This window comes from Tistrella mobilis KA081020-065, from assembly GCF_000264455.2.
GTDB classification, from domain to species: domain Bacteria; phylum Pseudomonadota; class Alphaproteobacteria; order Tistrellales; family Tistrellaceae; genus Tistrella; species Tistrella mobilis.
This window is the reverse complement of the sequence record NC_017956.1, coordinates 3,615,443-3,728,140: the sequence shown is the minus strand read 5'-3', so window position 1 is coordinate 3,728,140 and position 112,698 is coordinate 3,615,443. Positions and strand designations below refer to the sequence as shown.

At 69.2% G+C, this 112,698-nt stretch carries 108 protein-coding genes, 1 tRNA gene and 1 riboswitch (2 of these 110 only partly in view); of the genes, 75 read left to right on the top strand and 34 right to left on the bottom strand.

Annotation, left to right across the window (positions count from 1 at the left end; all coding sequences use genetic code 11):
* From TMO_RS17075 to TMO_RS17025, 11 genes are all read left to right on the top strand, one after another.
* Window positions 1–1,813: the 3' portion of an asparagine synthase-related protein gene (locus TMO_RS17075; protein WP_014746904.1), read on the top strand. It extends 89 nt beyond the left edge of the window; 1,813 of the gene's 1,902 nt are visible here — the last part of the coding sequence; its start codon lies off the left edge, out of view; it ends in the stop codon at window positions 1,811–1,813.
* Complete coding sequence (locus TMO_RS29645) at window positions 1,813–2,724, top strand: hypothetical protein (RefSeq protein ID WP_051045409.1); 912 nt, start codon at window positions 1,813–1,815, stop codon at window positions 2,722–2,724. The genes TMO_RS17075 and TMO_RS29645 overlap by 1 nt, the downstream gene beginning before the upstream one ends.
* Entirely contained in the window at window positions 2,721–4,712 is a 1,992-nt protein-coding gene (locus TMO_RS29640) for a terpene cyclase/mutase family protein (protein ID WP_014746902.1), read from the top strand. Before TMO_RS29645 ends, TMO_RS29640 begins: the two co-directional genes overlap by 4 nt.
* Before the next feature lie 77 nt (window positions 4,713–4,789).
* A complete protein-coding gene (locus TMO_RS17060; RefSeq protein ID WP_041605068.1) occupies window positions 4,790–5,881 on the top strand; it encodes a cytochrome P450 in 1,092 nt (363 codons plus the stop codon).
* Between the two features lie 67 nt (window positions 5,882–5,948).
* Window positions 5,949–7,232, top strand: coding sequence for a murein transglycosylase A (locus tag TMO_RS17055; RefSeq protein WP_014746900.1), 1,284 nt, complete (start codon window positions 5,949–5,951; stop codon window positions 7,230–7,232).
* A 120-nt stretch (window positions 7,233–7,352) separates the two neighbouring features.
* On the top strand, window positions 7,353–8,171 hold the full coding sequence (locus TMO_RS17050) for a (Fe-S)-binding protein (protein WP_014746899.1): 819 nt from the start codon (window positions 7,353–7,355) through the stop codon (window positions 8,169–8,171).
* Between the two features lie 16 nt (window positions 8,172–8,187).
* On the top strand, window positions 8,188–9,669 hold the full coding sequence (locus TMO_RS17045) for a LutB/LldF family L-lactate oxidation iron-sulfur protein (RefSeq protein WP_014746898.1): 1,482 nt from the start codon (window positions 8,188–8,190) through the stop codon (window positions 9,667–9,669).
* Window positions 9,666–10,361 carry a LutC/YkgG family protein gene (locus TMO_RS17040; protein WP_014746897.1) on the top strand — a complete coding sequence of 232 codons (696 nt, stop codon included), beginning with the start codon at window positions 9,666–9,668 and terminating at the stop codon, window positions 10,359–10,361. Before TMO_RS17045 ends, TMO_RS17040 begins: the two co-directional genes overlap by 4 nt.
* A gap of 8 nt (window positions 10,362–10,369) precedes the next feature.
* Window positions 10,370–11,242 (top strand): Smr/MutS family protein, encoded by an 873-nt coding sequence (locus TMO_RS29635; RefSeq protein ID WP_014746896.1) that lies wholly within the window; start codon window positions 10,370–10,372, stop codon window positions 11,240–11,242.
* The gene (locus tag TMO_RS17030) at window positions 11,239–11,652 is read left to right on the top strand and encodes a helix-turn-helix domain-containing protein (RefSeq protein ID WP_014746895.1); all 414 of its coding nucleotides are present in this window, start codon (window positions 11,239–11,241) and stop codon (window positions 11,650–11,652) included. The genes TMO_RS29635 and TMO_RS17030 overlap by 4 nt, the downstream gene beginning before the upstream one ends.
* An 18-nt stretch (window positions 11,653–11,670) precedes the next feature.
* Entirely contained in the window at window positions 11,671–12,543 is an 873-nt protein-coding gene (locus TMO_RS17025) for a carbohydrate kinase family protein (protein ID WP_014746894.1), read from the top strand.
* On the opposite strand, the gene TMO_RS17020 is transcribed toward TMO_RS17025, so the two are convergent.
* Window positions 12,521–13,735, bottom strand: coding sequence for an MFS transporter (locus TMO_RS17020; RefSeq protein ID WP_014746893.1), 1,215 nt, complete (start codon window positions 13,733–13,735; stop codon window positions 12,521–12,523). The genes TMO_RS17025 and TMO_RS17020 overlap by 23 nt on opposite strands.
* A 138-nt stretch (window positions 13,736–13,873) precedes the next feature.
* Between TMO_RS17020 and TMO_RS17015 the strand changes: the two genes are divergently transcribed.
* The 10 genes from TMO_RS17015 (at window position 13,874) to mbnC (ending at window position 22,347) form a co-directional block, all read left to right on the top strand.
* A complete protein-coding gene (locus TMO_RS17015) occupies window positions 13,874–14,860 on the top strand; it encodes an AraC family transcriptional regulator (protein WP_014746892.1) in 987 nt (328 codons plus the stop codon).
* Window positions 14,861–14,984: 124 nt separating this feature from the next.
* A complete protein-coding gene (locus TMO_RS17010; protein ID WP_014746891.1) occupies window positions 14,985–15,332 on the top strand; it encodes a hypothetical protein in 348 nt (115 codons plus the stop codon).
* On the top strand, window positions 15,325–15,849 hold the full coding sequence (locus tag TMO_RS17005) for an ImmA/IrrE family metallo-endopeptidase (RefSeq protein ID WP_014746890.1): 525 nt from the start codon (window positions 15,325–15,327) through the stop codon (window positions 15,847–15,849). The genes TMO_RS17010 and TMO_RS17005 overlap by 8 nt, the downstream gene beginning before the upstream one ends.
* Window positions 15,850–15,941: 92 nt before the next feature.
* Window positions 15,942–16,379 (top strand): DUF2946 family protein, encoded by a 438-nt coding sequence (locus TMO_RS17000; protein WP_187297793.1) that lies wholly within the window; start codon window positions 15,942–15,944, stop codon window positions 16,377–16,379.
* Between the two features lie 135 nt (window positions 16,380–16,514).
* Window positions 16,515–18,593 (top strand): TonB-dependent hemoglobin/transferrin/lactoferrin family receptor, encoded by a 2,079-nt coding sequence (locus TMO_RS16995; protein ID WP_014746888.1) that lies wholly within the window; start codon window positions 16,515–16,517, stop codon window positions 18,591–18,593.
* 13 nt (window positions 18,594–18,606) lie between these two features.
* Window positions 18,607–19,464 carry an MbnP family copper-binding protein gene (locus tag TMO_RS16990; protein WP_014746887.1) on the top strand — a complete coding sequence of 286 codons (858 nt, stop codon included), beginning with the start codon at window positions 18,607–18,609 and terminating at the stop codon, window positions 19,462–19,464.
* Window positions 19,461–20,579 carry a methanobactin export MATE transporter MbnM gene (locus TMO_RS16985; protein ID WP_014746886.1) on the top strand — a complete coding sequence of 373 codons (1,119 nt, stop codon included), beginning with the start codon at window positions 19,461–19,463 and terminating at the stop codon, window positions 20,577–20,579. Before TMO_RS16990 ends, TMO_RS16985 begins: the two co-directional genes overlap by 4 nt.
* A 168-nt stretch (window positions 20,580–20,747) precedes the next feature.
* Window positions 20,748–20,837 carry a methanobactin gene (mbnA, locus tag TMO_RS30555; protein ID WP_074448731.1) on the top strand — a complete coding sequence of 30 codons (90 nt, stop codon included), beginning with the start codon at window positions 20,748–20,750 and terminating at the stop codon, window positions 20,835–20,837.
* A gap of 90 nt (window positions 20,838–20,927) precedes the next feature.
* Window positions 20,928–21,734, top strand: coding sequence for a methanobactin biosynthesis protein MbnB (gene mbnB / locus TMO_RS16980; RefSeq protein WP_041606794.1), 807 nt, complete (start codon window positions 20,928–20,930; stop codon window positions 21,732–21,734).
* Window positions 21,727–22,347: a methanobactin biosynthesis protein MbnC gene (gene mbnC / locus TMO_RS16975; RefSeq protein ID WP_014746884.1), complete on the top strand. Its 621-nt coding sequence runs from the start codon at window positions 21,727–21,729 to the stop codon at window positions 22,345–22,347. Before mbnB ends, mbnC begins: the two co-directional genes overlap by 8 nt.
* On the opposite strand, the gene TMO_RS16970 is transcribed toward mbnC, so the two are convergent.
* The 11 genes from TMO_RS16970 to hisB all read right to left on the bottom strand — a co-directional run bounded on the left by TMO_RS16970 (window position 22,348) and on the right by hisB (window position 30,394).
* A complete protein-coding gene (locus TMO_RS16970) occupies window positions 22,348–22,980 on the bottom strand; it encodes a 2-dehydro-3-deoxy-6-phosphogalactonate aldolase (RefSeq protein WP_014746883.1) in 633 nt (210 codons plus the stop codon). It abuts the gene before it with no gap.
* Window positions 22,981–23,037: 57 nt separating this feature from the next.
* Window positions 23,038–23,952: a 2-dehydro-3-deoxygalactonokinase gene (locus TMO_RS16965; RefSeq protein WP_014746882.1), complete on the bottom strand. Its 915-nt coding sequence runs from the start codon at window positions 23,950–23,952 to the stop codon at window positions 23,038–23,040.
* A gap of 73 nt (window positions 23,953–24,025) precedes the next feature.
* Complete coding sequence (locus TMO_RS16960) at window positions 24,026–25,360, bottom strand: ferric reductase-like transmembrane domain-containing protein (protein WP_187297792.1); 1,335 nt, start codon at window positions 25,358–25,360, stop codon at window positions 24,026–24,028.
* 108 nt (window positions 25,361–25,468) lie between these two features.
* Window positions 25,469–25,837: a histidine triad nucleotide-binding protein gene (locus TMO_RS16955; protein WP_014746880.1), complete on the bottom strand. Its 369-nt coding sequence runs from the start codon at window positions 25,835–25,837 to the stop codon at window positions 25,469–25,471.
* 113 nt (window positions 25,838–25,950) lie between these two features.
* Window positions 25,951–26,325: a phosphoribosyl-ATP diphosphatase gene (locus TMO_RS16950; RefSeq protein ID WP_014746879.1), complete on the bottom strand. Its 375-nt coding sequence runs from the start codon at window positions 26,323–26,325 to the stop codon at window positions 25,951–25,953.
* A complete protein-coding gene (gene hisI, locus TMO_RS16945) occupies window positions 26,306–26,764 on the bottom strand; it encodes a phosphoribosyl-AMP cyclohydrolase (RefSeq protein ID WP_014746878.1) in 459 nt (152 codons plus the stop codon). Before hisI ends, TMO_RS16950 begins: the two co-directional genes overlap by 20 nt.
* Before the next feature lie 115 nt (window positions 26,765–26,879).
* The gene (gene hisF / locus TMO_RS16940) at window positions 26,880–27,647 is read right to left on the bottom strand and encodes an imidazole glycerol phosphate synthase subunit HisF (protein ID WP_014746877.1); all 768 of its coding nucleotides are present in this window, start codon (window positions 27,645–27,647) and stop codon (window positions 26,880–26,882) included.
* A gap of 54 nt (window positions 27,648–27,701) precedes the next feature.
* Window positions 27,702–28,433, bottom strand: coding sequence for a 1-(5-phosphoribosyl)-5-[(5-phosphoribosylamino)methylideneamino]imidazole-4-carboxamide isomerase (gene hisA / locus TMO_RS16935; RefSeq protein WP_014746876.1), 732 nt, complete (start codon window positions 28,431–28,433; stop codon window positions 27,702–27,704).
* Window positions 28,434–28,503: 70 nt separating this feature from the next.
* Entirely contained in the window at window positions 28,504–29,148 is a 645-nt protein-coding gene (gene hisH / locus TMO_RS16930) for an imidazole glycerol phosphate synthase subunit HisH (RefSeq protein WP_014746875.1), read from the bottom strand.
* Window positions 29,149–29,289: 141 nt separating this feature from the next.
* Entirely contained in the window at window positions 29,290–29,748 is a 459-nt protein-coding gene (locus tag TMO_RS29630) for a DUF2628 domain-containing protein (protein WP_014746874.1), read from the bottom strand.
* A 40-nt stretch (window positions 29,749–29,788) separates the two neighbouring features.
* Entirely contained in the window at window positions 29,789–30,394 is a 606-nt protein-coding gene (gene hisB, locus TMO_RS16920; protein ID WP_014746873.1) for an imidazoleglycerol-phosphate dehydratase HisB, read from the bottom strand.
* Window positions 30,395–30,546: 152 nt separating this feature from the next.
* Here hisB and TMO_RS16915 point away from each other — a divergent pair, with 152 nt between their 5' ends.
* Window positions 30,547–31,470, top strand: coding sequence for a LysR family transcriptional regulator (locus TMO_RS16915; protein WP_014746872.1), 924 nt, complete (start codon window positions 30,547–30,549; stop codon window positions 31,468–31,470).
* On the opposite strand, the gene TMO_RS16910 is transcribed toward TMO_RS16915, so the two are convergent.
* Window positions 31,467–32,870, bottom strand: a complete 1,404-nt coding sequence (locus TMO_RS16910) for a PLP-dependent aminotransferase family protein (protein ID WP_014746871.1) — start codon at window positions 32,868–32,870, stop codon at window positions 31,467–31,469. The two genes, TMO_RS16915 and TMO_RS16910, sit on opposite strands and share 4 nt — an antisense overlap.
* A 115-nt stretch (window positions 32,871–32,985) precedes the next feature.
* On the opposite strand from TMO_RS16910, the gene TMO_RS16905 reads away from it, so the two are divergent.
* From TMO_RS16905 to TMO_RS16865, 9 genes are all read left to right on the top strand, one after another.
* The gene (locus TMO_RS16905; RefSeq protein ID WP_014746870.1) at window positions 32,986–33,708 is read left to right on the top strand and encodes a GNAT family N-acetyltransferase; all 723 of its coding nucleotides are present in this window, start codon (window positions 32,986–32,988) and stop codon (window positions 33,706–33,708) included.
* Window positions 33,705–34,628, top strand: a complete 924-nt coding sequence (locus TMO_RS16900; protein ID WP_014746869.1) for a DMT family transporter — start codon at window positions 33,705–33,707, stop codon at window positions 34,626–34,628. Before TMO_RS16905 ends, TMO_RS16900 begins: the two co-directional genes overlap by 4 nt.
* Before the next feature lie 4 nt (window positions 34,629–34,632).
* Window positions 34,633–35,085, top strand: coding sequence for a GNAT family N-acetyltransferase (locus TMO_RS16895; protein ID WP_014746868.1), 453 nt, complete (start codon window positions 34,633–34,635; stop codon window positions 35,083–35,085).
* A 491-nt stretch (window positions 35,086–35,576) separates the two neighbouring features.
* Entirely contained in the window at window positions 35,577–36,407 is an 831-nt protein-coding gene (locus TMO_RS16890; RefSeq protein ID WP_014746867.1) for an alpha/beta fold hydrolase, read from the top strand.
* Between the two features lie 57 nt (window positions 36,408–36,464).
* Window positions 36,465–37,178 (top strand): hydrolase, encoded by a 714-nt coding sequence (locus TMO_RS16885; RefSeq protein ID WP_014746866.1) that lies wholly within the window; start codon window positions 36,465–36,467, stop codon window positions 37,176–37,178.
* A 96-nt stretch (window positions 37,179–37,274) separates the two neighbouring features.
* On the top strand, window positions 37,275–38,930 hold the full coding sequence (locus tag TMO_RS16880; RefSeq protein WP_014746865.1) for an MFS transporter: 1,656 nt from the start codon (window positions 37,275–37,277) through the stop codon (window positions 38,928–38,930).
* Between the two features lie 113 nt (window positions 38,931–39,043).
* Complete coding sequence (hslV, locus tag TMO_RS16875) at window positions 39,044–39,604, top strand: ATP-dependent protease subunit HslV (RefSeq protein ID WP_014746864.1); 561 nt, start codon at window positions 39,044–39,046, stop codon at window positions 39,602–39,604.
* Complete coding sequence (gene hslU / locus TMO_RS16870) at window positions 39,604–40,917, top strand: ATP-dependent protease ATPase subunit HslU (RefSeq protein WP_014746863.1); 1,314 nt, start codon at window positions 39,604–39,606, stop codon at window positions 40,915–40,917. Before hslV ends, hslU begins: the two co-directional genes overlap by 1 nt.
* Window positions 40,918–41,247: 330 nt before the next feature.
* Window positions 41,248–42,621, top strand: coding sequence for an ABC transporter substrate-binding protein (locus TMO_RS16865; protein ID WP_228382239.1), 1,374 nt, complete (start codon window positions 41,248–41,250; stop codon window positions 42,619–42,621).
* Window positions 42,622–42,682: 61 nt separating this feature from the next.
* On the opposite strand, the gene xth is transcribed toward TMO_RS16865, so the two are convergent.
* The 5 genes from xth to TMO_RS16840 all read right to left on the bottom strand — a co-directional run bounded on the left by xth (window position 42,683) and on the right by TMO_RS16840 (window position 48,979).
* Window positions 42,683–43,489, bottom strand: a complete 807-nt coding sequence (xth, locus tag TMO_RS16860; RefSeq protein WP_014746861.1) for an exodeoxyribonuclease III — start codon at window positions 43,487–43,489, stop codon at window positions 42,683–42,685.
* A gap of 83 nt (window positions 43,490–43,572) precedes the next feature.
* Window positions 43,573–44,583 carry an AraC family transcriptional regulator gene (locus tag TMO_RS16855; RefSeq protein WP_014746860.1) on the bottom strand — a complete coding sequence of 337 codons (1,011 nt, stop codon included), beginning with the start codon at window positions 44,581–44,583 and terminating at the stop codon, window positions 43,573–43,575.
* Between the two features lie 177 nt (window positions 44,584–44,760).
* Window positions 44,761–45,468: a sulfite exporter TauE/SafE family protein gene (locus TMO_RS16850; protein ID WP_014746859.1), complete on the bottom strand. Its 708-nt coding sequence runs from the start codon at window positions 45,466–45,468 to the stop codon at window positions 44,761–44,763.
* Window positions 45,469–45,516: 48 nt separating this feature from the next.
* On the bottom strand, window positions 45,517–47,439 hold the full coding sequence (locus TMO_RS16845) for a primary-amine oxidase (protein WP_014746858.1): 1,923 nt from the start codon (window positions 47,437–47,439) through the stop codon (window positions 45,517–45,519).
* Window positions 47,440–47,515: 76 nt separating this feature from the next.
* Window positions 47,516–48,979 carry an APC family permease gene (locus TMO_RS16840; RefSeq protein WP_014746857.1) on the bottom strand — a complete coding sequence of 488 codons (1,464 nt, stop codon included), beginning with the start codon at window positions 48,977–48,979 and terminating at the stop codon, window positions 47,516–47,518.
* 363 nt (window positions 48,980–49,342) lie between these two features.
* On the opposite strand from TMO_RS16840, the gene TMO_RS16835 reads away from it, so the two are divergent.
* Entirely contained in the window at window positions 49,343–50,833 is a 1,491-nt protein-coding gene (locus TMO_RS16835) for an NADP-dependent isocitrate dehydrogenase (protein ID WP_014746856.1), read from the top strand.
* Window positions 50,834–50,947: 114 nt separating this feature from the next.
* On the opposite strand, the gene TMO_RS16830 is transcribed toward TMO_RS16835, so the two are convergent.
* Window positions 50,948–51,022 (bottom strand) — tRNA-Gly (locus TMO_RS16830).
* Between the two features lie 157 nt (window positions 51,023–51,179).
* Here TMO_RS16830 and TMO_RS16825 point away from each other — a divergent pair.
* The 17 genes from TMO_RS16825 to TMO_RS16745 all read left to right on the top strand — a co-directional run bounded on the left by TMO_RS16825 (window position 51,180) and on the right by TMO_RS16745 (window position 72,738).
* Complete coding sequence (locus TMO_RS16825) at window positions 51,180–52,019, top strand: hypothetical protein (RefSeq protein WP_014746855.1); 840 nt, start codon at window positions 51,180–51,182, stop codon at window positions 52,017–52,019.
* A gap of 220 nt (window positions 52,020–52,239) precedes the next feature.
* On the top strand, window positions 52,240–54,372 hold the full coding sequence (locus TMO_RS16820; protein ID WP_014746854.1) for a type IV secretory system conjugative DNA transfer family protein: 2,133 nt from the start codon (window positions 52,240–52,242) through the stop codon (window positions 54,370–54,372).
* A 20-nt stretch (window positions 54,373–54,392) separates the two neighbouring features.
* Complete coding sequence (locus tag TMO_RS16815) at window positions 54,393–55,337, top strand: hypothetical protein (protein WP_014746853.1); 945 nt, start codon at window positions 54,393–54,395, stop codon at window positions 55,335–55,337.
* Between the two features lie 125 nt (window positions 55,338–55,462).
* The gene (locus tag TMO_RS16810) at window positions 55,463–56,740 is read left to right on the top strand and encodes an ABC transporter substrate-binding protein (RefSeq protein ID WP_041605060.1); all 1,278 of its coding nucleotides are present in this window, start codon (window positions 55,463–55,465) and stop codon (window positions 56,738–56,740) included.
* A 7-nt stretch (window positions 56,741–56,747) separates the two neighbouring features.
* The gene (locus TMO_RS16805; protein WP_014746851.1) at window positions 56,748–58,478 is read left to right on the top strand and encodes an inner membrane ABC transporter permease protein YnjC; all 1,731 of its coding nucleotides are present in this window, start codon (window positions 56,748–56,750) and stop codon (window positions 58,476–58,478) included.
* Entirely contained in the window at window positions 58,475–59,125 is a 651-nt protein-coding gene (locus TMO_RS16800) for an ATP-binding cassette domain-containing protein (RefSeq protein WP_014746850.1), read from the top strand. Before TMO_RS16805 ends, TMO_RS16800 begins: the two co-directional genes overlap by 4 nt.
* A gap of 69 nt (window positions 59,126–59,194) precedes the next feature.
* Window positions 59,195–59,274, top strand: a riboswitch (SAM riboswitch).
* Between the two features lie 56 nt (window positions 59,275–59,330).
* Window positions 59,331–60,611 (top strand): O-succinylhomoserine sulfhydrylase, encoded by a 1,281-nt coding sequence (metZ, locus tag TMO_RS16795; RefSeq protein ID WP_014746849.1) that lies wholly within the window; start codon window positions 59,331–59,333, stop codon window positions 60,609–60,611.
* A 161-nt stretch (window positions 60,612–60,772) separates the two neighbouring features.
* Complete coding sequence (gene apaG / locus TMO_RS16790) at window positions 60,773–61,180, top strand: Co2+/Mg2+ efflux protein ApaG (protein ID WP_014746848.1); 408 nt, start codon at window positions 60,773–60,775, stop codon at window positions 61,178–61,180.
* Between the two features lie 364 nt (window positions 61,181–61,544).
* On the top strand, window positions 61,545–62,180 hold the full coding sequence (gene folE, locus TMO_RS16785) for a GTP cyclohydrolase I FolE (protein ID WP_051045408.1): 636 nt from the start codon (window positions 61,545–61,547) through the stop codon (window positions 62,178–62,180).
* 234 nt (window positions 62,181–62,414) lie between these two features.
* On the top strand, window positions 62,415–63,866 hold the full coding sequence (locus tag TMO_RS16780) for a TrkH family potassium uptake protein (RefSeq protein ID WP_014746846.1): 1,452 nt from the start codon (window positions 62,415–62,417) through the stop codon (window positions 63,864–63,866).
* Window positions 63,867–64,015: 149 nt separating this feature from the next.
* A complete protein-coding gene (argE, locus tag TMO_RS16775; protein WP_014746845.1) occupies window positions 64,016–65,302 on the top strand; it encodes an acetylornithine deacetylase in 1,287 nt (428 codons plus the stop codon).
* Between the two features lie 55 nt (window positions 65,303–65,357).
* Window positions 65,358–65,759 (top strand): DUF952 domain-containing protein, encoded by a 402-nt coding sequence (locus TMO_RS16770; RefSeq protein WP_014746844.1) that lies wholly within the window; start codon window positions 65,358–65,360, stop codon window positions 65,757–65,759.
* Window positions 65,756–66,838, top strand: a complete 1,083-nt coding sequence (locus TMO_RS16765) for a quinone-dependent dihydroorotate dehydrogenase (protein ID WP_014746843.1) — start codon at window positions 65,756–65,758, stop codon at window positions 66,836–66,838. Before TMO_RS16770 ends, TMO_RS16765 begins: the two co-directional genes overlap by 4 nt.
* Window positions 66,807–68,096, top strand: a complete 1,290-nt coding sequence (locus TMO_RS16760; RefSeq protein ID WP_014746842.1) for an EAL domain-containing protein — start codon at window positions 66,807–66,809, stop codon at window positions 68,094–68,096. Before TMO_RS16765 ends, TMO_RS16760 begins: the two co-directional genes overlap by 32 nt.
* Before the next feature lie 63 nt (window positions 68,097–68,159).
* Window positions 68,160–69,032, top strand: a complete 873-nt coding sequence (locus TMO_RS16755; RefSeq protein WP_014746841.1) for a TIGR01459 family HAD-type hydrolase — start codon at window positions 68,160–68,162, stop codon at window positions 69,030–69,032.
* Window positions 69,033–69,152: 120 nt separating this feature from the next.
* Window positions 69,153–71,906, top strand: coding sequence for a bifunctional acetate--CoA ligase family protein/GNAT family N-acetyltransferase (locus TMO_RS16750; RefSeq protein ID WP_014746840.1), 2,754 nt, complete (start codon window positions 69,153–69,155; stop codon window positions 71,904–71,906).
* Window positions 71,907–71,910: 4 nt separating this feature from the next.
* On the top strand, window positions 71,911–72,738 hold the full coding sequence (locus TMO_RS16745) for a glycerophosphodiester phosphodiesterase family protein (RefSeq protein WP_014746839.1): 828 nt from the start codon (window positions 71,911–71,913) through the stop codon (window positions 72,736–72,738).
* Window positions 72,739–73,033: 295 nt separating this feature from the next.
* Here TMO_RS16745 and TMO_RS16740 read toward each other — a convergent pair whose 3' ends face one another.
* Complete coding sequence (locus TMO_RS16740; protein WP_051045407.1) at window positions 73,034–74,590, bottom strand: PLP-dependent aminotransferase family protein; 1,557 nt, start codon at window positions 74,588–74,590, stop codon at window positions 73,034–73,036.
* Window positions 74,591–74,762: 172 nt separating this feature from the next.
* Here TMO_RS16740 and TMO_RS16735 point away from each other — a divergent pair, with 172 nt between their 5' ends.
* From TMO_RS16735 to TMO_RS16720, 4 genes are read left to right on the top strand one after another with little or no spacing between them, the layout of a single operon-like run.
* Window positions 74,763–75,998: a benzoate/H(+) symporter BenE family transporter gene (locus tag TMO_RS16735; RefSeq protein ID WP_014746837.1), complete on the top strand. Its 1,236-nt coding sequence runs from the start codon at window positions 74,763–74,765 to the stop codon at window positions 75,996–75,998.
* Between the two features lie 23 nt (window positions 75,999–76,021).
* Entirely contained in the window at window positions 76,022–77,179 is a 1,158-nt protein-coding gene (locus TMO_RS16730) for an aspartate aminotransferase family protein (RefSeq protein ID WP_051045535.1), read from the top strand.
* A gap of 35 nt (window positions 77,180–77,214) precedes the next feature.
* On the top strand, window positions 77,215–78,516 hold the full coding sequence (gene glyA / locus TMO_RS16725) for a serine hydroxymethyltransferase (protein ID WP_014746835.1): 1,302 nt from the start codon (window positions 77,215–77,217) through the stop codon (window positions 78,514–78,516).
* Window positions 78,513–78,857, top strand: coding sequence for an antibiotic biosynthesis monooxygenase family protein (locus TMO_RS16720; protein ID WP_014746834.1), 345 nt, complete (start codon window positions 78,513–78,515; stop codon window positions 78,855–78,857). Before glyA ends, TMO_RS16720 begins: the two co-directional genes overlap by 4 nt.
* Here TMO_RS16720 and TMO_RS16715 read toward each other — a convergent pair.
* Window positions 78,851–79,369 carry a SixA phosphatase family protein gene (locus tag TMO_RS16715; RefSeq protein ID WP_014746833.1) on the bottom strand — a complete coding sequence of 173 codons (519 nt, stop codon included), beginning with the start codon at window positions 79,367–79,369 and terminating at the stop codon, window positions 78,851–78,853. The two genes, TMO_RS16720 and TMO_RS16715, sit on opposite strands and share 7 nt — an antisense overlap.
* Before the next feature lie 145 nt (window positions 79,370–79,514).
* Here TMO_RS16715 and TMO_RS16710 point away from each other — a divergent pair, with 145 nt between their 5' ends.
* On the top strand, window positions 79,515–81,902 hold the full coding sequence (locus TMO_RS16710; protein ID WP_014746832.1) for an RNA degradosome polyphosphate kinase: 2,388 nt from the start codon (window positions 79,515–79,517) through the stop codon (window positions 81,900–81,902).
* Between the two features lie 69 nt (window positions 81,903–81,971).
* The gene (locus TMO_RS16705) at window positions 81,972–83,510 is read left to right on the top strand and encodes an exopolyphosphatase (RefSeq protein WP_014746831.1); all 1,539 of its coding nucleotides are present in this window, start codon (window positions 81,972–81,974) and stop codon (window positions 83,508–83,510) included.
* 4 nt (window positions 83,511–83,514) lie between these two features.
* Here TMO_RS16705 and TMO_RS16700 read toward each other — a convergent pair whose 3' ends face one another.
* On the bottom strand, window positions 83,515–84,240 hold the full coding sequence (locus tag TMO_RS16700; RefSeq protein WP_014746830.1) for a MarC family protein: 726 nt from the start codon (window positions 84,238–84,240) through the stop codon (window positions 83,515–83,517).
* A gap of 99 nt (window positions 84,241–84,339) precedes the next feature.
* Window positions 84,340–84,768 (bottom strand): nuclear transport factor 2 family protein, encoded by a 429-nt coding sequence (locus TMO_RS16695; RefSeq protein WP_014746829.1) that lies wholly within the window; start codon window positions 84,766–84,768, stop codon window positions 84,340–84,342.
* 138 nt (window positions 84,769–84,906) lie between these two features.
* Here TMO_RS16695 and TMO_RS16690 point away from each other — a divergent pair, with 138 nt between their 5' ends.
* Entirely contained in the window at window positions 84,907–85,653 is a 747-nt protein-coding gene (locus TMO_RS16690) for an alpha/beta hydrolase (protein WP_081598963.1), read from the top strand.
* Window positions 85,654–85,690: 37 nt separating this feature from the next.
* On the top strand, window positions 85,691–86,395 hold the full coding sequence (locus tag TMO_RS16685) for an alpha/beta hydrolase (protein ID WP_014746827.1): 705 nt from the start codon (window positions 85,691–85,693) through the stop codon (window positions 86,393–86,395).
* 6 nt (window positions 86,396–86,401) lie between these two features.
* Here the strand turns inward: TMO_RS16685 and TMO_RS16680 are convergent, their stop codons facing one another.
* Window positions 86,402–87,259 carry a LysR family transcriptional regulator gene (locus TMO_RS16680; protein WP_041605058.1) on the bottom strand — a complete coding sequence of 286 codons (858 nt, stop codon included), beginning with the start codon at window positions 87,257–87,259 and terminating at the stop codon, window positions 86,402–86,404.
* Window positions 87,260–87,375: 116 nt separating this feature from the next.
* Between TMO_RS16680 and TMO_RS32610 the strand changes: the two genes are divergently transcribed.
* From TMO_RS32610 to TMO_RS16665, 4 genes are all read left to right on the top strand, one after another.
* Window positions 87,376–88,029, top strand: a complete 654-nt coding sequence (locus TMO_RS32610; protein WP_014746825.1) for a nitronate monooxygenase — start codon at window positions 87,376–87,378, stop codon at window positions 88,027–88,029.
* Window positions 88,029–88,484 carry a nitronate monooxygenase gene (locus TMO_RS32605; protein ID WP_014746824.1) on the top strand — a complete coding sequence of 152 codons (456 nt, stop codon included), beginning with the start codon at window positions 88,029–88,031 and terminating at the stop codon, window positions 88,482–88,484. The genes TMO_RS32610 and TMO_RS32605 overlap by 1 nt, the downstream gene beginning before the upstream one ends.
* 107 nt (window positions 88,485–88,591) lie before the next feature.
* Window positions 88,592–88,936 carry a TM2 domain-containing protein gene (locus TMO_RS16670; RefSeq protein ID WP_014746823.1) on the top strand — a complete coding sequence of 115 codons (345 nt, stop codon included), beginning with the start codon at window positions 88,592–88,594 and terminating at the stop codon, window positions 88,934–88,936.
* A gap of 66 nt (window positions 88,937–89,002) precedes the next feature.
* Entirely contained in the window at window positions 89,003–89,905 is a 903-nt protein-coding gene (locus TMO_RS16665; protein ID WP_014746822.1) for a mechanosensitive ion channel family protein, read from the top strand.
* 17 nt (window positions 89,906–89,922) lie between these two features.
* Here TMO_RS16665 and ugpC read toward each other — a convergent pair whose 3' ends face one another.
* From ugpC to TMO_RS16640, 5 genes are all read right to left on the bottom strand, one after another.
* Window positions 89,923–91,080 carry a sn-glycerol-3-phosphate ABC transporter ATP-binding protein UgpC gene (gene ugpC, locus TMO_RS16660; protein WP_014746821.1) on the bottom strand — a complete coding sequence of 386 codons (1,158 nt, stop codon included), beginning with the start codon at window positions 91,078–91,080 and terminating at the stop codon, window positions 89,923–89,925.
* A gap of 249 nt (window positions 91,081–91,329) precedes the next feature.
* Window positions 91,330–92,178: a sn-glycerol-3-phosphate ABC transporter permease UgpE gene (gene ugpE, locus TMO_RS16655; RefSeq protein ID WP_041606774.1), complete on the bottom strand. Its 849-nt coding sequence runs from the start codon at window positions 92,176–92,178 to the stop codon at window positions 91,330–91,332.
* 21 nt (window positions 92,179–92,199) lie between these two features.
* Window positions 92,200–93,087 (bottom strand): sn-glycerol-3-phosphate ABC transporter permease UgpA, encoded by an 888-nt coding sequence (gene ugpA / locus TMO_RS16650; protein WP_014746819.1) that lies wholly within the window; start codon window positions 93,085–93,087, stop codon window positions 92,200–92,202.
* Window positions 93,088–93,183: 96 nt separating this feature from the next.
* Window positions 93,184–94,512: a sn-glycerol-3-phosphate ABC transporter substrate-binding protein UgpB gene (gene ugpB, locus TMO_RS16645; protein WP_014746818.1), complete on the bottom strand. Its 1,329-nt coding sequence runs from the start codon at window positions 94,510–94,512 to the stop codon at window positions 93,184–93,186.
* Between the two features lie 95 nt (window positions 94,513–94,607).
* Entirely contained in the window at window positions 94,608–95,390 is a 783-nt protein-coding gene (locus TMO_RS16640) for a glycerophosphodiester phosphodiesterase family protein (RefSeq protein WP_014746817.1), read from the bottom strand.
* A 194-nt stretch (window positions 95,391–95,584) separates the two neighbouring features.
* Here TMO_RS16640 and TMO_RS16635 point away from each other — a divergent pair, with 194 nt between their 5' ends.
* Window positions 95,585–96,277, top strand: a complete 693-nt coding sequence (locus TMO_RS16635) for a carbonic anhydrase (RefSeq protein WP_014746816.1) — start codon at window positions 95,585–95,587, stop codon at window positions 96,275–96,277.
* 24 nt (window positions 96,278–96,301) lie between these two features.
* On the opposite strand, the gene TMO_RS16630 is transcribed toward TMO_RS16635, so the two are convergent.
* On the bottom strand, window positions 96,302–98,029 hold the full coding sequence (locus TMO_RS16630; protein WP_014746815.1) for a monovalent cation:proton antiporter-2 (CPA2) family protein: 1,728 nt from the start codon (window positions 98,027–98,029) through the stop codon (window positions 96,302–96,304).
* A gap of 64 nt (window positions 98,030–98,093) precedes the next feature.
* On the bottom strand, window positions 98,094–99,065 hold the full coding sequence (locus TMO_RS31085; protein WP_086015172.1) for a LysR substrate-binding domain-containing protein: 972 nt from the start codon (window positions 99,063–99,065) through the stop codon (window positions 98,094–98,096).
* A gap of 229 nt (window positions 99,066–99,294) precedes the next feature.
* Here TMO_RS31085 and TMO_RS16620 point away from each other — a divergent pair, with 229 nt between their 5' ends.
* The 3 genes from TMO_RS16620 to TMO_RS16610 all read left to right on the top strand — a co-directional run bounded on the left by TMO_RS16620 (window position 99,295) and on the right by TMO_RS16610 (window position 101,996).
* Entirely contained in the window at window positions 99,295–100,272 is a 978-nt protein-coding gene (locus TMO_RS16620) for a DMT family transporter (RefSeq protein ID WP_014746813.1), read from the top strand.
* A 66-nt stretch (window positions 100,273–100,338) separates the two neighbouring features.
* On the top strand, window positions 100,339–101,148 hold the full coding sequence (locus TMO_RS16615) for an SDR family NAD(P)-dependent oxidoreductase (RefSeq protein ID WP_014746812.1): 810 nt from the start codon (window positions 100,339–100,341) through the stop codon (window positions 101,146–101,148).
* A gap of 17 nt (window positions 101,149–101,165) precedes the next feature.
* Window positions 101,166–101,996, top strand: a complete 831-nt coding sequence (locus tag TMO_RS16610; protein ID WP_051045406.1) for a PhzF family phenazine biosynthesis protein — start codon at window positions 101,166–101,168, stop codon at window positions 101,994–101,996.
* Here the strand turns inward: TMO_RS16610 and TMO_RS16605 are convergent.
* A complete protein-coding gene (locus tag TMO_RS16605) occupies window positions 101,971–102,927 on the bottom strand; it encodes a LysR family transcriptional regulator (RefSeq protein WP_014746810.1) in 957 nt (318 codons plus the stop codon). The genes TMO_RS16610 and TMO_RS16605 overlap by 26 nt on opposite strands.
* 188 nt (window positions 102,928–103,115) lie before the next feature.
* Between TMO_RS16605 and TMO_RS16600 the strand changes: the two genes are divergently transcribed.
* The 7 genes from TMO_RS16600 to TMO_RS16575 all read left to right on the top strand — a co-directional run bounded on the left by TMO_RS16600 (window position 103,116) and on the right by TMO_RS16575 (window position 107,779).
* Entirely contained in the window at window positions 103,116–103,559 is a 444-nt protein-coding gene (locus TMO_RS16600) for a DoxX family protein (RefSeq protein WP_014746809.1), read from the top strand.
* A gap of 49 nt (window positions 103,560–103,608) precedes the next feature.
* Window positions 103,609–104,406, top strand: coding sequence for a DODA-type extradiol aromatic ring-opening family dioxygenase (locus TMO_RS16595; protein WP_014746808.1), 798 nt, complete (start codon window positions 103,609–103,611; stop codon window positions 104,404–104,406).
* 112 nt (window positions 104,407–104,518) lie between these two features.
* On the top strand, window positions 104,519–105,397 hold the full coding sequence (locus tag TMO_RS29615; protein WP_051045405.1) for a hypothetical protein: 879 nt from the start codon (window positions 104,519–104,521) through the stop codon (window positions 105,395–105,397).
* Window positions 105,398–105,424: 27 nt separating this feature from the next.
* The gene (locus TMO_RS16585) at window positions 105,425–105,718 is read left to right on the top strand and encodes a PqqD family protein (protein ID WP_014746806.1); all 294 of its coding nucleotides are present in this window, start codon (window positions 105,425–105,427) and stop codon (window positions 105,716–105,718) included.
* An 11-nt stretch (window positions 105,719–105,729) separates the two neighbouring features.
* The gene (locus TMO_RS29610) at window positions 105,730–106,680 is read left to right on the top strand and encodes a glycosyltransferase family 2 protein (RefSeq protein ID WP_051045404.1); all 951 of its coding nucleotides are present in this window, start codon (window positions 105,730–105,732) and stop codon (window positions 106,678–106,680) included.
* A gap of 77 nt (window positions 106,681–106,757) precedes the next feature.
* Window positions 106,758–106,898: a hypothetical protein gene (locus TMO_RS31715; protein ID WP_014746804.1), complete on the top strand. Its 141-nt coding sequence runs from the start codon at window positions 106,758–106,760 to the stop codon at window positions 106,896–106,898.
* A 200-nt stretch (window positions 106,899–107,098) separates the two neighbouring features.
* Entirely contained in the window at window positions 107,099–107,779 is a 681-nt protein-coding gene (locus TMO_RS16575; RefSeq protein ID WP_014746803.1) for a polysaccharide pyruvyl transferase family protein, read from the top strand.
* Window positions 107,780–107,816: 37 nt separating this feature from the next.
* On the opposite strand, the gene TMO_RS16570 is transcribed toward TMO_RS16575, so the two are convergent.
* The gene (locus TMO_RS16570) at window positions 107,817–108,689 is read right to left on the bottom strand and encodes a hypothetical protein (RefSeq protein ID WP_014746802.1); all 873 of its coding nucleotides are present in this window, start codon (window positions 108,687–108,689) and stop codon (window positions 107,817–107,819) included.
* Between the two features lie 142 nt (window positions 108,690–108,831).
* Between TMO_RS16570 and TMO_RS29605 the strand changes: the two genes are divergently transcribed.
* On the top strand, window positions 108,832–109,800 hold the full coding sequence (locus TMO_RS29605; protein WP_014746801.1) for an HPr kinase: 969 nt from the start codon (window positions 108,832–108,834) through the stop codon (window positions 109,798–109,800).
* Between the two features lie 121 nt (window positions 109,801–109,921).
* Window positions 109,922–110,728 carry a YggS family pyridoxal phosphate-dependent enzyme gene (locus tag TMO_RS16560; RefSeq protein WP_014746800.1) on the top strand — a complete coding sequence of 269 codons (807 nt, stop codon included), beginning with the start codon at window positions 109,922–109,924 and terminating at the stop codon, window positions 110,726–110,728.
* Between the two features lie 22 nt (window positions 110,729–110,750).
* On the opposite strand, the gene TMO_RS16555 is transcribed toward TMO_RS16560, so the two are convergent.
* A complete protein-coding gene (locus tag TMO_RS16555; protein WP_014746799.1) occupies window positions 110,751–112,049 on the bottom strand; it encodes an Hsp70 family protein in 1,299 nt (432 codons plus the stop codon).
* Between the two features lie 495 nt (window positions 112,050–112,544).
* On the opposite strand from TMO_RS16555, the gene TMO_RS30535 reads away from it, so the two are divergent.
* Window positions 112,545–112,698, top strand: the 5' portion of a protein-coding gene (locus TMO_RS30535; protein WP_014746798.1) for a DUF1272 domain-containing protein. Its footprint extends 92 nt past the window's final position; only the first 154 of its 246 coding nucleotides appear in the window; its start codon is at window positions 112,545–112,547; its stop codon lies off the right edge, out of view.

The following is a 112,698-nucleotide window of genomic DNA, read 5'->3' as shown; positions in this document are numbered from 1 at the left end:
GACCGTCTGCCATCGTCTGATGGTTGATGGCGGTCCGCGTGCCGTGTTTGCAAGCTGGCCCGTATATACCCGACCGGCTGGGCCCCGACCGGACGACGGTTCAGGAGTACCTGATACCCCGTCACCCGCCGCGCCGCTGATCCTGTTCAACGGACGCCTCGCCGGGAATATGCCGGGGGGCGCGCAACGGCGGCACGGCGCAGACCTCGTACGATCGGCCTGGCGGGCCGGCGGTGCCGAGGCTCTGGCCGGCCTGACAGGTGACTATGTCGCTGCCATCTGGGATGGCCGGCATTTGGCACTTTTGCGGGATGTGGTGGGTGTACTGCCGCTCTATCTGGTCGCCCGGGGCGGATTGATCGCCTTCTCCACCGATTTCCGGCTGTTGACGGCCCTGCCGCGGATTCCGGCCAGACTCGACCGGACGGTGATCACCGACCAGCTTGTGCGGCAGGACCGACGGGCGCCGTCTGCGACCTGCCACGCTGCAGTGCGGACGATTCTACCCGGCGAATGCCTGGTCATCGATACCGGAAAGCCACACCCGGATACCGCCCCACCCGATCTGCGGCACCTCCGCCGCTGGACACCGGTCCGGCCCGCCGACATGACAAGCCCGGATCCCTGGGCCGGCGAACTGCGTCAACGGCTGATTGTCGCCATCCATGACCGGATCGACGATGCGGAACGACCGGCGGTGCTGCTGAGCGGCGGGCTGGATTCTTCTGCCATTGCTCTCATTGCGGCAAAGCGCCTTCGGCGCCGGGGCAAGCGGCTTCTGGCCATCTCGGCCGTCCTCCCCCTTGATCACCAGGGGCCGGAACGCGATGAATGGCCTTATGTTCTCAGGGTGGCCGAGGCGGCGGACAATATCGATCTGCTTCGCATCGAGATGGTCCCTGATGATGATCCCTTCGCCGAGCTCGACCGCGTGCTGGACCTGCTCGGCAGGCTGCCTTTTGTTCCCCTTTCCCACGGGGTTCTCGCACTTGGCGCAGCCGCGGCGGCACAGGGCGTCGACGTTCTGCTCAACGGGTTTGCGGGCGACCTCTTCGTGTCCCATTCCGGACGGCAGACGGCTGCGGCGCTGTTGCGGCAGGGACGCCTCCGCGAGGCTGTCCAGGATCTTGCCGATCTGCATCGCGTGCAGGGTGTTCCCTGGTCTACCCTGCTCCGGCGGGAGGTTGTCGCGCCGTTGCTGCCGGCGGGACTTCGACCGATTTCGACCGAGACCCTGCCATTGCGCCGGGACGCGCTTTCGGCCGGGGACTGGCGGCGCCTGCGGCGGCGAGGGCGGCGTTTTCTGCAGATGGGACCTCAGGACCTGATGCGCGTCGCGCTCGTCCCCGGCCGGGTGGATCATCCGGCATCGGATGTTGTGGGCATATCCGCCCGGCTTCACGGCGTCGATCTGCGCCTGCCCATGCTCGACCAGCGGCTTCTGTCGCTGATGATGTCGGTTCCGGCTGCGGAACTCCGGCGTGGCGGCTGGGAGCGAAGCCTCTACCGCCGGGCGATGGCCGGGATCCTCCCCGACGAGATCCGGTGGAGGCGGGACAAGGGGCCGGCATTCGATCCTGTCCTGGCCGCCCGCCTCGCCCGCTATGCCGGTGCGCTCGAGGCCTGGGCCGAGACGGCGCATCCGGCGTGCTGGGCGTGGATCGATCGCGACCGCTATCTTGCCGCAGTTCGTGCCGTCCGGCCCTCCGGAAGGGAGGGTTGGACCCCGGCAATGTTCGATACCGTCATGACCGGTACCCTCGTCTGCCGGTTCCTGGACCGGGAGGCCCGGTCCGGCAGAGGTGACGTGTGATGCTGGAACCGTACCGCCGCCGCCATTTGTTCGGACTGATGATCGAGACGCCTTTCGATCTGCCCGGCAGCCAGGCCCCCACCGGTGACGGGCCCTGTGATGTCGTCATCGGCTGGCATCCCGAAACTGCGGAACCGGCGCTGAGTCCGGGCCGATTGCCGGCCCCCGCTCTCCCGGGGGCGCCGGTGGCCGGTCGCACGGATACGGCGACGATCTACGGCTGGCCAGGCGAAATGATGTTTCTGATCCAGGATCAGGGCGATCGTATCGACGTGATCTGCCGTCCGGGCAGATTGCCCTCCGTGCCCGGAGCGCTGGTCGGTGACCCGATGGGGATTCTGCTCTTCCGGCGCGGCCTGCTTTGTCTTCATGCGGCCGCGGTCGTCATGCGCGGCCGCACCCATTGTTTCATGGGAGCCACAGGTGCCGGCAAATCCACCCTGGCCGCCGCACTGGTCGCCCGCGGAGGGCTGGTTGCGGCCGATGATCTGATCGCAATCAGCCGTACCGGGCCACAGGTGTGTTTCCTGCCCGGAACGGCCGGTTTGCGGCTTACCGAAGAGACGGCCCGACGGTTTCTCCCCACGGGTACCGAGGGGCTGGCGCCGCTACCCTCGACGGGCAAGTGGTGGTGGCAGGCCCCCTCCGTCGATCCGGCCGATAAGGCGGAACTGGCACTCGATGAGATTCATCTCCTGACCCGGCAGACCGGGGATATGTACCGGCCGGACCCGGTCCGGCGCCTGCACCTGCTGATCAACATGTGGCATCCGGCAATTTGCCGGAGCTTCATGACCACGGAAATCATGGCACGTTTCGCCCGGCTGGCTGAACATCTGCCGTTGACCGTGCATCGGGTGGAGCCCGGCTGGGACGGGCTTCTGCGGCTGGCAGAGGAGATCGGCGGATGATCGAAGCTGACGTCGGTCGGCTGCCGGCACTGGCACCGATTCTGGAGTTCGTGGCGGCTGAGCGTGGCCTGCACATGCCCGAAGCAGTCCTTCGGCTGGCACGCCATCTGCCTGCGGTGCCGGCCGCCGGGCTCGAAATCCGGCTTGCCGATCCAACGGTGGTCGATCTTCAGCAGCGGGTTCGGCCAGGACCCGAGTTTGATCGGCTTTGCAGCTGGATGGCGGAGATAACCGCTAGTGGATCCGGGTTTGCCGCGCTCGCCCGGTTCTGTGACGGCCCCGGGCTGGACCGGATCGAGGAGATCTGGCTGGAACTCGATGACGGCGCCGATCCGCCGGCGCTCTCGGTCTTTGTCCGACTGGCCGGGGCGGCCGGCGGCAGTGCCGCCCTGGAGACGGTGCAGAGCGTCATCGCAGGCTTCGGACTGCCGCTGCCGTCGATGCGGGAGGCGGCTCTTCGCCGGTGTCTTGCCGCCCGTCGGGGCACGGGGCGGCTCGCCTTCCTGGGTCTGATGCTCGACCGGCCGGGCGCGCCCTTCCGTCTGATCTTCGACGATCTGGATCCGGATGACATCGCAGGTCAGGCCGGGCGGGCCGGCTGGGTGGGCGACGCCAGGGCCCTGCAGGACCGGGTCGACGCCCTGTTCGTCTATGTCGACCGCATCCGACTGGCGATGACCATCGGGGATGGCGGCGCTGAGCCGGAGCTGGGTCTCGAATGTTTTCTCGGCCCCCCGGAGGTGTTCGATCGGCGCTGGCGGCGGATGCTCGACCATCTGGTCCAGGCCGGTCGGTGCACCCCGGCGGCGCGCGCCTCGGTTCTGGAATGGCCGGGTGCCGTGATACCCACCACCGCAACCCGCCCCTGGCCCGCCTCGCTGATCCTCGACGACATCGTCCACGGGCGGACGGCCTGGCTCGATTGCCGGTTCAGTCATCTCAAGGTCAGCCATGGCGGGTTCGCCGATGGTGCGGTCAAGGCGTATATGGGCGTGCTGGAGGCGACGGCTCCGGATGTCGTTCGGGCTGCACCACCTGCGGTTCCCGAGACGCCCCGGCGTCTGGATGAGGCGATCGAGGCAGCCATCCGCTTTCTGCTCGATGCCCGCGTGCAGGCGGGCTGGTGGCTCGACTATCGCGGGTTTGGCGAAGGCGTCGCAGAGGAATGGGTCACGGCCCGGGTCGGCCATGCCCTGGTTGAGACGGGTGACCCGGCAGCTCTGGCAGCGGCCGCCCGGGCATGGCGGCTTCTGGCGGCCCGCACCGCCGGGCGACCGGGCTGGGGATGGAATGGCGTGGAGCCGGCAGATGCCGACAGCACGGCCTGGGCGCTGCGTCTCGGCGAGGCCCTTGGCCGGCAGAGCGAGCCCGGCTTCGCCGCAGGCCTGGCTTTCCTGCGTCGGCATGTTGGTGCCGATGGCGGGGTTGTGACCTATCTGGCAGAGGACCATGCCCGGGCGTCGGAGGGGCGCGTGATCAATGCCGGATGGACCGCGGCACATGGCTGTGTCACTGCGGCCACGGCCTGTCTGTCGACCATCGGCGATGCCCCGGCAGAGTGGTTGCGCCGACATCAGCGCCCGGACGGCGTCTTTCCGGGTTATTGGTGGCTGGAGGAAGGCTATGCCACCGATCAGGCGGTGGAGGCACTGGTTCTGGCCGGACGACGCGGACGGGCTGCGAGCGGGGATGATCGCCGGATCGCGGCTGCCGCTGCGCGCGCAGCGCGTCATCCGGTCGATACCAGTTTCGGCCAAGCGCTTGCGCTGAGGATCCGGGTTCTGGCCCGGGACAGAGGGGCAGGGGCGGAGGCATTGCTTGCCGGCCAACAGGTTGACGGCAGCTGGCCGTCGTCGGCCGTGCTCGACATTCCCAATGCGGCAGGCAATCTGGTTCGTGCATCCGACCATGGACGCAGCTTCACCACGGCGACGGCGCTTTCCGCCCTGGTGGCCCTGCGCGGGTTGCAGAAGGGGGCCGGCTCATGATCGACATTGCATCGGCTTTCGGAGTTCTGCCACCGGGGGCTGAGTACGCAGCCGACCCTCATCCGGTTCTATCGGCCTTGCGCAATACGCCGCCGATCAGGACGACGGGCGGGGATGTCTGGCTGGTCGCGCGGCACGCGGATATTCTGTCGGTGCTGCTTGCCGAGCCCGGCAGTACGGCCAGCTTCAATGCCTTCGATACCGCTGGCGGCGACCGTCATCGCGGTCTGGTCCGGCGTCTGCGAAGCTGGGTGTCCCGGCTGTCCGATGCTGACGTCATGCCGGCAGTCCAGGGCGTGGTCGATGATCTGACGGCGCGGCTGGTCCGCGAGGGCACGGCAGATCTGGTCCGGGATTTCGCCGATCGGGTTCCGATGGCGGTGATGCGTGATCTGCTGGGCATCCCGCCGGCCGATGTGCCGGTGCTTGAAACCATGGCGGGTCGGATCCTGAGCGGTTACGACCCCGGCTGGACGGGACAGTCCGCCTCTGTCGGTCCGGCAAAGACCATGCTGGATGCCTATTTCCGCCAGCGTCTGGCCGCTGCCCGGAAAGGTGGTGCAACACCGCTGCTGGCAACAATTCTGGAGACCGGCACCGCGGACGGGCTTGATGATGCCGCCCTCGCCGACATCTGCAGCAAGCTGCTCGTCACCGGTACGACGACCACAGCCGGCTGTATCGCCAATATCCTGGTCCGCCGGCTGCGGGATGGAATTGCGCTGCCATCCGACCCGGAGAACCACATGGTACTGGTGGACGAACTGGTCCGGCTGGATACGCCGGTACTGGGGGTGCGACGTCGTCTGCTCAGACCGTTCCATCTGAGCGACGGGGCGGACGGGACTATCCTCTTGCCAAAGGATGCGGTGGTCTATCTCATGACCTCGATCGCCGACCGGGATCCTGCGATCGTGGGTGACGTCGGAACATCCTGTCCGCTCGGCTCCCGGGTTCCGCATCTCGCCTTTGGCCGGGGAGCGTTCCACTGCCTGGGCGCACCGCTTGCCCGTCTCGAGATTGCAGCCCTGCTTGTGGCGGGAGCGCCGCTGATGGACCGGTTGTGCACGGCCGGTCCGATCCGGTGGCGAGAGGCCTGGCTGCTGCATGAACCGTCCGCCCTGCCCGTCCAGATCATTGCGAACCCTTCGGAGAGTGCCAGCAGATGAGGACCGATCCCGCTGACCATATGCGAAGGCCGATCAGGCGGGAAAGTCGCGGACCGGAGAGCCGTGCATGAGCAGGCGGTCTCTGCGCCTTGCGGCCGCCTTTGCCGTGCTCGCGCTGGCCGGGGCGGCGCTGATCGGTGGCTGGTATCTCAGCACACGCAACCTGCCGGCACCCGAGACGCCGCCGGCCCCGCAGCCGGCGGTGACCGCCGAGGGGCCGCGCTTCACCCGCATCGCCTTCGGCGACCTGCCCGGCTGGGACGACGACGACCAGTCGGCTGCACTCGGCGCTTTCCAGATCTCGTGCCGGATCATCCTGCGCCGGCCGGTGGCGGCGCCGCTCGACCGCGGCGGGCGCTTCGGCACCGTCGGCCATTGGCGCGATGTCTGCGGGGCCGCGGTGGATCTGCCGCTGGACGATGCCGGCGCGGCCCGTGCCTTCTTCGAGCGCCATTTCAACGCCTGGCAGGTGGCGAAGCCCGATGGCGACACCAACGGCTTGTTCACCGGCTATTACGAGCCGGAACTGGCCGGATCGCTGACCCCCGACACCCGGCACGACGTGCCGCTCTACCGCCTGCCCGAGGATCTGGTGGTGGCGGATCTGGGCGCCTTCGACGATGCGCTGGACGGTCGCCGTCTGGTCGGGCGGGTGGCGGACGGGCGGTTTGCCCCCTATTACGACCGCGCGGCGATCGCCGACGGCGTGCTCGACGGCCGCGGGCTGGAACTGCTCTGGGTCGACGACCCGGTCGATGCCTTCTTCCTGCAGATCCAGGGCTCGGGCCGGGTTCGGCTGCCCGACGGACGGGTGCTGCGAGTGGGCTATGCCGGGGCCAATGGCCGGCCCTATCGCTCGATCGGCAAGGTGCTGATCGATCAGGGTGAGATGAAGCCCGAAGAGGTGTCGCTGCAGAGCCTGCGCACCTGGCTGGCCGCCCATCCCGACCGGATGGTCTCGATCCTGGATCAGAACCCGTCCTATGTGTTCTTCCGGCTTCTGGACGATGACGGGCCGCTGGGCGCCATGGGCGCGGTGCTGAGCCCGGGCCGGTCGCTGGCGGTCGACCGGTCGATGCTGCCGCTGGGGGCGCCGGTCTGGTTGGATGCCAGCTATCCGGCAGGTGTCGGCGCGCTTTCGGAAACGCCGCTCCGGCGGCTGATGATCGCGCAGGATACCGGCGGCGCGATCAAGGGGGCGGTGCGCGGCGATGTGTTCTGGGGTCCGGGCGATTTCGCGGAGCTGGTCGCCGGGCGGATGAAGGAACGCGGCAGCTATGCCGTGCTGCTGCCGCTCGCCATCGATCCGTCGACCGTACCGGCCCCGGAGACGGCCGCAGCGGGCGGTTGAGCGCCCGGAGGTGAGCGGCAGGCTTGCCTCCGCGGCCACATCGCCCCATCCTCGTCCGCAAATGCCGGCCGGCCCCGCAGACGCGCGGGCCTGTCCGAAGCTTCAGAAGGACGAGCGACGGTGAATACCCCAAGCGAGACGGCGGCAAAGCCCGCCCGTGCGCGCGAACCGGCCACGGTCGGCCTGTTCGCGACCTGTCTGGTGGATCTGTTCCGGCCGAGCGTGGGGTTCGCCACGGCGAAGCTGCTGGAAGAGGCCGGCTGCCGGGTGGTGGTGCCCGACAGCCAGACCTGTTGCGGCCAGCCGGCCTTCAATTCGGGCGACCGGGCCGATGCTCGTGCGATCGCGCGCGAGGTGATCGCGACCTTCGAGCCCTTCGACTATGTGGTCGTGCCGTCGGGATCCTGCGGCGGCATGATCTCGCACCACTATCCCGAGCTGCTGCGCGACGATCCGGACTGGGGGCCGCGGGCCCGCCGGCTGGCGGCGAAGACCTATGAACTGATGGCCTTCCTGGTCGATGTCCGCGGCATGGAGGGGGTGAAGGCGAGGCTGGATGCCACCGTCACCTATCACGACAGCTGTTCGGGCCTGCGCGAGCTGGGGGTGAAGGCACAGCCGCGCAAGCTGCTGGGCACCGTCGAGGGGCTGACCCTGAACGAGCTGCCGGGGGCCGAGGAATGCTGCGGCTTCGGCGGCACCTTCTGCGTGAAATACCCGGAAATCTCGGGCCGTATGGTCTCCAACAAGGTGGCGGATATCCGCGCCACCAATGCCGATCTGCTGCTGGCTGGCGATATGGGCTGCCTGCTGAACATGGCCGGGCGGCTGAAGCGCGAGGGCTCCACCATCCAGGTCCGCCACGTGGCCGAGGTTCTGGCCGACATGACCGACACCGCAGCCATCGGCGACACCGCCGTCGGCGCGGACCGGCGCTGAGCGGGAGGGCGATCCGATGGAGGCGACCAGTCACCGCTTCAAGGACAATGTCCACGACGCCCTGGGCGATGCCAATCTTCAGGCCTCGCTCGCCAAGATCCGCTCGGGCTTCGTGCCCAAGCGGGCGGCCGCCGCGGCGGCCCTGCCCGAGTTCGAGACGCTGCGCGACCAGGCGCGCGACATCAAGAACCATGTGCTCGGCCATCTCGACATCTATCTGGAGCGCTTCGCCGAGGCGGTGGAGGCCCGGGGCGGCAAGGTCCATTGGGCCGAGACCGCGGCCGATGCCCGGCGGATCATTCTGGAACTGGCGCGCGCCGGCAATGCCCGGACCGTCACCAAGTCGAAATCGATGGTGACGGAAGAGATCGCGCTCAACGATGCGCTGGAAAAGGCCGGAATCGAGCCGATCGAGACCGATCTGGGCGAGTACATCATCCAGCTGGCCAAGGAGCCGCCGAGCCACATCATCGCGCCGGCGATCCACAAGACCAAGGAACAGGTGGCAGAGCTGTTCCTGCGCCATCACGGCCGCTATGGCAAGACCCGCCGCCTGACCGAGCCGACCGACATGGTCCGCGAGGCGCGCGAAGTGCTGCGCCAGAAATATCTGGACGCCGATGTCGGCATCACCGGCGCCAATTTCCTGGTCGCCGAGACCGGATCGATCATCCTGGTGACCAATGAAGGCAATGCCGACCTGACCCTGTCGCTGCCCAAGCGCCATATCGTGCTGGCCGGCATCGAGAAGCTGGTCCCGACGCTGGAAGACGCCTCGACCATGCTGAGAGTGCTGGCACGGTCGGCCACGGGGCAGGAATTCTCGTCCTATACCACGCTGGTCACCGGGCCGAAGCGCGAGGGCGATCTGGACGGGCCCGAGGAATTCCATGTGGTGCTGCTGGACAACGGCCGCTCGGGCATGGTGGGCACCGAATTCCAGGACATGCTGCGCTGCATCCGCTGTGGCGCCTGCATGAACCACTGCCCGGTCTATGGCACCGTCGGTGGCCATGCCTATGGCTGGGTCTATCCGGGTCCGATGGGGGCGGTGCTGACCCCGGCGCTGATCGGCGTGGAAGAGGCGGGCCACCTGCCCAATGCCTCGACCTTCTGCGGGCGCTGCGAACAGGTCTGCCCGGTGCGGATCCCGCTGCCGCGGATGATGCGCGCCTGGCGGACCCGGGAATTCGAACGCCATCTCAGCCCCGCCTCGCAGCGCTGGGGGCTTGGGGTCTGGGCCTGGTTCGCAAAACGGCCCCGGGCCTATCGCCTCGTTACGCGCACCGCGGCCGCCCTGCTCGGGCGGATGGGCCGGTCTCAGGGTCGGCTGAAGCGGCTGCCGCTCGCCGGGGGCTGGACCCGTGTCCGCGACATGCCGGCGCCCGAAGGCCGCAGCTTCGTGGCCGCCTGGAAGGCCGACGGCCGCCCGACCGAGGCGCCGGGGGATGCCACCGCCCGCCGCCATCGTGGGTCAGCGAAGGAGCAGGGCCGATGACCATGTCTCATGGCGACGATGCCCGAGCCCGCATTCTGGGCGCCGTGCGCGCCGGCATCCGCCGCGATCCGGCGAACGAGGCCGAGGCCCGGGCCCGCGTTGCCGCCCGGATCGAGGCCCACCGCCCCAACACCATCCCGGCCCGGGCCGATCTGGACCCGGCCGGCCGGGTGTCGCTGTTCATCGACCAGCTGCAGAAGGTGGCGGGCACGGTGACCCGGGTCGCCCGGCTGGACGAGGTGCCGGCGGCGGTGGTCGACTACATGGCCGCCTGCAACCTGCCGATGGCGGCCGGCCGGGCGCCCGACCCGCTGCTCGACCGGATCGACTGGGCGGGGGCGGCACCGCTGCTGACCCTGCGCGCCGGCCCGGCCGAGGCGGCCGACGAGGTCTCGGTGACCAGCGCCTTTGCCGGCATCGCCGAAACCGGCACGCTGGCCCTGGCATCGGGGCCCGAGCATCCGACCACGCTGAATTTCCTGCCCGAGACCCATATCGTGGTGCTGCCCGCCTCACGCGTGGAACGCGCCTACGAGGATGTCTGGGCCAGGCTGCGCACCGAACGCGGTGCCCCGCCGCGTACCTTCAACCTGATCACCGGCCCCAGCCGCACCGGCGACATCGAGCAGCAGATCGAGCTTGGTGCCCACGGACCGCGGCGGCTGCATGTGGTGATCGTCGACGAGGTCTGACCCTGCCCATGCCCGCACGTCCTCCCCGAACCGGCGACCAGGACGCGCTTCGGCCCGATCCCGAGGCCGAGGCGCGGTTGTTCGAACGGGCGATGCGCTCGGAAGACGTCGCCGAACGCTCGTCGCTGCGCGGCCCCGATCTGCCCTCGGTTCATGCAACCGCGGCGGCGGGGGACGACCAGGGCGTGGCACCCGCCACCCGCCGGCGCGCGGCCGCCGTGCCGCCCCCCGCCCCGCAGGCCAGGCCGGTGCCGCGTTCCGCCCGCGGCATCAGCCGGGGGGAGCTGGACCTGTTCGGCTCGGCGATGAGCGATGTGAAACCGTTGTCGGGCCATGCGCCGGTGGTGCCACCCCCACCGCCCCCACCCCCTCCGGTGCCGGAACTGCCGGCGGCGGCGATGGCGGCTTCTCTCCCCGCGCCGGCAGGGCGGCGGCCGACGGCGCCCGAACCGCTTCAGGCGCTGACCGGCAAGGCCTTCGACGGGCTGGACCGGCGCAGCCAGGCCCGGCTGCGCCGAGGCGCCATGCCGGTGGAGGCGATGCTGGACCTTCACGGCCATGGCCGCGAGGTCGCCCGCGGCATGCTGGTCGATTTCATTGCCCGGTCCCATGCCCGCGGCCTGCGCTGCGTGCTGGTGATCACCGGCAAGGGAGGGCCCAGGCCGCAGCCGGTGGTGCGCCGCCGCGGCATGGCCGTACCCGAGACCCCCGAGCCGCCGCGCGAGCCCTGGGCGACGAACCCGGCCGGCGTGATCCGCAGCGAGCTGCCGCGCTGGCTGAACGAGCCCGAGACCCGGTCGAAGGTGCTGGCCTTCACCCAGGCCCGGCAGATGCATGGCGGCTTCGGCGCCGCCTATATCCTGCTTAAACGCGAGCGGTGACACCCTTCGGAGAGCGCCTGCGCCAGCTTCGGGCCGCGCGCGGGATCAGCCAGAAGCAGATGGCCCGCGACCTTGAGATCTCCAATGCCTATCTCTCGGCGCTGGAACACGGCCGGCGCGGCGTGCCGACCCGGTCGCTGCTGATCCAGATCTGCACCTATTTCAACATCATCTGGGACGAGGCCGAGGAGCTGGAGCGGCTGGCCGGGCTGTCCGATCCGAAGGTGACGGTTGAGACCGGCGGCCTGGACCCCCGGGCCACCCGATTGGCCAATCTGGTGGCGCAACGGATCGCCACGCTGGACGGTCCCACCCTCGACCGCCTGCTCGCCATCCTCGACGTGGCGCGCCCCGGCGGTCAGACTGATCGTGGTCGGACCGGCGAGCGGCCGGCCGACCCTGCTGACTGATCGGAGGATGTTCCGCCCATGGTTGCCCCCTTCCCTGCCCGTATCGCCGTCGTCGGCAGCCTGAATGCCGATCGGGTGATCCGCCTGGACCGGCCCATCGTCTCGGGTGGACGGCCGCGGGGCGTGGATGAAGGCCCGCGCATCGGCGGGTCCGGCGCCAATGTCGGCACTGCGCTCGCCCTTGCCGGCCATCACCCGGCGCTGATCACCCGCGTGGCCCATGATGCGCTGGGCGACCGGCTGGTGGCGGATGTGACCGCCTGCGGGCTGGATGTCTCCAGGCTCGACCGCAATCTCGACCACTCGCCCGAGACCATGCTGCTGCTGGATCCCGAAGGCGAGCGGACCATCCTGAAGATCGGCCATCATCTGGCCTGGGTGCCGCCGGAAAGCGTGCTCGACGGCATGGATGCCCTGTTCCTGAACAGCCGCAACCCCGAGGCTGGCCGGCTGCTGGTGGCCGCCGCCGAACGCGGCCTGCCGGCGATCGCCCAGATCCCGCCGGCCGAACATGAACCGACCCTGCCGGCCGGCAGCTGGCCGGCGCGGGTCTTCGTGGCCTCGATCGACGATCTGGCGCCGGCCGCGGCGGCCGATCCGCTCGCCGCTGCACGGCGACTTGCCGGCGACCGGCTGGAGTGGGTGGTGGTCACCCACGGCGCCGAGGGGTCGGAAGCTTTTGCCGCCGACGGCCGGAAGATCAGCTGCCCGGCCCGGAAGGTCGACCATGTGATCGACACCACCGGCGCCGGCGACGCCTTTGCCGGCGGGCTGACCGACGCCTGGCTGCGCGGGCTGGAGATGGGTCAGGCGCTGGCGCGGGGCAGTGCCTTCGGCGCCCGGGCGGTGCAGACCGAAGGCAGCGTGCTCAAATCCCTTCCCGCGGACTGAGTGTGCCCCGCGGACTGATCCTGACGCGCGTCAGGATCAGCAGGGCGGCGGCGGCCAGCACCAGGGTGGCCGCGAGGAAAACCCCCGGGGCGCCGTTCAGATCGAAGATGACCCCGCCCGCGGCCGCACCGGTGGCGATGGCGAGCTGGATGGCGGCCACGATCAGTCCGCCGCCGCTTTCGGCCTCGTCCGGGGCCGCCCGGGTCAGCCAGGTTGACCAGGCGACCGGCACCGCGCCGAAGGCCATGCCCCAGAGCGCCAGCATCACCGCATCGCCGAAGACGGTGCCGCCGGCCAGCACCAGCCCCAGGCCCAGCACGACCATCAGCGCCGGCATGGCCACCAGCACCGCCTTCAGGTTGCGGGCGATGGCCGGCCCCGCAAGGCCGGTGCCGAGGAAGTTGGCAAGGCCGAAGCCGAGCAGGATGGCCGACACGCCCTGGATGCCCACGCCTGTCACCGTCTCCAGGAAGGGTCGGACATAGGTGAAGACGGCGAAATGGCCGGTGAAGACCATCAGCACCGCGATCATCCCGGCACCGACCCGGGGCCGGCGCAGCACCAGCACCAGCGTGCCGAGCCGGGTGGTGGCCGAGGCGGCCATGCGCGGCAGGGTGGCGAACTGGACCAGGAAGGCCGCGAGGCCGAGAACGGCCGCCATCAGGAAGACCGCCCGCCAGCCCAGCTGATCGCCCAGGAAACTGCCGAGCGGTGCCGCGGCGACGGTGGCGGCCGAGACGCCGCCGAAGACCATCGACAGCGCCCGGGGGATCGCCGCTTCCGGCACCAGCCGCATCACGGTGGCGGTGGACATGGCCCAGAACCCGCCCAATGCCACGCCCAGCACCAGCCGGGCCGCAATCAGCACGGGCAGGCTTGAGGCAACGGCCGCGAGCAGGTTGGAGGCGACGAGCAGGCCCGAGAAGCCGAGCAGCACCACCCGCCGGTCCAGCCCGCGGGTTGCGGCCGGCATCAGCAGGCTGGCGAGGAGGCCGATGGCGGCGGTGGCGGTGACCGCCTGCCCGGCCAGGCCTTCGGTGACGCCCAGATCGGCGGCCATGGGGGTGAGCAGGCTGGCGGGCAGGAATTCCGCCGTCACCAGCCCGAAAACGCCGAGCGCCATGGAAAACACGGCCCCCCAGGCGGGGGCGGCGCTGCCCGGCCGGCCGGCCGTCGCGACAGCCTCGTTCATCATCTGATCCTCGTGGACGGAAGGAGGAGGGAGGGGGTGGAAGGGGGAGAGGTTGGAGGAGGAGAGCGGAAGGTAGGCTGGACTCTCCGGACGATCCATGCCATCTGATCCGGAAGCTTTGATCGAAAGTCCGGAACCATGGCCGAACCTCTGTCCGACCCGATGAGCGAGCTGCTGATGGGCATGCGGCTCGACGGCATCCGCTATCGGCGGATCCAGATTGCCCCTCCGCGCGGGGTGCGGTTCGGGCCGCCGGAGAAAGACCTCTCCGAGGATGGCGGCCGCGAAGAAGGGCGGGCGCAGTTCCATTTCGTCGCCCGCGGCGAGGTCTTCCTGCAAAGCCCCTCGGGCGAGCTGCTGCGGCTGGGGCCCGGCGATGCGGCCCTGCTGCCCCGCGGCGGCATCCATGCTCTGCTCTCCGATCCCGGCCAGCCCGGACAGGATCTCGACGATTTCGCCGCCCGGACGCTCTGTGCGCAGGTGGAGGCGGTGCGCGCCTGCGATGCAGAGTGCTGCCCCATGACCGGTGCCGTGGTGTTCAGCGGCTGCATGAGCTTCGATCTGGGCGGCATGCAGCCGCTGGTCGCGTTGATGCCCGAGGTGATGTCGGTCGCCACCCTGATCGACCGCACGCCCGAAATCCTGCCGATGCTGGAGGCGATGGAGCGCGAGGCCTGCGCCGAACGCGCCGGCTTTGCCGCGATCCTGGCGCGGCTGGCCGATGTGGTTGCGGCCTCGATCCTGCGCGGCTGGGTGGAGAACGGCTGCGGCGAAGCCTCGGGCTGGGTGCAGGCGCTGCGCGATCCGCGCCTGGGCCGGGCGCTGGCGGCCCTGCATCGCGACCCCGGCCGCGACTGGACGGTGGCGGAGCTGGCCGGCCTTGCCGGCGCCTCGCGCTCGGTCTTCGCCGAACGCTTCCTGGCCGCCACCGGCACCACGCCGCTGCGCTATCTGGCCGGCCTGCGCATGCGCCTCGCCACCCGCTGGATCGGCCGCGACCGGCTGCCGATCGACATCGTCGCCGACCGGCTGGGCTATGCCTCGCAGGCGGCATTCAGCCGGGCGTTCAAGCGGGTGACGGGGCAGTCGCCGGGGGCGGTGCGGAGCACGCCGTCGGCGGCATAGCCTCTCTCCAATTATTTGATAAACAAAAATTTAAATCTTACAGTTGAATATCATCGAATGAACTTGATGTTCTCGACCTGTTCACGGAAACTGCGCTCTCGTAGATCCTGAGGGGGAGGCGAGCTTGGACTCGATCGAGGCGGCTGCCGACGCCGTTCTGCGCAATGCACCCCAGTTCAGTTCGGTGGAGACCGCCACCATCGTCATGACCGCGGCGACCATCGTGCTTGGGGCGGTGGCGCTGTTCGGTGCCACCTATATTACTCGCAAGGCGGCACGCCAGGCGGAGATGGTTGCCGAGAAGGGCCTGGGCAGCGCCGTCAGGGCCTATCTTGACGGTCCCGAATTCCAGGCGCGCATGGCGGCTCTGATCGACCGCGGAATCGCGGGGGTTGCCTCGGCCAATGTCGTTGCCGCAGAAGAACAGAGACCGGGCGCGCCCGGACCTCAGGAGACCACGTCGGATGATTGAAGATGCCGTGCGGGAGTGGCCTGCCGCCTTGGATGCGCCGGTCACTGCGGACGTGGCGGTGCCCGACGTCGTGTCCCGCCATCAACAGTCGGCACCGGTCAAGATCGTTGCGCTGGCACGGGATCTTGGGCTGCGGGTCTGGACCGAGCCCTTGCCGGAGTCGCTTTCGGGCAAGCTGGTGCGGGATGCCGAACGGGGCGGCCCCTCGGGCTGGGCGATCGTGGTCAATGCGCGGCATGTCAAAGTCCGCCGCCGTTTCACCATTGCCCATGAAATCGCGCATTTCCTGCTGCATCGAGACGTCGCCACAGGGGGTGTTCAGGATGATGCCTTCTATCGCAGCCATCTCTCAGGGGCGATCGAAACCGAGGCCAACCGTTTCGCGGCGCAGCTGCTGATGCCCTGGCCGTTGATCCGGGCACTCAACAGCGAGGGCGTGACGGAGATCCGCGATCTGGCGGCCCGGCTGGAGGTCTCTGAAACCGCCATGCGCATCCGCCTGGGCCTGCCCACCTGAGGGGCGCCATCTGCGACGATGGGTCGCATGATGCAAAAGCCCTGTGCGCAGGACGCGAGCCGGTGTAGCGTCATCGGATGCAGCATCGCCGGGTGTCATATCCTCATCGGAGCACGGGGCCGCGCGGTCGGCTTCGGGAGCGGCTGCGCCGGGCGGGGCTGCTCACGGGCGCGCTCGCCTTCCTGTTCCAGATGATGATCTGGTCGGTCTATGCCCCGGCCATGGCCTTCGGGCTGCTGACGCCGATCTGCACCGCCGAAGGCGTGCGGCTGGTTCTGGCCGATCAGGTCGGGGACGACTGGCCCGCAGACACGGATGCCGATGGCCGGCCCGATCAGGCGCTGCCTTCGGCCGATGATTGCCCGCTCTGCCTGCTGGTGCAGGGCAGTTCCACGCCACCGCTGCCGATCATGGCGCCTGCCCCCAGGCTGGTGCGGCTCCACGATGCCCCCCCTCTTCCCGGCGGGCTGATCGCGGCCGGCTGGTATCTGGCCACCCTTAAGGCCAGGGCACCCCCGATCGGGGCCTGATCCGACCTTCAAGAGCTGCCCCTGTCGGCCACCTGCCCGGTGGCTGGACGGGGCGTCCGGTCCGGCAGGCCCCTGGCTGCGCGTCCATCCGCGCCCGGGCCGCCGGCTGCCCGCCCGCTTTCGGATCCGCACCCCATGACCCGACCCGCCGCATCCGTGCTGCGCGGCCGGCTGCCGCTTGCCGGCACCGCCGCCGCCACCCTTCTGCTGGGCATCACCGTCCAGCCCGTTCCTGCCCATGCCGAAGAGACCGACGCCCCCGGAGCGGAAGCAAAATCCGCCCCGATCAGCCGGCTTGAGGCGATCACCGTCACCGCCACCCGCACCGAAGCCTCGGCCTTCGATCTGCCGGCCTCCGTCAGCCAGATCGACCGCACGGCGCTGGATGATGCCCAGGCGGCTGACCTCACCATCCTGCGCCGCCTGCCCAATGTCGACATGGGCGGCGGCCCGCGCCCTGCGGCGCAGAACCCGTCGATCCGCGGCTTCATCGGCCCGCGGATCATCCTGTCGGTCGACGGGGTGCGGCGGAACAACGAGGGCGGCGTGTTCTCGCCGCTGCTGATCGATCCCGACATGATCGGCGCCATCGACGTGGTGCGCGGCCCGGTTTCCGCCAGCTATGGCAGCGGCGGGTTGGGCGGCGTGATGGCGATCCGCACCCTGGAGCCCGAGGATCTTCTGGCGCCGGGGGAAACCACCGGCGGCCGGGCGAGCCTGGGCTGGCGGAGCGGCAATCACGCCTTTTCAAGCCATGTGGCCGGCACGACCCGCACGACGGATGGCGACCTGCTGGCGGCGCTGACCTATCGCAGCACCGACAACATCCGCACCGGCACCGGTGACAAGCTGGAGAACGAGGGCGATCTGCTCTCGGGTCTGTTCAAGGGCGGGCTCGACCTTGGCCCCGACCATCGGATCGACATCTCGTATCAGCGTTTCGACGATGATCTGACCGGGCCGAACAATCCCGGCGGCAGCGCCCTCTTCCCCTATGCGCAGCTGCTGGAGCGTCGCCAGGACCAGTATTCCGGCCGCTGGTCCTTCGCCGACCCGGATCGCAGCTGGCTGGACGGCAGCCTGCAGCTCTATTACACGAAACTGCGTTTCGACACGACGAGCCGTGAAAACCCGCCACTCGACGCCACCTCGACCGAGACCGAGACCCGCGGCCTGTCGCTTCAGAACACCAGCCGGTTCGAGACCGGGGCGGCGCTGGCGCATAAGCTGACCTATGGCGTCGACCATTATGTCGACACCAACACCAACCGCACGGCGGGCTCGACGAATGTGGTGCTGCCGGATGGCGATCTGACCGCCACCGGTGTCTTCATCCAGGACGAGCTGACGATCTTCGAGGACTGGACCCTGATCGGGGCCCTGCGGCACGACCGCTATGAAATCGACCCGGAAGGCCAGGCATCCTCGTCCCATGACCGGCTGTCGCCCAAGGTGGCGCTGCACTGGCAGGCAACCCCGGTGCTGGGCCTGTTCGTCGGCTATGGCGAGGCCTTCCGCGCGCCGACCCTGGCCGAGATGTATCCGAACCTGACCGCCACCCGGGCGCTGTTCAACTTCATCCCCAACCCGGAACTTCAGCCTGAGACCGCGCATACCACCGAAGCCGGTTTCACCCTCGCCTTCGACGATCTGGCCTTGCCGGGCGATGCGCTGCGCTTCAAGGCGACCGTGTTCCATGAACGGGTCGACGATCTGATCGACAGCCAGGTGGTCGGCACCTTCACCCGCACAGCGCCCTTTTCCGGCACCGGGTTGATCTTCCAGCGCCGCAACGTCGCCGAAGCGAAACGCCGCGGCATCGAGGCCGAGGCCAGCTATCAGGCGGGACCCGTCGATGTCTCGCTCGCCTATTCGAAGCTGCGGTCCAAGGATGCCGATACCGGCGCCCAGCTCTATGCGCCGCCGGACAAGGTCGCGGCCGGGATCGGCTATGCGGTGAACCAGGACTGGCGGGTCTGGTATGCCGGCATCTATGCGGCGGCCCAGGATTACGACTCGACCCCGCTCCGCCGGCGCAGCGGCTATGCGGTGCATGATCTGGGGGTGGCCTTCGATCGCGACTGGTACCGGCTGGACGTAGCGGTGACCAACCTCTTCGACGAGGCCTATGTCACCTATCGCCAGTCGCTGGCCGAGACCTATGCCTATGAAGAAGGCCGCAGCGTCAATCTGCGCCTGACGGCACGGTTCTGAGGCGGAGGGGCCGATGATGATCTGCCGCCTTACCCGCCTCGCCACCCTTCTGCTTCTGCTTGCCGCCGGGCCTGTCCTGGCGGCGGAGCGGAGCGTCACCATCGGCTTCGGCATCGTTGCCGGGGCGGTGGCGGTCGGCTGCGCCGCCCCTGCCGCGGCGCTGGGGCTGCCTGCGGTTGCAGCCGGCCTGCGCGATGGCCGCTTCTATGTCCACGACCTGGCCCTGATCGATGCGGCCGGCAAAGCCTGGCCGGTCATGCTGGACGAAACGCTCTGGCAGCATGACGGCGTCGCCCTGATCGATGCCGAAGACGCCACCGGCGCATGCCGCGAGGGCACATCTGAGACCAATACCCGCGTCACGGGCCGGGTGGATGACGGGGCCGGGGCCGGCCCCTGGCGGTTGGCCTTCACCCTGGGCGTGCCACAGCGGCTGAACCATACCGCCACCGATCTGGCGCCGCCGCCGCTGGACCTGGCGGCGATGGGCTGGGGATGGCAGGCGGGGCGCAAATACGTGAAGCTGGAACTTGTGCCCGAGGGCGGGGTGGCACGGCCGGATGGCGGCCGCGCCGGCACCTGGTTCCTGCATCTGGGCGCCACCGGCTGCACCGGCAATCCGGTCACCGGCGAGATCGTCAGCTGCGACCGGCCCAACCGGCCGGGCGTGGTGACCGCAGCGTTCGATCCCGCCCGCGCGCAGGTGGTGCTGGATCTGGCGGTGCTGTTCGCCGCCACCGACCTTGCGCGCGACCAGGGCGGGGCGGTGGGTTGCATGAGCGCGCCCGACGATGCCGATTGTGCGGCGGTTTTCGAACGGCTGGGGCTGGCAGGGGGCGTCGCCACCGCCTTTCGGGTGGTGGCGAAATGATCCGGCTGCTGCTGGCCCTGACCATGGTCTGGCTGGCGGTTGCCGGCGGCGCCCGTGCGGAGGGCTGGGTCTGGGATCTGCCGGCCCATGTCCCGCCGCCGCGCGTGCCGGCCGACAATCCGATGACCCCGGCCAAGGTGGAGCTTGGCCGGCGGCTGTTCCACGACCCCAGACTGTCGGGCAACGGCACGCTCGCCTGTTCGGACTGTCATCTCCAGGCGCTGGGCTTCGCCGATGGCCGCGCCCATCCGGTGGGCGCCACGGGCGACGTGGTGCGGCGCAATGCCCAGGGGCTGGCCAATGTCGCCTGGAATGCCAGCCTGACCTGGGCCAACCCGGCGCTGGTGACGCTGGAAGCGCAGATGGCCGTGCCGCTGTTCGGCATCGATCCGGTGGAGATGGGCCTGACCGATGCCAATCGCGAGACGGTGCTGAACCGCTTCCGGTCCGATCCGGAAATGGTCGCGGCCTTCCGGACCGCTTTCCCCGAGATGGCCGCGCCGGTGAGCCTGACCTCGATCATCCGCGCGATTGCCAGTTACGAGCGCAGCCTGGTCTCGTTCTCGTCGCGCTACGACCGCTGGCTGGCGGGCGAGGAGAGTTTTACCGAGGCCGAACGGCGCGGCCATGACCTGTTTTTCGGCGAAAAGGCCGAATGCCATCACTGCCATGGCAGCTTCAACTTCAACGATCAGGTGGTGCACGCGCGCAGCCGCGTGGTCGACCGCGCCTTCCACAACACCGGGCTCTATGACCTGGACGGGACCGGCGCCTATCCGGCCACGGATCGGGGGCTGATCGAGATGACCGGCCGCGCCGGGGATATGGGCGCCTTCCGGGCGCCGTCGCTGCGCAATGTGGCGGTGACCGCCCCCTATATGCATGACGGCAGCGTCGGGATGCTGGAAGAGGTGCTGGAGATCTACGCCGCCGGCGGCCGGCAGATCACCGGCGGCCCGGATGCCGGCGACGGCCGCCGCAATCCATGGAAGAGCGATCTGATCGTGCGCATCGATCTGGATGCGCGCGACCGCGCCGATATCGTCGCCTTCCTGAAGACCCTGACCGATGCGCAGTTTCTGACCGACCCACGGCATGCCGCGCCCCAGGATTGAGTCAAATTTAAATACTCGCGGTATGATGAAAATACGAGTCGACTCAACATCAGGATAAACATAGAGTCATGAAAGCATCGTAAGCCCGATACGGGTGTGATGCATATGTGAAGACCGGATGAATACATCATTCGGACCCCATGATTATTGTCAAAAGGAGACGCTCTCATGTCGATCAAGATCAGCGCCCGCAAGGCCCTGCAGATCGCCGGCCGCGCCGGTGCGCGCTGCGCCACCATCTGCGCCGTCGCCGGCTGAGCGGGTGCGGGCATGTGGGGAGCGGCCGTCCGGCCGCTCCCCATCCCCGACACCATTCCTGACGATATGCCCGACGACGGAGGTGCCGCCTTGCGGATCGGCTTCAACTTCACCCTGGGGGCAACCGCACCGATGGTGCGGCGGCTGATTGCGGCCGGGCGGATCGACTATGTCGAACTGCTGGTCGACAATTTCCTGGCGGTGCCGCCGGCGCAGATCGCGGCCGCCTTCGATGCCCCGGTGGGGCTGCACATCATGTTTTCGAAATTCATGGAACGGCCCGAGGCGGAGCTGGACGAGCTGGCCCTGCGGCTGACGGCGATCATCCGCGAAACCCGGCCGATCTATGTGTCGGACCACATCGCCCGCTTCACCCATCAGGGCCGGCATCTGCTGCATCTGGCCGAGATCGACTATGCGGGCGAGTTCGAGCGGGTGGCGGACCGGGTGGCGCGCTGGCAGGACCGGCTGGGCTGCACCATCGCTTTCGAAAACTATCCCTCGATCATGGATGGCGGGCGGGATGCGCCGGATTTCTTCCGGCGCCTGACCGCACGGACCGGCTGCACGGTGCTGTTCGACGTGTCGAACGCGGTTTGTGCGACCCATAATTGCGGCCTGCCGTTCGAGGCCTGGACAGAGGTGATCCGCAGCGCCCGGCAGTTTCATGTCGCCGGCTATGACCACTCGGTCGGCCAGCCGCCGATCGTGCTCGATACCCATGACCGGGCGCTGGCGGCCGATACCCGCGCGGCCCTGGCCCTTTGCCGTGCGCTGGTGACCGACCCCGATGCGACCATCACCTATGAGCGCGACGACGACCTGGATGAGGATCGGATCATCGCCGATATCGATACGCTGCGTGCGGTGATGGGTCGGGAGCCGGCCCATGTCTGAGCGGCGGATCGACAGCGACCTGCTCGACCATCTGACCGTTCCGGCCCGGCATGACGAACTGGGCGTCGGCTCGCGGGCCTGGGTGAGGGTCGATACCAGCCTCAGGATCTACTGGCACACCCTGTTCGACATCTGCCCGGGACTGTTGAGGCTGGACGGCGAGGATGGCCGGCCGTCGGATGGTCAACCGTCGGACGGCCAACCATCGGACGGCATGAGTATCTTCCGCCCCTTCATGGCCTTTGCGGCCGAGCGCGGGCTCAGTTTCGACTGGACGTATTATCTTTGGGTGGATGTCTGGCTGCAGGGCTCAGGGTTTCGCGACCGGGTGGACGACGACCTGCGCCTGACCCTGATCGGGGCGGCGGCGGCACGCTGGGCGGTGACCGACCGGAGCCCGGCGGTGGGGCTGGTGATCGGTACCCGGAGCGCCGATCGCGGGGCCCTGCCGCTGGTGGTGGGCTGGAAGCCCGCCGATCTGGAAAGCGGGCGCGAGATCGAGACCCTGGAGCTGGAAGACCCCCTGCCCGACCCGGCAACCCCCTTCGGCTGGTTCACGACCACCAGCCGGTCGCTGGATCATTTCCCCGGCTGGCGGGATCTGCCGCTCTGATCAGGCCGCGAGGCCGGCATCATAGGCGGCGATGGTGGCATCGGCCCGGGCGCGGACATCGGCGGCACTCATGCCCGGTTTGTAGAGGCTGGTGCCGAGACCGAAGGCGGTGATGCCGGCCCGGATATAGTCGGCGAAATTGCGGTCGGACACGCCGCCCACCGCGGCGATCACCAGCTCGGGCGGCAGGACCGCGCGGATGGCGGTGATGCCCTGGGGGCCGAGCACGCTGGCCGGGAAGAATTTGAGGCCGGTGGCGCCGGCGGCAGCGGCGGCGAGCGCCTCGGTGGCGGTGAACACGCCCGGCATCGAGACCATGCCCAGACCATGGGCGGTGCGGATCACCACCGGGTCGCAATTGGGGGTGACCAGCAGCCGGCCGCCGGCCTGGTGCAGGCGGGCGACATCGGCCGGGGTCAGCACCGTACCGCCACCGACGATCACCGGCTCGGGCGCCAGCCGTGCCGCGATCCCGATCGAGCGGAAGGGGTCGGGCGAGTTCAGCGGGATCTCGATCGCGGTCAGCCCGGCCTCGATCAGCTCCGACACCACGGCTTCGGTCTCGTGGGGCTGGATGCCGCGCAGGATGGCGATCAGCGGCCGCGCCATCGGCGGAAAGGGAATGCGATCCATCAGGCAGGTCTCCGTCGGTGGGCCCGGTCAGGTATGTGGCAGTCAGGTGTGTGGCAGTCAGGTCCGGGATGGCCAGATGCTGCGGGCGGCAAGCGAGAGGCCGCCCAGCACCGCGGCATCGGCATCGATCACCCGATGGGGCAGGCCCGCCACGTCGAATGCCACGCCATAGAGCCGCGCGAGGCGGCCCGCGGCGATCAGCACCAGCTCGCTGCCGTCGGCGGTGTGGCCGCCGGCGATTTCCAGCCCGATCAGGCTGCCCGAGATGGTCTCCCGCGCGGCGGCGGCCCCCCGGCCGAACAGCAGCTGACCGCCGCGAACCTGGAACAGCAGGTTCGCGATCCGCGCCGGTGCGGCGAGGGCCGCGGCGACGGCCTGGCGGAAGGCCTCCATATCCTCGTCGTCGGGGGCGCCGGCCACCGCATGGGCGAGGATGGTGTGGCCGGTGACGGCGGCAAAAAGCTCGCCGGTCATGAAGGTGCTGAAGGCGCTGAGGCACCCCTCGGCGACCCGGCCCCATTTCGAATGGGTGCCGGGCATGCAGAGCGTGGCCGCCTGAAGGCCGTGGGCGGCAAGGGCGCCCAGGATCTGGGTCTCCTCGCCGCGGATGACGTCGGGGGCGGCCGGGTCGCGCCGGGCGATGCCGGGCAGGATGCGGACGTCGCGGGCGATGCCGGGCACGCGCACTGCGCCGGCCGCGATCCCGGTCAGCCGGGCCGGGGTGTCGACATAGCCGGCCTCCACCCAGCCCTGACGGGCACCGACCATGCCGCAGGCGAGTGCCGGCACGGTGGCGGGCACGCCCAGATCGGCGAGGTGGCCTTCAAGCACCGCCTCGAAACCGGTCGCGGCGGCCGTGGTCATGCCTTCGGCGCTGCGGCGTTCGGCGAGCACCCGGCCGTCATGGCCGATCAGCCAGAGCCGGAAACTGCTGGTGCCCCAGTCGAGGGCGATGAAGGCTGTATCATGCATCCGGTCACCATGCCGCTGGGTCAGGCAGGCAGGGCACGCGCCCCGACCCCCGGATGCTGACCCGTCCGGCCGCTCAACGGAAGCGGAAATCCTCGGCGATGATCCGGTCGGGGGCCAGGCCTTCGGCCAGGAACTGGCGGGTCATGTCGCGAACGAAAGCGGGCGTGCCGCAGAGCATGACGGCGATGCCGTCGTCGAGCGGCCGCACGGTTTCCAGCACCCGGGCGGCGGTCAGCCGGCCGCGATCGGCGGTGGTCCACAGCTCGTAGTCGATCCAGGACTCGGCCTTGGGCACGGTCTCGCGGATCTCAGCGTCATAGGGGGCGTGGGCGGCATCGCGGGCCAGATACCACAGCCAGACCCGGCGGAAATCGTCGTTGACGGTTTCAAAGCGCAGCATGCCGAGAAAGGGCGTGATGCCGATGCCGGCGCCGATCCAGATCATCCGCCGGTGCCGGCCATGGCGATGGGGCGAGAAGCCGCCGAAGGGGCCGAAGACATCGATCGGATCCTCGGGCGCGAGCGTGACCAGCCCGCGGGTGAAATCACCCGCCATGCGGATCGAGACCCTGAGATCGCGCTCTGCCGGCGAGGAGGAGATGGAGAACGGGTGCAGTTCCGCAAGGCCGGGCCGGGCGATGAACACGAAGGTACCCGGTTCGTAGATCATCCGCCGGGCGGTCGGGCGCAGCACCAGATCGAGCGTGTCGTCGGAGACCTGCCGCAAGGCCCGCAGCCGATAGGGGTAGCGCGGCGCCAGCCGCCGGTAGAGCAGCACCCGCCAGACCCAGGCCCCAGCGCCGGTCAGCACCAGCACCCACATCCAGAAGCGCAGCGGTTCATAGGCCCGGATGGTCGGGCCGGCGCCCAGGGCATGGGCGGCGGTGGCGATGAAGATCGGCCCCAGCAGGCCATGCAGCGACAGCCAGCGTTCATAGCGCAGCCGGCCGCTATAGGCGAGCCCGGTCCAGAGGATCACCACCCAGAGGATCAGGGCGTTGAAGCCTGCGGCCCCGCCGGACCAGAAGGGGATCAACAGCCCCGCCACCGAGCCACCCGGCCGCAATTCGGATGGGATGTAGAGGGCGACATGCACCAGTACCAGGCCGATGGCGATGGGGCCGAGCTGCCGGTGCAGCCGGACCGCGCGGTCCAGCCCGCCGAACAGCGGTTCTATGCTGCGGGCCCGGGCAGTGGAGAGCAGCAGCACCGCCATCAGGGTGATCGACCAGGCCGAGAGCAGCAGGCTGGGCGGGCGCCAGTCGGGAAGAGGGCCGGCAGGCAGAGGATCGGCATCGGAGATGGCCGCACGCCCCAGCCCCCAGAGCAGGGTGGTGATGATGAGAGCTGCCAGCGTCAGCCACCATCCCGGCGCCATGGCGACCAACCGGTGCCGGATGGTCTGCAATCCCATCCTCATCCCCGTCATTCCCTCTTTTGCCATCATCTCCGGTCGGCCGAACGGAAAACGGCGGACACCAGGGGTATCCGCCGTTGCGTCAGGCCGGTCGCACCGTCAGCCGCGGGCGTCGGGCAGCATCCGGCCCAGCGGCCGGCCGCCGATCACATGCACATGGAGGTGCGGCACCTCCTGATGGCCATGGGCGCCGATGTTGGAGATGATCCGATAGCCGGTTTCGGCGACACCGGTGATGCGGGCGATTTCGCCCACCACCTTGAAGAAGTGACCGACCACCTCGGGGCCTGCCCCGGCGGTGAAATCGTCGAGCGAGACATAGGCGCCCTTCGGGATCACCAGCACATGGACATCGGCAAGCGGCCGGATGTCGCTGAAGGCGAGCACATGCTCGTCTTCGTAGACGGTCTTGCAGGGCAGCTCGCCGCGCAGTATGCGGGCGAAGATGTTGTTCGGATCATAGGCCATGGGAGGGCGGCTCCGGATGGACGGTCTGAGGTCGGCCGCCATGTTCCGGTGTGCCGCCCCGGTTCGTCAACCCCGGCCGCCACGCCCGGGTGTCCGGCCTGGCCCCGGCGTCTTCAGTTCTTGCGGTTCTTCTTCTCGTCGATGCCCGAACGGCCCTCGCGGCGGCCGAGCGTGGCCATCACATCGGCCGGGTCGAGGCCGGCATCGGCCCAGAGCACCATCAGGTGGAAAAGCAGATCAGCGCTTTCGTCGATCAGCGCGTCCTTGTCCTGGGCGACCGCGGCGATAGCGACCTCGACCGCTTCTTCACCCACCTTCTGGGCCATCTTCAGCCGGCCCTTGCCCAGCAGCTTGGCGACATACGAGCTGGACGGATCGGCCCCCTTGCGCGACCGGATGGTGGTCACAAGGCGGTCGAGCACGTCCCAGTCGGTCTGGCCGGCGGTGTCGTTCTTTGTCTTGATGGTGTCAGTCCGTCCGTCGGCCATACAGCGTCTCCGGGTCGATCTCTGGGGTCATGATGGTGGTGATGTCGCCGGTCTCCGGGTTCACCTCGTCGAAAAAACAGCTCCGCCGGCCGGTGTGGCAGGCGACGCCCTGCTGGTTCACCAGCAGCAGCACCGTATCGCCGTCGCAGTCGATACGGAACGCCTTCAGGTGTTGCATCTGGCCGGAACTTTCGCCCTTGCGCCACAGCCCCTTGCGGGACCGCGACCAATAGACGCCGCGGCGGGTGGCCAGCGTCTCGCGCACCGCCGCCTCGTTCATCCAGGCCATCATCAAGACCTCGCCGGTCGCGGCATCCTGGGCGATGGCCGGAACCAGACCGTCGCCGTTGAAATGGATGCGCGCCACCGCCGCGTCGAAGCGGTCCGCAGCGCCGGCAGCGGCCGGCACGGTCGCATCGGTGTCGTGGGTGGAGCACATGGGATGCGGTTCCTTGGAACAACAGAGGGAAAATTATGACAGTTGCAATCTGGTTCCAACCAGATACGCCGCCGTCATGGGATATTCATCAAGAGCGCGAGGTTTCGGCGCAGGCTTACTGGCCCGGCAGGCGCACAGGGATGCCCGCCGCGGCCATATGCTGCTTGGCCTCGGCGATGGTGTGCTGGCCGAAATGGAAGATCGAGGCGGCCAGCACCGCCGAGGCATGGCCTTCGCGCACCCCTTCGACCAGATGGTCGAGCGTGCCGACACCGCCGCTGGCGATCACCGGCACCGTGACCGCATCGGCCATGGCGCGGGTCAGCGGCAGGTCGAAACCCGCCCGGGTGCCGTCGCGGTCCATCGAGGTCACCAGCAGCTCGCCGGCGCCGTACTCCGCCATCCGGACCGCCCAGTCGACCGCATCGATGCCGGTGGGCTTGCGTCCGCCATGGGTGAAGATCTCGAAGCGGCCGCTGTCGCCCAGCTTGGCATCGATCGCGACCACGATGCACTGGCTGCCGAACTTGCCGGCGGCTTCGGCGACCAGTTCGGGGCGGGCGACGGCGGCGGAGTTGATCGAGACCTTGTCGGCACCGGCCAGCAGCAGGGCGCGGATATCCTCCAGCGCCCGCACGCCGCCGCCCACCGTCACCGGCATGAAGCAATGTTCGGCCGTGCGGGCGACGACATCCAGGATGGTGCCGCGGTTCTCGTGCGAGGCGGTGATGTCGAGGAAGGTGAGTTCGTCGGCGCCGGCGGCATCGTAGAGCCGGGCCTGTTCGACCGGATCACCGGCATCGCGCAGGCCGACGAAGTTGACGCCCTTGACCACGCGGCCGTCCTTCACGTCCAGGCAGGGAATGATGCGGGTCTTCAGCATGGCCGGGTCCTTGGCAGGAAAGGGACGTCCGCGTGGGAAGAAGGCAGGGTCGGATCAGGCGCGGCCGGCAGCCACCGCCAGGGCCGCGGCGGGATCCAGCCGGCCGTCATAAAGCGCGCGGCCGGTGACCACGCCGGCGACGCCGCGATGTTCCACCGCCTTGATCGCGCGGATGTCGTCGATCGAGGCGACGCCGCCGCTGGCGATGACCGGGGTGGTCAGCCGCTCGGCCAGGCGCGCGGTCTGTTCGGCATCATGGCCCTGCAGCGTGCCGTCGCGGCCGATATCGGTGTAGATGATCGCGGCGGCACCGGCATCTTCGAAGGCGAGGCCCAGATCCACCGCGCTCATGGTCGAGGTCTCGGCCCAGCCTTCGACCGCGACCATGCCGTCACGGGCATCGATGCCGACCGCGACCTTGCCCGGGAACAGCCGGCAGGCCTCGCGCACCAGCGCCGGATCGCGCACCGCGATCGTACCGAGGATCACCCGCGCCAGGCCGCGGGACAGCCAGTCCTCGACGGTGGCGAGATCGCGGATGCCGCCGCCCAGCTGCACCGGCAGATCCACCGCCTTCACGATCGCCTCTACCGCGGCCGCATTCACCGGCCGGCCGGCGAAGGCGCCGTTCAGATCCACCACATGCAGCCATGCGAAACCCTGGTCGCGGAAACGGGCGGCCTGGGCGCCGGGATCGTCGGCGAAGACCGTGGCACGGTCCATGTCGCCCTGCACCAGACGCACGCAGGCGCCGTCCTTCAGATCGATGGCGGGATAGATGATCACGGGGCTGTCGTCCTGTCGAAGTCGCGGAAGTCGGAAGGAAGCTTTGCCTGCAGATGCGAGGCCGGGCCGCTCAGGGCCGCCAGCGCAGAAAGCCGGCGATCAGCCTCTGGCCCACCGCCTGGCTCTTTTCCGGATGGAACTGGGTGCCGATCAGATTGTCGCGGCCGACGATCGCCGTCACCCGGCCGCCATAGTCGGCGGTGGCGAGCAGATGCGCCGGATCATCGACGGTCATGGCATAGGAATGCACGAAATAGACATGCGCCCCCGGCTCCACCCCGGCCAGCACCGGATGGCGGCCCGGTTCGAAATCGAGCGCGTTCCAGCCCATATGCGGGATCTTGAGCGCGGGATCCGACGGCGCCAGCGCCTCCACCCGGCCGCCGATCCAGTCGAGCCCGGGGGTGACGCGGTGCTCGAAGCCGCTGGTGGCGAGCAGCTGCATGCCGACGCAGATGCCGAAAAAGGGTGTGCCGCGGGTGGTGACCGCCTCGGTCAGCGCCTCGGCCAGACCGTCGGCACCGTCCAGCCCCGCCCGGCAATCGGCGAAGGCGCCCTGGCCGGGCAGAACCAGCCGGTCGGCCGCCAGGATGCGGGCGGGATCGGCACTCACCAGCACCTCGGCGGCCATCCCGGCCTCGTCTGCGGCATGGGCGAAGGCCTTGGCGGCAGACCTGAGGTTGCCGGAGCCGTAATCGATGACGACGATGTTCATAGGTGCTTCCGGGTAGAGGGGCCAGACTGGGTCGTGGCCGGATCAGACAGCCGGGCGGGGGCCGGCACAGAGGCCGAGGTCGCTTCCGGGTGGGGGCGACCGGTCTGGTTTCGGGGCCCGGGCGCCGGGGCCGTCAGGCCCTCAGACGCCGAGGCCCCCGGCGTGGCCGAAGGCACCGGGCGCGGGGCCCCGCCCTCCCTGGTCGTAGCCGCGTGCATCGCGGCGGATGGCGGCGTCGCGATGCAGGATCGCGGCCTTGTACAGCGCCTCGTCGGCGTCATCCGCGGCGATCGGGCCGATCTCGCGCCAGCCCAGACGGTCGTAGCGCCGGCGGCGAAGATCGTTGGCGACGACGCCGTAGATCGCATTTACCGCCACGGCGGCGATGGTGACGGTGGCCTCCCCGGCGCCGACCGCCCCCAGACCCCCCGCCAGCACCATGCCTGCCACCAGGATCGCCGCGGCTGCCGCCCATTGCCGGTGCCAGAGCGCCCAGAGCACCCCCAGCACGAAGGCCGCCCACGAAAAGCCCTCGGCGACGACGCGGGCGCGGTCGACCGGGCTGACCAGAGGGGGGACATGGACCGAATAGATGCGCATGGGCTTCGGGATGAGGGAAGGGTGTGACGGACGGAAGAGGTCAGAGCGAGCCGCCGAGCACGCCCTTGGTCGAGGGCACCGAGCCGGCCGCGCGCGGGTCGATCGAGATCGCCTGGCGCAGCGCCCGAGCCAGACCCTTATAGCACGACTCGACGATATGGTGATTGTTCTCGCCGTAGAGATTTTCCACGTGCAGCGTTACCCCGGCCGCCTGGGCGAAGGCCTGGAACCACTCCTTGAAGAGCTCGGTGTCCATCTCGCCCAGCTTGTCGCGGGTGAAATTCACCTTCCAGATCAGATAGGGCCGGTTGGACAGGTCGAGCGCCACCCGGGTCAGGGTCTCGTCCATCGGGATATAGGCATGGGCGTAGCGGGTGATGCCGCGCCGGTCGCCCAGCGCCTTCGCCACCGCCTCGCCGATGGCGATGCCGGTATCCTCGGTGGTGTGGTGGAAATCGATATGCAGGTCGCCTTCGGCACGCAGGGTGAGGTCGATCAGGCCATGGCGCGAAAGCTGTTCCAGCATGTGGTCGAGAAAGCCGATGCCGGTCTTCACGTCGTAGCGGCCCTGGCCGTCGAGATCGACGGTCACGGAAATCCGGGTCTCACGGGTGTTGCGCGTGATCGTGGCGGTGCGCTCGCTCATCTCGTCTCCACTGGGATCGTCGCCGCAGGTGCGGTGTAGATGTATGAAATTCCGCGGGAAAACCCAATTGAAATTCGTTGCGGTGCAAATTCGCAGGCAGCCGCAGGGCGCGCTATGATGCGGGTGACCCGTCTGCGATGCGAGACCCGCCCTTGAACGACCCGCTGAAAAAACTGTCCTGGGACGATCTGCGCATCGTGAAGGTGATCGGGGAAGCCGGCAACCTGGCGGCGGCGGCCGGCCGGATCGGCATCAACACCTCCACCGCCTTCCGCCGCCTGGGCGAGATCGAAGCCGTGCTCGACCGGCCGCTGTTCGAACGCCGGCGCAGCGGCTATGTCCCGACCCCGGCGGGCGAAGAACTTGTGGCGCTGGCCCAGCGTCTGGAGGTCGACATCGTCTCGGTCACCCGCCGGATCACCGGTCAGGACCAGGACGAGGCGGGGGAGATCCGGATTGCGACCAGCGACACTTTCGCAACCTGGCTGCTGCCGCCGGTGCTGGCCGGCTTCACCGCGCTGCATCCGGGCGCGCGGGTCGAGGTGGTGGTCGGCAACGGCGCGCTCAACCTTGCCCGCGGCGAAAGCGACGTGGCGCTGCGCGCGACCGACGACCCGCCCGAAAACCTGGTCGGACGGCGCGTGGCGCGCATCGCCTGGGCGCCCTATCGCCAGCGCCGCGCCCATGACGAGGCGGGCGGCCACATGCCCGACGATCTTGCCTGGGCCGCCTATTGCGACGAGCTGGCCGGGCTGAAAGCCAACCGTCATCTCGAGACCCGGGTGCCGGCGGAACGGATCGTGTTCCGGACCAACACGGTGCAGGGCATGGCGGCAACGCTGGCCGCGGGGCTGGGCGCCGGCTGGCTGCCCTGCCTGGTGGGCGATGCCCTGCCCGATCTCGCCCGCCTGGGCCCCGCCGACGAGGCGCTGTCTGACGGGCTCTGGCTGCTGACCCATCCGGATCTGCGCAAATCCGGCCGGGTGCATGTCTTCCTGGAGTATTGCGCGGCAGCGCTGACGAAGCGCCGGCCGTTTATCGAGGGGCGTGGCATCGAAGGGCATGGCGGCAGCTAGCGGCCGTCGAGAATCGCCGCGATCCGGGCCATGGCGGCATCGATGCGGGCGGGGTCGACATCGGCGAGGCCGAACAGCAGGCCCGGCCGGGGCGGGCCCAGATGAAAGCCCGACATCGGCTCGGGGCCGTAGCCTTCGGCGGCGAGCCGGCGGGCGGCGGCGGTATCGTCGGTGGCGGGGTCGTGGAACCAGCTGGCGAGCTGCAGCCCGCCCTCTGCCGCGGGGCCGGTCGTCAGCAGATGGCCGAGGCGGGCCTCAAGGGCTGCCGTAACCGCGGCCCGGCGTTCGGCATAGGCCGGGATCATCCGCCTCAGATGCGCGCGCAGCCTTCCGTCGCGCATGAAGCGGGCAAGCGCCGCCTGGACATGGCCCGACACCGCGGCACCGCCACGGCGATGGGCCTCTGCCAGCGCCGGCAGCAGGGCGGGCGGGGCGATCAGATAGGCGACGCGAAGCCCCGGGGCCAGGGTTTTGGAGAAGGTGCCGAGATAGACCACGACGCCTGCCCGGTCGATGCCCTGCAGGGCGGCGATGGGGTGGCCGGCATAGTGGAACTCGCTGTCGTAATCGTCTTCGACCACCACGGCACCGGCGGTTTGTGCGGCTTCGAGCAGGGCCAGCCGGCGTGGCAGAGTCATGGTCACCCCCGTCGGGTACTGGTGTGAGGGGGTGGTGTAGATCAGCCGGGGCGGCGCCGTGCCGGCTGCGGCGGCGACGTCGATACCCTGTGCATCGCAGGCGACCGGTACCAGCCGGGCGCCTGCCGCCTGAAACACCGCCCGCGCCGAGGCATAGCCCGGCTCTTCCATCCAGACCGTGCCGCCCGGCGGCAGCAGCACCCGGGCGAGCAGGTCGACCGCCGCCCGGGTGGAGGGCAGGATCAGCACCCGTTCGGGCGTGGCCGAGACACCGCGCACCGCCGTGACATGGTCGACGATCAGGGCGCGCAGCTCCGGCAGACCGGCGGTGCCGGCATAGCCCAGATCGGTGGCGCGGACCGATCGCGCCGCCGCCCTGAGACAGGCCGCCCAATCGGCATAGGGGAAGGATCCGAGGTCGGGCACACCGGGCGAGAAGCGGCGGCGCGGTGCGCCGGCCCCCGGGAGGGGGGCGATGGCCGTCATGGCCGCCGGTGCTGCCGGGCGCGGCACCACCGCCGCGACCCGGGTGGCGGAGCCGGCGCGCCCCTCCAGATAGCCCTCGGCCTTCAGCCGGTCATAGGCGTTGACCACGGTGGAGCGGGCGACACCCAGCGCCGCGGCCAGCGCCCGGCTGGGCGGCAGGCTTTGCGGCGCGGTCAACCGGCCGTCGAGAATCCGGTCGCGGAGGCTGCGATAGATCTGCCCCTCCAGATCACCGGCCGCACGGTCCAGCGCCAGCCAGGCCGGTATCGCCGCCATTGCCGCCCTCCCTTTCACGATTGGTCTGCCAGATATTCCGGAAGTGGACGTTTACATCGGACCTGTTGGCGGCGCAATTTCCAGGAACCGGATCATTCTGTGGAACGCTTGCGCCATGACCGCCACCGACCAGACCACCGCCACCGACCAGACCACCGGCCCCGATCTTTCCCGCTCCCGCGATCTTTCGGCCTGGGCGGGCGTGCCGCGCCCCGATCGGGCACCGATCGAGGGGCTCTATGCCCGGCTTGAACCGCTGAATGCCGCCACCCATGCGGCGGCGCTGTTCGAGGCCTCGGCCGCCCCGGGGGCGGAGGCGCGCTTCCGCTATCTGTTCGAGGAACCGCCCGTGGACGCGGCATCCTTTCAGGCCTGGGCAGAGGCGGCGCAGGCGAAGACCGATCCCCTGTTCTTCGCGGTGATCGACCGCGCGACCGGCCGCGCCGAAGGCCGGCAGGCGCTGATGCGGATCGACACCACCCATGGCGTGATCGAGATCGGCAGCATCCTGTGGGGGCCGACGATCGCGCGGAGCCGGGTTGCGACCGAAGCGCTGTTCCTGTTCGCCGACCTGATCTTCCGGATGGGCTATCGCCGCTTCGAATGGAAGTGCAATGCCGACAACGCCCCGTCCCGGCGGGCGGCCGAACGCTTCGGCTTCGCCTTCGAAGGCATCTTCCGCCAGCACATGGTGGTGAAGGGCGCCAATCGCGACACGGCCTGGTTCGGCATGACCGACGGTGACTGGTCACGGCTGAAGCCCCGCTATCTGGCCTGGCTCGACCCCGCCAATTTCGATGCGGAGGGCCGGCAGCGCACCCGGCTCGGCGTCTCGTGACCACGGCGGCCGGGGCCGGAAGCCAGCGCACCGATCTTGCCGCCCGCGCCTCGATGCTGCTGGTGACGGTGGTCTGGGGGCTGAACTGGCCGGCGGGCCGGCTGGCGCTTCAGGATCTCTCACCCTGGGCGCTGCGTGTGGTGTCGTTCGGCTGCGCCGCGGCCGTGCTGATGGCGGTGGCCCGCAGGCAGGGCGTCAGCCTCAGGATCGAAGGCCGCCGCCAGCGCCTGGATCTTGCCATCGCCGGCCTGCTCAACACCGGCGGCTTCGGCATCCTCGCGGCCTTCGCCCAGCTCGGCACCTCGACCAGCCGCACGGCGATCTGTGCCTATACCATGCCGATCTGGGCAACGGCGCTCGCCTGCCTGTTCCTTGGCGAGCGTCTGGACCGGCGGCGGATCGTGGCCCTTCTGCTCGGCATCGCCGGTCTCGGCGTACTGATGCAGCCGCTGATGGCGGGTGGCCTGCCGTCGGGCGTGATCTTCGCGCTCGGTTCCGCCGTCAGCTGGGCGGCGGGGACGGTCTGGCTCAAACGGGCGCGGATCCAGGGCCACCCGATCGCGATCGCCGCCTGGCAGCTGGTGGCCGGCACCGCGGCGGTGACGCTGGGCTTCCTGCTCGACGGGGCGGATATGGGCGACGGGCTGCATCTGCTGCCGGCGCTGGGCCTTGCCTACAACACCCTGATCGGCTCGGCCCTCGCCTACCTGCTCTGGTTCCAGGCGGTCGCCCGGTTGCCGGCCAGCGTTGCCGGGCTCGGCACCCTGCTGGTTCCGGCGGTGGGGGTGGTCGCCTCGGTGCTGCTGCTCGGCGAGCGGCCCGCCGCCACCGACCTTGCCGGCTTCGCCCTCATCTCGCTTGCGGCCCTGGCGGCCCTGGCCCCCGCAACCCTCCCCTCACGCTTCCGTTCGAGGCCCTGACCCCATGACCACGACCGATATCGTCATCCGGCCGATCGGCCCGGCCGATCACGCCGCCTGGATGCCGCTCTGGCGCGGCTATCAGAGTTTTTATCAGACCGACATTCCCGACGAGGTCTCGGCCGTCACCTGGGCGCGGCTGCTCGACCCGGCCGAACCCATGGGCGGCGCCCTCGCCTGGCAGGGCGATCGCGCGGTCGGGCTGGTCCATCACATCCGCCACCGCTCCTGCTGGACCAGCGGCGACTATTGCTACCTTCAGGACCTGTTCGTCGCCGCCGACATCCGCGGCAGCGGTGCGGGCCGCCGGCTGATTGCCCATGTCTACGATATCGCCCGGGCCGCCGGCTGTGCCCGGGTCTACTGGCTGACGCACGAGACCAACACCACCGCCATGCAGCTCTACGACAAGGTCGCCGACCGGTCGGGCTTCGTGCAGTACAGGAAGAGTCTTTAGGTTTAGCCCCTCGCCGGGCGGGCGCTACCGCGCCCTTGGCCGCCGCCTCAATGGCGGCTTGCACCCGCACGAGGTGTGCGGGTGCGGGGCCTGTCTCTGACGTCTGAGCCGGTGGTCCTTCTGCGGCCCGCGTCCCCGATCATGGGGGTGCGGGCCGTTTGCGTTCGGGCAATGGGGGAGCGGAGTTCGACGGCATTTCTGCAAGGATCGTCTTGCAGCATCGCAATTTGCAGTTTCATGCCACCCGGCTATTCTGAAGACACGGAACGACGACGAGACAGACCCGAAGCTGAAACAAAACCTACGCAGACTTCTTCCGGGACTGCCTCTCGCACAGAAGATTTTTGATCCCGACCGGCCGGGAACATGGCCGAGACTTCAGGGATCCGGCCTCTCCGCTCAACGAAACATCATCCAGATCATGCCTCCGGCCGCAGAATCTTCACGGCCGCAACGGGACCGGTCTGCGCTTCTTCAGGGGAAAACGTGTCATGCCCAGCATCCTGACCCGCGACAATGTCGAGATCCACTACAAGGATTGGGGCCCGAAGGACGGGCCGGTGGTGATCCTGAGCCATGGCTGGCCGCTGAACGCGGACAGCTGGGACCGCCAGGCGATGTTCCTGGCCGATGCAGGCTACCGGGTCATCGCCCATGATCGCCGCGGCCATGGCCGGTCCAGCCAGCCCTGGGACGGCAACGACATGGACCATTATGCCGACGACCTCGCCCAGCTGATCCAGGCCCTGGACCTGCACGAGGTGTCGCTCTTCGGCTTCTCGACCGGCGGGGGCGAGATCACCCGCTATGTCGGCCGCCACGGCACAGGCCGGGTTGCGAAGCTGGGCCTGATTTCGGCGGTGCCGCCGCTGATGCTGAAGACCGACGCGAACCCCGGCGGCCTGCCGATCGAGGTGTTCGACGGGATCCGCGCCGGCAGCCTGGCCGACCGGTCGAAGCTCTACCAGGACATCGCCTCGGGCCCCTTCTTCGGCTTCAACCGGCCGGGCGCCACGCCGTCGCAGGGCATGATCGACGCCTTCTGGTTCCAGGGCATGACCGGCGGCCACAAGAACACCTTCGACTCGATCAAGGCCTTCTCGGAAACCGATTTCACCGAAGACCTGAAGAAGTTCGACCGGCCGACGCTCATCGTTCATGGCGACGACGACCAGATCGTGCCGATCGACGCCGCCGGCCGGGCCTCGAAGCGCCTGGTGCCCCATGCGGAGCTGAAGGTCTACGAAGGCGGCCCCCACGGCATCACCGACACCCATGCCGACCGCCTGAACCACGACATGCTCGCCTTCCTGCAGAGCTGACTTCCCATCCGGCCCTTCCCGACCCTTATCAAACAGAAAAATCAGGAGACCACGGTCATGTCGAACGCGAAGCTCGAAGTCCTCACCCCCCAGAACAGCCAGCTCATCTTCATCGACCAGCAGCCGCAGATGGCTTTCGGCGTGCAGTCCATCGACCGCCAGGTGCTGAAGAACAATGTCGTCGGCCTCGCCAAGGCCGCGAAGGTCTTCGGGGTGCCGACCACCATCACCTCGGTCGAGACCCTGGGTTTTTCGGGCCACACCTACCCGGAACTGCTCTCGGTCTTCCCCGAACAGCCGATCCTGGAGCGCACCTCGATGAATTCCTGGGACGACCAGAAGGTCCGTGACGCGCTGGCCGCCGCCGGCCGCCGAAAGATCGTGGTGTCGGGGCTCTGGACCGAGGTCTGCAACACCACCTTCGCCCTCTCGGCAATGCTCGACGGCGGTTACGAGATCTACATGGTCGAGGATGCCTCGGGCGGTACCAGCAAGGCGGCCCACGACTATGCCATGCAGCGGCTGATCCAGGCCGGCGTGGTGCCGGTGACCTGGCAGCAGGTGCTGCTGGAATGGCAGCGCGACTGGGCCCGCAAGGAGACCTATGACGCGGTGATCTCGATCGTGAAGGAGCATTCGGGTGCCTATGGCATGGGTGTCGACTATGCCTACACCATGGTCCATGGCGCGCCCGAACGGGTGACCCACGGCCCCACCCTCGATCCTGTGCCGGCGACCCATGTGCCCGCCACCCCGTTCAAGCCGGCGTGATGCTCCCCTTGCCCGACGCCGCCTGATCCACCCCGGGCCGGCCGGAGCCTTCGGGCCCCGGCCGGCCCGTCTTCTTCCCGAAGGGAGACGGAGACCATGACCACCACCCGGACCGACCCATCCGATGCCGAAACCGGGCCAGCTGCCGCCAGTGCCTGGGCGCCGCTGCGCAACCGGGTGTTCCTCGCCATCTGGCTGGCGGTGATGGTCTCCAATACCGGCACCTGGGTGCGCGACGTCGCCTCGGGCTGGCTGATGACCGAGCTTTCGCCCTCGCCGCTGCTGGTCTCGCTGGTCCAGGCGGCCACCACCCTGCCGGTCTTCCTGCTCTCGGTGCCGGCCGGCGCGCTCGCCGACATCGTCGACCGGCGCCGGCTGCTGATCACCGTGCAGTCGGGGCTGCTGGTGGTGGGCGCCGCGCTGACCCTGTCGGCCCATCTTGGGCTGATGTCGCCGGGGCTGCTGCTCGCGCTGATCCTGGTCGCCGGTGCCGGTGCCGCCCTGTCGGGTCCTGCCTTCCAGGCCATCGTGTCCGAGGTGGTCGGCCGCGCCGAGCTGCGCCCGGCCGTCGCCCTGAACTCGCTCGGGCTCAACATCTCGCGGGCGGTCGGCCCGGCGCTGGGCGGGTTGATCGTGGCCACTGCCGGCGTGGCCGCCGCCTATCTGTTCGACGCCGTCTCGTATCTGGCCGTGGTCGGCGTGTTCCTGCTCTGGCGGCGCCCGGCCCGGACCTCGGACCTGCCGCCCGAAAGCTTTCTGCCGGCGATGCGGGCGGGGCTGCGCTATGCCGCCGGCTCCCGCGCGCTCGGCCGGGTGCTGCTCCGCGCCGGCGGCTTCTTCCTCTTCGCCTCGGCCTATTGGGCGCTGCTGCCCCTGATCGCCCGGGAACGGCTGATGGTCGATGCCGCGGGCTATGGCGTGCTCCTGGCCGCGATCGGCGCCGGTGCGGTGGCGGGCGCGATCGCCCTGCCCCGGCTGAAACTGCCGGGTCATCTTCTGGTTTTGGGCGGGACCCTGGTCACGGCGCTGGTCACCCTCGTCCTCGCCCTCGTCCAGGACCGCTGGGCGGCCACCGGCGCGCTGGCGGTGGCGGGGGCCGCCTGGATTGCGGTGCTGACCACCCTCAACGTCGCCGCCCAGTCCACCCTGCCCGACTGGGTGCGGGCCCGCGGTCTTGCGGTCTATCTGATGGTGTTCTTCGGCGCGATGACCGCAGGCTCCACCGTCTGGGGTCTGGTCGCCCAGAGCGCCGGGATCGAGGTGGCGCTGGTCGGCGCCGCCATCGGCGGCAGCCTTGCGGGCCTCGCCCTCGCCCGGCTGGTGAAGCTGCCTGCGGGCACCGACGATCTCACCCCCTCGCGCCACTGGCCGGACCCGGCTTCGGCCGCGCCGGTTGCGGGCGATCGCGGCCCGGTGCTGGTCACCATCACCTATCGGATCGACCCGGCCGATCGCCGGGCCTTTCTGGACGCGGTTCGGGAGCTGGCCCGCATCCGCCGGCGCGACGGCGCTTTCGGCTGGCGGGTGCTGGAGGATGCGGAAGATCCGACCCGGTTCGAAGAAATCTTCTTCGCCGCCTCGTGGCTGGAGCATCTGCGCCATCACCGCCGGGTCACCCGTGCCGATGCCGGGCTTCAGGCCGGGGTGAACCGGTTCCACAGGGGCGAGACCCCGCCCGTGGTCCGGCATCTGGTGGGGGCGGATCCCCGGGACGAACCCCTGCCCGCCATGGGCCATGATCATCACGACTGACGGGGCCCCGGGCGGTTGCTCTTGACCGCCCGGTCGATCTCGACCACATGAGCGGGCATTCCGGCGGTGATCCGTCACCGCCGGCCTCCCATCGAGGACAGGCTCTGCAGACGATGAGCAACGGCGAGACGACGACGACATGGCACGGCACCACGATCCTTTCGGTGCGCAGGGGCGGCCGGGTGGTGATCGCGGGTGACGGGCAGGTGTCGCTCGGTCAGACGGTGATGAAGGCCAATGCCCGCAAGGTGCGGCGCATCGGCGACGGCAGCGTGATCGTGGGCTTCGCAGGCGCCACGGCTGATGCCTTCACGCTGGTCGAGCGGCTGGAAGCGAAGCTCGAACGGCACCCGAAGCAGCTGGCGCGCGCCTGCGTGGAGCTGGCCAAGGACTGGCGCACCGACCGCTATCTGCGCCGGCTGGAGGCGATGATGGCTGTGGCCGATGCCAAGGTCTCGCTGGTGCTGACCGGCAATGGCGACGTGCTGGAGCCGCAGGACGGCATCATCGGCATCGGATCGGGCGGCACCTATGCGCTGGCCGCCGCCCGGGCGCTGGCCGATATCGAGGGGCTGGACGCCGAGACCATCGCCCGCAAGTCGATGAAGGTCGCGGCCGAGATCTGCGTCTATACCAACCACGAAGTCGTCGTCGAGAGCCTGGAGACCGCGTGATGGACACCCCCGCCTTTACCCCGCGCGAGATCGTCTCGGAACTCGACCGCTATATCGTGGGCCAGGGCCAGGCCAAGCGCGCCGTGGCCGTGGCGCTGCGCAACCGCTGGCGCCGCCAGCAGCTGCCGGAAGGGCTGCGCGAGGAAGTTCTGCCCAAGAACATCCTGATGATCGGCCCGACCGGCGTCGGCAAGACCGAGATCGCGCGCCGGCTGGCCAAGCTCGCCAACGCGCCCTTCCTGAAGGTCGAGGCGACCAAGTTCACCGAGGTCGGCTATGTCGGCCGCGACGTGGAACAGATCGTCCGCGACCTGGTCGAGGTGGCGCTGGTCCAGGTGCGCGAGCAGCGCCGGCGCGATGTCCGCGCCCGGGCCGAACTCGGCGCCGAAGAGCGGCTGCTGAACGCCCTGGTCGGCGAGACCGCCAATGCCGACACCCGGCAGAAGTTCCGCAAGATGCTGCGCGAAGGCACGCTGGACGATCGCGAGATCGAGATCGAGGTCGCCGAGGCCTCGGTCGCGGCACCGGCCTTCGAGGTGCCGGGCATGCCGCCCGGCCAGATGGGCATGGTGAACCTGTCGGACATGATGTCGAAGATGTTCGGCGGCCGCCAGGCGCGACGCAAGCTGACGGTCAAGCGGGCCATGGAGCTGCTGCTGACCGAAGAAAGCGACAAGCTGCTCGACCAGGAAGAGATCACCCGAACCGCCCTGGCCCAGGTGGAGCAGAACGGCATCGTCTTCCTGGACGAGATCGACAAGATCTGCGCCCGCGAGGGCCGCAGCGGGGCCGATGTCAGCCGCGAAGGCGTGCAGCGCGACCTGCTGCCGCTGATCGAGGGCACCTCGGTCGCGACCAAACACGGCGCGGTCAAGACCGACCACATCCTGTTCATCGCCTCGGGCGCCTTCCATGTCGCCAAGCCCTCGGACCTTTTGCCCGAACTTCAGGGCCGCCTGCCGATCCGGGTGGAGCTGGAAGCGCTGTCGCGCGACGATCTGGTCCGGATCCTGACCGAGCCCGAGGCGAGCCTGGTGCGCCAGTATGCCGCCCTGCTCGGCACCGAGGGGGTGACGCTGGACTTCCAGACCGACGGCATCGCCGCCATCGCCGACATCGCCGCCGAGATCAACCGCGGCGTCGAGAATATCGGCGCCCGCCGTCTGCACACGGTGATGGAACGGCTGCTGGACGAGGTCAGCTTCGGCGCGACCGACCATTCCGGCCAGACGGTCGCGATCGATGCGGCCTATGTGGAGAAGCAGCTGGGCGGCATCTCGCGCGATGCCGATCTGTCGAAGTTCATCCTCTGATACGGATGAGAGCACTGGACGCAACCGGTGCGTAATATTCTGAGCCGGAACGGCGCCCGCATCGTAAGGATCGATGCGGGCGCTGTCATGTAACTGTCACATTTTTGCAGAACTTCCGTCGCGATCCGCTACCATTCTCTGGCTCACCGGCACTCTCCCGGCATTGCCGCCGCCTTTCGGCTGCAGACAAGAACAGGATCGCATCCGCATGCACCGTCGCACGCTCAAAGCTGCCGTGATCGCCGCCTTCGCGGTGTTCGGCGCAGCCCTGGCGGCCGAGGCGCCCCCCGCGATACCCTCGTGATCGGCATCCAGCAGGAGCCGACCTCGATGGACCCGACCTCGGACGCCACCGCGTCGATCGACACCATCCTGACCCGGAACGTGTTCGAGACGTTGACCACCGCCGACGAGACCGGCACGGTGCAGCCGCTGCTGGCGAAGTCGTGGGAGGTGTCGCCCGACGGCAAGGTCTATACCTTCAAGCTGAACGAGGGCGTGACCTTCACCGACGGCAAGCCGCTGGATGCCTCCACGGTCAAATTCGCCTTCGAGCGGGCGATGGCGCCGGACAGCACCAATCCCAGCAAGACGATCTTCGCGCTGATCACCGGCATCGAAACCCCGGACGCCACCACGGTGGTCATCCGGCTGAAGGAGCCCGACGCCTATTTCCTGGCCAATCTGGCGATGGGCGATGCCGCGATCGTGCATCCGGACACGGCTGCCAACAACAAGACCACGCCGGTCGGATCGGGCCCCTACAAGGTGAAGGAATGGGTGCGCGGTGATCGCGTGGTGCTGGAGCGTAACGACGCCAACCGGCTGGCGGCGACCGCGAAGCTGCGCGAGGTGAGCTTCCGGGTGATCCCCGATCCCAACACCGCCGCGGCGGCGCTGTTCTCGGGCGACATCAATGCCTTCCCGGTGATCCCGGCGCCCGAGACGCTGGAGCAGTTCAAGCAGGACAAGCGCTTCGTCGTGGTCTCGGGCACGACCGAGGGCGAGGTCATCCTGGCGATGAACAACGCCAAGCCGCCCTTCAACGACATCCGCGTGCGCCGGGCGGTCAACCATCTGCTCGACCGTCAGGAGATCATCGACGGCGCGATGTCGGGCTACGGCACCCCGATCGGCAGCCATTTCCCGCCCCACAACCCGGCCTATGTCGACCTGACCGGCCGCTATCCGCATGACGTCGCCAAGGCCAAGGAACTGCTGGCCGAGGCCGGCTTCCCCAACGGCTTCGAGACCACCCTCCAGCTGCCGCCGCCGCCCTATGCCCGCCGCTCGGGCGAGATCATCCGCGAGCAGCTGGCCGCCGGCGGCATCCGCGTCCAGCTGGTGAACGTGGAATTCCCGTTCTGGCTGTCGGAGGTCTACAAGAAGAAGCTCTACGACATGACGATCATCGCGCATGTCTCGCCGCGCGACCTGTCGAACTACATCAAGGGCACGGAGTACTTCTACGGCTATGACAGCCCCGAGTTCCGCGCGATGTACGACGATTTCCGCAAGACCGTCGACCCGCAGCAGCAGATCGAAAAGCTGGAGGGCCTGCAGACCAAACTGGCCGACGATGCCGTGCACGGCTTCCTGTTCCAGCTGGCCCAGGCCGGCGTCTACGACGCGAAGCTGCGCGGCTACTGGAAGAACGCGCCGGAGCTGATCACCCCGCTGACCGACATGTATTGGGCGGATTGAGGGCATCCCTCGGATCCGTGCCGGACGGGCGTTTTACCTCCCGTCCGGCAGCCCCGCCGGATCAGGCCGGATCGATATCGACCATCACCGGCACATGGTCGGAGGGCTGTTCCCAGCCGCGCGCTTCTTTCAGGACCAGGGCGCCGCGCACCCGGGGGGCCAGGGTTGCGTCGGTCCAGATGTGGTCGAGCCGGCGGCCGCGATCGGCGGCGGCCCAGTCGCGGGCACGGTAGGACCACCAGGAATAGAGCTTCTGTTCGGGCGGGATGACCTGGCGGACCACATCGACCCAGGCGCCGGCGGCCTGGACGGCGTCGAGCTTTTCGACCTCGACAGGCGTGTGGCTGACCACCTTCAGCAGCTGCTTGTGGCTCCAGACATCGGTTTCGAGCGGCGCGATGTTGAGATCGCCGACCATGATCCGCGGCGCCGTGCTGCCGGCGATCTCGGGCCCCCAGGCGGTGAGATCGTCCAGGAAGCGCAGCTTGTGGGCGAATTTCGGGTTGACCTCGGGGTCGGGGACATCGCCGCCGGCCGGCACGTAGAAATTATGCACGACCATGCCGTCGGGCAGGCGGGCCGAGATGTGGCGGGCATCCTCGACGCCGCCCCAGAAGCGGTGGCCGGCAGGTTCGATCGGCCGCTTCGACAGGATCGCGACGCCGTTATAGCCCTTGTCGCCGCGGAACGAGACATGGGCGAAGCCCAGCGCCTGCACGGCTTCCAGCGGAAAATTGGCGTCGTCGACCTTGGTCTCCTGCAGGCAGACCACGTCGGGGCGGGTCTCCTCCACCACCCGGCTCAGCAGCGGCATGCGCAGCCGCAGCGAATTGATGTTCCAGGTGATCAGGCGCAGGCGGTCGGTCATCGGCGGCGTCTCCGGCGGGAACGGGTCGCCGATCTTCGCGGACCCGGCTGCCGGTGACAAGCCCGGCTGCCCGCGATCTGGAGTTATGCCGCCCGGAAGGCGGCGGGTGACCGGCCGGTCATCGCCTTGAAGGCACGGGTGAAGGCGCTGGTTTCGCTATAGCCCAGATGCAGCGCGATCTGGGTGACCGGCATCCGGGTTTCGGTCAGCATCGCCCGGGCGAGGCGCAGCCGGACCCGGTTGCGCAGATCGGCGAAGGCCACGCCCGCGGCGTCGAGCTTGCGCTGCAGGGTGCGCGGGCTCATGCCCAGATCGGCGGCAAGACCGACCAGTTCGACCGGCGTGCCGCGATGCAGCGCTTCCACGATCCAGGCCTCGATGCCGGCCACGAAGTCGATGCGGGCGGTGTGGTGGGCCAGGCGGCCGGAGAGATCGTCCTCCACTCGCCGGCAGCGGCCCGGATCCGCGGTCGGGATCACGGCATCCAGCCAGTGAGCGGGGAAGAGCAGCGCGTTCTCGCGCGCCCCGAAGCGGACCGGACAATCGAAATGATGGCGGTAGTCGGGGGCGTCGTCCTGTGGCTGGTGGCGGAACTCGACCAACGTTGCCCGGAAGCGCGGCCCGGCCAGCCAGGCCACGACATGATGCTGCAGGGCCAGGGTGAAATTGGCGTCCTGGGCCCGTTCATGCACCGTCGGATCTTCGATCTCGTAGGACAGCCGGGCAAGATCGTCCGAGACCTCCAGCCGGACCCGGGTGTTGTCCTGGGCGGTGGGCAGATAGCGGCAGAATTTCTGAAGCGCGCCGCCGACCGTCAGGTCGCAGTGGAACACCTCCCCCACCCCGCCCAGCCGGCGGATGTCGAAGACCCGGCCGTAATCGAGCCCGAAGGTGGTGGAGCCGGTATCGGCGGCGGCGGCTTCCAGGGTGGCGGTGAAGCTGGCGAGCGGCAGAACCTCGGCCCCGCCCGGCTCGGGCGGGAGGCCGATTCGGGCATAGACCTCTTCCGGCCTGCCGCCCTTCGACCTGATGATCGAGGTCAGTCCGTCAATGGCGCCCGAGGTGATGGTACCGAAGTGATGGGGCGAGATCATGGGCCGGACTCTCGTTTACTCGGAGTCGGGGGCCCTTTCGTCTAGCAAGATGCGTACCGTTATTTCGAAGAGCGAGAGAGCGGCCCGATCTGCGGGATAAAGCCGGCGGGCGGGGCGATTCTTCGGCTTTTTCTGCCCTGTTTTTAGTCAATCAGAATGATTCCAGGAATCATGCATCTAAAACAGGCAGATTTCGGTGAGCAGGGCCGGCGGCACCGCCAGGGTGACGAGGCCGATCAGACCCAGACCGACACCCGCTGCCAGCCGCAGCCGTGGTGCGCCGTGGCGGGCCCGGGCGATGAGCCCGCCCGCCCCGAGTGCCGCGGCTGCGACCGCCGGCATGGTGCCGAGAGCGAAGCCCGCCATCACCAGCGCGCCGCTGGTGGCGGATCCGGCGAGCAGGGCGGTGAGCAGGGCGGCATAGACCATGCCGCAGGGCATCAGCCCCCAGATCGCCCCCAGTGCGACGGCGCGGACGCCGGGGCCGGCCGGAACCGGCTGCGGCAGCAGCCCGGCTGCGGCGGCCCCCGCCCGGCGTGCCAGGCCGTCGAGCAGCCGGGGCCCCCGGCCGATGCCGGCCAGGGCGGCCCCCACCCAAAGCAGGTTCAGCGCCGCCGCGACCCTGAGCAGCTGGTTGGCGCCGGCCAGGTCGAGCAGCCCGGCGACCCCGGCCGAGCCGGTTCCGGCCACGGCGCCGGCCAGGGTGTAGGTGAGCGCCCGCCCCGACTGGATGCGCAGAAGCGCCCCGGCCCGGCCGCGGGCGGTGGCGACGGGCCGGGCGGCAAGCAGGGTGGCGGAAGCGATGCCGCCGCAGATGCCGGCGCAATGCAGGCTGCCGGCCAGCCCCAGCAGCAGCCCGCCCATGAAGGTCGGCAGCACGGCCATGACCCTCTCCCCCTCCCTCTCCCGCTGTCCGTCGTACCTTTGTGCGCCTCAGGCCGAGGCGTGGGCGCAGCAGCTGGCGGCGTTGGTCTCGGGCGCCATGTCGATGCAGGGATTGCCGTTGAAGAAGCCCGACGGCATCAGTTTGAAGCCGGTCATCACGCAGGGCTGGACGGGGAAATCCTCGATCCGGACCGGGTGGTGCAGGCCGAAGACATGCCAGAGCACGATGTCGGCATTCTCGATCGGCCGGTCCTGCTTCACGAAATCGGGCAGCCCGCCGGCGCCGGTCGAATGGTTCATGTGCTCGCCCGCCGGGAAGCGCTCTTCCGGATCATAGGCGGTGACCCAGACATGGTTCTGCACGAAGCCCGCCCGCTTTCCCGAGGGGCTGTCGGGATGGACGAAGGGGGTGACGCAATGGCCGGGTTCCAGCTTGTAGGCGACTGGCGTGCCGGCATGGTTCAGCCGACCGGGGTTGATCACCTTCCAGTAGCGATGGGTTGCGGGCTCGATCCGCCGGCAGGCCTCCAGCTCGGTCTTCAGCACCGTCTGGGCCTCGTAGAAGGCATTGCCATAGGGGTTGTCGGGGCCCGGCGCCTCGGCATAGGTGTTGCACTCGACGAAGCTGTTGGCGTCGCCGTCGATCGCCATGTCCAGCCGGGCGCAGAAAATGTGCTGGTGGATATGGCCGACCACCCCCGGCGCCACCTCGCGGCCGTATTTGGGCGGCTGGCCGGGGAGGCAGGCGGCGGTATTGATGATGCCCGTCGCCTTCATCTCGAACTCGATCGTGCCGTCGATGTGGAAGTACCAGTAGAGCGCGTATTCGTAATTGCCGACCGTGCAGATGCACGACACCACCAGCTTGCGCGCCCGGCGTACCTCGGCCCGTTCGGTGCGGAAGTCCCAGTGCTTCCAGAGCAGGCCGGAATCCTCTTCATGGATGCAGATCGCCTTCTCGATGGTCATCACCTCGCCGCTCATGGTGGCGAGATGGACGTCGAGATATTCGATGGCGCCCAGGCAGTCGCAGCCGAGCTTGAGCGAATTGGCGAGCTTGCCGATGCCGTATTCGCCGATGTCGAACACGTTCTTGCGGAAATGGCCGTTGTCGGGGCTGCCATAGGGCACGACCATCTCGACCAGCGAGGCGCGGTGGATGACCGGCCGGCCATCATAGCGGATGTCGTGGAGGGTGAGCGATTCGCGGGCATTGAAGCCCACCACCAGCGACCACTTGTCCCAGCTGAGCACGGGGCCGTCGAGGCGGAAGCTGACGCCTTCGGGCTGAACCACGTCGAGCGGCTTCAGCGCCGGGCGGAAGCTGTCGCGGAACTGGGATTCATAGTTGTGCTCCCCCATCGGCACCGGCACGACGCCGTAATCGTCGACCCGGATGACCTCCTGCGTCTTCAGGTCGACCACCGCATTCACGCCCTCGATCGGATGGGCGTAGAAGTTTTCGTTCTCGCGCAGCCGCAGCCAGGCGAAGGTGTGGCAGAGATGGCGGTGTTCCTCTCCCGGCACCGAGAAATTGCCCGCCGACCAGGGGTCGACGCAGACCATCGCCATGTCGGTGATGCCGCGCTTCGCGCAGGCGGCGACGAAATCGGGGCTCGCCTTCACGATGTCCTCGATCGCCATGAACTGTTCCAGCTGGATCATCGGCCGGGCGTCCGGCGCTTCGGTGACCGCGGTGACGGTGCCTGCATCCAGGTCGACCACGGTGCGGGTGACGCCCAGCCGGTGCAGGCTGAACAGGTTGACCCGCGCCTCACGCGGGACCGGGCTCCCGGCCCGATAGGCAGCCTTGTCGGGCTCTTTCAACTCGACGGTTTCGATGGCGAACTCGGCCAGTTCCGGCCGGGTACGAACGATCGAGACCGCCTTGCGGATCTCTTCCGGTGACAGCGGACGCAGCGGGTGCAGCACGTCGAGGGTGCGGGTGGCCTGGCCGTGGCAGCAATCCATGGGGCGAACTCCTGAAGGCGTGACGTCTGAAGATGTGCGGGGGCGGCGGGGGCAGGTGCGGGGGCGGAAGGATCGGTCAGGCGATCTCTTCAAAGGCCTTGCCGATGCGGGCATAGACGGCGGGCCTGCGGGCGCGCAGGCCCAGGGCGAAGGCGATGCCGAGGGCGCCGATCGCCAGGATCAGCAGCGGGAAGGCGGCGACCAGGCCCGAATCCGATCCGCTGACCAGCTCGACATTCGCGATCACCAGCCAGAGACAGACGGCAAGCCCGAGGCCCGAGAGTGCCGGCGCGATCGCCCGGTTCCAGAGCCGGACGCCGCGCGTATCGCTGCGGAAGAAGCCTGGCACCGACAGCGAGACTAGGATCTGCATCACCAGAATGCCGATGCTGGCGAAAGTGCTCATCCAGGCGAAGACCACGGCGAAGGGGTCGAGACCCGACAGCGCGAACAGGATGACGGCAGCCATGGCAAGCCCGGTCTGCACCAGCCCTGCCACATGAGGAGACTGGTGATCGGCATGGGTGCGGGCAAGGCCGGCCCAGGCCAGACCTTCCCGGCCGATGGCGAAGAAATAGCGGTTGATGGTGTTGTGGAACGACAGCGCGCAGGCGAACAGGCTGGTGATCAGCAGCAGGTTCATGATCGTGGTCACCGCCGGGCCGAGCAACGCGTCCGAGGCATCGAAGAACAGCGTGGCGGTGTGTTCGGTGGCGGCGGCGACGATATGGGACGGGCCGTAATACTGGGTGATCGCCCAGGTCGAGAAGGCATAGAAGCAGGCGATCACCACCACGGCCACATAGGTGGCGATCGGGATGGTCCGCCGTGGATCGCGGGCTTCTTCGCCGAAGATGACGGTGGCTTCGAAGCCGATGAACGAGGCGACGACGAAGACCAGGCCGACGCCCAACCCCTCGCCTGCGATGGTGGCGGGGGCGAAACTGGTGGCGGTGAAGCCTTCGGGGCCGCCGCCGGTGGCGACGATCGCGAGATCGAGCACCAGCAGGATCAGGATTTCCGCTGCCATGCAGATGCCGAGCACCCGGCCGCTGAACTCGATCCGGCGCATGCCGCAGACATGGACGGCCAGGCCCAGCGCCAGCGCGAAGGCCCACCAGGGCAGCAGTCCGCCGGTGGTGTCGGCCATGAAGAAGCCGAACAGGCCGAAGACCGCGATGTCGATGGCGTTGTAGGTGGCGAGCGCGATCAACGCTCCGCCCAGGCCGACCGGCTTGCCGAGGCCGGCGGCGATGAAGGGATAGAAGCCGCCGGCCGAGCCGACGAAGCGGTTCATGGCGGTGAAGCCGGCGGCGAACAGCAGATAGAGTGCGCCCACCAGCAGATAGGTGCCGGGCACGCCGGCGCCGTTGCCGAAGGCGAAGGCCGCGGGCGAGGCGCCGACCACTGCGGTCAGCGGCGCCGCAGCAGCCAGGACGAAGAAGACGATGTGCGAGACGCCGACGGCGTCGCGGCGCAGCGCGCCGGCCGCCGGCGCAGCCGGGCCCTTGGCACCGGTTGCTTCCGTGATCGTGGACATGAGACCCCCGTCTGCGGCCGGGCGACGCGCTCCCCGCGTGTCCCGTGCCACATGCCTTGCGCCGTGGTCGGCGTCGTTTGCGATGTTCATCCACGAGCCTGGGGCCTTCGGCGCCCGGTCACTTGACATCGAGCGACAATTTGCCGCGCCGCATCATGAACGCGAGGGTCGGACGGGGGGCGATGCGGCTGCGCCCGGGGGTTCAATCTGCCCCCGACTTTGGTCCATCGGCGGCAAACTGTGATTGAAGCAACTTTACAAACGGCGGATCTGTGCCCAAATGCCGCGCGGGCGCGTGACCTGAGCGGTGTCGGGGGGATGCCGGGGGCCATGCACCCGTCCCGCATCGAGGAGAGCCGGAACATGCCGTCCACGACCACTGAGACCGTCAAGCCCGTCGCCCACGAAGTGGTGTTGATCGAAGGCGACGGGATCGGACCCGAGATCGCTGCAGCCGTGCGGCTGATCTTCGAGGCGGCGGCCGCCCCGGTGAGATGGACACCGGCGATCGCCGGCGGCCGCGCCTTTGCGGCCGGCGTCGCGACCGGCGTGCCGGCCGAGACGGTCGATGCGATCGAACGCGCCCGTCTGGTGCTGAAGGCGCCGCTGGAAACCCCGGTCGGCCATGGCGGCAAAAGCGCCAATGTGACGCTGCGCAAGCTGTTCGAGATGTATGCCAACATCCGGCCGGTGAAGGAACTGGCCGGCATCACCACCCCGTTCTCGGGCCGCGGCATCGACATGGTGATCGTGCGCGAGAATGTGGAAGACCTGTATGCCGGCATCGAGCATATGCAGACGCCGGATACCGCCCAGGCGCTGAAGCTGATCACCCGCCGCGGCTCTGCCAAGATCGCCCGCGCGGCCTATGAACTGGCCCGGCGCGAGGGCCGCAGCCGCGTGACCGCGGTGCACAAGGCCAATATCCTGAAGCTGACCGAGGGCCTGTTCAAGCGCACGGTCGAGGCGGTGGGCGCCGGCTATCCCGACATCACTACCGACCACATGATCGTCGATGCCTGCGCCCACAAGCTGGTGGTGGCACCCGAGCAGATCGACGTCGCGGTCATGACCAACATGAACGGCGACATCCTGTCGGATCTGGCCGCCGGCCTGGTCGGCGGCCTGGGCCTCGCCGCCAGCGCCAATATCGGCGACCATGCGGCGATGTTCGAGGCGGTCCACGGCTCGGCCCCCGACATCGCCGGCCGCGGCCTTGCCAATCCCACCGCCTTTCTGCAGGCCGGCCTGATGCTGCTGCGCCATCTGGGCGAGGCCCGTGCGGCGGCGCGGATCGAGGCGGCGCTGGCGCTGACCCTGTCCGAAGGCCGGGTGCTGACCGGCGATCTGGCCCGCGGCAAGGTCGAGGCGGCATCGACCATGGCCTTCGCCGAGGCGGTGGCCGCCAATCTGGAGCGGGTGGATCCGGCGAGCCTGCCCGAGACGGCGGCCACCGCCGAGGCTGAAGCCGCGCTGGCCCCTGCCCTGCCCGACCGGATCACCGTCACCACCCGCGAGGATGTGGGCTTCGACCTGTTCTTCGAGGTGGAGACGGCCGATCCGGCTGCACTCGGTGCCGAGATCACGGCGCTGGCCGAAGGCTCTCCCTTCCGGCTGAAGCACCTGTCCAACCGCGGCACCGCGATCTGGCCGGGGGCGGTGTCGCGCACCGAACTCACCCCCCACTGGCGCGCCCGTTTCGTGCGCCGCGCCGATGCCGCGGCCGGTTTCGACGATGCCGCGGCCCTTGCCCTGATCGGCAAGGTGGGCGCGCGCCATCGCTGGATGCATGTCGAGAAGCTGCTGGTGACCGATGGCGCCGACGGCTTCAGCCGCGACCAGGGCGAAGCCTGATCCGGACCCGTGCAAGGGGGCGCCGCCCCCTGGACCGCCGCCCCGGCACTACCGCATCCGCCGCAGACGAAAACACCCCGCCAGGGCAGTCCTGGCGGGGTGTTTTTCTGAAACTGGAGCGGGCGATCGGGATCGAACCGACGACATTCAGCTTGGGAAGCTGACGTTCTACCGCTGAACTACGCCCGCGCGGTGCAGGCAAGATAGCCGGGCGTCCCGCCGCGATCAAGGCCGCAGATGCGGCCGCCGCCCGCGGGGCGCATGGATTCTGCATGGTTGACCTTCAGGTCGTTCCGGGCGTGTATGGGACCGAAGCTGGAACACAGATGATGCAGGAGGGCCCCTGATGCCGCAGATCAGCCGCCACCTCGCCGTTCTGGCCCTGCTGGGGCTTGCCGCCTGTGCGACGAAGGCGCCGGTGGTATTCCTGGCGGATGAACCGGTCCGGCCCTTCGACGGGCCGGTGACGCTGGCAGGGCCTGGGGCTGAGACCGAACTCGACTGCCGGCTGGCGATGCAGGCGACGCTGGATCCGCGGATCGGCGCGCGGGAAAGCCACAGCGAGGGCCCGGTCGGGGTCGCCTATCACCCCCTGGAGGATGGCGCGGTCCGGCTTGCCGCCGCTTTCCGCAACGCCTCGGTAGGCGCGCGGATGTTGCCGGCCGAGGGCCGGGTGGTGGTGCGGATGGACGAGGGCACCGACACCGAGCCGGGGCTCCGCCCGGCCTATCTGCTGTCGGGCTATCTGGGCTTTCTGGGCGGGGCCGGCGTCTATGGCCGGCCGCTCGACCAGGGCGACGATCTGCCGGTGCCGCCCGATCCGCCGCTGATCGCCCTGTTCCAGCAGGCGCTGGTGGCCGATCCGGCGCAAAGCGTCTATGTGCGCCGGCCCGAGGCCGCCGAAGGCAGCCGGGTGGTGGCGGGCGGCATGGAGATCGACGGCCGCCCGGCGGTGATGATCCGCACCGTGTCGCATCAGATGACCGAGGTGGCGCCCGGGGTGGTGCGCGCGGGCTATCTGTCGTCGGACTATGTGACGGAAGAGATCTACGACACCGCAACCGGCCTGCCGCTGCGCCAGCAGCTGGACCTGACCATCGATGCGGTCGACGGCGCCGAGCGGACGCGGATGGTCCATCACATGTCGACCATGACCTGCCAGGCGGCAGTCGCACCCGGGGCATGAATTTCCGGCCGGCCGGCTGTTGTTGTCGTCGGTGATGAGGCCTGTATTTGAAGTCGATTTCGTGTCGATCAGTCCATTGAGTGGGTCTGGCGGAGCTGATCCTCACCACACACCAGATCATTTGGAAGAAATCCGTTTCTGTTCATGAAAGCGACTTGTTGCGTTTGCACAATATGCCCTATCGTTGACCGATATGCAGATCGGAGCAGGAGGGGGCACGATGGACGCGGTGATCGGCTGGTTGTTTGGTGGGTTTCTGCTCTATGTCGTCGTCGCCCTGGTGGTGCTGGCCATCCGGCACCGTATGACCGACGACGAGGGCGACAAACCCAACGAGACCCTGTCTCTTGGCGCTTATGTTCCGGTCTTTCTGCGCAGGTATCGGATCCGGCTGATCATCTCGGCTATCCTCACTCTGATCATGCCTCTGATCGGCTGTGCAGCGCTGCTCACGATCTTCTTCTCCCGGTCCGCGAAGAGCGGGAAGATGGTCTACAAGAGCGAAAAGCAATGGAACCGGGACGAGGTCGGGGCGAATCAGGCCTGGCTTGCGAGCCTCGGGCCTGACCATGACACACGGGCTGCGCGGATCGAGGCGATGTTTGCTGAACGGACCGAAACCCTGGAGGCGGTAAAGTTCCTTACCTGGGATACGTGGTCCGGCCCGGAGAAGACGACCAGTTACGTGGGATTCAGCGTAAAGCGCAATCTGGCCGTTATTGACAACCGCGAACGGGAATATCTCCGGATCGTCGAACTGCTCAACAGCGCCACCGATGGCCAGGAGGAACTCTACCGCTTCTGGCGCGCGGCGCTGATCTGGGGCGACGGCAAGGGTGAAGCCGGTCGCAGCCAATATCAGAACGTGGATGCCGGCAGGCCGGTCCCCACTGCCTTTGAGCACAAGGGCGGCAGCGTCGACCGGGTGGTATCGGCCATCAACAATCATCTGACCGAGAAGCGCCGGGCGGGTGTGCTACCCGCGGCCCTCGGCCGCGCGGTGGCAGACGCTTCGGATCGTCTGGCGCCGGGCGGCCAGGGCTGGCTGAAACCTGAACAGGTGGCCGAGACGACCTTTGCGCCGCAGTCGCCGCATGTGCTGCACATCGGCAGCTTCCCGACCGGTGAGGCACTGACCTATTCCGGCGAGGGGTCGATGATCACCATCGCACCGCCACGCTCGGGCAAGACCCAGTGCCACGTCTTCCCCAATCTGCTGACCTGGACGGGTCCGGCCGTTGTGCTCGACATCTCGGGGGACATCTACGAGACGACGAGCAAGTGGCGGGCTGAGAATGTGGGGCCGGTCTGGAAGTTCAGCCCGCTCGAACCGGATGCCAGCCACTGCTACAATCCGCTCACCTTTGTACGCGGCCATCCCGACTACATCTGGGAAGACGCCAAGCTTCTCGCCGAGATGATGATCGTGCCCTCGAATACCAGCGAGGCGTTCTGGGACAATGAGGCCCGTACCGTGCTGACGGCGGCCATTGCCCATGTCTGCTATTCCAACCCGCCCGAGAACCGGCCGATGCACGCGGTGCTCGACATCGTCTATGGTGGTGAGGCTTGGCAGAACATGCTGATGGGCCTGCGCATGGCGGTGGACGTGCGGGTGATGATGCAGCATGCCACGGCCTTCGAAGACATGAATGAGAAGACGCTGTCGAGCGTGCTGCAGACTGCCCGTTCCAGCCTCGGCGCCTGGGCCGGCGAGCGGATTTCGAGGGTTACGGCACGGTCCGACTGGAGCCCGCTCGATCTGCGTGGCGGCGGGAACCCGACCATCTACATCTATCTGCGTCCCAACGAGGTCGATGCCTATCTGTCGCTGCTGCGCGTATTCATCGGCCAGCACATCCGCATGCTCACCGGCGGCCCGGTACCACCGCGCGGTTCGCCGCCGATCCTGTTCATGCTCGACGAGCTGCCGCGCCTGAAGACCATGCCGCCGGTCGACGAGGCGCTGAACATCGGCGCGAAATACGGGCTGCGCCTGTGGATGTTCGCTCAGAGCGTTGGCCAGATGCAGGAGGCGTACAAGAACGCAGACGGCATGATGAGTGCCTGCGCAGTCCGCGCCTATATGAATCCGACCGGTGCCGACGGGCTCGCCGAGCGGCTGTCGGAGGAGATCGGCTATACTGACAGCCTGGTCGACGGTCAGCGGCGACGGGTGGTGGAAGCGGCGGAACTGGCCGGCCCCGCCTTCCGCGAGCAGATGGTGGTCTTCGGCCTGGGGAGCCGCCCGGCCCGGGTGCGGAAGGATCTCGCCTGGAAGGACGCGACCCTGAGTGCCCGGATGGGGGCTGCCGATTTCGTGCCGGCCGGCGACGGCGCCCGGGCTTCCTGACGGCGGAGGGAGAGCAGGCGATGGCAGGATGGGATCCGGAATACCGGCAGGTCTGGGAAGCGCATCAGGCACGGCAGACCGAAGCCGAACGTGCGGTGCAGGCTCTGCGTGAGGCCGAGGTGGCGCGCGATCTTGCGACAGGGCCCGAAGATCGGGCGGCGAAGGCCGGCGAGGTCGACCGCCTGCGCGAGGAGATGGTTGCTGCCCGGGCCGCGGTTTCGGCCCTGGAGCTGGAGGTGGCACAGACCCATCCCGAGCGGGCCGAATGGCTTGAGGCCGGTATTCCGCCGGCAGACGGGCCGGTGCGTGAGGGTGATCCGCTGGTGGTGGTGGGGCACGAGGTGCTGTCGACGGCGATCGAGCAGGCTGCCCATCTGGACGGTCCCTCAATGCAGGTGGTCGGCCAGGCCATAGAAGCCCTGCCCACACCCGACGAGGCCAGACTCTGGGCGGAGGCTGCCTCGACGGCGACGGTCATCGAGATTGCGAGTGAGCATAGCGGTCTCGCTCCCGGTGCCCTGACACCTGAAATCCTGGCACAGACGGCACCTCTGGTCGAACGCATGGACGACTTCGCGCAGAATCGCGACGACATTCTGGACGAGCCTGCGCCCTCTCAACCGCCCGAGCCCACGCGGATACAGGATGATGGACCCGCTCCGACGGCGCCGCCGCCCCGCTCCGATCTCGACCAGACGCATGAGATGCAGCGTCAGGCGCTGGAAGAAAAGCTGGAACTGCACCGCGATCATCAGGAAGCCCGGATCGCCCGCGGTGAGGTGAGGGATGCGGACACGCTGCGCGAAAAGATGGAGGAGGCGGCAGCCCGCGAACGGCAGCGGCTGGAAGAGCGTCAGGCAGCCGAACGCGAACGCGCCACGCGTGAGGCCATGGATCGCGCCGCGGCGGAGCGCGAGGCGGCGGCACGCCGCGAGGCCGAGGCGCGGTCGGCACTGACCCGCTGACCTTCCCGATCCGGGCGCACGCCGACGTGATTTGTGCGTCCGATTGCGATCCGTCATATGCTGGAGCATCCGACAGCCTGGAATGAGGATGCCGACGCATGATGGTCTGGACGCGGATACGGAGGATGACTGCGGCTCTGGCGGTGCTGGGTGCCACGGCACAGATCGTGGTCAGTACAGCGGCGTTGTCTGCGGAGACCACCACCGCTTCGCAGCAGCAGCCGGCACCGAAGCCCCAGGGGGCCCAGCTGCGGGCGCAGACCGACTGGCAGGCGGTGCTGGACGAGGCCCGCGGCCAGACCGTGCGTTTCAATGCCTGGGGCGGTGATCCCGACATCAACGAATTCATCGAACGCGTGGCGGCCGAGACCGAGGGCTGCTGCGATGTCGTCGTCGAGCTTGTGAAGCTGGCCGACACCGCCGAGGCGGTGGCCCGGATCAAGGCCGAGGCGGCGGCGGGGCGCAAGACCGAGGGCGGTTCGGTCGATCTCATCTGGATCAATGGCGAGAATTTCGCGGCGCTACGCACGGCGGATCTGCTCTGGGGGCCGATGCTCGACCGGCTGCCCAATGCGCGCTTCATCGATCTGGGGGCCAATCCGGCACTTGCCCGCGACGGGTCATTGCCGGTCGACGGCTACGAGGTGCCCTGGGGGCTGTCGCAGTTCGGCCTGGTCTACGACCGGGCGGTGACGCCCGAGCCGCCGCGCAGCCCCGCCGCCCTGGCCGACTGGATCGAGGCCCATCCCGGCCGCTTCACCTATCCCGCACCGCCGGATTTCATCGGCAGCGCCTTTCTGAAGCAGATGCTGATCATGCTGCTGCCCAAGGAAAAACGGCCCGCTCTGGCACGGCCGGCGGATCCGGCCAAGGCGCCGGGCCTGACCGCGCCGCTGTGGGCCTGGCTCGACCGGATCCGGCCGGCGATGTGGCGCGAGGGGCGGGCCTTCCCGCCCAACGGCCCGGCGCTGGAGCGGATGCAGGCCGATGGCGCGGTGGATCTGGGTTTCACCTTCCACCCGGGCCAGGCGGCCTCGGCCATCGCCTCGGGGCTGATGCCGGCCTCTACCCGGGTGATCGGCTGGTCGGGCGGCAGCATCGCCAATGCCCATTTCATCGCCATTCCCGCCAATGCCGATGCCAAGGCGGGGGCGATGGTCTTCGCCAACATGCTGATCTCGCCCGAGGTTCAGGCCGCCAAGCTGGATCCGTTGATCTGGGGCGACATGACCGTGCTCACGGCCGGGCGACTGTCGGCAGAGGACCGGGCGGTGTTCCGAGACATCGATCTGGGCCCCGCCTGGCCGAGCGAAGAGGAGCTGGGCCCCGCCATCCCCGAGCCGCATCCCAGCTGGACCGACTGGCTGGAGGCTGAATGGGCGCGGCGCTATCTGGCCGGTTGAGCCGGGCGTGACCGGGCAGCCGGGTGCCGGAGACTGGCGGCCGGCGGCGCCGCCCGCGCGGTCGCCGCTGCTGGCCGCCGCCCCCTGGATCGCGGCCGTGGTGCTGGCACCGCCGCTGGCGGGCGGGCTGGTCGGGGCGGTCGCCGCGGCCCCGCTGTCCGCCTGGCGGCTGCTGGCGGCCGAGCCGGGCATCGGACGATCGATCCTGACCTCGGTTCTGGTGGCGGTGGCGGCGACCCTGATCTCGACGGCGCTTGCCGGGGCGATCGCGGCCCTGGTCGCGGCACGCCCGGGCCGGGCCGGGGCGACCGAGCGGCTTGCCCTTGTCCTGGTGGCTGCCCCCCATGCCGCCGTGGCGGTGGGGCTCGCCTTCCTGATCGCGCCCACGGGGCTGCTGTTCCGCCTGGCGGGCGGCTGGGTCTATACGCGCGCCGACGGGCGGGCGCTGCCGCCCGATCTGCCGCTGCCCGGCGATGCCTGGGGGCTGTCGCTGATCGCAGGGCTGGTGGTGAAAGAGATGCCCTTCCTGCTGGCGCTGACCATCGCGGCGCAGGAACGGGTGGGCGCGCGCGCCGCCCTCGACCGCGCCCGCAGCCTGGGCTGGCCGGCCGCCAGCGCCTGGTGGCGGGTGGTGGCGCCGCAGATCTGGCCGCTGCTGCGCCTGCCGGTCGCGGCGGTGGCGGTCTATGGCCTCGGCACGGTCGACATGGCGCTGGTGCTGGGGCCCAGCCTGCCGCCGGTGCTGGCGGCGCGCAGCCTGTCGCTGCTGTTCGATCCCGATCCGGCCCGCGCGGCGGCCGGTGCCGCGGCCGCCCTGCTTCAGCTGGTTCTGGCGGTCGGGGTGATCCTGGCCGGGCTTTGCATCGAACGGCTGGTGCGGTGCGGCGGGGCTGACCGGCTGACCGTCCGCCCCCGCCGGCCGCTGGCGCCCTTTGCCTCCCGCCTTGCCGCCGGGCTGGGGCTGCTGGTGCTGGTGATGGCGGTGCTGGCCGTGGTGACGCTGGTCTTCTGGGCCGGGGCCGCGGTCTGGCGCTTCCCCGACCCGCTGCCCGCCGGCTGGTCGACGGCGCGGCTGACGGGCATGGCGGCCGGTCTGGCCCCTGCGGCGGGGGCAAGCGCGCTCTATGCCCTGCTGCCGGTGATCATCGCGGTGCCGCTGGCCCTGCTGCTGCTGGAAGGCCGGGCCAGCCGCCCTGCCGCCAGCCGCCCTGCCGCCAGCCGCCCTGCCCACGACGCCGGCGACGCGCTGATCTATCTGCCGCTGCTGCTGCCGCCGGCGGCGTTTCTGGCCGGGTTGCAGGGCCCCGTGCTGCGGCTTGGCCTGGACGGTACCGGGCTTGCCCTGGTCTGGTGCCATCTGGCGACGGTGTTTCCCTATGTCTTTCTGGCGCTGCGCGAAAGCTATCGCCGGACCGATCCGCGGCCGCGCCGGCTGGCCCGCAGCCTGGGCCGCAGCGGCTTCGGCGCCTGGGCGGCGGTGATGCTGCCGCTGACCGCACGGCCGCTGGCGGTGGCGGCGGCGATCGGTTTTTCGGCCGGGGTGGCGCAGTATCTGCCGGCGGTGATGATCGGTGGCGGCCGGATCCCGCTGCTGGCGACCGAAGCGGTGGCGGCTGCGGCCGGGCTGGACCGTCGTGCGGCGGCGGCGGCGGCCCTGCTGCTGGCCCTGCTGCCGGCGGCGGGCTTTCTGCTGGCGAGCCTGATCCCCGAGCCGGCCGGCGGCCGGAGGCGCCGATGAGCCTGGCGCTTGAGGAAGTGGCGGTGGCGATCGGCGGCCGCCGGCTGGTGGGGCCGCTCAACCTCGGCGTGCCGCCCGGGGTGATCGGGGCGGTGCTGGGGCCGTCGGGCATCGGCAAATCGACCCTGCTCGCGGTGATCGCCGGCATCGCCGACCCGATCGTGGCCATGCGCGGCCGCATCCTTCTGGACGGAAGGCCGATCGACGACCTGCCGCCCGAGCGGCGCCGGGTGGGGCTGATGATGCAGGACGACCTGCTGTTTCCGCATCTGACGGTGGCCGCCAATATCGGATTCGGCCTGCCCGCCGGGCTGGGCCGGGCGGCGCGGCGGGACCGGATCGCCGCGGCGCTGGCCGAGGCCGGGCTGGACGGGCTGGGCGGGCGACATCCGGCGACCCTGTCGGGCGGTCAGCGGGCGCGGGTGGCGCTGATGCGCATGCTGATGGCGGATCCCCGGGCGGTGCTGATGGACGAACCCTTCGCCCGACTGGACCGGCCGCTGGCCGCGCGCCTGAGGGCGCTGGTCTTCGACCGCCTGCGGCGGCGTGGCGTGCCGGCGCTGATCGTGACCCATGATCCCGACGAGGCCGCCGAGGCGGGCGGGCCGATCCTGCATCTCCACGCGCCGGATGGGGAATTTTCCTGACATGATCGGCACTTGACCCTCCGTGGCGGGCGGGCGTATCGTGCCTCTCGCACCGCCGGGCAGGGCCTGTGCGGCGATCGTGGGGATTTGGGCCGGCCGGCTTGCGGACCACGTTAATCACGCCGCTAAAAGGTCGGGGGCCGCGCACCGAACCCTTCACGCGCAGACCCGGCCAGAGGCCGGGTTTTTTTATGGGCCGAAGACCATGCGGGATACCGAAGACCGGACGGACGTCGACGCGGGCTGTGGCGACGGATTGTGGAAGGCCACTGCTGCAGCGGCCGGAACGGAAGCCGCGGCAGAGCGCGGAGCTGCAACACGCGGGCTTGCGACACTGGCGGTACGCGCCGGGCTGGACCGCAGCCCCCATGGCGAGACCGCCGAGGCGCTGTTCCTGAATTCGGGCTATGTCTATGACGACGCCGCCCGCGCCGAGGCGCGGTTCCGCGGCGAAGAGCCGGGCTTCGTCTACAGCCGCTACGGCAACCCGACGGTGCGGACCTTCGAGGCCCGCCTGGCGGCGCTGGAGGGTGCCGAGGCCTGCCGGGCGACCGCTTCGGGCATGTCGGCGGTGTGGAATGCGCTGATCTGCCAGCTTCGCGCCGGCGACCATATCGTGGCGGCCGAGGCGCTGTTCGGATCCTGCCAGTACATCCTGGCCGAACTGCTGCCGCGCTTCGGCATCACCACCAGCTTCGTGCGCGGTGCCGATCTCGACGCCTGGGCGGCGGCGGTGCGCCCCGAGACCAAGCTGTTCTTCCTGGAGACGCCGTCCAATCCGCAGCTGGAGCTGATCGATCTCGCGGCAGTGGCCGAGATCGCCCATGCCCATGGCGCGACGCTGGTGGTCGACAACGTCTTCGCGACCCCGATCCTGCAGAAGCCGATGGCGCTGGGCGCCGATGTGGTGGTCTATTCGGCCACCAAGCATATCGACGGCCAGGGCCGGGTGCTGGGCGGGGCGATCCTGGCCAGCGAGGCGTTCTGCGACGGGGCGCTGCGCGACTTCCTGCGCCATACCGGCCCGACCCTCAGCGCCTTCAACGCCTGGGTGCTGCTGAAGGGGCTGGAGACGCTGCCGCTCAGGGTGCGGGAACAGACCCGCAGCGCCACCACCCTCGCCCGCCGTTTCGAGGGCCATCCCGCCCTCAACCGGCTGGTCTATCCGGGGCTTGCCTCCCATCCCGGGCATGATCTGGCCCGGCGGCAGATGGCGGGCGGCGGCACGCTGCTGGCCTTCGATTTCAAGGGTGGCAAGGAAGCGGCCTTCCGCTTCCTGAACCGGCTGGAGATTGCCGACATCTCCAACAATCTGGGCGACGCCAAGACGCTGGCGACCCATCCCGCCACCACCACCCATCAGCGGCTGCCGGCCGAGGTGCGGGCGGCGGTGGGCATCGGCGACGGCCTGGTCCGGGTGTCGATCGGGCTTGAGGATGTCGAGGATCTGGCGGCCGATCTGGCGGCGGCACTCGACGCCGCCTGAGGCCATTGCTGCCCCTGAAACGGGTGTCGGGACACCCCGTCCCGACATCTTGGGGGCATCACCGCTTGCGCTCCGCCCTGGAAATCGGTTGCATGGGTCGCGATATTCCCTGTCCGGGCCCCTTCCGGGCCCGTCGATCCACGTTGCAGCAGGTAGGACCCATGGCGGCGGACCACGAATACAGCGCGACCACCCGCTCGATCATGGTGGCGGTGCGCCCGTTCTACGTCGACGACCAGTCCTCGCCCGAGGACGGGCAGTTCGTCTTCGCCTATCGCATCCGGATCGAGAACCACGGCGACGAAACGGTGCAGCTGCGTGCCCGCCACTGGCGGATCATCGACGGCCTGGGCCGGCTGCAGGAGGTTCGCGGTGCGGGTGTTGTCGGCGAACAGCCGGTGCTGGCGCCGGGCGAGAGCTTCGAATACACCAGCGGCGCGCCGCTCACCACGCCCTCGGGCATCATGGGCGGCAGCTATCAGATGGAGAGCGCGGGCGGCGAGACCTTCGAGGTCCAGATCCCGACCTTCTCGCTGGACAGCCCTCATGCCACACACACGATCAACTGATCAGGTCCGGAGCGATGGGCCGGGCCTTGTGGCCCGCGCTTGCAGGTGCCTGCGCCGAAACCTATAGTCAGAGTTACGTCGAGCGCATAATCAGCAATCAAGGGTTGATATGTGCTTCGGATCGTGGGCAGGATGATCCGCCGTATCGCGGTTCACCGGCCCACACCATCGCGGCTCCGTCGCGATACGCGTGCCATCGCGGTGATCCATCGATCGAGGGCTTGCGTAGACGAAACGGAATCCGCACACGGCCGGAAGCCCGATGCGCCGTCCCCCGCCGTTCGCGTGGGCCCGCTGCGCACCTGCCGGCCGCACCCTGGGAGTTGCACGTCAGATGACACGTGAAAACGTCGTGGCCGTGAGAATGGGAGGCCCGGCAGAGGTCGGCGCATCCGAGGCGCCGAAGGCCGCTGCCCCCGAAGGCCGTCCCAGCCGCGCCGAGGCGGAAGCCGCCGTGCGGACCCTGATCCGCTGGGCGGGCGACGACCCGGACCGCGAGGGCCTGCTGTCCACGCCCGACCGCGTGGTGCGGTCTTACGAAGAATTCTTCGCGGGCTATGTTCAGGATCCGGTCGAGATCCTGCAGCGGACCTTCGAAGAGACCGACGGCTATGACGAGGTCGTCGCTTTGCGTGGCATCCGGATCGAGAGCTATTGCGAGCATCACATGGTGCCGATCATCGGCGTCGCCCATGTGGCCTATCTGCCGCGCAGCCGCGTTGTGGGCATCTCCAAGCTCGCCCGCGTGGTGGAGGCCTTCTCGAAGCGCCTGCAGATCCAGGAGAAGCTGACCTCGCAGATCGCCAATGCGATCGAGGAAGTGCTGCAGCCCAAGGGCGTGGCCGTGGTGATCGAGGCCGAACACCAGTGCATGAGCACCCGCGGCGTTCACAAGCCGGGGGTGAGCATGGTGACCAGCCGGATGCTGGGCGAATTCCGCCACAACCCGACGCTGCGCCGCGAATTCCTGACCCTGATCGGCAATCCGGCCGGGTTCTGACAACGGCGCGGGGCATTGCCCTCAACCCGGCTATCGAGACACCCCTGCCTGTTCACGGATGGGCAGGGGTGTCGTGTTTGACGGAACCTTCCCTGACGGTGGCGTCACCTCGGGCGTGGACAGCTGCGACGCTTTCCCTGATCATCGCGGGCGGCGCCGCATGCCCGATCGGGGGTGCGGCTTGGGTTCCGTGCGCCTGATCAGGGGCGCCGCACTGCTCGGGGGTCCGCGGCCGTGATCGACGTCAAGCCGGTGCTGTTCATCATCGGCGTGCTGCTGGCACTGCTGGGCGCCACCATGCTGGTCCCGGCGGCCTTTGATGCCGTGGCGGCCAGTCCCGACTGGTCGGTCTTCGTGGTGTCGTCGCTGGTGACCATCTTCGCCGGCGTCAGTCTGGTGCTGACCACGCGCACCGCGCACCCAACCTCGCTCAGCCTGCGCCATGCCTTTCTGACCACCACGCTTTCCTGGCTGTCGGTGGCGGCCTTCGCGGCGCTGCCGCTGCTGTTCGCATCGCCCCATATCACCTATGCGGGCGCGTTCTTCGAATCCATGTCGGGGCTGACCACCACCGGATCGACGGTGCTGTCGGGCCTGGACACCGCCCCGCCCGGGGTGTTGATCTGGCGCGGCATGCTGCACTGGCTGGGCGGCATCGGCATCATCGTCACCTCGGTCGCGATCATGCCCATGCTCCGCATCGGCGGCATGCAGCTGTTCCGGACCGAAAGCTCGGACAATTCGGAAAAGATCGTGCCGCGGGCCGCCCAGCTGGCCGCGGCCTTCGGCCGGGTCTATGTGGTGATGACGCTGGCCTGCATGGCTTTGCTCTGGGCCGCGGGCATGACCGGGTTCGAAGCGCTGGTCCATGCCATGGCGACCGTCTCCACCGGCGGCTTCTCCACCTCCGACGCCTCGATCGGCCATTTCGACAGCCCGCTGATCGAGATGATCATCGTGGTGTTCATGATCGGTGGCGCCCTGCCCTTCGTGCTCTACATACGGGTGCTCGGCCAGGATCGCGATGCGCTGTGGCGCGACACCCAGGTCCGGGCCTTCTTCCTCGCCATCCTGGTCTGGACCGTGACGCTCAGCCTGTGGCTGGTGCTGCATGAACATGTGGCGCCCCTGCAGGCGCTGCGTGTGTCGCTGTTCAACGTGGTCTCGGTCATCACCACCACGGGCTTTGCCACGGCCGACTACAATCTGTGGGGCACGTTCCCCTTCGCGGTGTTTTTCTGGCTGATCCTGGTCGGCGGCTGCACCGGCTCCACCTCGGGCGGCATCAAGGTCTTCCGCTTCGTGATCCTGGTGACGGCGGCCCGGCGCCATCTCCGCCAGCTGGTCCACCCGAATGCGGTGATCGTCCCCACCTACAACCGCCGGCCGGTGCCCGAAGCCATTCTGCTGTCGGTCTTGAGCTTCACCACCGTCTTCTTCGCGGTCTTCGTGGTGCTCTCGATCGTGGTGGCGCTGCTGGGGGTGGACTTCATCACCGCCGCCACCGCGGTTTCCCAGGCGCTGGCCAATGTCGGCCCCGGGCTTGGGCCGATCATCGGCCCCGCCGGCAATTATGCCACCATGACCGACCCTGTGCTGACGGTTCTGGCCTTCGCCATGCTGCTCGGCCGGCTGGAGCTGTTCACCGTGCTGGTCCTGTTCACCCGCGCCTACTGGCGGGGGTGACCCTGCGCCTCCGTTGCGCCGGAGCCCGGACCTGTTTACGGTTTGAGAAACCGGAACGGTCTTCGCAGGTGCACATGTCGCCGTGATGGCCGCCCTCTCTGCCAGCTTCCTTCTCTGTCAGCCTCCCTCCCTGAAGGTCGCCGTCTGCCATGGACGCCTCGATTGACCTCGCCGGCCGGATCGGCCCGGCGGCCGACCCGGCGGTACCGGATGCCGAAGCCGCGGCCCTGATCGCCGCCCTGCCGACGGCTACCGCCCGGCGCGATGCGCTGCTGGCGCGGCTGATCGCCTTCGATACCACCAGCCGCTACAGCAACCTGCCGCTGATCGCCTTCGTCGAAAGCTGGCTGGATCTCTATGGGGTGCGGCACGAGCGCATTCCCTCGGCCGACGGCACCAAGGCGAACATCTTCGCGACCCTCGGCCCCGACGGCCGGGGCGGCGTCATGCTGGCCGGCCATACCGACGTGGTGCCGGTGGACGGCCAGCCCTGGACGACCAACCCGTTCCGGCTGACCGAACGCGGCGGGCTGATGCTGGGGCGCGGCACCTGCGACATGAAGGGCTTCATCGCCTGCGTGCTGGCCAAGCTGCCCGACTGGGCGGCCCTGCCGCTGACCGACCCGGTGCATTTCGCCTTCACCTATGACGAAGAAGTCGCCTGCATGGGCGCCCCCGACCTTGCCCGCCACATCCGGGGCCTTGCCGCCCGGCCGCGGCTGGCGGTTGTGGGGGAGCCGACCTCGATGCGGGTGGTGACGGCGCATAAGGGCGTCTGCCTGTGCCGCACCCGGGTGACCGGGGTGGAGGCACACAGTTCGCAGCCGCATCTGGGTGCCAATGCGATTTCGGCCGCGGCCCGCATCACCGGCTTCCTTGAGGAGCTGGAGGCCGAATATGCCGGGATCGGCCAGCCCGACAGCGGTTTCGAGCCGCCCTATACCACCGTCACCGCGGTGATGGTGCGGGGCGGCACCGCCGTCAACATCATCCCCCGCGATGCCGAGCTGGACTGGTCGGCCCGGCTGATGCCCGGTCATTCGATCGACGACATCGTCCGCCGCCTGGATGCGCGGGTGGAGACCGAAGTGCTGCCGCGGCTGAAGGCGGTGTCGGACGAGGCCGGCGTGACCACGGTGGTGGACGTGAACGTCGAGCCGCTGACGCCCGAGGCCGACAGCCCGGCCGAGGCGATGGCGCTGGCGCTGACCGGCAGCAACCGCACCCATGTGGTGGCCTTCGCCACCGAGGCCGGCATTTTCCAGCGCGCCGGCGTACCGGTGGTGGTCTGCGGGCCGGGCAGCATCGACCAGGCCCATCGGGCGGACGAATTCGTCGCCCGCGAACAGCTGGACCAGTGCATCACCTTCCTGGACAAGCTGGACGGCTGGCTGGTCGACGGGCTGGACAGGCGCCTTGCGGCGCGGATTGCATGACGATCCGGGCGGCGGAGACCATGCGACGGGGAGAGACCATGGCGGGAGACGACCGATGAGCGACATCACCGACCGGCCCGCCCAGGCGGGCGAGGACAAGGGCTGGATCTTCCATTTCGCCGAGGCGGCACGCTGGGCGGCGGCAAATCCGGGTGCCTATCGGGGCGGCCGGCTGTGCGAGACCGACGGTTTCATCCACTGTTCCACCGCCGGTCAGCTGGCCGAAACCGCCCGGCTGCATCTGAAGGGCCGTGACGACCTGCTGCTGCTGACGATCGACGTCCGCCGGCTGGGCGCGCTGCTGCGCTGGGAACCGTCCCGGGGGGGGCAGCTGTTCCCGCATATCTACGGGCCGCTGCCGTCGGTGGCGGTGGTGCGCACCGACCCGCTGCCGCTGGGCCCTGACGGGCTGCATATCTTCCCCGCCCATGCCGGGGCCGACGGAGCGGGGGCATGAGCGATGCCTGGGGGCGGCTTGCGCCGCTCGTCTACCGCCTGGATCCGGAACGTGCCCACGGCCTGTCGCTGTTCGGCCTGACCAGCGGACTTGCCCGGCTGGTCGTGCCGCCGCACCCGGCCCGGCCGGTACCGGCGCTCGGCCGCCGGCTCTGGGGGCTGGATTTCGCCCATCCGCTGGGCCTTGCCGCCGGCTACGACAAGAACGCGGTCGCCGTGGATGCGCTGTTCGGCTATGGCTTCGCCTTCATCGAGATCGGCGGCGTGACGCCCAGGCCCCAGCCCGGCAACGACCGGCCGCGGCTGTTCCGGCTGACCGAGGACCGGGCGGTGATCAACCGCATGGGCTTCAACAATGACGGGCTGGACGTGGTGGCCGGCCGGCTGGCCGCCCGCGCCCCGCACCGGCGGGCGACCGGCCCGGTCTTCGCCAATCTGGGCAAGAACAAGACCAGCGAGGATGCGCTGGCCGATTATACCGCAGGGCTCGCGAAGCTGGGGCCGCTGGTCGACGCGGTGGTGGTGAACGTCTCGTCGCCCAACACGCCGGGGCTGCGCGACCTGCAGGGGCGGGCGCATCTCTCGGGCCTGCTCGGCGGCCTGAAGGCGGCGCGCGACCAGGGGATCGCCGGCAAGGCACGGCCGCCGATCCTGGTCAAGATCGCCCCCGATCTGGACGAGGCGGGCCTGGCCGACACGGTGGATGCCGCCCGCGATGCCGGGATCGACGGCATGGTGGTCGCCAACACCACCATCGCCCGGCCGGACACGCTGCAAAGCCCCCATCGCGGCCAGACCGGCGGCCTGTCGGGGCGGCCGCTGAAGGCCCGGGCCCTGGCGCTGACCCGCGAGGTGTTCCGGGCGCTGGACGGCACCATGCCGATCATCGGCGTCGGCGGGATCGAGACCGCCGACGATGCCTGGGACCGGCTTGCGGCCGGCGCCGACCTGCTCCAGCTCTATTCGGCGCTGGTCTATGAGGGGCCGGGGCTGGTCGGGCGGATCGTCGAAGGCCTGAACCGGCGCATCGCCGCCGAGGGGGTAAGGGATGTTGGGGAGATCGTCGGCCGGGCGGCGTGAACCACGGATCGCCCCCGAAGACCTGGTCGAGGACGATGTCCTGGGGGATGTCGATGCCGTCGACGTAACCGGCCGGCCGGTGCCGCCGCCGGTGGAGCCCTTCGCGCTCGACCGGCGCGACCGGCTGTACATGGCCGGCTATGCCGCCGTGGGTCTGCTGCCCGCCGCCCTGATCCCCGCCGAAGGCGTGCTGTTCCGGCTGATCGTCTGGGCGGCGGCCTCGGGCGGCCTGGCGCTGGCCCATCTGGTCGTCGCCCTGCTCTCCCGGCTTGCGGTCGAAAAGCGGGAGCGGATGCAGCTGGCCATCGACCTTCGCGCGCTGTCGGACCGGGTCGCCCGGATCGAGAGCGGCGGCCAGTCGGGCGATCTGGTCGACGAGCTGCGCAGCCTGCAGCGCCTGCTGCCCGAACTGGCCCGCAACCGGCGCGAGCCGGCGACGGGGCCCGCCCGCGCCACCGCGACCGCCCGGGCCACGGCCCAGGCCGGCCCTGCCGACACGCGCCCGCCGCCGCCGATGCCGCCGCTCGACCCCGAAGCGGTGCTGGATGCCGCGGTCGGTGCCGGGGCGATCGACGTGATGGTGACCTCCATCGTCCGCCTGCCCAGCCGGCGCCCGGCGCTGGTCGAGGCCCGCGCCGTGGTCCACGGCCCCGACGGCCGTGTGATCGGCCTGGATGTGGTGGAGGACCGGGCGAAGGTGCCGGGGCTGGCCCAGCGGCTGGACAACCATCTTCTGCTGCGCGCACTGCGCGTCGGCCGTCGGCCCAGGGCGGGGGAGCCGAACCTGCCGGTGGTGGCCTATGTCACCGGCCACGGCCTGGCCGACCCGCTGGTGCACGAGGATCTGGCCGATTATCTGGCCGAGGATGCGGGGGTGCCGTCCTCGGTGATCGTCGCCGCCCCGGCCACGACCTGGATGGCGCTCGGCGATCCGCAGATCGAGGCGCTGCAGCGGCTGACACGGTTGGGCTGCCGCTTCCTGGCCGACGGGGTCGACCCCAAGCGGATGAGCACCGATATCCTCGCCCGCGGCCGGCTGCTCGCCTATGTGAAGATCCCGGCCGCGGTGGCGTTGGCCGGCGCCCGCACGCCCGACGGGGCGGCCGCCTTCCGCGACCTGCTGCGCGAGCTGCGCGCCCGCAGCATCCGGGTGGTGGTCGACCATATCGACGACGAGCAGCGGCTGATCGACCTCTTGGACCTTGGCATCGAATACGGTGCGGGCTATCTGTTCGGCGAACCGCGGCGCCTGGGCTGAACCGGGCCCTTCCCCTCTTCCGCCGCTGCCTTCTTCCGCTCCGAGAACGGATCCGCCCTTCCCATGTCCATGACCGTATATGATGGCGTCGCCGCCATCGCCCCCGCCCATGACGGTTTCATCCTCGACCTCTGGGGCGTGATCCATGACGGCCGCCAGCTCTATCCCGGCGCCGTCGACTGCCTGACCCGGCTGCGCGAAACCGGCCGGCGGATCGTGTTCCTGACCAATGCGCCCCGGCGGGCCTCGCGGGTGATCGAGCAGCTGGACCGTTTCGGCGTCGATCGCGGCCTCTATGACGGGGTGGTGTCGTCGGGCGAAACCGCGCGCGATGCCGCAGCCGCCATGCTGGCGGCGGGGGAGATCGGCCGGCGGGTGCTGCATCTGGGTCCGCCGCGCGATGCCGGCCTGCTCGACGACCTGCCCTTCGTCGACGTCGACGATGCCGCCGGGGCCGATCTGGTGCTCAACACCGGCTTCGACGACGAGGATCCGCGGCTGGAACCGCTGATGCCGGCGCTGGAAGCGGCGGCCGCCCGCGGTCTGCCGATGATCTGCGCCAATCCGGACATGGTGATCGTGCGCATCGACGGCTCGCGGTTTCCCTGCGCGGGCGTGATGGCCGAGGCCTATGAGCGGCTCGGCGGCAAGGTGATCTCGTTCGGCAAGCCCTATGCCTCGGTCTACGAGCGCTGCCTGACCATTCTGGACCTGCCGCGCGAGCGGGTGGCCGCCGTCGGCGACGGCCCCCATACCGATATCCAGGGGGCCACCGGCTTCGGCATCCCGGGCTATTTTATCGCCGGCGGCATCATGGCCGAGAAGCTGGGCCTGGCCCATGGCGACCTGCCCGACGCAGGCCGGGCCGAACGGGTCTGCGCCGAAGAGGGCTTCATGCCCACCGCCATGCTGCCGGCCTTCGTCTGGACGCGCTGACGGACGCCGTAGCCCGGGGGCAGCCGCGCCACGACGACGCACCGTCTCGCGATCGACGCCATCCTGATATAGGGTGATGTGCATCACATCCGCGGCGACCGGACCGGAGCGGCCACCCACATGACCATCCGAAATCTCGACGCGATCTTCGACCCCAAGGCGGTGGCCGTGATCGGCGCCAGCACCCGGCCGGGCAGCGTGGGGCGCATGGTGATGCGCAACCTGCTGGATGGCGGTTTCGCCGGCCCGATCATGCCGGTCAACCCGCGCTACAATTCGGTCGAAGGCGTGCTGGCCTATCGCACCATCGCCGATCTGCCGGTGACGCCCGATCTGGCGCTGATCTGCACCCCGCCCGAACAGGTGCCCGAGATGGTCCGCCAGGCGGGCCAGCGCGGCGTGCGTGCCGCGGTGCTGATCGGGGCCGGGCTGGGGCGGACCTATACCGCGGGCGGCGCCTCGCTCGCCCAGGCGGCGGTAGAGGCGGCGCGGCCGACGGGGCTGCGCCTGGTCGGCCCCAACACGCTGGGGCTGGTGGTGCCGAAGGTGGGGCTGAACGCAAGCTTCGCGCCCGCCCGGGTGCCGCGCGGGCGCATCGCCTTCCTCACCCAGTCGGGCGCCATCGGCACTGCGGTCATGGACCACGCGGTGGCCCATGGCATCGGCTTTTCGGCCATGATCAGCCTGGGCGACTGCCGCGATGTCGGCTTCGCCGATGTGATCGACTATCTGGCCGGTGACCCCGCCACCCGTGCCATCCTGCTCTATGTCGAGGCGATCGATTCCGCCCGCCGCTTCCTGTCGGCGGCACGGGCGGCGGCGCGCAACAAGCCGGTGCTGGCGATCAAATCCGGCCGGGTGCCGGCAGGCGCCCGCGCGGCCTTTACCCATTCCGGCGCCGCGACCGGCGAGGACGAGGTCTACGAGGCGGCGCTGCGCCGTGCCGGCATCCTGCGCGTGGGCGAGATCGGCGAGCTGTTCGACGCGGTCGAAACCCTGCACCGGCTGCAGCCGCCGCGTGGCGACCGGCTGGCCATCCTGTCTAATGGCGGCGGGCCGGGGGTGATGGCGGTCGACAGCCTGATCGCCGCCGGCGGCAGCCTGGCGGAGCTGGCACCCGAGACCGTGGCGAAGCTCGACGGCGTGCTGCCCGGGGTATGGTCTGGCGGCAATCCGGTCGATATCGGCGGCGACTCCGATGCCGGGCGCTATGCCGAGGCGCTGGACATTCTGCTGGAAGACAAGGGCGCCGATGCGGTGCTGGTGCTGCATGCGCCGACCGGCGTGGCCGACGGCGCCGACGTTGCCCGGGTGGTGACCAAGGCGGCGGAGCGCACCCGCCGGCCGATCCTGACCAGCTGGCTGGGCGGGCAGGGCGCGGCCCCGGCCCGCCGGGTGCTGAACGAGGCCGGCATCGCCACCTATGACACGCCCCATCACGCCGTGCGCGGCTTCATGCACCGGGTCGGCTATCGCCGGATCCAGGACATGCTGATGGAGACGCCGTCCTCGGTGCCCGAGACCTTCACGCCGGATGTCGCGGCCGCCCGGGCGGTGATCGCCGGCGCGCGTGCCGAAGGCCGCAGCCGGCTGACCGAGATCGAGGCCGGCCGCATCCTTGGTGCCTATGGCATCGCGACGATCGAGACCCGTCTTGCGGCGGATGCCGAGGCGGCCGTGGCCGCCGCCGCGGCGCTGGGCTTCCCGGCGGTGCTGAAGGTCGCCTCCAGCGGCATCACCCACAAGAGCGAGGTGGGTGGTGTGGTGGTCGACCTGCAGAATGCCGACGAGGTGCGCGGTGCCGCCGCCAGCCTGGCCGAGCGGCTGCGCACCCGCGCGCCCGGTGCGCCGCTGGACGGTTTTCTGGTGCAGCGGATGATCCGCCGACCGCGGGCGCACGAGCTGCGGATCGCGGTGATCCACGACCCCGTCTTCGGCCCGGTGATCAGCTTCGGCCAGGGCGGTACCGCCGAGGAACTGGTCGACGACCGGGCCTTGGCCCTGCCGCCGCTGAACACCGTGCTGGCGCGCGAGCTGATGATGCGCACCCGGGTGCACAAGCTGCTGCTGGGCTATCGCGACCGGCCGGCGGCGGATCTGGACGAGATTTCGGGCGTGCTGATCCGCGTGGCACAGATGGTGGTCGACCTGCCCGAGATGCGCGGCCTGGACGTCAACCCGCTGATCGCCGACGACATGGGCGTGCTGGTGCTGGATGCCCATGTCGAGGTCTTCCCCGGCGGCGGCGCCCGCGGCCCGCTGGCCATCCGGCCCTATCCGCTGGATCTGGTGGAAACGGTGACGATGGCCGACGGCCGCCATGCGGTGCTGCGCCCGATCCGCCCCGAGGACGAGCCGGGCCATCAGGATTTCGTCCGCCATCTGACTCCCGAGGATATCCGATACCGCTTCTTCGGTGTGGTGCGCGAGTTCAGCCACACCGAAATGGCCCGCTTCACCCAGATCGATTACGACCGCGAGATGGCCTTCATCGCCCGCACCCGCTTCGACGGCGGCGATATCCCGCCGGTGAAGCCCGGCGTGCTGCCCGACGAGACCGGGGCCGAGACGGTGGGCGTGGTGCGGGTGGTGTTCGATCCGGATGCGGTGGATGCCGAATTCGCCGTGGTGGTGCGGTCGGACCTGAAGGGCCGGGGGCTTGGCATCCGGTTGATGAACAAGGTGATCGCCTATTGCCGGGCCCGCGGCATCCATCGGATCGTGGGGCAGGTGCTGCGCGACAACCGGCCAATGCGCAAGCTGATGGTGACGCTGGGCTTCACCGTGCGCGATTCGCTGGAAGACGACGTGGTCGAAGTGGTGCTGGACCTGCGCAAGACCGCAGAGAGCCCCGCGCCCCCGGCCTCGCGCTGAACCGGTGGCGCGCCGGCCGGTCCTGCTGCCGCGCGGGCGGCTGATCGCCCATCGTGGCGGGGGCGCCCATGCGCCCGAGAACACGCTTCAGGCCCTGGCCGGCGTGCCGATGCTCGGCACCGACTGGGCCGAGGTGGATGTGCGGCTGACCGGCTGCGGCACGCCGGTGCTGCTGCATGATCCGGATCTGGATGCCACCACCAGCGGCCGCGGGCCGCTCGCGGCCGTGGCGGCGGCAGACCTTGCCCGCATGGATGCGGCGCTCTGGTTCGGGGCAGGGGCGGTGGCAGAGCCGCCGGCCACCCTGGCCCGCGCCCTGGCGCTGGCCGCCCGGATCGGGCTCGGCCTCAATCTGGAACTGAAGCCGCCGGCGGAGGCGGGGGAAGACGCGGCACTCGGGCTGGTGACCGCCGTCGCGCGCGTGATCGAGGCCGCGCCTTTGCCCCCTGGCCGGCTGGTGGTGACCTCGACCTCGGCGGCGGTGGTGAGCCTGGCCGCACGCCTGTTGCCGACCCTGCCGGTCGGGCCGGTGCTGCGCCGGCCGGCCGATGCCGCCACGATGGCCGGGGTGATCACGACGGCGGATCTGGTGGTGATGAACGCCCGCCGCTTCGGCCCGCGCGCGATCAGGGCGCTCCGCAGCCGCGCCGATCCGCCGCTGGTGCTGGTCTACGGCACCGACAGCCGCCGCCGCCTGCGCCGGCTGATCCGCGCCGGCGCCGCCGCCGCGATCGTCGACGCCCCCGACCGCATCCTGGGCGCCCCGCTGCCCACCCCGCTTCTGCCGGTCTGGCTGCGCCGGCTGCGGAACCGGTGGTCGGGGAAAGGTTGAGGACCAGGGGGTTGCCGTCAGGCGGTGTTGTTTCCATCAGACCGCGGGAGACCCGCTTCATCGTACAGAAAATCCTGACTGCGAGCCGCGGTCGGTCCTACTGTTGCTTTTGCTGAAGCTGCGACGCGAAGTGTCTGGAGCAGAGTGCGGCGCGACCGGGTTGTGGCGGTGCCTGCCTCATCATCTTTGTTCAGTGTCGGAAAGGGCATGCGGTGCCTCTGCGTCGAGCCGCTGCGGATATGATCCTGTCGGATATAAGAACATGGCAGGGGGCGGGACGACAGAGCCTTATGCCTTACGGCACCCCGTCGCTGTGCCCCTGGCGCAACACGCCCCCCAAGCGGAGCATGGCGGCCTCGATCTCGTGGGCGGCGAGGGAGGCGTAGCCCAGCAGCCAGCCGGGGCGGGCGCCGGGGCCGATATGCAGGCGGCCGAGGCCCGGCAGCACAAGCCCGGCCGTGGCAGCGCGGGCGATGGTATCGGCTTCTGGCCAGCCGGGCTCCAGGATGCAGGGGATCTGCAGGCCGCCGGGCGGGCGGGTGGCGGTGGCGATGCCGTCCAGATGCCGGGCGATGGCATCGAGCATCACCTGCCGGCGACCGGCATAGAGTTTGCGCATGGCCCGGATATGGGCGTTGTAATGCCCGTCGGCCATGAAGCGGGCGAGGGTGAGCTGCTGCAGCTGCGGCGTGTGGCCGTCGATGATGCTGCGGGCGCGGGTGAAGGCCTCGACCAGCGTCGGAGGCAGGGCCATATAGCCGAGCCGCAGCCCGGGATAGAGCGTCTTGGCGAAGGTGCCGATATAGATCGTCCGCCGGTCGCGGTCCAGGCCCTGGACGCAGGCGGTCGGCAGGCCGTCATAGTGGAACTCGCTGTCGTAATCGTCTTCGATGATCCAGCCACTGGTCTCTGCGGCCCAGGCGATCAGGTCGATCCGGCGGTCCAGCGACAGCGTGGCGCCGGTCGGATACTGGTGGGATGGCGTGACATAGACGCAGGCCGCGCCGCTCTGATCGGCCCTGACCAGATCGGTCCGGATGCCCCGGGCATCGACCGGGATCGGCACGATCCGCGCCTCGGCCGCCTCGAAGGCCTTGCGGGCGCCGAAATAGCCGGGATTTTCCATCAGGATCGGCCCGCCGGCATCGACCAGAAGCTGGGCGCAGAGATAGAGCGCCTGACGGGTGCTGCTCAGCACCAGGATCTGATCCGCGGCCACACCGGCGCCGCGCTCCAGGGTGAGATAGGCGGCAATCGCCTCGCGCAGGGCTTCGGCCCCCTGCGGGTCGCCATGCAGCAGAATGCCGTCGCGATGGTCGCGGATCATCCGGCGTTGCAGACGTTCCCAGATCTCGGTCGGGAAGGTGCAGGTCTCGGGCAAACCGGTCACGAAGGGGCGGACCGCGCGCTGGTCGGCGATGCCGCCGCTGTCCAGCACCATCCGGCCGCGCCGGCTCAACCCCTGTCCGCCGGCCGGGTCGTGGCGCGCCTCCGCCCGCCGGCGGAGCCGGCGGCGGGCGACCCCTTCCAGATCCGTGCCCAGGGTGGGGGAGACATAGCTGCCCGAGCCTTCGCGCCGTATGATGAAGCCGTCGCGGTGCAGCTGGACATAGGCGTTTTCCACCGTGTCGCGGGCGATGCCGAGCGAGGCCGCCAGCCGGCGACTGGCCGGCAGCTTCATACCCGGGGCCAGCGCGCCGTCGAGGATCAACCCGCTCAACGCCCGCTGGATGCGCTGATGCAGGTCGAGGCGCTGCATCTCGGCATCCGCCAGCCGGATCTTCAGCGTGTCGAGTTCGAAGGTCTTCAGGGTGTGCGGCTTCACTGACGGGGGAGGGCGAAACCCGGCCATTCTATGCAGCCACCGCGATCGGCGCCATCGGCATGCACGTCCGCGGCGGTCGGGCGAAGTGGTCTGGTCATGCTGCGGAAAGTGTCCGGGCTCAACCAGCCATTGGCGCGCTATCACGTAGCGCGCCGCCCGGGAGCGGGCGGTCCCCTCGCTACGGAGGATCCCCGACGCCATGCGCTCAGCCGCTCAACCGCGCGCCATCGGCCCCACCGACCTTATCCATCCGGTCGTGGCCGGCCTCGTCTCGGTCATCGTCAACTACGGCGGGACCTTCATCCTGGTCTTCCAGGCGGCCCGTGTGGCCGGGCTCGACCCGGCGCTGACGGCGTCCTGGGTGTGGTCGGTGTCGATCGGCGTCGGCATTACCGGGCTTCTGCTCAGCTGGCGGTTCCGGGCCCCGATCATCACCGCCTGGTCGACGCCCGCCGCCGCCTTTCTGGTGGTGGCGTTGCAGACCACACCCTATGCCGAGGCGATCGGCGCCTATCTGATCTCGGCCGCGGGCTTCGTGGTGCTCGGCCTTTCGGGCTGTTTCGACCGGGTGATCCGGCTGATCCCGCCGGGGGTGGCGGCCGGCCTGCTTGCCGGCATCCTGCTCCAGTTCGGCATCGGCGCCTTCGGTGGCATGAGCATCGATCCGCTGCTCGCCGGGCTGCTGATCCTGGCCTATGTGACCATCAAGCGCTTCACCGCCCGCTATGCGGTGGTGGGCATCCTGGTGCTGGGGCTGGGCTTCCTGCTGATCCAGGGGCGGGTGGATCTGGAGGGGCTGGAGCTTGCGGTCGCAGCCCCCGTCTTCACCCTGCCGGCGTTTTCGCTCAACGCCCTGCTGTCGGTGGCCCTGCCGCTGTTCCTGATCACGCTGACCGGCCAGTACATGCCGGGCATGCTGGTGCTGCGCAATGACGGCTACAAGACCAGCGCCAGCCCGATCGTGACCGTCACCGGGCTCGGCTCTCTGCTGATGGCGCCCTTCGGCTCCCACGCCTTCAATCTGGCGGCGATCACGGCGGCGATCTGCACCGGGCCCGAGGCACACGAGGACCCGTCGAAGCGCTGGATCGCCGGCATCGCGGCGGGGGTCGCCTATATCCTGGTCGGCGTGTTCGGCGTGACCCTGGCCGCCGTTTTCATGACCCTGCCCGCAACCTTCATCACCACACTTGCCGGGCTTGCCCTGCTGGGCACGATCGGCGGCAGCCTGGCCTCGGCGCTCGCCGACCCGGCCGGCCGCGAGGCGGCGCTGATCACTTTCCTGGCGGCTGCCGCCAACATCACCATGCTCGGCATCGGCGGCGCGTTCTGGGGTTTGCTGATCGGTCTTCTGGCGCATCTGGCGCTCTGCCGCCGCGGCCCGTCGGCGCGGCCGGTCGCCCCCCGGCCCTCGCGCGAAGGAGCCGCCCGGTGATCCATCCCGACACCGCCTGTCTGATGCAGACCTATGCGCGCCTGCCCGTCGCCTTCGTGCGCGGCCGGGGCATGCAGCTTCAGGACGAGGCGGGCATCGACTATCTCGACGCGATCTCGGGCGTTGCTGTCACCGGCCTCGGTCATGCCCATCCCGAGGTCACCGCGGCGATCGCCGGGCAGGCGGCTGAGCTGCTGCACACCTCGAACCTGTTTCGCATTCCCTGGCAGGAGGAGCTGGGCCGCCGGCTCTGCGCCCTGTCGGGGATGACCCGGGCCTTCTTCTGCAATTCGGGCGCCGAGGCGAACGAGGCGGCGCTGAAACTCGCCCGGCTGCATGCCGCGGCGATGCGGGTGGCCGCCCCGCAGGTGGTGGTGATGGAAGGCGCCTTCCACGGCCGCACCCTCGCCACCCTGGCGGCGACCGGCAATCCGGCGGTGCAGCGGGGGTTCGAGCCGCTGATGCCGGGCTTCCTGCGCGTGCCCTATGACGATATCGATGCCGTCCGCGGGCTTGCCGACGAACAGCCCGGCATCGTCGCGGTCCTGCTGGAGCCGGTGCAGGGGGAGGGCGGGGTGCACCCGGCCTCTCCCGGCTATCTGAGGGCGCTGCGCGCCCTTGCCGACCGGCACGGCTGGCTGCTGATGATCGACGAGGTCCAGACCGGCATGGGCCGCACAGGCACCTGGTTCGGCCATCAGCATGCCGGCGTCGCCCCCGATGTGATCACGCTGGCCAAGGGGCTGGGCAACGGGGTTGCGATCGGCGCCTGCCTGGCCCGAGGCCCGGCGGCGGCGCTGTTCTCCCCCGGTCATCATGCCTCCACCTTCGGCGGCAATCCGCTGGCCTGCCGGGTGGGTTGCACCGTGATCGACGTCATGGCCCGCGACCGGCTGCCCGAGCGGGCGGCGATGCTGGGCGCGCGACTGCTCGCCGGGTTAAGGGGGGCGCTTGCCGGGCATCCGCGGGTGGTCGCCATCCGTGGGATCGGCCTGATGGCCGGTATCGAACTGGATCGCCCCTGCGGCGATCTGGTCGGTCGGGCGCTGCTGGAGGAACGGCTGCTGATCACCGTCACCCGCGCCAACACCATCCGCCTGCTGCCGCCGCTGATCGCCGGCACGGCGGAGATCGACGAGGTGGTCACCCGCCTGACCCGCCTGCTGGCCACCCTCGACTGACCCCGCCTCTTCCGGACAGATGGGAGCTTCCCGCCATGTATGATCCGTCCATCCGCCTTGCCGATGTCGATCCCGAGCTTGCCCGGGCGATCACATCCGAGGAAGACCGCCAGGAAGATCATGTCGAGCTGATCGCCTCGGAGAATTATGCAAGCCCGCTGGTGATGGCGGTGCAGAACTCGGTCTTCACCAACAAATATGCCGAAGGCTATCCCGGCCGGCGCTTCTACAGCGGCTGCGCGCATGTCGATGTCGCCGAGCGGCTGGCGATCGACCGGGCGAAAGCCCTGTTCGACTGCGACTATGCCAATGTCCAGCCCCATGCTGGTGCCCAGGCGAGTGCGGCGATTTTCCTGGCGCTGGTCCGGCCCGGGGACACGGTGATGGGCATGAACCTGTCCGAGGGCGGCCATCTGACCCATGGCAACCCGGCCAACTTCTCGGGCCGGCACTACCGGATCGTGCCCTATGGGCTCAATCCCGAAACCGGGCTGATCGATTATGACGACATGGCCCGCATCGCCCGCGAGACCCGGCCGCGGATGCTGATCGGCGGCTTTTCGGCCTATTCCCGGCGCAAGGACTGGGCCCGCATGCGGGCGATCGCCGACGAGGTGGGGGCGATCTTCTGGGTCGACATGGCCCATGTGGCGGGCCTGGTGGCGGCGGGCGAATACCCCGACCCCCTGCCGCATGCCCATGTGGTGACCAGCACCACCCACAAGACCCTGCGCGGCCCCCGCGGCGGGTTGATCCTGGCGAAGGGGCAGGGGGAGGCGTTCTACCGCAAGCTCGACGGCGCGGTCTTCCCCGGCATCCAGGGCGGGCCGGCCATGCATGTGATCGCGGCGAAGGCGGTCGCGTTCAGAGAGGCGCTCTCGCCCGGGTTCCGGACCTATCAGAAACAGGTTCTGGCCAATGCGCGGGCGATGGCGCGGGTGATCATGGATCGCGGCTACCGGATCGTCTCGGGCGGGACCGACAATCACATGATGCTGATCGATCTCTCCGACCGCGCCTTCACCGGTCGGGATGCCGATGCGGCGCTGGCCGATGCCTGGATCACAGTCAACAAGAACGCGGTGCCGGGCGATCCGCGCTCCCCCTTCGTGACCTCGGGCCTGCGCATCGGCACGCCGGCCGTCACCACCCGCGGCTTCGGCATCGCCGACTGCGAGGCTCTGGCCGGCTGGCTGGCCGATGTGCTCGACGCGCTGGGGACCGGTGCGGCCCCCGCCGTTCGCGATCGGGTCCGGGAGCAGGTCGTGACCCTTTGCCGGCGCCACCCGGTCTATCGCCCTGCCATTCACTTAAACCGGCGAGGAGTCGTTCAGTGATCGTCGTGACCTTTGAACTCGAAGCCGTGCCCGGACAGAATCAGACCTATGTGAACATGGTGAACCGGCTGCAGCCGATGTTGCAGAAGATGGAGGGCTTCATTTCGGTCGAATGCTTCCAGAGCACGCTCCATCCGGCCAAAGTGATGTCGGTGACGATCTGGGAAGACGAGGCGGCCGTCCTGCGCTGGCGCAATCTGGACCCTCATCTTTCGGCTCAGAAGGCCGGGCGCGACCGGATTTTCCATGATTACCATGTGCGGGTGATGACGGTGCTCAGGGATTACGGCCTGCACCAGCGTGCCGAGGCGCCGGAGGACAGCCTGATTGGCCGTCACTGACCGGCGGCGGCCTCCAGCATCCGTGGGGTGACGAAGCGGGTCAGGCGGGCGTCGCCCGGCCGCCATCCGGGCCCCGCCAGATCGAGGACGGCGAGGGCGGCGGTGGGGAATTTCGCGGCGAGGGCCGTGCGGGCCCGGTCGTCGCCGGCGGTCGCCATCGATGCCGCCAGCTCGTGCAGGCCCGGGTTGTGGCCGACCACCATCACCGCCGCGTGGCCGGCCGCATGGATGCCGACCACGGCCAGGATGGCGGCCGGGGCGGCATGGTAGAGCGCAGCGTCGTGGACCACGCGGCCGGCGGGGAAGGCACCGGCATCGACCATATGCTCCACCGTTTCCCGCGTGCGGCGGGCGGTGGAGCAGAGCACCAGGTCCGGGGCCGCCTCGGCCACAGGTTTGGCCATCAGCCGGGCGGCGGCGCGGCCGCGGCGGTTGAGCGGCCGGTCGTGATCGGCGAGGGCGGGGTCGTCCCAGGCCGATTTGGCATGACGGAGCAGGATCAGGCGCGGCATTCGGGGGCAGTCTCCCGGGCAAGTGAGGGGCGCGGTCCGATCCGCGGGCTCAGGCGCGAAATGGCATCTCGATCATGCATCCGCAACAAAGATCCGCTATCGTGAACATTGTTTTCACGCCTGATACCCGCCCAGGAGAGCCATCTTGCCGACCACCCCCCGCGCCGCGCAGCCTGCCACCGAAACCGACGCCGCCGCGGCCCCGGCGGTGGAAACGGCCGCCGAGGCCGGGACCTCCACCACCTTCAGCGAGGCGGCTGCGGCCGAGGCCGCAGCGGCGGCCGGTGCCGCAAGCGTCGTGCCGAGTTCCGCCGAGAGTGCGGCCGAGGTCGAGGCCCGGGCGGTGGCGGCGGCGACGGTTGCGGTGGAACCCGTGGCAGCCCCGGCCCCGGCGGCAAGCCGGCCCGCCCGCGGCCAGCGGCGGATCGACATCACCTCGCCGCAGCGCTTCATCAACCGTGAATTGTCGTGGCTGGCCTTCAACAACCGGGTTCTGGAAGAGAGCTGGAACACCCGCCATCCGCTGCTGGAGCGGGTGCGGTTCCTGTCGATCTCGGCCAACAATCTGGACGAGTTCTACATGGTCCGCGTGGCGGGGCTGTGGAGCCAGGTGGAGATGGGCATCGAGCTGATCGGCCAGGACGGGCTGACGCCGGCCCAGCAGCTGCGCCAGATCCGCCAGCGCACCCACGACACCATGCGCGAGCAGCAGCGTTCGGTGCGCATGCTGCGCCGGGAGCTGAAGGAGCAGGGCATCCGGGTGGTCTCGCCGTCCGAGCTGACCAAGAAGGAACGGGTCTGGCTGGACGAGCATTTCCGCAACCAGATCTTCCCGGTGCTGACCCCGCTGGCCGTCGATCCGGCCCATCCCTTCCCCTTCATCCCCAATGGCGGTCTGGCGCTGGTGCTGGAACTGCGCCGCAAGGCCGACGGCACGATGATGAACGCGCTGGTCCGCCTGCCGGCCCAGGTCGGCCGCTTCGTGCGCCTGCCCGAGACCGACGAGGTCCGGATGATCGGCATCGAGGACACGATCCTGCTGCTGATCGACGGCCTGTTCCCGGGCTATGACGTCATCGCCTCGGGCGAGTTCCGGGTGCTGCGCGACAGCGATCTGGAAATCGAGGAAGAGGCCGAAGACCTGGTGCGGCTGTTCGAGAGCGCGCTGAAGCGCCGCCGCCGCGGCAGCGTGATCCATCTCGAGATCGACGATGAAATGCCGGAAGGCCTGCGCAACTTCGTGTCGGCGCAACTGGGCGTGAAGAGCCCCGACATGGTGGTGGTGACCGCCATGCCCGGCATGGCCGACATCCGCCAGCTGATCATCGACGACCGGCCGGACCTGAAGTTCCAGAGCTTCAACAGCCGCTTCCCCGAGCGCATCCGCGAGCATGGCGGCGACTGTTTCGCGGCGATCCGCCAGAAGGACATGATCGTCCACCACCCGTATGAGAGCTTCGACGTGGTGGTGCAGTTCCTGCGCCAGGCGGCGATGGATCCGAATGTGGTGGCGATCAAGCAGACGCTGTATCGCACCAGCAACGACAGCCCGATCGTGAAGGCGCTGGTCGCCGCCGCCGAGGCCGGCAAGTCGGTGACCGCCCTGGTCGAGCTGAAGGCCCGGTTCGACGAAGAGGCCAATATCCGCTGGGCGCGCGACCTGGAGCGCGCCGGCGTGCAGGTGGTCTATGGCTTCATCTCGCTCAAGACCCACGCCAAGCTGAGCCTGGTGGTCCGGCGCGAGGGCGAGGGGTTGACGACCTATGTCCATTTCGGCACCGGTAACTATCACCCGATCACCGCCAAGATCTATACCGACCTGTCCTTCTTCACCGACGATCCGGCGCTGTGCCGCGATGCGGCCTATCTGTTCAACTATCTGACCGGCTATGCCGAGCCGTCGCATTTCGAGAAGATCGCGGTCAGCCCGCGCGGCGTGCGCCTGCGCCTGCTGGAGCATATCGACGGCGAGATCACCAATGCCCAGGCCGGCCGGCCGGCGGCGATCTGGGCCAAGATGAACAGCCTGGTCGACCCGCTGATCATCGATGCGCTCTACCGCGCCTCTCAGGCCGGTGTCGAGATCGACCTGATCATCCGCGGCATCTGCTGCCTGCGCCCGGGCGTGCCGGGGCTGTCGGAGCGGATCCGGGTGAAGAGCATCGTCGGCCGCTTCCTGGAGCACAGCCGCATCGTCTGCTTCGGCAATGGCCAGGCGCTGCCCTCGCCCCAGGCGAAACTGTTCATCTCTTCCGCAGACTGGATGCCGCGCAATTTCGACCGGCGGGTGGAAACCCTGGTGCCGATCGAGAACCCGACCGTGCACCAGCAGGTGCTGGATCAGATCATGGTCGCCAATCTGAAGGACACGCTCCAGAGCTGGACGCTCGGTCCCGACGGCGTGTATAAGCGCATGGCCCCGGTTGGCGAGGGCTTCTCGGCGCATACATATTTCATGACCAATCCCAGCCTGTCGGGCCGGGGCAAGGCGCTGCGGAAGCGGGGGGAAGTGCCCCACCTGTCGCTGACCTGACGGGTCGGCCGCGTTGCCCGTGGCTGGTGACAGGATGGACGGACCGCACACCCCAAGCGGACGGAGTGGATGAGCGAACGGGTATTCCCGACCACGGCCGGCACCGATGCGGCGCCGGATCTGCGTCTTCCCGGCAACGGCCCGCGCCGCCTGGGCGTGATCGATATCGGCTCGAACTCGCTGCGGCTGGTGATCTTCGACGGGCTGAAGCGCATGCCGCAGCCCATCTTCAATGAAAAGGCGCTGTGCGCGCTGGGCGCCGGCGTGGCCGATACCGGCCGGCTGGACCCTGAACGGGCCGACGCCGCGGCGCTGGCCCTGCGCCGCTTCGCCGCCATCGGCCGCGAGCTTGCCGGCGATGCGATCATTGCGGTGGCGACCGCGGCCGTGCGCGATGCCGCCGACGGCCCCGCCTTCATCCAGAGGGTGGAGCGGGAGTGCGGCATTCCGATCCGGATCGTGACCGGTGTCGAAGAGGCGACGCTCTCGGCCCTGGGCGTGCTGTCCTCGGAACCCGAGGCCGACGGGCTGGTCGCCGATCTGGGGGGCGGTTCGCTGGAACTGGTGCGGGTGGAGCAGGGGGCCGTGGGTCGCCAGATCACCCTGCCGGTGGGCGCGCTGCGCCTGGCCGCCCGCGGCTCCGACGCCCGGGCCTGGACCGAGGCGGTGGAGAAGGCGCTCGACGACGCCCCCTGGGCGGCAGAGGCGGCCGCGCGCGGGCTCTATCTGGTCGGCGGCGGCTGGCGTGCCATCGCGCGGGTTCATATCGCCGAAACCCGCCATCCGATCGCCGCCATCCACCGCTACACGCTCGACATGCCCCAGACCCTGGCACTGGCCGACAAAGTGATGGGTATGAAGGCGGCCGATCTTGCCCGGCTCAAGGCGGCACCGGCCCGGCGGCTGGCGACCCTCCCCCATGCCGCGGCGGCGCTTGCCGGGCTGGTACGACGGGTGAAGCCGTCCGAGGTGGTGTTCTCCACCTATGGCCTGCGCGAGGGCGTGCTCTACGAGAACCTGCCGGCGGCGCTCAGGGCCGCCGATCCGCTGATGGCCGCCTGCCGCGACATCGCCGATCAGCATTCGGGCTTCGGCGCCTATGGCGACCGGGTCCATGACTGGATCGCGCCGCTGTTTGCCGGCGAGACGCCCAATGATCTGCGCCTGCGCCATGCCGCCTGTCTGCTGTCGGAAATCGCCGTCGCCGCCCATCCCGACCGGCGGGCCGATCATGCGATCGAAGAGATCCTGACCATGCCCTTCCTGCCGCTGCGCCATCGCGAGCGCGCCTTTCTGGCGCTGGCGGTCTATGCGCGCTATGCCGGCAACATCACCGGGCTGCATGCCCGGCCGGCGCGGGATCTGCTCGACCAGCCGGCCCAGGCCCGCGCCCGGCTGATCGGGCTGGCCCTGAGGCTGGGGGATACCTTCTCGGGCTGCGCCCCCGCCCTGCTCGACCGCGGAGAGCTGGAGCTGACGCCCCAGGCGCTGACCCTGCGCGCCCGCCCGGGCGGGCGCGATCTGATGGGCGAGGTGGTGGAACGCCGGCTGGAGGCCGTGGCCAAGGTGATGCGCCGCCGCTGGCGGATGACGGCCGAGGCCGCCTGAGCTATCAGGCTCCCTGGCGGATCACCCCGACGACCAGCTCTGCCGCCCCGTCGAGCACGAATTGCGCGGCAAGGGCGGCCAGCAGGATGCCCAGCACCCGGCTGATCACCGCGGCCGCGGTTTCGCCGATCAGGCGGTTCAGCCGGCCGGCGATCAGCAGCGCGCCCAGCGTCGAGGCCAGAACCAGGGCCAGGATGCCCAGCACCAGCAGCGTCGCGACCCAATCACCCCCGGCCCGGGTGGTGAGCAGCAGGGTGGAGGTGATGGCGCCGGGCCCCGCGATCAACGGGATGGCCAGCGGGAAGACCGAGACATCCTCGTGTTCGTGCTCGAAAGCCTCTTCCAGAAGTTCGGGGGCGGCGAAGGCGGATTCAGCCGCCAGCATCGCCGCGGCCCCGGCCTGGGTGTCGGCGGCATGGGCGGCTTCGACCTGACGCTTGCGCCGTTCCGTGCGCCGCTCGAAGACCATGTCGAAGGCGACGACGAACAGCAGGATGCCGCCCGCCACCCGGAAGGCATCGAGCGAGACGCCGATCGCATTCAGCAGTGCCTCGCCGCCCAGCGCGAAGCCGAGCAACACCAGCCCGCCCACGATCACTCCGCGACAGGCCATCCGCCGGCGCTGCGCCTCGGTATGCTCGCGGGTGAGCGCGCCATACATCGGCGCCAGCCCGACCGGATCGATCACCACGAACAGGGTGACGAAGGCACTGATCGCCAGTTCCAGCATCGCACTCTCCCTTCGACGGGCACGGCCACCGCACCCTTCCGTCGACGATGTCACGGGCCGTGTGACGGTCGCAACCCCGCCGCGGGTGCAGCAGGACGGTCAGTTCAGGCGATGCGGCGGGACGGTCGCGTATTCCGTGGGCGGCGGGGTCGGACCCGACTGGTGGTGGACGATCTTCCAGGCCCCGTCCTCGCGCGCCAGCAGGTTGGTCGCGATCAGCACCGCATCGTTGATCCGCTCATAGGCCAGGATGCGGGCGGTGCTGTCATAGACGGTGACGTCGATCAGGTCGACTGCAAGCGTGGGGCTGGACGGGTTGGCCAGGATCGTCCGCCAGCTGGTCATCACCGCCTCGCGCCCGACCAGGGCGCCCCAGCCGGGATGAATGCAGGCGATCGGCAGCCGCGCCGCCCAGATCGCTTGCATGGCGGCGAAATCGCGGGTGACGAAGGCTTCATAGAAGGCGGCGTGGGCGCGCAGGAGGGCCTGGATATCAGCCCGCTGCCGGGTCTCTGTGTCGTCGCTCATCAGCTTGGGTATCCTTGGCCGGCGTGATGTCCGAGGCGTCCTGACGCCACCGGATGATTGCACTCGGAGGGGATCTGATCCAGGCTCGGCGGCATCGCTGCACCCCGGCCCGCATGATCCTGACGCCACGGAGCCCGCATGTCATCCGCCAGTCCCGTCCAGGCCACAAGTCCCGTCCAGGCTCATGAACTGCTTCTGCCCGAGGATGGCCCCGTGCGCCGGCTGGTCGTTCTGCTGCACGGCTATGGCGGCGATGGTCGCGAAATGATGGCGCTCGCCCGGCGCATGGCGCGGCGGATGACCACGGCGGCTTTCTTCTGCCCCGATGGCGGCGAGACCTGCCCCGAGGGGGTGAGTGGCCGGCAGTGGTTCTCCACCCCCGGCTTCCGCCCGGGCTGGGTGGCGGGCGATCCGGCGGCGATGCTGCCCGCAGATGCCGCGGGCCATGCCCTGATGGGCCGGAATGCCGCGGCCGTCTGTCCGGCACTCGATGCCCGGATCCGTGGTCTGCTCGGGTCCCTGGAGGTGCCGGCCGCCGCGACCGCCTTCGCCGGCTTCTCGCAGGGGCAGATGATGTCGCTGGCGATGATGATGGCGCGGCTGGCCACGGGGCAGCCGGCACCGGCTGCGGTGGTGGGGTTCTCGGGCACGCTGCTGGGGGCGTTGCCGGAACTGCCGGAGGGGGGATCCCGGCCGCCGGTGATGCTGGTCCATGGCGAGGCCGACGACGTGGTGCCCTTCGCCGCGGCACGCTGGGTGCAGGCGCGGCTTGGGGCGGCCGGCTTCCGGGTGGAGCTTCTGGCCCGGCCGGGGCTGGATCACCGGGTCGATTTCGCCGGGCTTGCGGCGGCGACCGCTTTCCTCGACGATCACCTGCCGCAGTGACCCATCCGACCGCCTGTCTTTTCGGGAGACCAGACCCATGACCGCGCCCGCCACCCTGACCGGCCCCGATCTTCTGCCCAAGGACGGCATCGTCCGCCGGATCGTGGTCTTCCTGCATGGCTATGGCGCCGACGGCCAGGACCTGATCGGGCTGGCGCCGTTCTTTGCCCAGGCGCTGCCGCACACCGCCTTCTATGCGCCGGATGCGCCGTATCCGTGCGAAATGTCGCCCTTCGGCCGGCAGTGGTTCGGCCTGGACGATTACGACCCCGACATGCTGCGCCGCGACCCGGCCAACATGGCGGCGGCCCATGCAAGGATGGCGGCCGGGGTTGCCCGTGCTGCGCCGCCGCTCAGGGCGTTTCTGGCCGGGAAGCTGAAGATCCACGGGCTGGGCGCCGACCGGCTGGCCCTGATCGGCTTTTCGCAGGGCACGATGATGTCGCTGGGGGTGGGGCTGGCGCTCGACCAGCCGCCGGCGGCGATCGTGGGCTTTTCGGGGGCCATGCTCGGCCAGGTGCCGCCGATGGCCGAGGGCGCGCGCCGGCCCGACGTGCTGCTGATCCACGGCACCAACGACCCGGTCGTGCCGGTCGAGGCCTCGGGCCATGCGCTTGCCAAGCTCGAGGCGGCCGGCATCCAGGCGGCGCTGATCCGCCGGCCCGGCCTTGCCCATGGCATCGACCAGCAGGGCGCCGAGGCGGCGGCCCGCTTCCTGATGGAGCGGCTGCCGCAGGATTGATCGCGCCTAGGCCGCCTCTGCCGCGGCGGCGAAGGCTTCGGCCAGACCGTCGCCGCGCCCGCGCGGCCAGGCCGCCAGCACCTCGACCTCCGCGGCGGCGGCGGGCAGGGGGGTGAGGGCGATGCCGGGGCCGGTATGACCCTGGAAGACCCGTTCCGGCAGGATGGTGAAGCCGAGCCCTGCCGCCACGCAGCCGATCACCCCGTCGAGCGTGCCCAGCTCCAGCACCCGGACCGGCAGGCGGCCGGCCTCTCGCAGCAGTTTCTCGGCCCGCGCCCGATAGGCGCAGCCCGACCGGAAACCGATCAGCGGCAGGGGCAGCCCGTCGCTGCCGGTCTCTGCCCCGGCGACAGGGGCCGCCTGGACCAGCCGTTCCGTCCAGACGCGGCGGCTGGCCAGGGCAGGGTGGTCGAGCGGGCCCGCGATCAGCGCCACATCCAGGCGATGGCGCAGAAGATCCGCGACCAGTTCGTCGGTGGTGCCGGTGGCAAGGCCGATCGGCCGGGCGCCGCTGCCGGCCTGGCGACGGAAGCGGCCCAGAATGCCGGGCAGGCGGGTGGCGGCGATGGTTTCCATCGCACCGATCCGGACCGGCAGACCGGCCATACCGCCACCGGCCACCGCGTGGCGGGCCTCTTCGGCCAGCATCAGCAGCCGGTCGGCATAGTCTTTCAGCCGCTGCCCGGCCTCGGTGAGGTCCAGTCCGCGGGAGCGGCGGCGGAACAGGGCGACATCGAGTTCGGCTTCAAGCCGCTTCAGGCGGGCGGTGACGGCCGAGGGCACGCAGTTCAGCCGCTCGGCCGCCGGGGTCGCCCCGCCGAGCTCTGCCACCGCTTTCACTGCTGCCAGGTCGGCCAGGTCCATCGGAAGGCTCATGTTTTCAAAAAAACTGAAAACATGATCCACTCATCGTCGCTGGTGTGCAAGCATTGGTGCGACGTAAGCTGAAAGCGGTTCAAAAGCCCCCGGAGGTTGTCGCCATGTCTGCCCGTCCCCTCATCGCCACCGCCCTGACCCGCCGTTTCGGTCTCCGCCTGCCGGTCATCCAGGCGCCCATGGCCGGTGGGCCGACCACCGCCGATCTGGTGGCCGGTGCAAGCGAGGCGGGGGTTCTGGGGTCATTGGGGGCCGCCTATACCCGCGCCCAGGACATCCCCGGAGAGATCCGGGCGATCCGCGCGCAGACCGACCGGCCGTTTGCGGTCAACCTGTTCTTCCATCAGGGACGGATCGCCGGGGCAGACGAGATCGCGGCCGCACGCCAGGCGCTGGAACCGCTGGCGGCGCGGGTGGGGGCGGTACTGCCCGAGGATGTCTCGGATGCCGCGCCGCCGCTCGATGCCCAGATCCGTGCCGTGCTCGACGAGGCGCCGGCGGCGTTGAGCTTCACCATGGGCCTGCCCCCGGCAGGGCTGGTCGAGGCGGCGCGGGCGCGCGGCATCGCGCTGATCGGCACTGCCACCACGCCGCTGGAAGGCCGGGCGCTGATCGCGGCGGGGGTGGAGATGATCGCGCTGCAGGGCGCCGATGCCGGCGGGCATAGCGGCATGTTCGATGCGGACGGGCCGCCCCGGCCTTCGGCTGGCCGGCCCTGCTGGAAGCGCTGGCCGCAGAGGCGGCAGCCGCCGGGGTGATGCTGATTGCGGCCGGGGGCATCATGACCGGCCGCGGCATTGCCGGCGCGCTCGCCATGGGTGCCGCCGGCGCCCAGCTGGGCACGGCCTTTCTGTCGACCGCAGAGGCCGGCACGAAGCCCGGCCATCGCCGGCTTCTGGCCGAGGCGGCGGCGGCCGGCGAGGGGCGGACCGTGCTGACCCGCGCCTTCACCGCGCGTCAGGCCCGCAAGCTGCTGGCGGCCGGAGAGGCCATGCCGGCGGAACCGGCGATGCTGGCGGCATTTCCGGCCCAGCACGGTCTGACCAAACCGATCCGCGCCCGCGCCGAGGCGGCGGGCGTGCCCGAGGCCCAGGCCTGGTGGGCGGGGGCGGGGGCCGGGCTCTCCCGGTCGCTGCCGGTCGCCGGGCTCGTCGAGCGGCTGGGGCAGGAACTGGCCGTAGCGCTTGAGGGTCTGACACGGTCCGACCGGTAGGACCGGACCCTTGTATCCGGGGCCGAGGTTGCGGTGCGCAAGGGGGCATGGTTCCATGTGAAACCCCCCGGCAGCATCCCGCGGCCGCGTTCAGGATGGACCATCCCATGAGCAGAGACGAAGATTTTCTCCGGCCGGAAGAGCGCCGCACCGGCGGAACCGACCAGACCGTCATGATGATGCGCTATGACAACGAGAAGAAGAGCGCGCTGCTCGCCTATCTCCTCTGGTTCTTCCTGGGATGGTTCGGTGTGCACCGGATGTATCTTGGATCCTGGGTCTCGGGGTTGATCATGCTGGCATTGAACGGCATATCTGCCGTGCTGGTGTTTTTCCTGGTCGGATATCTCGGCTATGCGCTGCTTGCTCTGTGGCTGTTCCTGGACCTGTTCCTGATTCCAGGCATGGTCCGCCGTCGTAACGAGGAGCTGATCGGCCGCCTGACCCGCTGACATCTGGTCAGTCGCCCGACCCGGACGACATCGGCGTGGATGGACCGATAAGGAGACCTCGTCCGCATGGATCAGGTGACGACCGAAATCGATGCCGTGATTGCGGCTCTCAGCACGCTGGCGGTGACCTATGGCATGGCGGTTCTGGGCGCCATCGCCATCCTGATCGGCGGCTGGCTGATCGCAGGCTGGCTGGAGAAGGGGGTGGACCGCTCCCTCGGCCGGGTCAGCCACATGGACCCGACGCTCCGGCCGTTCATCGCCAGCCTGGTGCGCTATGGCATCCTGGTCCTGACGGTGATCATCGTCCTCGGCCAGTTCGGGGTGCAGACCGCCAGCATCATCGCCATTCTCGGCGCCGCCGGCCTCGCCATCGGCCTGGCGTTGCAGGGGACGCTGTCGAATGTGGCGGCGGGCATCATGCTGCTCTTCCTCAGGCCGTTCCGGATCGGCGATTTCATCGATGCCGGCGGCCGCGCCGGTTCGGTGATCAACGTCAACCTGTTCACCACCGAACTGAAGATGGCGGACGGGGTGTTCATGAGCCTGCCCAACAGCCAGGTCTGGGGGCAGCCGATCACCAACTATGCCCGCAACCCGATCCGGCGCATGGATATCGTGGTCGGCATCGCCTATGACGACGACATCGACACGGCGATCGAGGCGCTGTCGGCGGTTCTGGCGGCGGATGAACGGGTGCTGAAGGATCCCGCACCGCAGGTGATGGTGACCAATCTGGGCGAAAGCTCGGTCGACATCACCATGCGCTTCAATGCGGCGATCGGCGACTACTGGAGCCTGCGCTGGGACATGATGAAGCGCGCCAAGCTGGCGGTCGAAGCCGCCGGCTGCAGCATCCCCTTCCCGCAGCGCGACGTGCATCTGATCGCGCCCAAGGGCGTCACCGTGGGGCTTGCCCCAGAGAATGGGACCGAGAGAGCGCGCACGGCGCCGCCGCAGGTCGGCTGATCATCTTGGGCGGGCGGTCAGGCGCCGAGGCGCCGGCCGTCGCCGCCGAAGACATGCAGCCGGTCGAGCCGCGCCTGGAGGGCCAGATGCGCCCCGGGCGCCGCCTCGACCGCGCCGGCCAGGCGGGCGGTGACGAGGCCGCGGGCCTCGCCCGCCGCATCGGCGAGCGCCGTGCCGCAGGGGGCGGTCGGCCGGCCATGGATCAGGGTATCGGCCCCCAGCGGCTCTACCGCCATCACCTCCAGCCCCAGCTCCATGACCGGCGCGCCGGCAAGCGCGCTGGCGCCCGGGCGGTGCAGGTCTTCGGGCCTGAGCCCCAGCACGGCGCCCTCCCCGGCCGCACCATTCCCGGCCGTACCGGTCAGACCCTGAAGGCCCATGGCCGCCGGATCGACCCGGATCGGCCGGTCGCCCTGAACCAGAACCGCATCGGACGACAGGGCTGCGGGCATGAAGTTCATGGCCGGCGAGCCGATGAAGCCGGCAACGAAGCGGGTGGCGGGCCGGAGATAGAGATCGAGCGGCCGGCCGATCTGTTCGGCCCGCCCGCCGTTCATCACCACCAGCCGGTCGGCGAGCGTCATCGCCTCGACCTGATCATGGGTGACATAGAGGCTGGTGACGCCCAGGCGCTGATGCAGGCGCTTGATCTCCAGCCGCATCTGAACCCGAAGCTTGGCATCCAGATTGGACAGCGGCTCATCGAACAGGAAGAGCTTCGGCTCGCGCACGATGGCGCGGCCCATGGCGACGCGCTGGCGCTGGCCGCCCGACAGGGCCGCCGGCCGGCGGTCGAGCAGGGCCCCCAGGCCCAGCATGGCGGCGGCCTCGTCCACCCGCCGGCGGATCTCGGCCTTGGTCATGCCGCGGATCTTGAGCCCGTAGGCCATGTTCTGGAACACGGTCATATGCGGGTAGAGCGCGTAGTTCTGAAACACCATCGCGATGTCGCGATCCCGGGGCTCCAGCTCGTTCACCACCCGGCCGTCGATCAGGATCCGGCCGGCGGTGACCGTCTCCAGCCCCGCCACCATGCGCAGCAAAGTGGACTTGCCGCAGCCGGACGGCCCGACCAGCACCACGAATTCGCCATCGGCGACATCGAGATCGACACCATGGATGACCGGGGTGTCGGCATAGGATTTGCGCAGATCGGCCAGGGTCAGCGTGCTCATGGGACAGCTCTGCCTTCGGATTAAGACGGGATTCCGCATACGGACGATGGTGGTCAACAAGCCGCCATTGAGGCGGCGGCCAAGGGCGCGGCAGCACCCGCTTGGGCCGAGGGGCTAAAACACTCCCGCCATTGAGGCGGCGGCAGCACCCGCTTGGGCCGAGGGTCGCCAACAGCCGCCATTGAGGCGGCGGCCAAGGGTGCGGCAGCACCCGCCCGGCGAGGGGCTAAAAGACTCCCCCGCCAACAACTACTTCTCTGCGTCGACCAGGCCCTTGACGAACCAGCGCTGCATGCCGAGCACGACCGCGAGCGGCGGCAGCAGGGCGAGCAGGCTCATCGCCATCACCAGGTTCCAGGGGGTCAGCTCATCGCTGCCGGACAGGGCGCGCTGGATGCCGATCAGCATCGTGGTCATCTGCGGATCGGTGGTCACGATCAGCGGCCAGAGATACTGGTTCCAGCCATAGGCGAACATGATCACGAACAGTGCCGCGATGTTGGTGCGCGACAAGGGCAGGATCACGTCGACCAGAAAGCGGATCGGCCCGGCACCGTCGACGCGCGCGGCTTCGATCAGCTCGTCCGGGATGGTCAGGAAGAACTGCCGGAACAGGAAGGTCGCGGTGGCAGAGGCGAGCAGGGGCACGATCAGCCCGCCGAAACTGTTCAGCAGCCCCAGATCCGACACCACCTGGAAGGTCGGCACGATCCTGACCTCCACCGGCAGCATCAGGGTTGCGAAGATCATCCAGAACCACAGCATCCTGAGCGGGAAGCGGAAGAAGACGATCGCATAGGCCGAGAGCAGCGAGATCACGATCTTGCCGATGGCGATGCCGAGCGCCATGACCAGCGAGTTCAGCATCATGGTCGCCACCGGCAGGTCGCCGAAGGTCGGAATGCCGGTGGCGAGCACCCGGGCATAGGTCGGGACCAGATCGGGGCCGGGCAGGAGCGGGATCACGCCCTGCAGCATGGTCGAAGCCTCGTGGGTCGATGTCACGAAGGCGATATAGACCGGAAAGACGATCGCGGCGAGCAGGCCGCAGATCAGGGCATGACGGACGAGACGCGAGCGGGTGCCGCCTTCGACCATGGCCATGGGAGGACTCCTCGCTCAGTAGTGGACCTTGCGCTCGACCCAGCGGAACTGGACCACGGTCATGGCGGCGACCACCACCATCAGGATCACCGACTGCGCGGCCGACCGGCCGAGATCGAGGCCGATGAAGCCGTCGCGGAACACCTTGTAGACCAGGGTTTCGGTGGCATTGCCGGGGCCGCCCTGGGTAACCGCATGGATCACCGGGAAGGTGTCGAAAAAGGCATAGGTCAGGTTCACCACCATCAGGAAGAAGGCGGTGGGCGAGAGCAGGGGCAGGACGATGCTGACGAAACGCCGCCCGGGCCCGGCCCCGTCGATCGCCGCCGCTTCGATCAGCGATCGGGGGATCGATTGCAGCCCGGCCAGGAAGAACACGAAATTATAGGCGATCTGCTTCCAGGCGGCGGCGAGGATCACCAGCAGCAGGGCCTGATCACCGTTGCGGACATGGTTCCAGTCGATGCCGACCAGGCCGAGCCAATGGGTGACGATGCCGACCGTGGGGTTGAAGATGAAGAACCAGAGCGCGCCCGCGACCGCCGGGGCGATGGCGTAGGGCGCGACCGAAATTGCCCGGTAGATGGCGCCGACCCGCCGTGAGGTGACCCCGTCGACCAGGGCCGCCAGCAGCAGCCCCAGGCTCAGCGAGACCAGCATCACGCCGATGCTGAACAGCGCCGTGACCGCGATCGCGTTGTGATAGCCGGGATCGGTCAGCACGCTTTCGAAATTCTCGAACCAGACGAATTCCGAGCCGAAGCCGAAGGCGTCCTCGATCAGCATCGACTGTTTCAGCGCCTGGGCCGCGGGCCAGACGAAGAAGATCAGGGTGATGGCGATCTGGGGCGCGACCAGGGCAAGCGGCAGGGCTCTGCCGCGAAAGAGCGAGCGTGTGGCCATGGGGCGGAGGGGTTCCGGGCGGATGGGAGGCGAAGCGATGCGGCCCGTGCGGGGGACATGCCCCCGCACGGGCCGGCAGCACGGATCTTCGGGCGATCAGTTGCCGGCGGTGCGCTCGAACCGGCGCAGCAGCTCGTCGCCGCGTGTCTTGGCATCGTCGAGTGCCGCCTTCGCGGTCTTCTTGCCGGCGAAGACCTGCTCCATCTCTTCCTCGATCACGTCGCGGATCTGGACGAAGTTGCCGAGGCGCAGGCCCTTGGAGTTGGCGGTGGGCGGGTTCAGGTTGATCTGATGGATCGCGACCTCGGCCTCAGGGGTCTTGTCATAGGCACCCTGCTGCTTGGCATAGTCATAGGCGGCCGTGGTGATCGGCAGATAGCCGGTGAACAGGTGCCAGTCGGCCTGGACCTCGGGCGAGGACAGGTAGCTGAAGAACTTCGCGACACCCTTGTACTCTTCGGCCGACTTGCCGTTCAGCACCCAGAGGCTGGCACCGCCGATGATCGAGTTCTGGGGCTTTTCGACCGCGCTCTTCCAGTAGGGCAGCATGGTCACGCCGAAGGTGAAGTCCTTCACGCCGTTGCGGATGCCGGCGAGCGAGGCGGAGCTGTCGATATAGAGCACGCATTCGCCTGAGATGAACTTCGGGCGCGCATCGCTGCGGCGTCCGCCGTAGTCGAAGGCCTTGGTCTTCTGCCATTCGCCCAGCGTCTCCAGGTGCTTCACCTGCACCGGGCCGTTGAAGGTCAGCTCGGTGTCGAAACCGCCGAAGCCGTTTTCCTTGCTGGCGAAGGGCTGGTTGTGCCAGGCCGAGACGTTCTCGAGCTGGGTCCAGGACGGCCAGCCGGTGGTCAGACCGCAGGTAGAGCCGGCAGCCTGCGCCTTCTTGATGTAGTCGCCGACCTGTTCCCAGGTCGCGAGATCGGTCTTGTAGTCGATGCCGACCTTCTGCGCCGCATCGAGATTGACATACATGACCGGGGTCGAGCTGTTGAACGGCATCGACAGCATGCGGCCGTCGGTGGTGCTGTAATAGCCGGTCACCGCCTGGAGATAGGCCTTGGGATCGAAGGGCTCACCCGCCTCTTCCATCACCTGATAGACCGGCTTTATGGCGCCCTTGGCCGCCATCATGGTGGCGGTGCCGACTTCGAACACCTGCACGATCGCGGGCTGCTGACCGGCACGGAAGGCGGCGATCGCACCGGTCATGGTCTCGGCGTAATTGCCCTTGTAGACCGGGACGATTTCGTAGTCGGACTGGCCGGCGTTGAAGTCCTTGGCGATCTGCTCGACCTTCTGGCCAAGCTCGCCGCCCATGGCATGCCACCATTCCACCTTGGTGGCGGCATCGGCGGCACCGGCGAAACCGCCGACGGTGAAGCCGGCGGCCACGGCCGCGGCGACGATCCAGGTCTTGTTCATGACGACGCTCCCTGAGGGTCCGGAGGTGCTGTCTTCCGGTGTCGGTCTTGGGGACAGGTGCGGGTCGACCGGATCGTCTGCGGCGAAGGGCGGGATCAGCCTGCCCCGGACAGGATCCGGTCGGGGAAATCGGTGAACACGGCGGTGACGCCGAGGGCATGGAGATGCGCGGCACGGGCAGGGTCGTTGACCGTCCAGGCTCTGAGCTCCAGGCCGCGCAGGCGCGCCCAGGAGATGACCCCTTCGTCGATCACCCGCTCCCACAGATGCAGGGCGACGGGGCGCAGCTCGCCGATCAGCGCATCCAGGGTATGGGGGGCGGGCAGGCCCTCGAACAGCAGGGCCCGCGGCAGATCGGGGGCGACCCTGAGTGCCTCGCGGAGCGAGGCCATCTCGAAGGAGGACAGCAGCGGCGGCCGCTTGCCCGCCGGCCAGAAACGGCGCAGCTCTTCCGCCACGACCGCCGCGGTTTCGGTCTCGCGATGGGGGCAGGGCTTGATCTCGACATTGGCATCGAGACCGGTTTCAGAGAGCAGCGCCACGGTCTCGGCCAGGGTGGGGATGCGGGTGCGGGCGAAAGCGGGGGCGAACCAGGCGCCGGCATCCAGCGCTTTCAGCGCCGCCAGCTCGAAGCCTGCCGCCGGGCCGCGGCCGTCGGTGGTGCGGTCGACCCGGTCGTCATGCAGCAGCACCGGCACGCCGGAGCGGGTGAGCTTCACGTCGAACTCCACCATCGGCGCACCCAGTTCCGCCGCGCGGCGGATTGCCGGCAGCGTGTTCTCGGGCGCATGACCGCTGGCGCCGCGATGGCCGATGACGAAGCCGGCAGGCAGGCTGGCGCGTGAAGCAGGACGGGACACGGCGTCGGATGTGCTCATGATGGATCACCGGATCGACGGTTGAGACGAGGGTGCAGAACCGTCGACTGGTCGCGGTTCTACCGTGGCCTTTTGACGGTTTCGTGGCGGCGATGTTACCGCAGCGTGATATCGCCCGCCGATGGCGTTGCACCACTGCGCAAGGCGGGGACTTTCGCCGCCTGGGGGGCGATGCTATCTAGAAGGCTGGAGAGATGGGGGAAGTCCAGAGCCAGACGGTGCCGCATGCGGTGCCGTGGATGCCCGAGGAGACGATATTGAACGCGCTCGAGAAGGTGATCGACGGCTTTCGCCGCTTCCGCGACGATGCCATGCAGACCCGGCCGGAATTCTTCGAAAAGCTGGCGCGCCAGCAGACCCCGAAGGTCATGGTGATCGGCTGTTGTGACAGTCGCGTCGATCCCGCGATCATCACCTCGGCCGATCCGGGTGACCTGTTCATCCTGCGCAATGTCGCCAATCTGGTGCCGCCCTTCGAGCCCGACGGCGCTCGCCACGGCACCTCGGCGGCGCTGGAATTCGCGGTCGACGGGCTGAAGGTCGAACACATCGTGGTGATGGGCCACGCCGGCTGCGGCGGCATCCGGGCCCTGCTGCAGCGCGATCCGACCCAGCCCAGCACCGATTTCATCGATGTCTGGATGTCGCAGATCGACGGCGTGCGTGAGCAGGTGCTGCATGATCATGCCCATGTCGATGCCCACGAGCACCAGCACATCTGCGAACTCGAATCGATCAAGGTGTCGCTGAAGAATCTGGCGACCTTCCCCTGGATCGCCGAGCGGCTGGAGCAGGGGACACTGCAGCTCCATGGCTGGTACTACGATATCGGCCGCGCCCAGCTGATGGCCTATGACGCTGCGAGCGACGACTTCAAGCCGATGTAAGCCTGTGCTCCGCGGAGCGGCAGATCAGTGGTCGGTACCGTCATCCTGATGGCGGCCGACCACCAGCGGCAGCAGCTGGGCGTAGCCGTCGGCCCTGAGCTGGCCCAGGCAGGCTTCGGTCTCTTCGGCCGACTGGCCGACGGCGTCGAGGGTTGCGGCGGCGAGCATCAGGCTCGCCTCGATGGTCTCGGGCAGCACGCGATCGGCGCCGGCGACACGCAGCCGGTCGGCATGGCGGGTGTCGTGGGCGCGGGCGATGATCTGCACCCCCGGTGCGGCATGGCGGATGGTCCTGACCGCACGCTCGGCCGCGCCGGCATTGTCGATGGTCACCACGACCGCCGTGGCGCGGTCGATGCCGGCGGCGCGCAGCACGTCGCGGCGGGCGCCGTTGCCGAAAAAGACGTTGTGGCCCTGGGTACGGCCCTGGGTCACCCGCTCGCTGTCCAGATCGAGCGCCAGATAGGGGCGGCGGCTGTTTTCCAGCACATGGGCCAAAGTCCGGCCGACCCGGCCGAAGCCCAGCACCAGCACATGTTCCTCAAGATCGGCCGCCTCGTCGCCCAGCGCCGTCTGGGGCGTGGCGACGGGCGGGGTGAGCCGCTGTTCCAGCCGCCGGCCGGCGGCATCCAGAAGCGGGGTCAGCGCCATGGAAAAGGCCACGGCCGCCACGATCGGCGCCGCCTCGGCCGGGGCGATCAGGCCGAAGCTGCCGGCGGTTGCCATCACCACGAAGGCGAACTCGCCGCCCTGGGCGAGCAGCAGGCCTGATCGCACCGACAGAGAGACCGGCAGGGCGAAGCCGCGGGCAAGGCCGCCCAGCACCACCGCCTTGACCAGGATCAGCCCCAGCGTCAGCCCCAGCACCAGCGGCAGCTCGCGGATCACAAGCGCCAGATCGATACCCATGCCGACCGACAGGAAGAACACGCCCAGGAACAGGCCGCGCACCGGCTCGATATCGCCTTCGATCTGATGACGGAAGGCGGTGCCGGCCAGCAGGGCGCCGGCCAGGAAGGCCCCCAGCGCCAGCGACATGCCGGCAAGCGCGGTCAGCAGGGCGGTGCCCAGCACGACCAGCAGGGTGGCCCCCATGAAGACATCCGGGTTGCGCAGCGCCGCGATCCGCCGGAAGGCGGGCTGCGACAGATAGCGGCCGGCCAGAGAGATGCCGACCAGCGCCACCGCCGCCTTGGCCACCGCCAGACCCAGCGCCACCAGCGCATCCTCTCCCGGTGCGCCGAGCAGGGGCAGGGCTGCCAGCATCGGCACCACTGCCAGATCCTGGAACAGCAGCACGGCGATGGCGACCCGGCCGATGCGGGTGACCTGTTCGCCGCGTTCCACCATCAATTGCAGCACCACGGCGGTGGACGAGAGCGCGAGGGCGCAACCCAGAATGCCGGCGGTCATCGGCGCCAGGCCCAGTGCCGTGCCGATCACCGCGATGACGGCGGCGGTCACCACCACCTGGGCGGCCCCCAGCCCCAGCGCCAGGCGCCGCATGGTCCGGATACGTTCGAAAGAAAGTTCGAGGCCGATCGAGAACAGCAGGAAGACCACGCCGAATTCGGCGAAGAGATGCAGCGCCGGGCCCTCTTCAACCAGGCCGAAGCCATGGGGGCCGACCGCAAGGCCCGTGGCCAGATAGCCCAGCACCGGAGAGGCGCCGATGCGGATCGACACGGGCACGATGACCACGGCGGCGGCAAGTGCTGTGACGATGTCGACGAGCGGGCCGAGCTGGCTCATGGGCAGGGGCTTCCGGTGACGGTGGGGAATCTCGTGATCCTGAACACGCAAGCCCCCCCGGTCGTCAACCAGAAACCGGATCGGGGAGTGTCATCGGCCGTGCAATCGGCACCGGCGGCACGATGGTCGGCGCGCCCAGTGCGTCCAGCAGGTGGCGGACCATCAGCCGCACCGGCTCTGACGGACGCTCGGCGGTCTTGAGGGCGATATCCACCGTGGGCAGGGCGGGGAAGCCGTCCTCGGACCCCAGAATCCGCCAGTCCGGCGGCACCGTGCTGCGGGCGAGGGCGGTGAGGGCAAGGCCGCTCGCCACCGCGGACTGGATGCCCGACAGGCTGCCGCTGGTCAGCGCCACCCGCCAGGGTTTCTGCGCCCGGTCGAGCGCCGAGAGCGCATGGGGCCGGAAGGCGCAGCCCTCGGGGAAGAGGGCAAGCGGCACGGTTTCTGCCGTCTCGGGCCGGTGATCGGCGGCTGCCGCCCAGACCAGCGGCTCGCGCCGGACCAGGGATCCGCCGCCATGGCCGTCGCGGCGGGTGACCAGGATCAGGTCGTGGCCGCCCTGGGCAAGCTCGGCTTCCAACTCGCGGGAGAGGGCGCAGCGCACCTCGATCTCGACCCTGGGGTTGGCGGCCGCGAACCGGGCGATGATCGGCGGCAGGAAGACGCTGGCATAGTCGTCGGGCGCACCGATCCGCACCCGGCCGCGGGCACCGGCATCCAGCAGGCGCAGCACCGCCTCGTCGTTCAGCGCCAGCATGCGCCGGGCATAGCCGATCAGCACCTCGCCATCGGCCGTGGGGCGCACGCCCCGCCGGTCGCGCTCCACAAGCCGGCGATCCAACCGGTCTTCCAGCCGTTTCAACTGCATCGATACGGCAGACTGGGTCAGGTTCAGCCGCTCGGCCGCGGCGGTGAAGCCGCCCTGGTCGATCACCGCCACCAGGGCGCGCAGCAGATCGATATCCAGCGCCGGCAGCACGGGATCCGGGCGGCCGGGCAGGCCGGCACGGGCAAGGGCGAGTTCGGCTGTGCCCATCGAGGTCATCTCCGTCTCAGCATCACAATCCGTGATGCTGCCATCAGAAACATTCACTTTCATCATAGCGGAAGCGACGGCAGAGTGGCCACTGCCGGATTGCGCCGCCCTCCCCCCCTCTCCCCCGCAGATCCGCATCCGCCGCCCGGCCCCCGCTCCGGTGACGGATGCCGGCGCGATCCGGCGCTTCGCACTCCCCCGCTCCCCCGCACGCGAAGTTCCCCCGCCAATGATCTCCTCCTCCCCCGCCGTTCCCGGCGGCGGGCCCCTCGTCGTCGCCACGGCTGCCGGTACCGGCATGGCCTGGCTGATGATGATCGCGGCCGTCGTCTGCCTCGCCTTCGTTCCCTTCCTGGTCCGCGCTGCCGATGTTGGCCCCGGTGCCGCCGGTTTCTGGCGCATGGTCCTGGCCCTGCCGCTGCTGGCCGCGTGGTCGGCCACGGTCGACCGGCGGCAGCCGGTCGCGATACCTGCATCCGGCGCCCGCCGGCGTGGTCTTCTTGCCGCGATCGCGGCCGGGCTCGCCTTCACCGGCGACCTGTTCTTCTTCCATCGCGCCATCGGGACCACCACCGTCGCCAACGCGGCCCTGCTCTGCCAGCTGGCGCCGGTGATGGTGGTGGCAGCCCTGTGGATCTTCGGCGGCGAGCGCCCGGGCCGCGGGCTGATCGCCGGCCTGGGGCTGGCCCTTGCCGGCGCCTGGCTGCTGGTTCGCGACACCGGCGACCGTGCCGGGGCCGACGTCATGGGCGACCTGTCGGCCGTGGCGGCGGCGGCCTGCTATGCCGCCTATCTGATCGCGATCAAGGCGGCCCGGCGCAGCATCGCCGCCGGAACCACCATGCTGGTCACCACGGCGGTCTCCGCTGTGGGGCTGGGCCTGCTGGCCGTGGCATCGGGCGAGGTTCTGATGCCCTCCAGCCTTGCCGGCTGGGCCGCCGTCGCGGCATTGGGCATCCTGGCCCATGCCGGAGGCCAGGGCCTGGCCACCGCGGCACTCGGCCGCCTGCCGGTCGGGGCAGCCTCGCTGCTGCTGCTGATTCAGCCGGTGATCACCGCGGCGTTCGGCTGGCCGATCGAAGGCGAGATGCCGAGCCTGGTGCAGGTCGCAGGCGCCATGCTGCTGCTGGCGGCCCTGGCGACGGCAAATCCCGCAGTGCGGCCGGCATGGCGTCGCACTGGACCCGCCCCCCTGGCCGCGCGATAACCGGAAGGTGCAGACAAAGCGCACGCGGCGACCAGACCGCGCGCCGTACCGGAGGAGACGCACCCCATGACCACACCTGCCGAGACCAGCAACCAGGGCGCGCCTGCCGAGGTCGCCGTCGTGACCGGATCGGGCAGCGGGGTGGGCCGCGCGGTGGCGCTGGCTTTCGCCGCCCGCGGTGCGGCGGTGGTGGTGAATGCCGCGCGCAGCCGCGATGCGGCGGAAGAGACGGCTGGGATGGTGCGGGCCGCCGGCGGCCGGGCGGTGGTGGTGATGGGCGATATCGCCTCCGACGAGGACTGCCGCCGGATCGCTGCCGGAGCCGAAGAGGCCTTCGGGCGCATCGACCGGCTGATCAACAATGCCGGCACCACCCGCTTCTGCGACCATGCCGATCTGGACGGGCTGCAGGCGCAGGATTTCCTGGACCTCTACGCCGTCAACGTGGTCGGCGCCTTCCAGATGACCCGGGCCTGTGCCCCGGCGCTGAAGCAGTCGGGCAGCGGCGCCGTGGTCAATGTCTCGTCGATCGCGGGCATTGCGGGTGTCGGCTCGTCGGTCGCCTATGCGGCATCGAAGGGCGCGCTCAACACCATGACCCTGTCGCTGGCCCGGGTGCTGGGGCCCGAGATCCGTGTGAATGCGGTCTGCCCCGGCTTCATCGAGGGCCGGTGGCTGCGCGAGGGCATGGGGGCCGACCGCTACGACGCCCAGAAGGCGAAGCTTGAGAAGACCACGCCGCTGCGCCGGGTGGCCGCGCCCGAAGACGTCGCCCGCGCGATCCTGGCGCTGGTCGACACGCCCCATGTCACCGGCGAGACGCTGATGGTCGATGGCGGGGCGCATCTGTTCTTCACACCGCTGGTTGCACGCTGACGTAAGGGGGCCCGCGGATGCGGATGTTCCAGGTCGACGCCTTCACCGACCGGCCCTTTGCCGGCAACCCGGCCGCGGTGCTGGTGCTGGACGGGCCGGCGCCGGTTGCGGCGATGCAGGCGCTGGCGGCCGAGAACAACCTGGCCGAAACCGCCTTCACCTGGCCCGAACCGGGCCGGCCGGGGGTGCGGCGGCTGCGCTGGTTCACCCCCGTCGACGAGGCCCCCTTCTGCGGCCATGCCACCCTGGCCACCGCCCATGTCCTGATCGCGGAACTGGGCGAATCGGGGCCACTCGCCTTCGAGACCGCGGTCGGGCCGATCCGGGTGGCGGCGACCCCGGCCGGCTATGAACTCGATCTGCCGCGCTTCGACATGACGGCGGCGGCTCTGCCCGAGGCGCTGGCCGGCATCTTCCCCGTGCCGCCGGTCTTCGTGGGTCGCAATTTCGAAAACCTGTTCGTGGTATTGGCCGAGGCCGGCCTGGTGCGGGATTTCGTGCCCGACCAGACGGTGATCGGCTGCATCCATCCCGAGGGGCTGGTGATCACCGCGCCGGCCGAGCCGGGCAGCGGCATCGATTTCGTCTCGCGCTTCTTCTGCCCCGGCTGGGGCATCCCTGAGGATCCGGTGACCGGATCGATCCATGCGACGCTGGCGCCCTGGTGGGCGGAACGTCTGGGGCGCACGGTGCTGGAGGCCGTCCAGGCCTCGCCGCGCGGCGGCCGGTTGGCCTGCACCGTCGAGCCCACGCGGGTACGGGTGGCGGGCCCGGCGGTCACCGTCTTCGATGCCAGGCTTCATCCCGAGATCGCTGCCCGCTTCAGATCGTCCGCGCCAGCCGGGTGATTTCTGTCCGCAACCAGCGATGGGCGGGCAGCCCCTCGTCGCGGCGATGGAACATCAGCGCCAGCCGTGCCGGCTGCGGGTTCAGCTCGGCCGGGGGGCGCATGACGGTGAAGCCGCCGCGGCGCGCGATGGTGAAGGCGGTGGGGCCGACCGCGGTCAGCAGGGCCTTTGCGCAGGCCGCGATCTCGGCAGCACCCGGCAGGGTGGAGGCCACGGCGAGCAGCCGGCGTTCCCGCCCCAGATCGGCCAGCGCCCGGTCCATCACCCCCTGCGCGCTGCCGGTGGCGGAAACCAGGACATGCGGGGCTTCGGCGAAGGCGTCGAGGGTGATGAGTGGCAGCACCTCCGGCCCGTCTTCGGGTCCGGTCGGCACGGTGTCGATGTCGAGCCCGTCGGGCACCAGGGTCAGCAGCGGGTCTCGGCGAAGGAAGATCCGGGTGATGCGCGGCGGCGGGTCGGGCAGCATGCCCAGCGCCAGCCAGATCTCGCCGTCATCCAGCGCCCGGGCGGCATCGCGGCGATCGATGTGGTGGAAGCGGGGCGCAAGCCCCGGAGCCTCCGCCTGAAGATGACGGACGATCGCCGGCCCCATCACCAGTTCCGCAATCTCGGTGACGCCGATGCCGACCTCGCCGGTCACCGTGCAGGGGTCGAAAGGAGTGGCCGGGGTCAGGGCGGCGCGCATCTGGCCGAGGGCGGCGGAAATGCCCGGCCAGATCTCGGCGGCGCGGGTGGTGGGCTCCACCCCCCGGGGCGTGCGCAGGAACAGCTCGTCATCGAAGATCCGCCTCAGCCGACGCAATGCATTCGACGCCCCGGCCTGGGTCATGCCCAGCCGCAGCGCTGCCCGGCCGACATTGCGTTCGGTCATCACCGCCGCGAAGACCTTGAGCAGGTTGAGATCGATGCGATCCGGATCACGCGTGTCCAAGGGCTTGTCCCTCTGTCCGTGGGCTTCACCACGATATTCCCATCGGCAATATCGAATCTTCAAGCAGGTGATTTGAGTTATGAGGCGCCCGATGGCAGCTTCATGTCACACCCGGGGCGACGGGAAGACGGAAGCCTGAAGCCATCGTCTCCGCCGCCGCTCGTCTCATGCGTCCTGGAGGTTTCGCCATGTCTTTGCTCAGCGGTTCCAACCCGTCCCAGGCAGCCCTGCTGCTGCGCCTTACCCTCGGCATCGCCGCCATTGCCCACGGCCTGATGAAGGTCTTTATCTTCACCGTGCCGGGTACCGTCGCCTTCTTCGGTTCTTTGGGCTATCCGCCGATCGTCGCCTATCTCACCATCGCGGCTGAAATCGGTGGCGGCCTGCTGCTGATCCTCGGCATCGCGACCCGGCTGGTGGCGCTTGGCCAGATCCCGGTTCTGATCGGTGCGGCGCTGGTCCATGCCGGCAACGGCTGGGTGTTCTCGGCGCCCAATGGCGGCTGGGAGTTCCCGGTGTTCTGGATCGCCGCCCTGGGCGTGCAGGTTCTGCTGGGCGACGGCGCCGCGGCGCTGGGCCCGAAGCTCTATGGCCGCGCGACCGGCGGCAGCCGCAGCCCCGTCCGGGCCTGATCACAGCGTTCCTGACTATCCCCTCTCGTCCGTCCGGAGCGCCCCGCCCATGACCGATCGTCCCGCCCCCCGTCAGCCGGTTCTGTTCGTATCTCATGGTGCCCCGGACATGGTGCTCGGTCGCAGCCCGACCCGGGCCTTCCTCACGGGTCTCGGCGGGCTGCTGCCGGCGGCCCCCCGGGCCATTCTGGTGGTCTCGGCCCATTGGCGGGCCGGGGTGCCGACGGTCGGGACCGCCGCGAGGCCTGCGACCATTCACGACTTCTACGGCTTTCCCGAACCGCTTTACCGCCTGCACTATCCGGCGCAGGGCGATGCCGCTCTGGCGGCGCGGGTCCGCGACCTTCTTCTGACCGCGGGCCTGCCCGTCGCCGAAGACGCAGAGCGGGGGCTGGATCACGGGGCCTGGACGCCGCTGATGCTGGCCTGGCCCGCAGCCGATGTGCCGGTGGTCGGCCTGTCGCTGGCCGAGACCGATGCCGCCGGCCATCTCGCGATCGGTGAGGCTCTGGCGCCGCTTGCCGACGAGAACGTGCTGGTGCTGGCGAGCGGCAGCCTGACCCACGACCTGCGCGGCTTCTTCCGCCACCGCGCGGCCGGCGGCGGCGAGGCGGATTATGCCGCCGCCTTCGCGGACTGGGTGGCGGAGGTGGTGACAGCCGGCGACCTCGACGCCCTTGCCGACTGGCGGAAGCGTGCGCCCCACGGCTCCGACAACCACCCGACCGACGAGCATCTGATGCCACTGATGGTGGCCGCCGGCGCCGGCGCCGGCCGAAGCCCCCGCCTGCTTCACCGGGCGGTGGAGGGCCGGGTGCTGCGTCTGGACGCCTGGGGCTGGGCGTGAGGCTGTAAGCTGCATCTGAAAGTGGCACGCCCGCAGATTAGACATTCTGACGGATTCGACCTATTCATTGACGGATGTGTCGCCGTGCGGCCCCTGTCGAAAGAAAATGCGGATGTTCCGGTACCGGGTCGCCGGGCTGACCATTCAAAGCGAGATCGATTTCCTGCAGATCGACACTGATCCGGCCCCCTCGGCGGGGCCGGCTGATGTCGTGTTTCGACAGGGACCATTGCCCGCCGACGGCCCGGTTCTGCGCCTGGACACCTTCGGCTGCGCGGCCATCGATGCGCATGAGGTTGTGGTCTGGCTGTCCGAGGCGGCGGCCCCGCATGCGGTGGGGCAGGCGGTCGCGGCCGCCGGGCTGAACGGGATCGCCTATCGGCGCGGTCTTCTGCCGTTGCATGCCGCCTCGGTCGCGATCGGGACGGACTGCGTGGCGCTCTGCGGTGAAACCGGCAGCGGCAAGTCGACCCTCGCCGCGGCCCTTGCCCTTGCCGGCCATCAGCTGGTCAGCGACGATCTTCTGGTGGTTCATGATGCTGCCCCGGGGCCCGTCGTCTGGCCCTCCGCTTCACGGCCCAGGCTCACCCGAGAGGCCATCGACCTGCTGGAAGCGCCGGTACGATGCCTCACGCCGCCGTTGCGGCGGGACGGGAAGGCGGTGGTGGCGGTGGGGGCCGATGCCATACCGGTCCCGCGCCGGTTGACCACGATCTATCTGCTTGCCTGGGGAGCTGAGCTGGAACTTCGACGGATGTCGTCGCTTGAAGCCTGCCAGATTCTGCCTGCCTGCCTGCGCCGACCGGACTGGATGGCGGCATCCGGCGCCACATCGGTGATCCGGCGCCGGTGGCTGGCTCTGGTGGCCGATACGCCCGTCATTCTTGTCACCCGACCCCGAGGCTCCGCGTCGCTCTCCGCGCTTGCGGATCACCTTTCCTCAAGCTGGCGGCGGGACGGCGCGGGCGACGGCGCGTCCCGCTTCCTCTGACCGTTCACCTGAAAACGAGACACCACCATGGCCAGAGTGACGCTCGACCACGTTGTGGTCCAGAAACCCGATATCCTGTCGGCGCGCGCCGAGCGCGAGATCCTCGCGATGGACGAGGAGACCGGCAACTGTTTCGCCATGGGCGGCAGTGGTGCCGTGATCTGGGAGGCGGCCGAAACGCCGGTGCGGATCCGCGACATCTGCACGCATCTGCAGCGCCGTTACAGGATCGACGAGGCCAGCTGCACCAGCCAGACCCTCGCCTATGTCGATGATCTGGTCGCGGAAGGCATGCTGCTGATCGTGCCTGAGACGGAATAGACGGGTGCATCATGGCCCGGCAGGTGCCTCCGCCCCCTCTGGTTTCTGTCGTCATGGCGGTCTATGACGGCGCCGCTTTCGTCGCCGAGGCCATCGCCTCGGTGCTTGCGCAGACCCATCGGCACCTGGAGCTGATCGTGGTCGACGACGGCTCGACCGACGACACCGTGGCCGTGGTCCGAAGCCATGCCGCCCGTGATCCGCGCATCCGGCTTTTGTGCCGCCCACATCAGGGGCATGCCCAGACTTTGAATGCCGGGATTGCGGCTGCCCAGGGCAGTTTCATCGCCCGGATCGACCATGACGACCTCTGGCATCCGCAACGTCTTGAACGTCAACTGAACTGGATGGAGCGGCACGGGATCGACATCTGCGGCGCCTGGGCCCGCCGCTTCGGCGCGGCCAGCGGTACCATCCGCTTTGCCCGCGGGCACGAGGCCATCCGCTACGAAACCCTCTTCACCTGCCCGATCCTGGATTCGGCCACCCTGTTCCGGGGCGCGGTGCTGCGCGACAACCCCTATCCGCCGGATGCGATCGTCCGGCAGGAACTCGTTCAATGCGTGCGCCTGCTGCCGCATTATCGCTTCGCCAATCTGCCGCGGGTGCTTTGCGACTACCGCTTCCACGACCGTCAGAAGACCGGGCGCTTCCGGCCGCTGATCGCCTATCGTCATGCGCAGCTGTGCCAGCAGCATTTTGCGCGGATGTTCCCTGACGCCACGGTTGCGGAGCAGGCCACTTTTGCCGCGATCACGGGAGCCGGCAGCGCACCGCTGGACCGGTCGGGTATCGAGGCCGCCGTCCGGCTGTTCACCGACCGCCTTTGCCCGCCGGACAGGGAGGCCCGGCTCCGCATGCGTCGGCGGTGGCGATATCTCTGGGCAAAAGGTATACGGAACGAGGACAGGGATATCGAGGTTTATCAGCGTGTGTTCAGGGCCTTCCGACAGAGAGCATAGAAACCTGAACCATCCACGCTGAACATCATATATTATAGTGCAACTTGGTTGCTGATCAGACGACAGGAGATGGACTTATGAACGAGATGGACAAGATGATCGCGGACGACGCCGAGGCCCGGATCGAGTGGGAGATCCCGACGCTGGCAAAGCTTTCCGCCAAGGCGGCGGAAGGGGGATTCGGTGCGCCGGCGGCCGACGGCACGGGCTACTCCTGAGCAGATGACGTTCCGGTAGATGGCTCCGACATCCCGTATGTTGATGATTGGAGAGGTACCGGGGCAGGCCTCGCGAGCAGTTTATCTGGCAGCTCGCGAGAGCCTGCTTCTTTTGTCCTGGGTGCGGGACGGGGCGGCGTCGGCCAACGTGGGGGGACAAGCTCAACCCGGTTCTGGCACGCAGCCTGTCTCAGAAGAACGTGCTCCATGTCGACGACATCCGGGGTGAGACGGATCTCCCCGTCTACAGCGCCATCGGCAGCACGCTTCTTCATGCCCTGACCCGGCCCTACGACATCTGGGGCACCGGCTTCCTGCGGACGGGCGAGGTGCCGGCGGCACCGGTGCGTGCCCGCATACACGCCGTGCGCGGCCATCTTTCCCGGCAACGGCTGCGTGATCTGGGCATCGACTGCCCGGATGTGGTGGGTGATCCCGCTCTGCTGCTGCCCAAATTCTATACCCCGAGCCCGGCGGGCCGGCGCTACGGCCTGGGCGTGATCCCGCATTGTCGGGAACTGGATCTGCTGACGGCAGAGCAGATGCCGGAGGACAGCCTGCTGATCGACATCACCGGCGGCATTTTCGCCGTCGTCGATCAGATCTGCGCCTGCGATTTCATCGCCTCGTCCTCGCTGCACGGCCTGATCTGTGCCGAGGCCTATGGCATTCCGGCACGGTGGATGAAGCTTTCGGACCGGCCGCTCGGCGATGGCTTCAAGTTTCACGACTTCTATTCCTCGATCGGACAAGAGATCGACGGGCCGGTCGTGGTCGGCGATGCGGCACGGCTGAAGACCATTCGCGACGGCCATCGCGACCACAGGCGTCGGATCGATCTGGACCGGCTGCTTGCCGCCTGCCCGTTTCGCGCCGGATGACGGTCCGCAAACGGGAGGGAGGCTCGCCGACGATCCGTCAGATCGTGGCGCGGTAGTCGAAGATTGAGAGATCGCGTCCGTCCAGGCGCCGGATCTGGGTGGGGGCGGCCGGCAGGTCATAGCGGGCGCGGAGCGCGAGGTCGCGGCCGGTGAAGGTGAGCCGGCCGGTGGCGGCGATCCGGCGTTCGCGATCGCCGAAGGTGGAACTGCCGATCACGACATCGTCCGTCCCGATCGACAGGCCGCGGGTGAGCAGATTGTCGATCTGGGCGATGATGCCCTGGCGGTCGATCAGAAAACCGCCCATCGAGCCGTTGGCGATCAGCCGCCCGTCTTCCAGCACCACCAGATCGTGGCACATCAGCCCCGGGAGCGTGAAGCGCTCCACCTGATTGAACTGCGCATCGAGCCGAAGGACTTCGGACGGCCGCGCAGGCTGAACGCCGGCATGGCTGAGCATGACATAGAGTTCACGGCCGTCGCCGCCGATCCCGTTCATATGGACATAGCCGGTATCGCCCGTGTCGGCATCGGCCTGGCCCGCGGGATAGTGGACGGTGCAGGTCGAGAAATCCTCGCTGAAGACCACCAGTTTCTGGCGGTAGGTATCGACCACCACCAGCTGGCCGCGGACGAAATCGATCTGATGGCAGCCATTGTCGAGCCCGTCGGCGACCACCTCGGCCGGGCCGAAGCCGGCGGTGGCCGGGTCGATTGGCAGGCGCAGGATACGGCCCCGGCTGGTAGGGGCATGGAGATCAGCGTCCAGCGATTCGAACACCCAGGCCGCGCCGTCGCGGATGGTGGCGCCGAAATAGAGCCCGTCCCGGCGGCGCTCGCAGCCGGCGATCCCTGCGACATAGAGCCCCTCGCGAGAGGCGACGAGATGGGTGAAGGCGGCCTCGGGCATGGCATCTCCTCTCTGCGGGGATTGCCGATAGTCTAGCACGCCCGGTGCGCACATCGTGACACGCCATCGGCGCCGCCGCGTCGACAGCGGCCCCTCTTGCGTGTTAAGCCTCTGTCCGGACAAGAACCACGAGCGGGATCCGATGTACCGGTATCGTCACGGCGCCTTCGGGCTGGTTTCGGATCTGGCCCTGCCGGATCTGGTGAGCGATGCCGTCACCCCTGCCGATCCCGCCGGTTTCGACGCGACCGCCGTGAGACTGCGGCTGGAAGCGGTGCCCGAGGTTCTGCCCGACCCCCACAACACCGGCCTGTTGTGGCAGGCATCCGGCGACGAGGTGCTGTTTTCCCTGGGGGAGGCGGGCCGCTATCTGGTCCGCGGCGGACGGTCGATCGGGGTGGCGCCGGGGCCCGACCACGACAGCCACCCGGATCGACTGCTCAACTGGCTTTACGGCAGCGTCTTCGCCGCCGTGCTGCTGCAGCGCGGGCTGATGCCGCTGCATGTGGCGAGCCTGCGCACGGCCTCGGGCCTGCTGGCGATCACCGGTCCGTCGGGGGCCGGCAAGTCGACCATGGCCGGGGCGCTGCTCGCGCGTGGCCACGCCCTGCTCGCCGACGATCTGCTGCAGATCGACGACGTGGCCGGGCTGACGCGACCGGGGCCTGAGACCATCATCGCCGGCTGGCCGGGGGTGCCACGGCTCCGCTTGTCGGACGAGGCGATCGCGGCTTTCGGTCTTGGGCATGGCGACTGGGTGCCGGTGGAAGGACGGAGCAAGAGCGGCGCCCTGTTGCCGCTGGGGGGCAGGGGCAGGCCCGACCGTGCACCCGGGCCGCTGGTTGCCCTTGTGGAGCTGGCTGCGGCCCCCGATCCCGAGATGCCGGCGCGTCTGGACCGGCTGACCGGGCTGGATGCGATCCGCGCCATCCATGGCGCGCTTTACCGGCCAGGCCTGTCCCAGGCGCTGCTGGGGGTGGTGGGGCTCAGGGCCTTCAGCTTCAATCTGGCGGCCCGGCTGCCGGTCTGGCGGCTGACCCGTCCGCTCGGCTTCGACCGGATCGATGCCGGGATCGCGGCCCTGGCGCCACTGCTCAGCCGACAGGATTGAGTATTGGCCTAGGCCAATATTCTATTTGGCATGAGGCGAATTCGGGTCGATGATGGCGCCCGGACATGTCCGGCATGTCCGGGCCGGCGCGCCGCTGCGCCGATCAGACGAGGCCTTAGCGATGACCGACACCTCCGTTCTCGACACAGAGACCCGCCACGATCTTCACGACCGCTGGCCGCGCGCCGAATCGGTCGAGGATTTCCGGGAAAATCTGGCGGCGGTGCATGCCCGCATCGCCGCTGCGGCGGCACGGGTTGGGCGGGATCCGGCGACGGTTCGCCTGCTGCCGGTCAGCAAGACCATGGACGAGGCGCATATCCGTCTGGCCTATGCCGCCGGCTGCCGGCTGCTGGGCGAGAACAAGGTTCAGGAAGCCGCGCGCAAATGGGAGGCGATGGCGGATCTGGCCGATCTTCAATGGTCGGTGATCGGTCATCTGCAGACCAACAAGGCCAAGCTGGTGGCGCGCTTTGCCGCCGAATTCCAGGCGCTGGACAATCTGCGGGCAGCCGAGGCGCTGGATCGCCGCCTGCAGATCGAGGGCCGCAGTCTCGACGTCTTCGTTCAGGTCAACACCTCGGGCGAGGAGAGCAAATACGGCCTGCCGCCGGAAGAGGTGGCGGGTTTCCTGAAGGAGCTGCCGGCCTTCAGCGCGCTCAAGGTGCGCGGGTTGATGACGCTCGCCCTGTTCTCGGCCGAGGCCGCCCGGGTGCGGCGCTGCTTCGTGCTGCTCCGCGATCTGCGCGACCGGCTGCGTCAGGACGCCCCGGCCGGGTTGTCCCTCGACGAGCTGTCGATGGGCATGTCGGGCGATTTCGAGATCGCGATCGAAGAGGGCGCGACCGTGGTGCGCGTCGGCCAGGCGATCTTCGGTGCCCGGAAGCTGCCCGACAGCCATTTCTGGCCGGGCTTGGTGGAGGCGTAAAACCGGTCAGGTCGCGGTCGGGTCAGACCGCCCACTCCGTCACGTCCTCTTCCTGGCCGATCAGGGCGAGGCCGTGGGCGATGGAGGTGAGCTCGTTGCCCGTGGCGATGCGGTCGCGGCCGAAGCGGTCTTCGAACAGCCGGCGGATGGCGGGGATCAGCGACGAGCCGCCGGTTAGAAACACCCGGTCGATGGCGGCGGCCTCCACCCCCGCCTTGGCAAGGGCGGTGTCGACGGTGGCGGCGATGCGGGCGACGTCTTCGGCGATCCAGTCCTCGAACTCGGCGCGGGTGACCCGGGCATTGATGTCGAGCCCGGGGGCGTTGAAGGCGAAATCGGCCTCGGTTTCGGTGGAGAGCGCCCGCTTCACACGGCCGACCGCATCATAGAGCGGGTACCCGAGTTCGTTCTCGATCACGGTGATCATCCGGCCGACTGCCTCGGGCTCCAGCGCTGCCCGGCGCAGGCGCTCCAGCGCATCCATGGTCTTGGGGTTGCGCATCAGGGCGAGCTTCGACCAGTCGCCGAAATCCGAGAAGAAGCTCAAGGGGATGTCGAGCACCTTGTCGAAGGAGCGGTAGCAGCCGCCCTTGCCGAGGAAGGGCAGCACCAGCCGATCGAGGATGCGATAGTCGAACCGGTCGCCGGCGATGCCGATACCGGCCGAGCCGAGCGGCAGGCAGCGCCGCGCGGCACCCGGTTCGGCCACCCGCACGACCGAGAAGTCGCTGGTGCCGCCACCGAAATCGGCCACCAGCAGCGTGGCGGCGTGGTCGAGACCCGCGGCATAGCTGAAGGCGGCGCCCAGCGGCTCGTAGACATAGTGGATGCGGGTGCCGAAGGTCTCGAACATGCGGTCGTATCGCTCGCGGGCGAGGGCGGGATCGGCGCGGAAGCCGGCGAATTCCACCGGCACGCCCACCACGATCCGCTCCGGCCGCCGGTCGAGCCGGCCGCCGGCATGGGCCGTCAGGCGGCCCAGGAACATCCGGCCCAGCTCTTCGAAGCGGTAGCGCTTGTCAAAAATGGTGGCGTGTTCGAAGAGCGGGGTGGCGGCCACGCTCTTGAACGACTGGATGAAGCGGCTGTCCTGCGGAAAGGCCAGATACTCGGCGATGGCCCAGGGTCCGGCCTCGTGGGCAATGCCGCCCTTCACCTCGTCGTCCTGCCAATAGCACAGCGCCGAACGAAACACGGCCCCGGTCGCCTTCGCTCCCTGAAACTCGACCAGCTCCGACACGCCGGGCGCGGTGGCCAGTGCCGCGACGCTGTTGGTGGTGCCGAAATCGAGGCCGAGCACCCCGTCCGTGATCTGCCGCATGGTCCTGTCTCCGAGGTCGAAGGGCCCGTTCCGGCATGTCGCCAGAGTGATTTCAGGGAAATCAATGGCTTATGCGGTTTTTGGGGAGGCAAGACTAGGCGCGGCCGGCGGATTGTGCAAGGCGGGAGTTGTTGCGGGTGGTGGGATTGTCTCTCGTTTTTGGGCGCAGGTGAGACCCACACATCTTTGCTTCTCGGAAACCAGACGCAAACCTGTTTGCCTATCGAATCCGGGAAAATTCGATAGACAACGCCTTTTGCTTCTCGCGGATGTCATTCGGACTTTGAAGCGTCGTATCGCTTCACGGATGCAAACAGCCAGCAGCCGGGCGACGGCCGGCGCTCTATGCCTTCGAGCCGCTGATTTCGCTGGTGCGCGGCTGAGGCGCCTGCGACCGGAAAAGTGGGCTGCGCCGCCTTGTCCGGTTGCGCGGACCGGAGGCATTCTGGGGCAGCGGGGCCGGTGGTCCTGCCATGCTCGAAGGGAGGCTGCCTGATGCTCGACATGCGACCGGGCTGCGAGTGCTGTGACGTGGACCTGCCGGCGGATGTGCCGGGGGCCTTCGTCTGTTCCTTTGAATGCACTTTCTGCCAGAGCTGCGCCGAAGGCCGGCTTGGCGGGATCTGCCCGAATTGCGGGGGCGGGCTGG

Bases quoted from the DNA above. Each gene is read 5' to 3' on its own strand.
- TMO_RS29645 (WP_051045409.1), top strand. From the start codon at position 1,813: ATGCTGGAACCGTACCGCCGCCGCCATTTGTTCGGACTGATGATCGAG.
- TMO_RS29640 (WP_014746902.1), top strand. From the start codon at position 2,721: ATGATCGAAGCTGACGTCGGTCGGCTGCCGGCACTGGCACCGATTCTG.
- TMO_RS17055 (WP_014746900.1), top strand. From the start codon at position 5,949: ATGAGCAGGCGGTCTCTGCGCCTTGCGGCCGCCTTTGCCGTGCTCGCG.
- TMO_RS17045 (WP_014746898.1), top strand. From the start codon at position 8,188: ATGGAGGCGACCAGTCACCGCTTCAAGGACAATGTCCACGACGCCCTG.
- TMO_RS17040 (WP_014746897.1), top strand. From the start codon at position 9,666: ATGACCATGTCTCATGGCGACGATGCCCGAGCCCGCATTCTGGGCGCC.
- TMO_RS29635 (WP_014746896.1), top strand. From the start codon at position 10,370: ATGCCCGCACGTCCTCCCCGAACCGGCGACCAGGACGCGCTTCGGCCC.
- TMO_RS17025 (WP_014746894.1), top strand. From the start codon at position 11,671: ATGGTTGCCCCCTTCCCTGCCCGTATCGCCGTCGTCGGCAGCCTGAAT.
- TMO_RS17020 (WP_014746893.1), bottom strand. From the start codon at position 13,735: ATGAACGAGGCTGTCGCGACGGCCGGCCGGCCGGGCAGCGCCGCCCCC.
- TMO_RS17015 (WP_014746892.1), top strand. From the start codon at position 13,874: ATGGCCGAACCTCTGTCCGACCCGATGAGCGAGCTGCTGATGGGCATG.
- TMO_RS17005 (WP_014746890.1), top strand. From the start codon at position 15,325: ATGATTGAAGATGCCGTGCGGGAGTGGCCTGCCGCCTTGGATGCGCCG.
- TMO_RS16995 (WP_014746888.1), top strand. From the start codon at position 16,515: ATGACCCGACCCGCCGCATCCGTGCTGCGCGGCCGGCTGCCGCTTGCC.
- TMO_RS16990 (WP_014746887.1), top strand. From the start codon at position 18,607: ATGATGATCTGCCGCCTTACCCGCCTCGCCACCCTTCTGCTTCTGCTT.
- TMO_RS16985 (WP_014746886.1), top strand. From the start codon at position 19,461: ATGATCCGGCTGCTGCTGGCCCTGACCATGGTCTGGCTGGCGGTTGCC.
- mbnA (WP_074448731.1), top strand. From the start codon at position 20,748: ATGTCGATCAAGATCAGCGCCCGCAAGGCCCTGCAGATCGCCGGCCGC.
- mbnC (WP_014746884.1), top strand. From the start codon at position 21,727: ATGTCTGAGCGGCGGATCGACAGCGACCTGCTCGACCATCTGACCGTT.
- TMO_RS16970 (WP_014746883.1), bottom strand. From the start codon at position 22,980: ATGGATCGCATTCCCTTTCCGCCGATGGCGCGGCCGCTGATCGCCATC.
- TMO_RS16965 (WP_014746882.1), bottom strand. From the start codon at position 23,952: ATGCATGATACAGCCTTCATCGCCCTCGACTGGGGCACCAGCAGTTTC.
- TMO_RS16955 (WP_014746880.1), bottom strand. From the start codon at position 25,837: ATGGCCTATGATCCGAACAACATCTTCGCCCGCATACTGCGCGGCGAG.
- TMO_RS16950 (WP_014746879.1), bottom strand. From the start codon at position 26,325: ATGGCCGACGGACGGACTGACACCATCAAGACAAAGAACGACACCGCC.
- hisI (WP_014746878.1), bottom strand. From the start codon at position 26,764: ATGTGCTCCACCCACGACACCGATGCGACCGTGCCGGCCGCTGCCGGC.
- hisF (WP_014746877.1), bottom strand. From the start codon at position 27,647: ATGCTGAAGACCCGCATCATTCCCTGCCTGGACGTGAAGGACGGCCGC.
- hisH (WP_014746875.1), bottom strand. From the start codon at position 29,148: ATGAACATCGTCGTCATCGATTACGGCTCCGGCAACCTCAGGTCTGCC.
- TMO_RS29630 (WP_014746874.1), bottom strand. From the start codon at position 29,748: ATGCGCATCTATTCGGTCCATGTCCCCCCTCTGGTCAGCCCGGTCGAC.
- hisB (WP_014746873.1), bottom strand. From the start codon at position 30,394: ATGAGCGAGCGCACCGCCACGATCACGCGCAACACCCGTGAGACCCGG.
- TMO_RS16910 (WP_014746871.1), bottom strand. From the start codon at position 32,870: ATGGCGGCGATACCGGCCTGGCTGGCGCTGGACCGTGCGGCCGGTGAT.
- TMO_RS16905 (WP_014746870.1), top strand. From the start codon at position 32,986: ATGACCGCCACCGACCAGACCACCGCCACCGACCAGACCACCGGCCCC.
- TMO_RS16895 (WP_014746868.1), top strand. From the start codon at position 34,633: ATGACCACGACCGATATCGTCATCCGGCCGATCGGCCCGGCCGATCAC.
- TMO_RS16890 (WP_014746867.1), top strand. From the start codon at position 35,577: ATGCCCAGCATCCTGACCCGCGACAATGTCGAGATCCACTACAAGGAT.
- TMO_RS16885 (WP_014746866.1), top strand. From the start codon at position 36,465: ATGTCGAACGCGAAGCTCGAAGTCCTCACCCCCCAGAACAGCCAGCTC.
- TMO_RS16880 (WP_014746865.1), top strand. From the start codon at position 37,275: ATGACCACCACCCGGACCGACCCATCCGATGCCGAAACCGGGCCAGCT.
- hslV (WP_014746864.1), top strand. From the start codon at position 39,044: ATGAGCAACGGCGAGACGACGACGACATGGCACGGCACCACGATCCTT.
- hslU (WP_014746863.1), top strand. From the start codon at position 39,604: ATGGACACCCCCGCCTTTACCCCGCGCGAGATCGTCTCGGAACTCGAC.
- TMO_RS16865 (WP_228382239.1), top strand. From the start codon at position 41,248: ATGGACCCGACCTCGGACGCCACCGCGTCGATCGACACCATCCTGACC.
- xth (WP_014746861.1), bottom strand. From the start codon at position 43,489: ATGACCGACCGCCTGCGCCTGATCACCTGGAACATCAATTCGCTGCGG.
- TMO_RS16855 (WP_014746860.1), bottom strand. From the start codon at position 44,583: ATGATCTCGCCCCATCACTTCGGTACCATCACCTCGGGCGCCATTGAC.
- TMO_RS16850 (WP_014746859.1), bottom strand. From the start codon at position 45,468: ATGGCCGTGCTGCCGACCTTCATGGGCGGGCTGCTGCTGGGGCTGGCC.
- TMO_RS16845 (WP_014746858.1), bottom strand. From the start codon at position 47,439: ATGGATTGCTGCCACGGCCAGGCCACCCGCACCCTCGACGTGCTGCAC.
- TMO_RS16840 (WP_014746857.1), bottom strand. From the start codon at position 48,979: ATGTCCACGATCACGGAAGCAACCGGTGCCAAGGGCCCGGCTGCGCCG.
- TMO_RS16835 (WP_014746856.1), top strand. From the start codon at position 49,343: ATGCCGTCCACGACCACTGAGACCGTCAAGCCCGTCGCCCACGAAGTG.
- TMO_RS16825 (WP_014746855.1), top strand. From the start codon at position 51,180: ATGCCGCAGATCAGCCGCCACCTCGCCGTTCTGGCCCTGCTGGGGCTT.
- TMO_RS16820 (WP_014746854.1), top strand. From the start codon at position 52,240: ATGGACGCGGTGATCGGCTGGTTGTTTGGTGGGTTTCTGCTCTATGTC.
- TMO_RS16815 (WP_014746853.1), top strand. From the start codon at position 54,393: ATGGCAGGATGGGATCCGGAATACCGGCAGGTCTGGGAAGCGCATCAG.
- TMO_RS16810 (WP_041605060.1), top strand. From the start codon at position 55,463: ATGACTGCGGCTCTGGCGGTGCTGGGTGCCACGGCACAGATCGTGGTC.
- TMO_RS16800 (WP_014746850.1), top strand. From the start codon at position 58,475: ATGAGCCTGGCGCTTGAGGAAGTGGCGGTGGCGATCGGCGGCCGCCGG.
- metZ (WP_014746849.1), top strand. From the start codon at position 59,331: ATGCGGGATACCGAAGACCGGACGGACGTCGACGCGGGCTGTGGCGAC.
- apaG (WP_014746848.1), top strand. From the start codon at position 60,773: ATGGCGGCGGACCACGAATACAGCGCGACCACCCGCTCGATCATGGTG.
- folE (WP_051045408.1), top strand. From the start codon at position 61,545: ATGGGAGGCCCGGCAGAGGTCGGCGCATCCGAGGCGCCGAAGGCCGCT.
- argE (WP_014746845.1), top strand. From the start codon at position 64,016: ATGGACGCCTCGATTGACCTCGCCGGCCGGATCGGCCCGGCGGCCGAC.
- TMO_RS16770 (WP_014746844.1), top strand. From the start codon at position 65,358: ATGAGCGACATCACCGACCGGCCCGCCCAGGCGGGCGAGGACAAGGGC.
- TMO_RS16765 (WP_014746843.1), top strand. From the start codon at position 65,756: ATGAGCGATGCCTGGGGGCGGCTTGCGCCGCTCGTCTACCGCCTGGAT.
- TMO_RS16760 (WP_014746842.1), top strand. From the start codon at position 66,807: ATGTTGGGGAGATCGTCGGCCGGGCGGCGTGAACCACGGATCGCCCCC.
- TMO_RS16755 (WP_014746841.1), top strand. From the start codon at position 68,160: ATGTCCATGACCGTATATGATGGCGTCGCCGCCATCGCCCCCGCCCAT.
- TMO_RS16750 (WP_014746840.1), top strand. From the start codon at position 69,153: ATGACCATCCGAAATCTCGACGCGATCTTCGACCCCAAGGCGGTGGCC.
- TMO_RS16740 (WP_051045407.1), bottom strand. From the start codon at position 74,590: ATGGCCGGGTTTCGCCCTCCCCCGTCAGTGAAGCCGCACACCCTGAAG.
- TMO_RS16735 (WP_014746837.1), top strand. From the start codon at position 74,763: ATGCGCTCAGCCGCTCAACCGCGCGCCATCGGCCCCACCGACCTTATC.
- TMO_RS16730 (WP_051045535.1), top strand. From the start codon at position 76,022: ATGCAGACCTATGCGCGCCTGCCCGTCGCCTTCGTGCGCGGCCGGGGC.
- glyA (WP_014746835.1), top strand. From the start codon at position 77,215: ATGTATGATCCGTCCATCCGCCTTGCCGATGTCGATCCCGAGCTTGCC.
- TMO_RS16715 (WP_014746833.1), bottom strand. From the start codon at position 79,369: ATGCCGCGCCTGATCCTGCTCCGTCATGCCAAATCGGCCTGGGACGAC.
- TMO_RS16705 (WP_014746831.1), top strand. From the start codon at position 81,972: ATGAGCGAACGGGTATTCCCGACCACGGCCGGCACCGATGCGGCGCCG.
- TMO_RS16700 (WP_014746830.1), bottom strand. From the start codon at position 84,240: ATGCTGGAACTGGCGATCAGTGCCTTCGTCACCCTGTTCGTGGTGATC.
- TMO_RS16695 (WP_014746829.1), bottom strand. From the start codon at position 84,768: ATGAGCGACGACACAGAGACCCGGCAGCGGGCTGATATCCAGGCCCTC.
- TMO_RS16690 (WP_081598963.1), top strand. From the start codon at position 84,907: ATGTCATCCGCCAGTCCCGTCCAGGCCACAAGTCCCGTCCAGGCTCAT.
- TMO_RS16685 (WP_014746827.1), top strand. From the start codon at position 85,691: ATGACCGCGCCCGCCACCCTGACCGGCCCCGATCTTCTGCCCAAGGAC.
- TMO_RS16680 (WP_041605058.1), bottom strand. From the start codon at position 87,259: ATGGACCTGGCCGACCTGGCAGCAGTGAAAGCGGTGGCAGAGCTCGGC.
- TMO_RS32610 (WP_014746825.1), top strand. From the start codon at position 87,376: ATGTCTGCCCGTCCCCTCATCGCCACCGCCCTGACCCGCCGTTTCGGT.
- TMO_RS32605 (WP_014746824.1), top strand. From the start codon at position 88,029: ATGCTGATTGCGGCCGGGGGCATCATGACCGGCCGCGGCATTGCCGGC.
- TMO_RS16670 (WP_014746823.1), top strand. From the start codon at position 88,592: ATGAGCAGAGACGAAGATTTTCTCCGGCCGGAAGAGCGCCGCACCGGC.
- TMO_RS16665 (WP_014746822.1), top strand. From the start codon at position 89,003: ATGGATCAGGTGACGACCGAAATCGATGCCGTGATTGCGGCTCTCAGC.
- ugpC (WP_014746821.1), bottom strand. From the start codon at position 91,080: ATGAGCACGCTGACCCTGGCCGATCTGCGCAAATCCTATGCCGACACC.
- ugpE (WP_041606774.1), bottom strand. From the start codon at position 92,178: ATGGTCGAAGGCGGCACCCGCTCGCGTCTCGTCCGTCATGCCCTGATC.
- ugpA (WP_014746819.1), bottom strand. From the start codon at position 93,087: ATGGCCACACGCTCGCTCTTTCGCGGCAGAGCCCTGCCGCTTGCCCTG.
- ugpB (WP_014746818.1), bottom strand. From the start codon at position 94,512: ATGAACAAGACCTGGATCGTCGCCGCGGCCGTGGCCGCCGGCTTCACC.
- TMO_RS16640 (WP_014746817.1), bottom strand. From the start codon at position 95,390: ATGAGCACATCCGACGCCGTGTCCCGTCCTGCTTCACGCGCCAGCCTG.
- TMO_RS16635 (WP_014746816.1), top strand. From the start codon at position 95,585: ATGGGGGAAGTCCAGAGCCAGACGGTGCCGCATGCGGTGCCGTGGATG.
- TMO_RS16630 (WP_014746815.1), bottom strand. From the start codon at position 98,029: ATGAGCCAGCTCGGCCCGCTCGTCGACATCGTCACAGCACTTGCCGCC.
- TMO_RS31085 (WP_086015172.1), bottom strand. From the start codon at position 99,065: ATGGGCACAGCCGAACTCGCCCTTGCCCGTGCCGGCCTGCCCGGCCGC.
- TMO_RS16620 (WP_014746813.1), top strand. From the start codon at position 99,295: ATGATCTCCTCCTCCCCCGCCGTTCCCGGCGGCGGGCCCCTCGTCGTC.
- TMO_RS16615 (WP_014746812.1), top strand. From the start codon at position 100,339: ATGACCACACCTGCCGAGACCAGCAACCAGGGCGCGCCTGCCGAGGTC.
- TMO_RS16610 (WP_051045406.1), top strand. From the start codon at position 101,166: ATGCGGATGTTCCAGGTCGACGCCTTCACCGACCGGCCCTTTGCCGGC.
- TMO_RS16600 (WP_014746809.1), top strand. From the start codon at position 103,116: ATGTCTTTGCTCAGCGGTTCCAACCCGTCCCAGGCAGCCCTGCTGCTG.
- TMO_RS16595 (WP_014746808.1), top strand. From the start codon at position 103,609: ATGACCGATCGTCCCGCCCCCCGTCAGCCGGTTCTGTTCGTATCTCAT.
- TMO_RS29615 (WP_051045405.1), top strand. From the start codon at position 104,519: ATGTTCCGGTACCGGGTCGCCGGGCTGACCATTCAAAGCGAGATCGAT.
- TMO_RS16585 (WP_014746806.1), top strand. From the start codon at position 105,425: ATGGCCAGAGTGACGCTCGACCACGTTGTGGTCCAGAAACCCGATATC.
- TMO_RS29610 (WP_051045404.1), top strand. From the start codon at position 105,730: ATGGCCCGGCAGGTGCCTCCGCCCCCTCTGGTTTCTGTCGTCATGGCG.
- TMO_RS31715 (WP_014746804.1), top strand. From the start codon at position 106,758: ATGAACGAGATGGACAAGATGATCGCGGACGACGCCGAGGCCCGGATC.
- TMO_RS16570 (WP_014746802.1), bottom strand. From the start codon at position 108,689: ATGCCCGAGGCCGCCTTCACCCATCTCGTCGCCTCTCGCGAGGGGCTC.
- TMO_RS29605 (WP_014746801.1), top strand. From the start codon at position 108,832: ATGTACCGGTATCGTCACGGCGCCTTCGGGCTGGTTTCGGATCTGGCC.
- TMO_RS16560 (WP_014746800.1), top strand. From the start codon at position 109,922: ATGACCGACACCTCCGTTCTCGACACAGAGACCCGCCACGATCTTCAC.
- TMO_RS16555 (WP_014746799.1), bottom strand. From the start codon at position 112,049: ATGCGGCAGATCACGGACGGGGTGCTCGGCCTCGATTTCGGCACCACC.